Source organism: Parafrankia irregularis, assembly GCF_001536285.1.
Lineage (GTDB): Bacteria > Actinomycetota > Actinomycetes > Frankiales > Frankiaceae > Parafrankia > Parafrankia irregularis.
This window is the reverse complement of the sequence record NZ_FAOZ01000020.1, coordinates 57,672-163,293: the sequence shown is the minus strand read 5'-3', so window position 1 is coordinate 163,293 and position 105,622 is coordinate 57,672. Positions and strand designations below refer to the sequence as shown.

Genomic DNA, 105,622 nt, shown 5'->3' with positions numbered 1-105,622 from the left:
CCGCCGGGGGAAGCAGCGGGCCCTGGTCGCTGTCATGCACAAGCTCACCGTCGCGATCTGGCATGTCCTGCACGACAGGACCGGACACAAGGACCTCGGCGCCGACTACCACACGAGGAAGAACCCGCAACGCGCGATGCGACGCATGATCCGCGAAGCGAACGCCCTCGGCCTCACCATCCGCTTCGACCCCGCCTGACCGGACCCAGCCCACCCAACCCGCCACAACCAGCCGATCAAGCCCCGACCCGCAGCTCACGTCAGTTTTTCGTGTCAGATCTGAGGATCGTGGTCGTGGAAACGACCACGATCCTCAGATCTTGTGGGCTCGCAACCCGGCCGGAGCTGGCCGGTTCGGTCGATCCGAGCCGGCCGGCTCGGGGATCAGCGCACCAGCTCCGTGACCTTTCGTTGTGCGCCGGCCAGCGTGGAGTTCGGGTCGGCGCCGGTCATGATCGCCACGACCTCGTCGTTGATCGCGTCATGGACCTCGCCGCCTCGGGTGCCACCCCACTGGGGGGCCTGGACGAGCGACGGAATGAACGCGTCGAACTGGGTCAGCTCGGGGTACTGCTGGTAGAAGGACGCGAGCTGCGTCCGGGCGGTGTTGTCGACCGGGAAGAAGCTGAAGGCCTCCGTGCCAGCCTTGATCACGTCGGGGGAGAGCAGCGCGACGACCAGCTCGGTGGCCATCTCCCGCTGGCAGCGGTCCGTCGACAGAATCGCCAGGCCGTTACCCCCGGAGACCGGACGGATGGTGCCGCCCGGAAGCGTCGGGAAGGGCATGACCCCGACCTCGAAGCCGGCGGCACCCTGATCGTGGATGTACTTAAGCCCGCCGGAGATCGACGGAAGGGTGACCGCGCTGATCGCGGTTTCCCGGCGGATGCCGAACCGCAGCAGCCCCTCCCTGGTCGCGTCACCGGACTGTGGTCCGTAGGTGCCCACCTTGCGGAGGAAGGCCGCGGCTTCACGGGCCGCGGGGGTCGTCAGATCAGGCTGACCGTCAGCCTTCTGCACCGGCGTTCCCTTGGAACTGGCCAGTGTGCTCAGATACCACTGGCCGAAGCCCTGGGTCGGCAGGTCGATCGGCTGGATCGACTGACCCGAATTCTTGATCTTCTCGGCTGCCGCGAGCACACCCGCGGTCGTCTTGAGAGTCGCGGGGTCGACCCCGGCCTTTTTCAGGGCGTCCACGTTATAGACGAGGGCGAGCATCGAAACCTGCTGCGGGATGGCGACCAGCTTGCCGTCGTACTCGCCCAGGGGCAGGAAACGCTGGTCGTACGAGGCCCGCAGCAGCTTCGGTGAGAGCGGCTGGGCGCCGAGCTCGTCGGCGAACGTGGGCAGCAGGTCGAAGCCGGCGACGGCGACGTCCGCGGGGCGCCCGGCCGCGCGGTCGGCACTGAGCTGCGCCACCAGCTCCGGATAGCCGGTCGCGTCGGCGGAAAGCTCCACAGTGAGCCCTGGATGGGCGGCCTCCATGTAGGCCTTGCCGGACTTCGCCGCGTCGTTGAGTGAACCGACCGCGTACATCCGCAGGGTCTTCACGGATGCCGCGCACTCGGCGGAGGCCTTCGCCCCGTTCACGTCGTCAACGCTCGCGGTGGCCGCCCGGGCGGTCGGGCGCAGGCTTTCGGCCGGGTCGACAGCGGTGCCGGAACCGCCGCCGCACGCCGTGAGCAGACCGGCCGTCACGACACTGGTCAGGGCCGCTGTCAGAGGCACCGCCCGCATGGTCCGCCTCGGACGCGTCCCCGCCCCGCGGGGCCTCGACCGTGGTTCTGGCGCATCGCGCAGCATCGGCATTCCCTCTCGTCGGTTTCCGCCCGACGGCTGCCGTTAGCCGTTGGACCCCGTCGTACGGACATCGTCCCGTGCCCGGCCGGGCACGGTGAAGGGATATCCGCCACGGCAATTCCGACCGGCTAACCCGGCCCGCGGCGCGAACCCTACCGCGCGTCCCGGTTCCGCCGCCCGAAGCGGCATTGCTTTTCGCGACGCGCGCCTCAGACTGCGGGTATCGCCTTGTTCCCGCTGATCGCTGATCGTCTCGGAGGCTCCCATGGAGCGATCTGTCGTGCGCCGCCGCGCCTGGCCCATCCACCGGCCGCGGACGACCGGCGCCGCCACCCTCTCGATCCTGCTCTGCGCCGGAGTCGTGGCCTGCGGTGACGGGTCAGGCCCGCGGGGCGGTTCTGTCCCTGTGGCCAGTGCCAGTGCCAGTGCCGACCCCGGCGCCAGTGCCAGTGCCAGTGCCAGTGCCAGTGCCGACCCCGGCGCCGGGGTCGGCGCGGTGGTCTCGAGCCCGCCGTCCAGTTGGGGTACCGGTGCGGTCAGCACGCAGCGCCAGCTCGCGACGACCGCACGACTGGTCGCCCTTCGGGGCGCCCACAACACGGTGGGCGGTGTGGGATTCGACCGGCTGGTGCTGGAGTTTCGTGGAGGTCTTCCCGGCTACACCGCCGGCTACGTCGACGAGGTGGTCCAGCCGGGCTCCGGGGCGCCCCTGCCCCTGGAGGGTGCGGTCACGTTCGAGGTCGTGGTGACCCCCGCCGCGGCTCATGACGACGCCGGTGTGACGACGCTGACCACCCCCCGAACGGGGGGTGGGCTGCCCGTACTGACCAGTTACGTGCTCGCCGGGGACTTCGAGGGCTACGTGCACGTCGGCACCGGCCTGAGCACCCGGGCGGGCTTCCGGGTCCTCGAGCTGACGAACCCCGACCGCCTGGTGATCGACTTCGCTGGTTGACGACCATTCCGGCCGGATCACTCGATCGGGAGCCCGTCCGGGCTGGCGGATGGGCCGGTGGTGGGTGACGGAGGCGGGGTGGTAACCGGATGCGTCGTCACCGGAGGTGGCGACGGTGTCCGCGGCGGCGGGGTGGTCGGCGTCCGTGTGGGTTCGGGCGTGGTCTGCTCGTGCTCCGCCTCGGTATCGGTCCGGGTGCCGGGGCCGGTGCCGGTGCCGGTTCCCGGTCCGGACGTGGCGGCGGTCGGGGTGCGGGTCGTCGTCGCTGCCGGCGTGGGCCGTGCCGCACCCTGGCCGTGGGCGGCGCCGTCGGGGCGCGGCTGCTGCGGCCTGGGCAGTGGTGGGGCCGCAGGCAGCGGCTGGGCCGAGCTGGTGGGCAGGCCGGGGAGATCCGGCGGCTGCTTGCTGATCGGAGTCCGGCCACGATCATTGATCAGGACCGCGTTGGGCCCGGCGGTGTCATTGATCCACACCTGGCCGTCGTCGACGGTCACCGTGATCCGTGCGTGCCCGTCGGCCGCGGCGACCGCTACGGGAGCACCGAACGTGCCGTGGGCGAGGTCGTAGTCGAGCACGACGCCAAGCGCGGATTCCGGCACATAGGCATGGCCCGCCTGGACCACGGGTACGCCGGGCTGCCCCTGCCCCTGATCACGGCTGGGGAGATCCGTCACCGCCACCGTGCCGTGATCGACATCCGCCAGGTAGAGCCGACGGGCCACCGGGTCGAGCAGACCGACGACGCCCCTCTCCGTCCGGGGGGCGACGAGCAGCTCCGGGCCGGCCGGAGCCGGTGTCTCAGACAGGGGCAGGACCGTACGCGCTCCGGCTCCCGACTCGCCGGGGGCGCCCGGGCCGCCGAGCATCCTCAGGCTGCGCGCGGTGCTGTCGACGACGACCGGGCGCCCGCCGGCCAGCACCACGTCGATGGCGTTTCCTGGCGGTGCGACCGGGCCGGCGACCGGCGCGGCGACACCGTCACGCACCGCCACGACGGTCCCGGTGGAGCGCAGCGGCACCCAGAGGGTGCCGTCGTCGCTCTGGGCCGCCGCGCCGAGCGGTGACGGGAGATCGAGGGCTGTACCGATGGGCGACAGGTCGTCCGCGGACAGCGGCTGGACCCGCCCGGCTCCGGCCTCGACCGCGTAGGTGATCCCGGATGCCGAGGTGATCGCCACGCCGGGCCGGAGAGCCGCCGAGCCGACAGTGGCCAGGCGTGCCGGGTCGACCAGGAACGCCTGACCGGCGCTCGGATCGACGGCGACGATCTTGTGGGCGGTCGAGGTGACAGTCAGGTCACGGCCGGCCGTGCCGGGAACGGTCACCGCGGCGTTCGCCCGGCCGGCGGGGCCACTCAGGTGAATCAGCGTGCCGGTGGCCGAGTCGGTGAGCCAGGTCCCGTCGTCGACCAGATCGAGCCGGACCGGAGCTGTGCCCTGGCCGGTGGCGCCGATCAGCGCGGTCACGGTGACGATGGCCGCGCCCGGGAGGAGCACGCGAGCCGCCGGGATGACCCGCGCCGCCCGGCCGAGCCCTCGTTCGGCGAGCTTTCGTGCGCCGGCCCTTCGTGCGCCGGCTCTTCGTGCGTCGGCCTCTGGTGCGCCGGCCTTTGGTGCGCCGAGATTTCGTGGGCCGGGCCCGGAGGGCCTCCGTGCGGGCAGTCCTCGTGGCGGTTGACGCCAGCTGCCGAGAATCGTCCGACCTCCCCAGACGCCAGGAGCCACCAGATGGGCCCGGCGACGCGGCGGGCCGGGTCACCGGGGGCTTCCGCCCGGCCGGAGGGAAAGCCGGGCGGAAGCCGGTGACGGACCCCATACACAACAAAGAGAACACAATGCAGCCCAACATCAAGTGGGCATATGTGGTCCGTGTGTCGTGATGCGGAAGGGGCCCGCGGCTGCCCCCGCGGGCTCCCGGCCTTCCGTCGTGGTCCGTCGACAGGTCTGACGCGCTACTGCGCCGACTGGTTGCGACCCATTTTGGTCGGAGCGTCACATCTGACGCCCGCGGGGTGACTTCCCGGGTCGGCGGGGCCGCCCCCGGCGCGCAGGGGCGGCATGACCCTCACCACGGGTTCGACAACATTTTCCGGACTGGGGACAACGAATCGGGAGACTCCGTCGTCTATCGCATCGGAACGGTTCGGCTCCGTGGCAGCGACGCTGCGGTGACGGTCGCCAGCGACACCGCCTGGTGGTGCTGGCCGGCGGTGTCGGTGGGCACTGGCGGCCTGACCCGTGGGAGGCGCGCCGGGGGCCGTTCCGTTTCCCGGGCAGCTCCCCCTGCTGCCCGTGGCGGGCCGGCCGGTCGCTCCCCCTCGACCGGCCGGCCCGCCTCTCACGACCCGAGCACCTCGCACACGTCGCCCACCTCGCACGATCCATCCGGCTCACACGAAGCCTCACCACACGCGGAGGTTCGGCAATGACGGTCAGCACCGATCGGGCCATCCCGTTCGCGATCGCCTTCGAGGACGTCGTCGCCAACGTCGAGCAGGTCATCCGCGGCAAGCGGGCCGCGGTGGAACTAGCCACCATCTGCCTGTTCGCGCAGGGCCACCTGCTTGTGGAGGACGTACCGGGACTGGGCAAGACCACGCTCGCCCGCAGCCTCGCGGCGTCGGTGAACGCACGCTGCCACCGGATCCAGTTCACGCCCGACCTGCTGCCCGCCGACATCACCGGCACCAACGTCTTCAACCAGCGGACCAGCGAGTTCACGTTCCGTCCCGGCCCGGTCTTCGCGGGCATCGTCATCGGCGACGAGATCAACCGGGCGTCGCCGAAAACCCAGTCCGCTCTGCTGGAGGTGATGGAGGAACGCCACGTCACCGCCGACGGCACCCGCTACCCGGTCCCCGCGCCGTTCATGGTGATCGCCACCCAGAACCCGGTGGACATGGACGGGACGTACGCGCTGCCCGAGGCGCAGCTCGACCGGTTCCTCATGCGGCTGCGCATCGGCTACCCCACGCTGGAGGCGGAGCTGGAGATCCTCGAGGGGCGCCAGGTCGGCCGGCGGGTCGAGGACCTCCGACCGGTGCTGCGGGCCGAGGACGTCGTCGCCCACGCCGAGCGGACGCTGGGCGTGCACGTCGCCCCCGAGATGCGGCGCTACATCGTGCGGGTCGTCGCCGCGACGCGGTCCCGCCGCGACGTGGTGCGGCTCGGCGCGAGCCCGCGGGGGAGCGTCGCGTTGCTGCGGGCGGCCCAGGTCCGCGCGGCCTCGACGGGACGTTCCTTCGTCACACCGGACGACGTCGGAGTGCTCGCCGGGCCGCTGCTCGCGCACCGGCTGGTGCTGACCCCCGAGGCCGAGCTGCGTCGGGTCACCGCGGAGGACGTCGTCGCGGAGGTCCTGGACACCGTGCCGTCGCCGCGCCGTCTCGTCGCCACGTGAGCGCGGGCACGCGCACCACCCCAGGGCTACCGAAGATCACCCCCGCGGCATGGGGGCTGCTCGCCGCACTGGTCGGGCTCGGCGCCGCGGCGTCGCTGCTGCGCTACGCCGAGCTGGTGCTGCTCACCGCCGCGGGTGCGGCGGCGCTGCTGCTGGCCGTGGTGTCGGTGGCTCGACCGCCCCGGGTCGGTGTCGGTCTGCGGCTCACCGCCGAATCGGTCAGCCGCGGCGACGAGGCGGCGCTGGTGATCACCGTGGTCAACCACTCGCGGTGGACGGCGCCCCCGTTCACGCTCTGCGTTTCCGCGACACCCGCCGATCCGGGGGCGCCGTCGGTCCCCGGGGCACCGTCCGTTCCGGGGGTGCTGTCTGGCCCGGGGGTGCTGTCCGGGCCGCTGGCGCGGCCGGCAGTCGTAGGCGTCCGTCGGCTTCGCGGCGGTGCCGGTCACGAGGTCGTGCTGCCGCTGGACACGGCTGTCCGGGCGGTCAGCCGAATCGGGCCCTGCTGGGTCGACCGGCGTGATCCGTTCGGTCTGGCACACCGCCGGCAGTCCCTGGGCGAGGCGGTCACGCTGCGGGTGCGCCCCCGCACGCAGGCGCTGGTCTCTCCCCCGACCGCGCCCGCCCATGATCCCGACGGCTCCAGCGGCAGCGGAACGGCGGGCGGGCTGATGTTCCACACCCTGCGGGAGTACACCCCGGGAGAGGACCTGCGCCTGGTGCACTGGGCCGCCAGCGCTCGGCTGGGCACGCTCATGGTCCGCACCCATGTGGACCCGAGCGAGCCCGCCTCCACCGTCGTGCTCGACACCCGCCGGTGTGCCTACCCGGCTGGCCCGGTCGGGGCAGCCGTCTTCGAGGACGCGGTCGACGCCGCGGCCTCCGCGGTGCTGGCCTGTGCGCGCGGTGCCTATGGCGTCCGCCTGGTCACATCGGGCGGTGTGCGGATGACGGGCCGCCGCCGTGCCGCGGACGTTGATTCGCTGCTCGACCAACTGGCGGCGGTTGCGCCTGACGAGGGCACGAACCTGGAGGTGCTGCGGACGCTGCGCCGTGGCCCGGTCGGCACGCTCGTACTGGTCACCGGCGGGATCGGGCGTGACGCGATCAGGGCCCTGACGCCGGTCGCGCATGCCTTCGGCCAGGTGATCGTCCTGCGGCTGGGGCCGCGCAGCGAGGCCGTCGCCCGCGCGTGGGGCCGGCGGACCCCGGCAGACCGGGCCCGGCTGCGCAGGCACCGGGCGACGGGCGAAGATCGGAGGATTTCTGCCGCTGGGACGACCGGAATCCTCCAGTCTTCGGACGGGCTGGACCCCTGGGCCTCCCGGGATCGCCGGGGCACTCGGGGCGAGGTCGAGATGGCTCCGCCGGCGGCCGCGCCGAACGCCACCGGATCGGGCCAGGTGCGGGTGCTGCACCTGACAACCGCCGCCGAGCTGGGGAAGATCTGGCCCCTCTCGCCCCAGACCGCATCGCCCCAGACCACATCACTCTCGGCCGCGGCAACGCCTGCCGGGCCGGAGCCGTCGCCCGGTCGGGCGGTGTCAGGCCCCGTGGCGTGCTCTGTGTCGGCAGCCATCGACGACCGCGGGCTGGTCCAGGCATGAAGGACCTGACCGTCGAGCCACCGGCTGTCAGGCCGCCGGCCGGCCCGGCACCCAGTGCTGCGGCGTCGGCTGGTGTGCCGTCGGCGGGCCCGGCTGCGGCGTCGGCTGGTGCGGCGTCGACCAGCACAACGTCGGATGCCGCGCACGCGGAGGAAACGCCGCCGGGTGCCGCGCGCCGCGTCGTCGAGCTGGCGTTCGTCGCGGCCCTGGCGCTCGTCGGCGGGAGTGGCTTCACGCGGCTGTTCCCGGCTCGGGATCTGTGGGTCCCCCTGCCGGTGGCCGCTGTCCTGCCGGTCGTGCTGGTGGCCCTGTTGGGCGGGTCGCGCCGGGGCCGCCGGCCGGTACCCGCGGTCCTCACCGTGCCGGCCTGGATGGTCGGATTCGTCGTCTGGACCGGCTACACCGTCGCGGCCGAGGCGGGCGGGTTCCTGGCCAGGCTCGAGCTGGTCCGTGCGGGTGTCATCGACGGCTGGGCCCGTCTCCTCGACGTTGCCGCGCCGGCGCCGGCCGACCCCGATCTGCTGATCGTGGCCCTCGCCCCGACCTGGCTCGCGGCGGCGATCGGCGCCGAGCTGACCATCCGAACCCGGGCGGCGCTCCTGCCGGTGCTGCCCGCGGTCGTGACCCTGGTGGCCGCGACCGCGTCGGCCCTGCCCGTCCCGGGTGACAACCTCCCCCAGACGGGGGTGCTCGTCGCACTGGCCGCCGGCCACCTCCTGGCGCGGATGCCCCGGACGGGCGGGTCTGGTCTGGTCCGCTCCTCGGCCAGAGGGCTTGTCGCGACCCTGACCGTCCTGCTCGTCGGGGTCCTGGCCGTGGTGACGGTGACCGGCGGTCGCCTCGGCGATCCGGTCGATCCCCGGGATCACCGCTTGACGACACCGGTCGACGTGACCGAGACCAGCCCGCTCGCCGCGCTCGGCGGCTGGACCTCCCACCCTGATGACGTGCTCTTCCGCGCCGCCGTCACGGGGCCGGACCCGGCTGCCCCCGTGATCTTCCGGTTGGCCGTCTTCGACGACTACGACGGTGTGAGCTGGCGCTCCACAGCGCGGTTCGTCGCCGCGGGAGCCACGATCGTTTCGCCCGCGACGGCGGCCGCGCAGCCGCGGCAGGATCCGTCGGTGCGCCAGGAGGTCGAGGTCGTGGGCCTGGGCGGAAACCTGCTGCCGGCGAACGGGTCGCCTTTGAGCGGCCCGCCCGGTGTGCGGGTCGACCCGGGTACCGGGATGCTGCGCAGTGACCTTCCGCTGGCCGCCGGCTCGCGCTTCGAGATCACGTCGGTTCCGGAGCCTCGACCCGAGCCGGCGCAGATCGCCGCCCTGTCGGCCGGCGCCGCCGCGGCTGACCACGACGACCCTGACCTGGCCGTTCCCGCGGACCCGCCGTCGATCCTGCGGTCGATGGCCGAGCTCGCGACCGCCCGGGGGCGGACGCCGTTCGAGCGGGCGGCCCTGCTGGGTACCTACCTGAGCGCGAACTTCGTCTTCGATCCCGAGGTCCCGCCGGGGCATGCGTATGGGCACATCGACCACTTCCTCGGTCATACCCGGCGTGGGACGTCCGAGCAGTTCGCGACCGCCTTCGTCCTGGCCGCACGTCTGCTCGGGCTGCCGGCCCGGCTTGCGGTCGGGTTCACCGCTCCAGCCTCAGCTCCCGCGGCCCCGGGCGACGGAGCGGGCGCCGCGGACCAGATCCGCACCGTGCACGGTTCGGATGCGCTGGCCTGGGCGGAGGTGCGCTTCGACGGGGTCGGCTGGCTGCCGTTCTTCCCGACTCCACGGTCCGCCGAGGCAAGGGGCGCGAGTGTGGCCGGATCTAACCAGGGCGAGACACCCGAACAGGCGGAGCTGATCGAGGTCGCGCTGCGCTCCGTGGCCGCCGGTGAGGTGACTCCGGCCACGAAACCCGCGGCTCCCACGACGGCGGGTAGCGACGGGGGCCCGGACGGGGGGGACTCGGCCCCCTCCGACGGGGCGGGTGCCTGGTGGAAGCACGTGGTTCTCGGTGTCCTCATCCTGGTCGGGCTGGCCGGCCTGTACCTCGCGGTTGCCCTGGTGGCGTCCGGTGTCCGGCGCCGCAGGCTCCGGTTCGCGGCCCAGCGGCGCGAGCGTGTGGTCGGTGCCTGGCAGTGTGCGCTGGAGGCGCTCGCCGATGCCGGGTGCACGGTCCCGGCGGCGGCCAGCCCGGCGCAGATCGTCCACCTCGGCGGTACCTTCGCCGCCACCGCGCAGGCGGGACCGGCCGTCGAGGCCGCCCTGCGTGGGCTGGCGGATCTGGTGACGATCGCGATCTTCGCCCCCGACACAGCCCTGGACTGGGACGGCGCCGCCGGGGCGCGTGCCGCCGAGGAGGCGTGGCGCCAGCTCGATCGGGCTGAGCGGGCGCTGCGCGGCGGCCGTGGGCCGCGTGGGCGGAACCGGCCGCGCGGCCTGCGAAACCCGCGGAACCCGGAGGAGCCGCGGAACCCGGAGGAGCCGCGGACCCGACGGTTCCATCGGCTTCGTCGGGTCCACAGGCTTCGCCGCCTGTTGGCACCGGGGACGGTGTGGTCGCGGCTGCGTGGCCCGCGGGACCACGGGAACCCGCCGGATTCCCCGTACGGGAGCGCGTCGAGCGCGGCGGGTGGCCGACCCGACGCGGAGGCCACGGGGGCCGCGGACAGGGACAGCCTTGCCTCGGTGGCGTGACCCCGGGCGTGTCGCCACCGGCGATGTCGCGGATGCCCGCGCCGTCGCGAGCGGCCCGGGCCTGAGCGGCGGCACTGTCCCGGACGGCGGCACTGTCCCCGACGGCGGCCCGGGTCTGAGCGGCGGCGCGGTGCCGAGCGGGGACGGCAGGCCGGGTTCGGACGGCAGGCCGGGTTCGACTGGCAGCCCGGGCTCGAACGCCGGTGCCGTCCCGGATGACCGGCCGACCCTTCCGTACCGGCTGCGGCGGCGTCGGAGTGGTCCCGGAGTGGTCCACTCGGTCGAAGTGACACCCGTCCGGTTCACCGTTGACCGGCTCCGGACGGGGGCCCCGCCGGCTGTTCCTCGGCCCAGTCCTCCGCTCGGACCGTCGTCCGGTCCTCCGTCCAGCCCTCCGCTCGGCCCTTCGACCAGGCCGCTTCGGGCGGCGGGGCCGAGGCCACGACCGGGCTTCCTCGAGCTCGCCGCGCTGGAGGACATCGACCGTGACGTCTTTCGCGCCCGGTGGCGCGGTGACGGTGACGAACCCGTCCACACCGGGCTGATCGCGGTGCAGGCTCAGCTCGCCGCCACCCGCACCGTGTCGAGCGGTCCGCCCGTCCACTCGCTGCACGCGCATTTCCCGCGGCCGGCGCAGGGGCGACGCACGATCGTCTATCTCGTCGACCGGGTCCGCGACGGCGGCGGTGCGACCTCCCGGCGGGTCACCGGCGTCCAGGGCGGTGAGGTGGTCTGTGTGATGTCCCTGCTCTTCCGGCCCAACGGGCGGACGGGACATCAGCTGAGGGCTCCGGCCGTCCCTCCGCCCGCGGATCTGGACCGCCCGTCTGAGGCCACCGGCCGGCTGATAGACCTGCGAGTCGTCGCGGATGGTGACGCCCGAGGCGCCGCACGGGCGTCGGTGCGCCCGGTGGCCTGGGTGCGGTTGGGCCAGGCCCTCCCGGATGATCCGCCTCTGCACGCCGGCGCGCTCACCTACCTGGCCGATCACGTGACAGCCGCCTTCGCCCGGCAGATGCTGGCGGCCTTCGTCCGAACGCGGCCGAACCCGCACCCCGACTCGGGGCCGGGCCCGCATCCGCATCCAGACCCGGGTCGGTCACTCCATCCGGCCAGGATGACCTCGCTTGACCACGCGGTCTGGATCCACCAGCCCTTCCGCGCGGACCAGTGGCTGCTCGTCGTGCGGGACAGCCCATCCGGTTCCGGCTACCGGACGCTCACCCGGGCGTCCTTCTTCAGCCAGGACGGTCGGCTGGTGGCCTCGTCCACCCAGGACGCCGCACCCGCCTGATCACCGATCACCGATCACCGATCACCGATCACCGATCACCGATCACCGATCACCGATCGTCGAACACCGGGCCGGCACGGTCGGTCAGATCGGCACCTCGACGGCCTGGCCCGCGACCAGCCCGGCGACGGCCGTGGCGTACAGCCTCGACTTGATGGTGCCCAGCGTCGGGCCCGCCTTGCCGGTGAGCGGGCGGGCCATCCCGATCGCCGTCGGCAGCACCTTGTCCTGGTCCGCCACGCCGTCGATGATCCCGGCCGCAAGGGCGTCGTCGCCGCCGTACCGACGGCCGGTCGTCATCGCCTCGTGTGCGGTCCGCACTGGCAGCCGGGAGCGGATCAGGTCGGTGATCCCACCGCTGAAGGGGATGTCGATGTCGACCTCGGGGAAGCAGAAGTAGCCCCGGTCCACCCGCATGACCTGCTGGTCGTGGGTGAGCGCGAGGGCCGCGCCGGCGCCGAACGCATGCCCGCCGACCGCGGCCACGGTCGGCAGCCCCAGGGTGACGAACCGGGCGAACAGCACCCGCACCGACTGGATGAACGGCTCGATCTCACCGGGGTTCGCGGTCATCCAGGTGAGGTCGAACCCGTTGCACCAGAACTTGCCGGACGCGGTTGTGACCAGGGCTTTCGGTGCCGGCGCGGCCACCACCTCGTCGAGGGCGAGGTTGATGGCGGCCACCGAATCCGGGTTCAGCCGGTTCTCCCCGTCCCCCAGGTCCAGGATGAACACGTCACCATCACGGTCGAGTCCTGACACGTGCCGCTCCTCGCGCACTCGTTTCCAGCTCCCGGCGGGGATCCCTTGCTGCCGACTATGCCGATCGGCCAGCCGTCATGCGCGACCTTCCACGCCCGCAGGCCCTGAACGACGCCTGCGGGCTCGTCCGGCGTGGGGTCAGGCGAACGGAGCTGGTCAGGGCTGCGCGGTGCATGGCTCGACGCCAGGGACGGCGGCGCCCTCGTTGTGATACGTCACCGCCGTCGCGGGCAGGTATCCCCATGCGTCGCTGTATCCGTAGCTGTTCTCCGCCGGCACGTCGCCCTGGGTGTACAGCCACCAGGTGCTCTGTCTACCCGTTCTGCTGGTGGGATTCGGTCGTCCCTGGATCTGGCAGACGACCCAGACCGTGTCGGACTTCCTCATCAGGCCGGTGTCGTCGAGTGGCCCGGTCACGCCGGCGCCGATGTTGGCGTAGACCGGTGAGTCGACATCCGTCGGGCACATGTACTGGCTCTTGAAGACGCGATCCTGGTAGTCGCGGATCTCCTCATATCGCATGCCGCAGGTGTCGGCGGCGGTGATCGAGGGTGTCGGCGTGCTCGTGCTCACGACGTCGGTGTCGGTGCCGGTGCCGGCGTTCGTGCTGGCGTTCGTGCTGGGACTGGTCGGGGCGCCGGGGCTGGTGCCCGCCGCAGTCGGTGCAGTGGAGCTGGTACTCGTCGTGAGCTCGGCGGCGTCATCCTGTTCGCCGTGGCGCGCAAGCTGCAGGGAGAGGGCGACCGCCCCGGCCGTCAGCAGTGCCGCCGAGCCGGCCACGGCCGCGACCTGCCACCCGCTTCGGCGTTGGCGTCGCGGCCGAGGACGCTGCGGCGGTTCGAGTGGTGCACCTGTGCTGTCCTCGCCGTCCTCCTCGCCGCGCGGGCCTGTGCCCTGCCAGCCGGCTGAGGGGTAGGGGTCGCCGTGCTCCAGTTCGGCGAGCAGCGAGGTGAGCTCTGCTGTGACCTCATCCAGGCCCGGCCGCTGGTCCCGCGTGCGGGCGAGCATGCGGCGAAGGAGATCGTCCAGGGCTGGTGGTGCGTCCGGGCGATCGAGCGGCAGCATCTCGCCGGCCTGGATCCGGGTGAAGATCTCGGCCGGGGTCTTCCCGGGAAAGGGCGTGCGGTCGGTGAGGAGGGCGAAGAGCGTCGCGGCGAGCCCGAACACGTCCGAGGTGGTTTCCGGCTGGTCGCCGAGCAGCACCTCCGGCGCCGCGAAACCGGCGGTGAATGCCGCCGAGAAGGTCGCCGGGTCGAGGCCCTCCGCGACGCTGGCGATGCCGAAGTCGCTGAGCACAGGTTCGCCCGAAGCGCGGAGCAGGATGTTCGCCGGTTTCAGGTCGCGGTGCAGAATGCCGTGCCGGTGGGCGGCATCCAGGGCACGGGTCACCGGAACCGCGAGCGACAGCACCTCCCGGACGGGCAGGGGGCCCTGGTCGATCACCCGGTCGCGCAGTGTTCCCGCCGGGAAGTACTCCATCGCGATGTACGGCCGGTGGTCGACCGTGGTTCCGGCGTCGAACACGGTGATGATGTTCGGGTTCCCGGTGAGCCGGCCGGTCGCCTTGCATTCCCGGACGAACCGGCGCCGCGCGTCCGGATCGCGCAGGTCGGCATGCATGACCTTCACGGCGACCTGCCGATCGAAGATCTCCTGCTCGGCGAGGTGGACGGTGCTGAAACCGCCGTGGCCGAGGTCCCGGAGGAACCGATAACCGCTGATCATCTGGCTTCCGCTCCTCGGGCGCGGCTCATCTCCGGCGACGCTACACCCGGCGATATAGCGCACCTCGCACCCAGGTCGCCTGCTATATGCGTGGTATCGGCGGATATCGCTCCTGGTGGGAAACATACCGGTGCCGGATGGTTCCGGTGAATCCGGTGGACCCGATACCCGGATCGCTTCCGGGGGGGGTGCGTCCCGGCCGTGCGGCTGCCTGCGGGCGCCCGGCCGTCAGCGCGGTCTGGCTGTTGGCCGGCGGTCTGGCTGTCGGCCGGGGGTCTGGCTGTCGGTCCCCGTTGGGATGACCAGGGCCTGAACCGGGCATGTCGACATCGAGGGCGGGATCCGGGCTGGAGACCACCGGCCGGGTGGATCGTCCGAGGAGCGTGCAACGGCGGCGGATGTCAGGAGGTTGGACATGTCGCACCAGGTCGTAAAGGGTGAACGGCACACGGAGCCAGCCGGGCAGGGCATTTCGGATGACGAGATGGCCCGGCAGGTGACGGACCAGACGTCGCACGACCGTCTCGCCAAGACCTTCTTCGAAGGGGAGCGGGGTGGGGCGCGCAGCGACGAGGAGGCCGCGAAGTTCCGCACCGCGCATCCGACGGGCAAGCGCGAGCGCACCAGCGTCTAGTGAGCAGTATGGAGTCGCACCAGCGCTCCGCCCACCCGCTGCTTCCGAGCAGGAAGCGAGGATTTTGGCTGCTGGAGCGACCAAGATCCTCGCTTCTTGCGGGTCGTCGAGTTGGCTCCCTGTCCTGTTTGTCCCTATTAGTGCGAATTGCGGACGCTGTGTGGGGGCGCGGGACCCCGGTGGGGCGCCGTGCGGTGGGCTCGGCCGCGGTGACCTGGTCGGGCGGCGGACCGTGATCCGGCGGCGGGGCAGGTTCGGCTGCTGACCGCCTGGGCTTGCGAGGGCGACGGCGAAGCCGCGGACGAGACGGTGGCCTTGCGGACTTCGGGCGGGTTTGCAAGATCTTTGGCGGCCGGCGACGCGGCCGACTAGCCTATGCGGCGGGAGCAGCGTCACCGCTCGCCCATGCCACCCGCACCATCGCTGTCTGCAACCCCGGCCACCTGCAACCTGGCCACGGCAACATCGACAACTGCACATCGCGCCGCTCACACCCGTGCGGGAGAGCTCCGGGGCCAGCCCCGGAGCGCCGAAGGAGCAAGATCTCCCCGCAAACTCTCAGGCTCAAGACCGCCGGGTCAGGCGACTCTGAAAAGCGGACACGAGACTGTGTCCCGCCGACGGTGCAAGTCGGCCGCTGGTGTCCGGGTGACCCCGGGCGTGGTGGCCGGCGAAGCTCTCAGGCTCATGACAGAGGGGGAGGCCCGCCGCGACGCGGGCGGGGGACCACGGCCGTCCGGTGTCGCCACCGTTCGGCGTTGGTCTCTCTTCGGCGTCGCACGACCTCCGGAGCGAAGCGACGATGACCACCGAGATCACCACTGCGGCGACGCCGCCGGGTTCCTCCGCTCAGGCCGCCGGCACCGGCGGCGGTATCGCTGACGACAGTGCTACGAACGGCGCGGGTACCGCGAACGGCGCCGGTACCACGAACAACGGCGGGGCGACGACCAACGGCGGTACGACGACTGGGCGTGAGGCCGTGTCCGAGCGGCAGGCGCCGCGGCAGCGGCCCGAGTCGGGCGCCGCGCTCGTGGTCGAGGCGATCCCGCGGTTCGTCGACCGCCACATCGGCCCGGATGACGCCGACCGGATGGCCATGCTCGACCTGCTGGGCCTGGGCTCGCTGACCGCGCTCACCGACGCGGCGGTACCCGCCGCCATCCGGGACACCGAGCTCGATCTGCCGCCGGCGGTCACCGAGACGGAGGTTCTCGCGGAGCTGCGGGCGCTGGCCGGTCGTAACCGCCGCGTCACCTCCATGATCGGCCTGGGGTTCAACCCGGCGGTCATGCCGGGGGTGATCCAGCGCAACGTGCTCGAGAACCCGGCCTGGTACACGGCCTACACGCCGTACCAGCCGGAGATCTCGCAGGGCCGGCTCGAAGCCCTGCTGAACTTCCAGACCATGATCACGGACCTGACCGGTCTGGCGGTCGCGGGTGCCTCGCTGCTCGACGAGCCCACCGCCGCGGCGGAGGCGATGCAGATCGCCTACCGCGCCACCCGGGGGAAGCGCTCCACCTTCCTGATCGACGCGGACACCCTGCCCCAGACCATCGCCGTCGTCCGCACCAGGGCGGAGGCACTCGGCATCACCGTCGTCGTCGCCGACCTCCGGGACGGCCTCACCCCCCGGCCGACGCCGGCACCGGGTGAGTCCCCCGTCCCGGCGGACGAAGCCACCGCGCTGTCGGACGGACCAGCCGGGCCCGCCGCGGCCGCCGTGGCAGCCGACATCCTGCCGGACGTCTTCGGTGTGCTGCTGTCCTACCCGGGCGCGGACGGGGGCGTGCGCGATCCTCGGGGCCTCATCGCCCAGGCGCGGGAACGCGACATCGTCGTGACCGTCGCGGCCGATCTGCTGGCGCTCACGCTGCTGCGCGCCCCCGGCGGTCTCGGCGCGGACATCGTGGTCGGCACGACCCAGCGGTTCGGGCTGTCGCTGTCCTTCGGCGGCCCGCACGCGGGCTATCTCGCGGTGCGGTCCGGCCTTGAGCGGATGCTTCCCGGCCGGCTGGTCGGTGTCTCGGTGGACGCGGCGGGCGACCCCGCCTACCGCCTCACGCTGCAGACCCGGGAGCAGCACATCCGGCGGGAGAAGGCGACCAGCAACATCTGCACCGCCCAGGTGCTGCCGGCCGTGCTGGCCTCGATGTACGCCGTCTACCACGGCCCGGCGGGGCTGGCCGCGATCGCCGGCGCGGTGCACGCGCAGGCGGTGCGACTGGTGGCCGGTCTGCGTGCCGGCGGCGTGGAGATCGTCCACGACGAGTTCTTCGACACGGTGCTCGCCCGGGTGGCGGGGCGAGCCGGGCAGGTCGTGGCGGACGCGCTCGTGCACGGGGTGAACCTGCGGCTCGTCGACTCCGACCATGTCGGCGTCTCCTGCAACGAGACGACGGTGGAGGCGGATCTGCGTGCCGTCTGGGCCGCCTTCGGGGTGAGTGCTCCCGAGGGCCCGGCGCCCGAGGTCGCGTCCGCGGGGGTGGCGGTGTCGGTGCCGGCGGCGCTGCCGGCCGCGCTGGTCCGCGGGGAGGACGAGGCCTTCCTGACGCATCCGGTGTTCCACTCGCACCGGTCCGAAACGGCCATGCTGCGGTACCTGCGGCGTCTCGCCGACGTCGACTTCGCCCTCGACCGGGGCATGATCCCGCTCGGTTCCTGCACGATGAAGCTCAACGCGACGACCGAGATGGCCGCGGTCACCTGGCCGGACTTCGCGGACATCCACCCCTTCGCCCCGATCGACCAGGCGTCCGGGTACGTGTCGATGATCCGGGACCTGGAGCTGTGGCTCGCGCGGATCACCGGGTACGCCGCCGTCTCGGTGCAGCCGAACGCCGGCAGCCAGGGGGAGCTGGCCGGGCTGCTGGCCATCCGCGCCTACCACCGTGACCACGCCGAGCCGGGCGCGCCGGTGCGTGACGTCTGCCTGATCCCGTCCTCGGCCCACGGCACCAACGCGGCGAGCGCCGCGATGGCCGGCATGCGGGTGGTCGTGGTCGCCTGCGACGCGGAGGGCAACGTCGACCTGGACGACCTGACCGCGAAGGCGGCGAAGCACGCGTCGGTGCTGGCGGCCCTCATGGTCACCTACCCGTCGACGCACGGTGTGTACGAGGAGGGCATCGCCCGGGCGTGCGCGGTGGTGCACGACGCCGGCGGCCTGGTCTACGTCGACGGGGCGAACCTCAACGCGCTGGTCGGGCTGTCGAAGCCGGGCCGGTTCGGGGCGGACGTGAGCCACCTCAACCTGCACAAGACCTTCTGTATCCCGCACGGTGGCGGCGGCCCGGGGGTCGGGCCGGTGGCGGTCGGCGAGAAGCTGGTGCCGTATCTACCGAACCATCCGCTGTGCCCGGAGGCCGGCCCCGAAACCGGGGTCGGGCCGATCTCGGGATCGCCGTGGGGATCCGCCGGCATCCTCATGATCCCGTGGGCGTACATCCGCCTCATGGGTGCGGACGGGCTGCGGGCGGCGACGTCGGTGGCCGTGCTCAACGCCAACTACATCGCCCGCCGGCTCGCGCCGCACTATCCGGTTCTCTACACCGGGCGCAACGATCTCGTCGCGCACGAGTGCATTCTCGATCTCCGGCCGTTGACCAGGGAGACGGGCGTCACCGTCGACGACATCGCCAAGCGCCTGATCGACTACGGGTTCCACGCGCCGACCATGTCGTTCCCGGTCGCCGGGACACTGATGGTCGAGCCGACCGAGAGCGAGGACCTGGGCGAGATCGACCGGTTCTGCGACGCCATGATCGCCATCAGGGCCGAGGCCGCCAAGGTCGGCGACGGCGTCTGGCCGCGGGACGACAACCCGCTGCGCAACGCTCCGCACACCGCCGCGATGGTCACGGGGGACGACTGGGACCACCCGTACCCGAGGTCCGTGGCGGCCTACCCGGTGGCGTCGCTGCGGGCGGCGAAGTACTGGCCGCCGGTGCGGCGGATCGACGGTGCCTACGGGGACCGCAATCTGGTCTGCACCTGCCCGCCGGTGGAGGCCTTCGACTCCCGGGACTGATCCGGTCGGTGAACCGGGCCTGGCCCGGGCCCGATCCGGTCGGCGCGCTGGGCCTGTTCGGAGCCTGGCCCGGGCCTGAACTGGCCCGGACCAGGGCCCGTGCTGTCCGGTTTCCGTCCGGTTTCTGACCACCTTCGGGCCTTGACCTGGAGCTGGTACGTGGTGGTGCAGCTGGGCGCAGTGTCCGGACTGTGGTCAATGATGGGGGTGGCGGTGGGACCTCCCGGGCGACTTGTCACAATTGGCGCGACGGCGAAGTGCGCGGTGTTGTGCGTGACAGCACAGACCGCACATTTTTCGGACAACCAGCCTGGATGGCCCAGCCCGGCGGCGAGCGCAGCGAAGCGCAGCCGGCGTCGGGCCCGCGCCGGACGGATGGCTCGCGAAAGGGACGTTCCGCGATGCAGGAGCAGATGAACAGACAGCTCGGTCAGCTCCGCCAGACCGCGGTCGAGCTGGGTCTGGGGCCGGCGCTGAAGCTGGTCCGCCGCACCGTGCTGCCCAGCGCCCGCCGCAACGCGGTCGATGACCAACACCTCGCGCTGCTGCTCTCCTTCGTGCTCCAGGAGGACTCCAACTGCATCGACGTGGGTGCGCACCGCGGCGACGTGCTCAAGTCGATCGTGCTGCACGCCCCGCGCGGTGAGCACATCGCCTACGAGCCGCTTCCGCACCTTTTCGAGTACCTCTGCCTGGAGTTCCCGACCGTCACGCTGAAGCAGGCCGCGCTCGCGGAGAAGTCCGGGGTCAGCCCGTTCGCCTACGTCCGCAGCCGGCCGGCGTACAGCGGGCTGCGTCAGCGGACGGCGGACGGCGCCGAGGAGGTCGAGGAGATCGAGGTCGTCGTCGAGGTGCTCGACGAGACCCTCCCGCCCGACCACCGCCTGGACCTGATCAAGATCGACGTCGAGGGCGCCGAGTACGGTGTGCTGAAGGGCGGGCAGAAGCTGCTGGCCACGAACCGCCCGTACATCATCTTCGAGTTCGGTGCCGCCGCCCGGAAGTACGGGACCACGGCGGAGGAGATGTACCGCCTGATCGACGGCGATCTGGGCCTGCGGATCTTCGACATGGACGGAACCGGCCCGTACACGCTCGGCAGCTTCCGCCGCACCTTCGACAACGGCAGCCGCTTCAACTTCGTCGCGCACGCCTGACGCGAGGCCTGAACGCAGGGCCCGAACGTGAGGCCTGAACGCAGGGCCCGAACGCGGGGCCGGGCACGCTCCGCAGCGAGCGTCCCGGCCCCGCCTCGTTCCCGGTGCGTGTCAGCGACGGCTTCGAGATACTCGCCAGATGGCGACGATCGACGGAATCGACGGGTTGAGGAAGCTGCAGGGCCAGGAGCTGGGCACCAGCTCGTGGCGCGAGATCACCCAGGAGCAGGTGAACGGTTTCGCCGACGCCACGGGCGACTGGCAGTGGATCCACGTCGACGTGGAGCGGGCGAAGGACGGGCCGTTCAAGACCACGATCGCCCACGGCTATCTCACGCTGTCGCTGATCCCGGTGATCTCCGCTGACGTCGCGCAGGTCACCGGGATCAAGCTGGCCCTGAACTACGGCCTGAACAAGGTGCGCTTCCCGCAGCCGGTCCCGGTCGGCTCCCGGGTCCGCGGCATCGTCCGCAACCTGTCGGTCGACGATGTGCCCGGCGGTGTCCAGGCGGTCAACCAGGTCACCATCGAGATGGAGGGCGCCACCAAGCCGGTCTGCGTGGCCGAGACGGTGGTCCGCTACCTGGCCTGAGGCCCTTCCCGGTCGCCTGAAGGGCCCCGCCGCCGAGATCAGGGGCCCAGCAGCGCTTGGCGAGTCGCAAGTGTGAAGGATTTTGGTCGTTCCAACGACCAGAATCCGCACTTCTTGCGGGATGCCAGGTGAACCCGTGCCCAGTTTGTCCCTCTTGAGGGGAATTGCCAGTGCCCGCGGGGCGGGTGCGGGATTCGGACTCCTACCGGGCTACCGGAGCTACCCGGCTACCGGTGCGCCTTGCGACCGGGCGGGGTCAGCCGCGGCGGGCGCCCACTGTCGCGGTGACGATCCGGATGGTCGGACGCCAGTGCAGCCCGCCGGCGTCCACCGACGGCGCGTGCCACCGGGTGAGGTCATCGATCATCGCCGGGAGGTCGGCGTTGTCGACCTTCTCGAGCATCGAGCGGACCGCGGTGCCCCACGCCCAGTGCCACCAGTGCTCCACGTCGCGGAAGACCAGGTCGGTGGCGACGAGATCGTCCCGGGTGAGTTCGAATCCGGCCGCGGTGAGCGCCCGTGCCAGCGCGCCTTCCGCCAGGATGGCCTGCCCGGGCCGGCGGTCGGCCGCGCCCAGGCCGGTCGCCAGGCGAAGCGGGTAGTCGGGCCGGCTCCACAGCGGGTCCGGGGCACCGAAGACGCTGACGGCCAGCCGCCCGCCGGGCCGCAGCAGCCCGCGCCACCGCGCGAGCGCTCCTGCCGGGTCGGGCAGCAGGAACAGGCCCATGCCGCAGAGCAGCACGTCGGCACTGGCCGGCTCGACCGGAGGATTCGTCGCGTCGGCGACCGCCACGGTCGCCCAGGGCAGCGAGCGGGCCGTGACGTCGGCGGCGGTCAGCGCCACCATGGTCGGCGCCAGATCGAAGGCGCGAACCGAACCGGTGGGCCCGGTCGCCTCGGCGGCGGGGATGAGGACGGCGCCGCGCCCGCAGGCGAGATCGACCACGTCCTCGCCGGGCCGGACGTCGGCGGCGCTGACCAGCGTTCGGCCCAGCGGGCGGAAGAACGGGATCCCGTGGACGTCGGCGTCGTAGTCGTGGGCCGCCCGCTCGAAGACCATGGTGCTGGGACGGGGGGCCGGCACCGGCCCCGGGCCCGGCGACGAGGCACTGCCGCGCTGGCCGGCGTCGGTGCCCGTGCCTGTGCCTGCGCCCGTGCCGGCGTCGGTGCCGGTTGACAGGTCTGGTCCTCGGTCAAGGCCGTTGCTGGTGGCGGTCACGGTTACAGTGTCCGCCCTGGCGTCGGTGCCGAGCCGGGTGCCGGCCGCAGCGGTCCGCCTGCCCGTGAGGTCGGTGATCAGGTTCACCGCGGGGTCGTCCGGCTCGAAGCGGCTCACCTCGACGCCGGCGAGCCCACGACCGGACAGCCACTCCTCGGCCGCGTCGAACCCGGCGAGCAGTTCCAGGCGGCGCAGGTCGAGGCCGAGCCGGCCCAGACCGGCGGGTTCGAGGTCGGCGAAGGTGAAGCCGCCCAGCTCAAGACCGCCCGCCGGAGGGTGTGCCGCGAGCCATCCGCCGCGGGCGGGGCTGACGCTCGGGCTCCGGGCCGGAATCCGGACCGGGTCGTCGTCGCGTTCCGGGGTCGCGCCCCGACCCTGCGCGCCGGGCGGCAGGATCCGCTCGACAGTGATCTCGTCGATGGTGAACCCACCCATGGAGATCGTTTCCATCGCGATCCCGTCCACGGTGAGCCCGTCCATGGTGAGCTCGTCCACGCCGCGTCGCCTTCTTCCGCCGGGCCGCCTGGGGCGACTTTCTGCCTATGGCGTCTCAGCTAATCAGGACAGATCCCCCCATTCCGCCACCCAGATCGGGGCTAGCCGGCTGATCGAAAGTGCTAACCGCCGGCCGTTGACACCCGCTCTGACCTGCGGAAATGGAATCTCATCGGTGCAGTTCGCGGCCGTTGGCCGAATGGTCGATCGGCTCGGTTGAGACCTGTGTGGGGATGCCCGAACCGGCCATCACGGGGCCGGAAGGAGGTTTAAGGCGATCTGTCCCACCCGACTTCGGGCTGGTCCCGGAGTCGGGGCCACCCCCGTCGGCGGGCGGCGGGTCGGGTGCCGGACCACCCCCGGTGGCCATCGACCCGCGGCCGGTCGGCTCCCCGCCGCCCGCCCCCGCCTTCCGTCCGGTGCCGGTGCCGGTGCCGGTGTCGGTGTCGGTGTGGGTGCCGCCTTTCCTGCCGGACCCGGCCTTCCTGGCGGTGGCGTGGTCGGCCGTCCTGCCGTCGCCGGCCTGGTCCGGCCGCATCGCCGCGGTGGCGGCCACCCCGGGAGCGAAACGCTCACCGTGCACGTCGACCTGGGGCAGCAGCCGGTCACACCACCGCGGCAGCCACCAGTTCGCCCGGCCCAGCAGCGCCATCGTGGCCGGCACCAGCACCAGGCGGATCAGCGTCGCGTCGACGAACACCGCGACGGCCATGCCGACGCCGACCATCTTCACGGTCACGTCCGGGTCGAGGGCGAACCCCGCGAAGACGGCGATCATGATGAGGGCGGCGCTTGTGATCACCCGCGCGGTCGAGGCGAGGCCACGCACCACGCTGCCGCGCGGGTCGCGGGTGACCACCCAGTCCTCCCTGATCCGGGAAAGCAGGAAGACCTCGTAGTCCATGCTCAGCCCGAACAGCACGGTGAACATCAGGACGGGCAGCCAGCTCGACATCGGGACGCTGTGCGGCAGCCCCAGAAGATCGGTTCCCCATCCCCACTGGAAGACCGCGGTCACCACGCCGTACGCGGCGGAGATGGACAGCAGGTTCATCGCGGCAGCCTTCAGGGCGACCACCGGCGACCGGAAGACGACGGTCAGCAGCAGGATGGACACGCCGACCACGAAGCCCACGACCCACCACAGCCGCTCGGCCAGCAGCGCGGACAGATCGGCGAAGATCGCGGTCGTGCCGGTGACGTCCACGCCGGGTGGCAGTACGTCGTCGCGCAGCCGGTTGACCAGCTCGGTCGAGGCGGCGTCACTCGGTCCGGTCGTCGGCACCACCTCGATCACCGCCGCGGTACCGGACGGTGCGACGACCGCCGGCGTGACGGACGCCACCCCGGGCACCGCGGCGACCTTCGTGCCCAGCTCGGCCAGGGCAACGGGTGGGAGCCGCCGCAGGTCGACGGCCAGCAGCAGAGGGCCGTTCGCGCCGGGCCCGTACTCGCTGGAGATCAGGTCGTAGGCCCGCCGCTGGGTGACGTCGACCGGCTGGCTGCCGGCGTCCTGCGGCCAGGTGCGCATCGTCAGGATCGGCGCGCTGAGCGCCAGCAGGATGATGAGCGCCCCGAAGGCCCACGGGCCCGGCCGGTTACCGATGCGCCTCGCCCAGGCGGCGGTCAGGGTGCGTCGCGCGGCGGCGGAGGGCTCACCTGAGCCGAGGAGGGCTCCGGGGGAGGACGCGCCGCTGCCGGCCGCGGCGACCGAACGGGCGACGGATCGGGCCGCCAGCAGCTCGGCGTGGTTGCGGCGCCGCAGAACCCGCAGATCCGCGAGGCCGCACAACGCCGGAACGAGGGTGATCGCGACCAGCACGACCGCGATCACGACAGCGGCCGTCGTGAACGCCGTCGTCACATAGGTGCTGAGGCCGACGAGCCGCAGCCCCGTCAACGAGAGGATCACGGTGAGGCCCGCGAAGACCACCGAGGCGCCGGCCGTGGCGTTCGCCCGGCCCGCGGCCTCCCGAACCGGCAGACCCGCCCGCAGCCCTTCCACATGCCGGGTGACCAGCAGCAGCGCGTAGTCGATGCCGACGCCGATACCGACCATCGAGGCCAGCGAGGGCGCGATCGAGCTCACCGTGGTCACCGCGGCGATCAGGGTGATGCACGACGCCCCGATCCCCAGGCCGATCATGGCCACCGCGATCGGCACCCCAGCGGCGACCAGCGACCCGAAGGCGATCAGCAGGATCAGCAGGGCCAGCACGACGCCGGTCGCCTCCGCCCGGCCGTCGACCTTCTGCAGGTTCTCCGAGACCTGGCCGCCGACGTCCACCTGCAGTCCACGCTGGGTGGCAGGGGTGGCCGCCTTGAACAGGTCGGCCAGCGCCTGCTCCGCGTCCATGTCGGCGACCGGATCCGTGTAGTTCACGGTGAGCAGGGCGGTGTCGCCGTCCCGGGACAGCTGGGGCGGGCTGGCCACCACAGCTGACGGCAGGGCGGCGAGCCGGGTTCGCACGGTCGCCAGCAGGCCGGCGTCCAGGGGGGTGCCGTCGGGATCGTGCACCACGACCCGGGCGTCGGCGCCCGCGAGGTTCGGAAAGTTCGCGCGCAGCAGGTCCGTCCCGTGCTGCGAGGCCGTCATCGGGGCGCTGAAGTCGTCGTGGGGCTCGCCGCCGGAGCCGGCCGCGAGCCCCAGTGCCACGACGAGGGTGGCCAGCCACATCCCGATGACCCGCCACGGCCGGGTGGCCGCGGCAGCTCCGATCCGGTACAGCAACCCGGACATCAGTCCTCCTCGACTCCGCTGGGCCGACGTGGGCGGTGGACGTGGGCGTGGATGTGGATGTGGGCGTTGGGGTGGTGCACCGCTGGGCGCCGTTCCGCCGCGGGGGAGCGGGAGCGGGGGAGCGGGGAACGGCGTCGAGAGCGCCTCGTCCGACTGTTCGGGCGGGACGCTCGGATGGGTGTCGCGGGGGAGGGAGGGGGGTGGTGTGTTCGGCGCTACACGCCGGTGGGAGGATCGAGGTTTCTTCGTTCCAGGTGAAGGCTCGAGCTCTCCGCGGAGATTACGTCGCGAAAGACGCCCTAAACGGGCAAATCGCGCATACCACTCAGGGTGCGTCCTGGCGATGACGCGTGCCGGCACGTCGGACGCCTGTCATGTCGCGTAGCCGACGAAACCCGATGCCTGTCGGTGCCTCATCAGGCCTGTCGGTGCCGGGCCTCAGAGCGCTTCGGCTGCTCCGCTGACCGCGAGCTGGTCGCCGCCCGCGGGCGCCCCGATGGTCCCGCTGACCGCGACCTGGTCACGCCCCGCGCTCTTCGCCGCGTACAGCGCGCTGTCGGCGGCCGCGACCAGGCCGAACGTGTCCGCGGCGTGGGTCGGTATGGCGGCCGCGCCCACCGACACCGTGACCGCGACGAGCTGCTCGCCGGCCGGGCGTGGCCCGTCTCCCGGCCGCGGCGGGTCGGTGCGCCGGCCAGGCGGGTCGAGGTGACCGCCCGGCGAACGGGTGCCGACCCGGATCGGCGTGGCGCAGACCTGGCGGCGCAGCCGCTCCCCGACGGCCGCGAGGTCGATCTCGGGCAGGTCCGTGACCAGGACGGCGAACTCCTCACCGCCGTACCGGCCCAGCACGTCACCGGGTCGGGTCGCCGCCCGCAGCCGGCGTGCCACCTCGACCAGGACGTCATCCCCGACCGGGTGCCCGAACCGGTCGTTGATCGACTTGAAATGGTCGACGTCGATCAGGAACAGGCCGAGGCGGTGGCCCTCCCGCAACGCGCGGTCGACCGCCGCGGACAGCTCACCGTCCAGATGACGGCGGGTGTGCACGCCGGTCAGACCGTCGGTGATCGCGGCCTGGTGCTGGTCCGCGACCAGACCCGCCATCCGGAAGATGATGAGGACGAACATCGCGCCGCTGGAGACGGCGACGACCACCAGGCCGTCGGTCTCGCCGCGAACGCTCTGCACCGTCAGCACGATCGGCGCGACCAGCGCCGCCGCGGTGAGGGCCAGCAGCCGGGACGTCGACAGGACCGCCGTGCTCCGTTTCCGGGTGCTGGTGAGCTCGCGCATGCTCGGATGGAGGGCGGCGCCGCCGAGCCCCAGCGCACCGAGCAGCGCGACGAGCTGTGCGCCGCCGCCGTTCTGGTCCGTCCCGTCGATCTGCCGCGGCAGGTAGAGCAGCGATGCGGCCAAAACCGCGGAGAGGTGGCTGAGGAGCAGGTAGCCGGCCGGTCCGCGCCGGCCGCGGTCGAGCACCAGCAGCAGGCCGGCCGCGAACAGCGCCGGGAACGAGGCGGCGTAGGCCAGCGCGGTGACGCGGGTCGCGAACGAGGACGAGGACGAATGCTCCGCCGACAGACCTGGGGCGATCACATAGACCCAGGCGACGAGGGCCCCCGCGACGCCGATGGTCGCACTGTCCAGCACGTCGGTGAGCCCACCGGGCAGGCCACGCCGGCGGGCCAGCACGACGACGCCGGCCACCAGCAGTGGGTACTGGGCCAGGTAGCAGACGTCCCAGAGCCCCGGGAAACGGTGCCGGTCGAGCAGGTTCCCGATGCCGTAGAGCAGCGAGTCGCCGAGGGTCGCCGTGGCCTGGGCGGCGGCGAACAGCCACCACGGCAGCGTGGCCGCCGGGCGGTTCCGACGTACCCCCACGCACACCGCGACCGTGGCGCAGACGCCGGCCACCAGCTCGACGGCGGTGCGCCCGGTCGGCAGGGTGCCAGCTGCCGACAGCGCCCAGAAGACGATCAACAGACCGATCCCGCCGCCCAGCGCCAGGGCCCGGCGGCGGTCGGAGGACGGCCGCATGGCTCGGGGTGCGGTCACCGATCACCGGGAATCGCCGGCGACCGGGTGCCGGGCGGGAGCGACCGGGGCATGAGCAGCGTCTCCGAATACGAATGCGTGAAGCTGCGGAGGCGCCGGTGCAGGGGCGCGGGTCCGCGGGAGCGGGGTCCGTGGGTTGTGGTGCGGGGGATCGCGGAATCCGAACGCCGGAGACGCTGGACGGGCGCACTCCCAGCAGCCGGGGCGCCGGTGCTGCCCGCAACGCCACCTCGTACCCGAGACGGCCCGAGTACCGGAGGTAGCCCGACAAAAGCGCTTCAGCCCGTTGGGCCGGACCTGGACCACAACAGAACCATCCTGATGGTAGCTCCGTGTGCACGATCCTTTGACGCAGGGTATGAGCTTTTGTCTGATTCTTGTGTCGCGGCGTTGGCCCGGTACGCCGGGTGTGGGCGAGTGCGCAGTCCTGTCGTGGCTCGACCCACGGTCAGCCGGTGAGCAACCGGTGATCAGTCGGTGATGGTGGCGGTGCCGTTGCCGGCGACGCAGTCTCGGGGTGGCGCGAGCGCGGAGCCGTCTGAAGCGGGGAGCCGTCTGAAGCGCGGAGCCGTCTGAAGCGCGGAGCTGTCTGAAGCGCGGAGCTGTCAGATCAGCCCCAGGACGGAGATGAAGCGCCGGGCCGCGTCGCCGCCGGCCTCCAACGCCACGGCCTGTGCCCGGACGGTGTCGAGGTTGGCGAGCAGCGCCGCGTCGACCTCCGCCGCGGCCGGGCTCTCCCGCTCGCCACCGCCACCGCCACCGGGCCGCGCCGCGGCCGCATAGAGCGCGTCGAGCGCCGCCTCGGCCGCGTCGAACGCCGACTCGTCGAAGTCCCAGTCGGCGTCCCACGCGCGGCCGAGGCAGAGCAGCCGCAGGGCGGACGGTGTGTGCCGGGTCAGCAGGTCGTCGACGAAGGCGAGGTTGCCCAGGGACTTCGACATCTTGACCCCGCCCACCCGGACGGTGCCGGGGTGCAGCCAGGCCCGCGCGAACGGCCGGACGCCCGTCGCCTGCTCGGCCAGCAGCGACTCCACGGCATGGTGCGGGAACCGCAGGTCGGCGCCGCCGACGTGAAGATCGATACTGGAGCCGAAGGTCGACAGCACCATCGCCGCGCACTCGGCGTGCCAGCCGGGACGACCCGGCCCCCAGGGGCTGGGCCAGCTCGGAAACTCGCCGTCGGCCGGGTCCGCCCGCCAGACCGCGACGTCGAGCGGGTCGTCACGGTTCGGATCCCGCGGGTCGTCGTTGAACTCGGCGGCGAGAGTGATCGCCGCGGCCCGGTCCAGGCCGGCGCGGTCCGCCGCCTCGGCCGTGCGGGCGTAGACGGTGCCGTTGCGTTCGTAGGCATGACCGGCGCGCAGCAGCGCGGTCGTGAGCTCGATCACCCGGGTCACCGCGGCACGCGCCGTCGGCTCGTGGTCCGGTGGCTGGATCCCGAGCGCGGACATCGAGCGGTCGAAGGAGAACCGCTGCATCGCCGCGACCTGGTCGAAGGGCATCCCCAGCCGGCGGGCCTCGGCGAACATCGCGTCGTCGACGTCGGTGATGTTGCGGGCGAGCTCCACCTGGACCCCGGCCGCACGCCATACCCGCGCTGTCAGATCCGTCCACAGGTAGGTGGCCGCATGGCCCAGATGTGTGACGGCATAGGGAGTGATGCCGCACACATAGACCCGGGCGCGGCCGACGACAGGGATCGGCGTCCGGCCAAGCCGGAGGTCCGGGCGCATCGGGTCCAGTACGACATCCACCACCTCAGCATGCCATCGTGTCGCCGAGCAGGCCTTCCCAACCGGGGCCCGACCAGCCGGGACGGCCGGGATCCACGCGGACGTGTCCGGACCCGCCGGGCGTCGTCCGGACAGCTCCCGGGTACACCTGCGAAGGGTCTGGTGTCCCGTCGCACCGGCCGGATGGGCGGCCGGCGGCACGGGCGGCCGGGTGCCGGTGAACCTGGCCCGGGCCGGCTCGCCGAGCGGGCCGAAAGTGATGTTCTGGGGGACTCCTCCGGGGGAGTGACGATCCGTCGCGCAACATCCATACTTTGATCCCCGCACGCCGGCCGTGTGTTCCACGGCGGTCGGTCCCTGGGGGGATCCGCGGGTAAAGGTATGGAAAGGTGTGAAGAGGGAGGATCGCCAGCGGCGTCCGGTTGACCGGGGAGCGCCTGCCCGGAAAGCTTCGCCTGACGTGGTTCACGTGGTACGCGAACCATCAGGTGTATGTCGGCCACGTCTGCGCGGGCGTGGCCGGACCTGGGGGGGTCTTAAGCCAAGAAAGGTCTCGAGAGAGGGGCGTCCGTGCGAACGCTCGAACCCACCACCCTCGACCTCGATGCGATCGAGGTGGACAAGCTCAACAGAGGCGTCACGCTAAGTCTGCTGATACCCGCCCGCGGGCCTGAGGCGGCGCGGGCGCTCGGGACCATCATCGCGCTCAACCGGCAACGGTGGATGCAGGAACGCAGCGTCATCGACGAGATCGGCGTAATAGTCGATCCGTCCTCGGACGGTGACGAGCACGATCTGGTGCGGATCGCGACGGAGGCGGGGGCGAGCTGGGTCGCCCGAGGCCAGTCCGTCATGGAACGGCACGCGGGGGCGGAGGACGCCGCGGCCGGTGGCAAGGCCGGTGCCATGCGCAGCCTCGCGTACCTCGCGTTCGGTAACCGGCTGATTTTCCACGACGCCGATCTTGAAAGTTATGATCCGATCACGGTCGGCGTTCTGGCCGCGGCGGCGACCGCCGGCAATGCCCCGCTTTTCGTGAACGGAAGCTCGCGCAGGGTCACTGGTGACGGGCAGCCCGGCGGGCGAACGACCGAGATGCTGCGCTCGCTTCTCTCGAAGCAGCTCGCGCGTCATGTGCCGTCCATCACCCGGACAATCCAGCCATTGATCGGGGAGTTCGTGATTGACGCCGACGTCTTTGCGTCGCTCGCGTTCTCCCGTGGTTACGGGGTGGAGACTTCCCTGAAGGTTCTCGCTCTGGACCTTCTCGACTACGCGGACTGTCTACAGGTCGAGCTGCCGATCAAGTATCAGGTTGGTCAGCACTACCACAACCTGGTCAAGCAGTTCCATGAGATCAGTTTCACAATCGATGTTCTCGAGGCCTACTTCCAGCGGCGGCGCCTCGATCCGCATGTCGCCGTCTGGCAGATTGCCGACAACTACGACCTCCTATTTCCGGGTCGTACCTATCCGCTGTACCGGCCACCCGGGTACGACGAGACCGATTTCGTTCCGCGACTGGGCTTCTATCAGCCGCTGGCGACCTCGCCGGCCTACCAGGCGCGGCTGGGCGAGATCAAGAGCGCTCGCCGTGCTGCCCTTGACACCCTGAGTAGGAGGATGCGGACATCTGCCTGACGGGGTGTCAGCAGGTCTGACCGGGCGGTGGTGACACCGCCCGGACGGATCCCGCGCGTGCCGTTCGTGCCGCTCGTGCGGGCGGTGTGATCAGGCGGGCGGGAGAACTCGGGGAGCCGCTCGACCGGCGCCGGGCGGCGCAGCCCTGACGTCGGGCGGTGCCGCGCCGGAGCCGGGTTCGGGTGCGCCCTGACCGATGCCGGCCGCCACCGGTCGGCACGGTCGATCACCTCGGCGAAGTCGACGGGTGCCTGGCCCCCGACCCGCACCAGCGCACCGATCATCTGCTGGTCGAAAAGCTCGCCCGAGCCCCTCAGCGGCTCCGGGAGATGACCGAACAGGTCCAGCGCCAGCAACCCGTGCAGCTGGGTCCACACCAGCATGCAGGCGGCCTCGGCGACCGGGCCGAGGCCGGAGTCGTCACAGTCCCACGCCTCGAACTGCCGGCGGAGGTTGGGCGACAGCTCGGCCTCCAGCCCGCTCGGGTCGAAGACGCCGGCCTCGATCGCCTCGGCCATGCACCGCAGGAGCACGGCGACGGACCGTTCGAGCTCGTCGAGCACGGCGGTCGACGGGTCGGTGAGGTCATCGGGCTGCGGGCCGAAGATCAGCGTGTATTCCGTCGGGTTCAGCATCGCCCAGCGCCGGTGGGAGCGGGCGACCAGCAGCCAGCGCACCAGGTGGTCGTCCGTCGGCGCGGCGTCGAAGGCCGCCTCCAGCACGTCGGCGAGGGAGCTGTAGGCGTCCTGCGCCAGCACGTGGATCAGTGCGGCCCGGCTGTCGAAGTACCGGTAGATCGCCGACGGGGTCATCCCCATCTCGCGTGCCACGGCCCGTAGCGAGAGCCCGGCCGCGCCGCGCTCGGTCAGCTGCTTGTGGGCAGCCTTCTTGATCTCCTCAATCGTCGTCTGGCGGAGACGCTCGCGGCGGGGGACTGGGCGAGTCACCGTGCCATGCTGCGGCCAGAATGCGATCGGTGTCAACTTCCAAGAACAAGGGTCTTGACAGAGAACGGTGTTCGCGAACACTGTTCTCCCAAGAGATCGCTTCTCTCGGGAGGGTCCCGTGTTCACCGCTGTAGCGAAGATCGTTACTCGCCGGCCGCGTCTCGTCCTGCTGCTCACCCTCATCGCACTGCTCGGTGCCGGCGTGCTCGGCCTCGGCGCGTTCGGCAAGCTCGAGTCGGGGGGCTTCGACGACCCGGCGTCCGCCTCCAGTCGGGCCGCCGACCTCGTCGACGAGCGTTTCGGCGGGGAGCCGAACCTCGTCCTGCTCGTCACGGCCCGTCCCGACATCACCGGCCAGACCCGGACCGGCCAGACCCAGACCGGCCAGACCCGGACCGGGCAGGCCGTCGACGACCCGGCGGTGGCGGTGGCCGGGCGCGAGCTGGCCGCCGATCTGGCCGCCCAGCCCGGGGTCACCAACGTTTCGTCCTACTGGACTGGCGCGCCACCGCTGAAATCCGACGACGGCCGCTCCGCGCTGGTCATCGCCAGCGTGGACGAGGACCATGCCAGCGACCTGGTCGCCCGCTACGAGGACGCCTACGAGGCCGGCCAGGTGCCAGGGGGTGACGCCGACTCGCCGGTCACGGTGCGCCCAGGCGGTGCGGCCACCGTCGGCGAGGACATCAACGGCCAGGTGGGCGCCGATCTCGCGGTGGCCGAGGCGATCGCGATCCCGATCACGACCGTGCTCATGATCATCGCCTTCGGTGGACTGGTCGCCGCGCTCCTGCCGTTGGGTATCGGGCTCATGGGCATCCTGGGCGGCTTCGCCGTGCTGTCGGTGGTGGGCAGCCTCACCGACGTGTCGATCTTCGCGGTGAACCTCACCACGGCGCTCGGCATGGGCCTCGGGATCGACTACGCCCTGCTCATGGTCAGCCGTTTCCGTGAGGAGCTCGCCGCCGGCCGGGACCGGGCCGAAGCGGTCGCGGTGACGGTCCGCACCGCCGGGCGGACCATCCTCTTCAGCGGCGCGACGGTGATCGTGGCGCTCGCCGTGATGCTGGTCTTCCCGCCTTACTTCCTCAAGTCCATGGCCTACGCGGGGATCGCGGTCACGGCGGTCGCGGTCTTCGCCGCCGTGGTCGTCCTGCCAGCCGTGCTGATGCTGCTCGGGCCGAAGGTGAACGCCCTGCGGGTCGGCGGCCTGCTCGGCTTCCTGCGCCGCTGCCGGGCGGCCGGGACGTCCGCGGGTGCCGAGGGCGGCGCGGGCACCGCCGTCGGGAACGCGCCTCGGGAGACCGTGGAGTCGCCGTTCTGGCGGCGGGTGGCCACCGTGACGATGCGCCGGCCGCTGCTGGCCGGGCTGCCGGTCATCGCCCTGCTCCTCGTCCTCGGCGCCCCGTTCCTGCACGTCGAGTTCGGCACGCCGGACGACCGGGTGCTGCGCGCCGACAACTCCAGCCGCGCGGTCGGAGACGTCATCCGCAGCGACTTCTCCTCCAACGACGCCGGGGCGATCGTGGTGGTGGTGACCGGCCCGGCCGAGGCCACCGGTCCGGACGAGATCGCCGACTACGCGGTCGCGATCTCGAAGATGGACGGTGTCGCCCGGGTCGACAGCGCCGCCGGCGTGCTGGTCGACGGCCGGACCGTGGTGCCGCCCGGTGCGTCCACCGAGCGCTACTCGGCCGAGAACGCCTCCTACCTGCGGGTGGTGCCCTCGGTGGAGCCGCATTCGGCGCAGGCACAGGAGCTGGTCCACCAGGTCAGGGACCTCGCCGCCCCGGCCGGCACCGAGGCGCTGGCCGGCGGCCCGCCGGCGGTGCTCGTCGACGGCAAGGCCACGATGGCCAGCCACCTGCCGCTGGCCATCGGGCTCATCGCGCTGACGACCTTCGTCCTGCTGTTCCTGTTCACCGGCAGTGTGGTGCTCCCGCTGAAGGCGATCGTCCTGAACGGGCTGACGCTCACCGCCGTGTTCGGCGTCGCCGTCTGGATCTTCCAGGATGGCCATCTCGCCTCGTGGCTGGACTTCACCCCGGGCACGCTCGACACGTCGATGCCGGTGCTGCTGTTCTGCATCGCGTTCGGGCTGAGCATGGACTACGAGGTCTTCCTGCTCTCCCGGATCAAGGAGGAGTACGACGCGGGCGCGTCGAACACCGAGGCGGTCGCCGCCGGCCTGGCCCGCACCGGGCGTCTCGTGACGACGGCGGCGGCCCTGCTCGCGGTGACCTTCATCGCCTTCTCCACGTCCTCGGTCCGCTTCATGCAGATGTTCGGGCTGGGCACGGCGCTGGCGATCCTGCTGGACGCCTCCCTGATCCGCGGTGTGCTGGTGCCGGCGTTCATGCGGGTCGCCGGGCAGGCGAACTGGTGGGCACCGAAGCCGCTGCGCGCCCTGCATGCCCGCATCGGCCTGAGCGAGGCCGGCCCGGCCGGAGGCACCGCCGTGGTCCCGTCGGACGAGACAGCATCCGACGGGACACCTTCCGGCCCGGTCCCGGCCGACCGGGCGTCGTCAGGTGACGAGGGTGTCAGAACCGCTCAAAGCAGCGTCGGCGTTCCCAGTCCGTGACGGTTCGCTCGTAGCCGGCCAGCTCGACCTCCGCCGCGTAGGCGAGATGATCCACCACCGGCTGCCCGAAGGCGGCCCGGACGACGGCGCTTTCCCGCCACGCCCGGGCCGCTTCGCGCAGTGAGGTGGGCAGCCTCGGGACGTCGTTCGCGGCGAAGGCGTTCCCGGCCCGCGGCGGCTCCAGCGGCAGTCGATGCTCGATGCCGTACAGCCCGGCTGCGATCATCCCGGCGACGGCGAGGTAGGGGTTCGCGTCGCCGCCGGGCACCCGGTGCTCGATCCGCAACGAGCCCCCGGAGCCCACCACCCGTACCGCGCACGTGCGGTTGTCGTACCCCCAGGAGATTCCGGTCGGCGCGAAGGCGCCGGGAGCCAGCCGCTTGTAGGAGTTGACGGTCGGCGCGTACAGGAGGGTGAGCTCGGCCAGGCAGGCCAGCTGCCCCGCGACGAACCAGCGCATCAGCTCCGACATCCCGCCGCCGCTGCCTCCGTTACCGCCGCCGCCTCCGCGTTCGCCCGAGTTCGCGCTCCCGTCCTCGCCCGTGGCGGCGGCGAGGACGAGGCCGCCCTGCGTGGTGCGCAGGGACAGATGCACATGACAGGAGTTCCCCTCGCCCTGGTCGTACTTGGCCATGAAGGTGAGAGCGCGGCCCGACGCACCGGCGATCTTCTTCGCGGTGGTCTTGTAGAGCACGTGGTGGTCGCAGGTGCGCATCGCCTCGTCGTAGCCGAAGACGATCTCGTACTGGCCGGGATGAACCTCGGCACGCGCGGACTCCACCCGGGCGCCCGCCACCGCCATCGCGGTGCGGATCGAGCGGACGAGATCGTCCAGGCGCTCGGTGCCGGCTAGCGCGTAGTCGATGTTGTAGGTGCTGGCCGGCGTGAGCCGGGTGTAGTCCCGGCGGGCGGCGTCGCGGTAGTTCTCCTCGAACACCAGGAACTCCGGCTCGGTGCCGGCCAGCGCACACAGGCCCAGGCCGGCCAGCCGGTCCAGCTGCCGGCGCAGCACCGTCCGCGGTGCGACCTCGACGGTGGAGCCGTCCGGCCAGAGCGCGTCCGCGATCACGATCGCCGACTGGGGCCGCCACGGCGCGCGGCGCAGCGTCGCCGGGTCGGGGACCAGCCGCAGATCCCCGAAACCGCCCTGCCAGGGGTCGTAGGCATAGCCGGGTCCGGTCTCCATCTCGACGTCGACCGCATAGAGATAGGTGCACGCGCCGACGCCGTCGCCGCCCAGCAGCCGCTCACGGAAGTACTCCGGCGACAGCGCGGTGCCGAGCAGCCTGCCCTGCAGGTCGGGTGCGGCGACGATCACCTCGTCGACGCTGCCGTCGGCAAGCAGTGCCATCGTCTCCGGCGCAGGGGGCGGGGGACTCCCGGCCGCTGTCAACGCCCATCTCCGAGCGGTTCGCCGTCGCCGGATGGCTCGCCGCCGGATGGTCCGCGGTCGCCAGGTGTGCCGGTGGCCACGAGCGGGTTGGCGACCATGCCATGCAGGACGTCGAACTGGGCGTCCCGGCCGGCACGCTCGTGGAAGCCCGCCCCCGACAGCTGCTCGCGGTTCAGGCAGACCCGGTCGAACGACGGGGCCAGCAGGTCGATCAGCGCGAAGCGGTCGGCCAGCTCCGGATGCGCCCGCTGGTAGTCGAGCACGGCATCCCGCACCATCGCCCAGAACTGTGGTTCGGCGATCCCGAGGTGATCCTCGACGACCACCGAGAAGTACCGGAAGTGACCGGCGAACACGGCGGAGAGCACCGAGTGGGCGAGCATCCGGGCCGGCCAGTGGCGGCACAGCGCGCTCGCACCGCCGTCTATGGCGGCGCGCTGCGGGAAGTCACCCTCGACCAGGTCGATGTCGGCCCCGAAGTCCTTCACCGCGATGCGCCGCGGCACGTCGTCGGCGTCGAACACACAGATCACGTTCTCGCCGTGGGGGGTGAAGGCCACTCCGTACACGTACAGGTAGTGCAGCAGCGGTGGGAGCAGGGCGTGCAGGAACGCGGCGAGCCACTGGGCGGCGGTCAGCCCGGACCGGTGCACCAGCTCGGCTGCCAGCGCTCGGCCATCCGACCCGATGGTGAGCAGCGCGGCCATCGTCCGGGCCCGTTCGCCCGGGGCGAGGAAGGCGGTGACCGGCTCCCGCCAGAGCACGCCCAGCAGCTCGTGCAGGCGGTAGGGGGCGTCCGCCAGCGAGTCGAAGGCGGGATGCGCCACGGTCGCGCCGGCGACCTCCGGCAGGGGGATCACCCCCATCGCCCGCAGCTGCGGATCCTGCCGAGCCACTGACGTCAGCCACGAGGAGACCACGGGACCGGCCTTCGCGTCCTCCGCGGACATCCCCCGCCACACCAGGGTGTTTCGGATCATCAGGGCGAGCTTGACGTCGCGCCCGCCCACCGTGTCGATGTTCGCCACCGTGCGGACGGACTGCAGCGGCAGGTAGCGGTCCGGTGCCTCGCCCAGATCGACCAGGGCCCCGGTGGCCAGCTCGCCGGCGAAGAGCGTCGTCACCACGTTCTCCCACTGCCATGGATGGACCGGCAGCCACACATACCGCGCCGCCAGCGCGTCAGCGTCAGCGGCGTTGGTTCCCCCGGCGCGCCCGCCGCGGATCAGCGCCGCCGTCAGCGCGGCGGTGAACTCCGCCCGGGTCGCGGCCGACAGCTCGCGGTCGTACAGGTCGGACGGCGTCAGCCCGGCCTGCGTGACGAGCAGCCCCAGACCCGGCTCGGCGGCCACCCAGCGAAGCCGGAACGGGACGCCCGACTCCGGGGCGTAGCAGGCCGCGTCGGCCACGCCGAAACCGAGCCGGCCCTTGTTCGCGGCCAGGCAGGGATGACCGGCCTGGCGCCCCTCCAGCTCCAGGTGGGAAAGCCCGGCCAGCCGCGCCGCGGGCAGCGCCCCGCGCAGGATCTCCACATCCGCTCGCTGGGTCGCCGTCACCTCGCGTACGACGTCGGCGAGGACGTCGCCGGACCACCCCAGCAACGCCTGCGCGTCGAGCAGGAACCGGACCGGGTCGTCGGCCGGCTCACCGCCGCGGCGCAGGGTCGCGGCCGCCGGCCACCAGGTGCCGAAGGTGCCCCGCCGGGCCCTGAACGTGTAGGCCGCCGGACCGCACTCGATCCGGTAGTGCGCCGACGTGCCCCGACCAACGGCCAGCGGGGGCGGCGCAGCCGTGGGCGGCGCCGCGGCGGGTGTTGTGGCGTGCGTGGTGGTGTGTGTGGTGGGGACGAGCAGTTCCTCGTAGGCCAGCTCGGCGATCAGCCGGGACAGCAGCGCGCGGCCCGCGGTGCGCCACAGCTCGGCCTGCGTCGGCTCGACCTGCTCCGGGCCCGTCACCGGCCCGCTCCGCCGGCCTCGGTGGCCTCGGCGGGCTGGACGGGCTGGGCGGGAACCGCACCCCCGGTCGCCCCGTCCGGCACGGCGGCTCGCGGTGGCTCGGGAGCGCCGAACGTGGTGAAGGCGGTGGGTGGAGGCAGCCGGTGCGCCCGCCCGTCGGTCAGGTCGTCGAGGATCACCGCGGCCCGCCAGGCGCCCAGCCCCAGATCGGGCGCGCCCACCCCGTGCGTGTGCAGCTCGGCGTTCTGGACGTAGATCCGTCCCGTGACCTCGGCCGCGGTCGCGAGGCGGTACCGGTCGTCCACCCGGAAGCGGCCGCCGGGGTCGAGGTGCAGCAGCCCGCCGACCGGGTCGAGCAGCGTCGGCCGGCGTGGTGCGTAGCCGGTGGCGAGGACGACCGCGTCGGTGTCAACAGTGAACTCGCGGTGCTGGGCGCGGTGCCGGCACCGCAGGCGCAGGGCGTGCGCGTGATCCGCGCCGGGCTGGCTCACCGCCTCCACGGACACGTTCGGCAGCAGCAGTGCGTCCGCGTCGGTGCCGCCGATGCTGCGCTCGTAGAGCAGGTCGTAGATCTCGCCGATGGTCTGCGCGTCGATGCCCTTGTAGAGCTGCCACTGGCCGGGCACGGTGGCGTCCTTCGTCGGCTGGTCGAGCCCGTGGAAGTAGCGCACGTAGTCCGGGGTGAACTGTTCCAGGCCCAGCTTGGAGTACTCCATCGGCGCGAACGCGGGGGTGCGGGTGATCCAGGCCAGCGACTGCCCGGTCGAGGGCTGGGCGCGCAGCAGCTCCGCGAACACCTCGGCGCCGGACTGCCCGGAACCGACGACCGTGACATGCCGGGCCCCGGCCAGCTGGTCGCGTTGCCCGCGGAAGTCGGCCGAGTGGAACACCCGCCGGCCGCGCACGCCGGCAAAGGCCGGCGGGACGACCGGCTCGGTGCCGAGGCCGAGCACGAGGTTGCGGGCGGTGAGCACGCGGGGTGCGGACTCGTCCGGGCCGCTGACCGTCACCTCGAACAGCTCGCTGCCCGGCCGCCAGCGCACCGCATCGACCCGCGTCCCGAACCGGGTGGACCCGAGCGACTGCGCGACCCACCGGCAGTAGTCGTCGTACTCACGCCGCGGCAGGTGGAACCGCTCGTAGAAGTAGAAACGGAACAGGCGGTCGTGTTCGCGCAGGTAGGACAGGAACGACCACCGGCTGGTCGGGTCGATCAGGGTCACCAGGTCGGCGAGGAAGGGAACCTGCAACGTCGTCCCGTCCAGCAGCAGCCCCGGATGCCAGTGAAAGGCGTCCTGCTGCTCCAGGAAGACGGCCCGCACGCCCGGCACGCCGTCGGCGAGCGCCGCCAGCGACAGGTTGAACGGGCCGAGTCCCACCCCGAGCAGGTCGAACGGCTCGGGGGCCGTGGCGGAGGGTGACATCAGGGACGGACCTCCACGATTGGATTGGGGATCTCCACGTAGATCGACTGGGAGGTCACGGGGCCGACCAGCTCGTCGCGGCCGTCGACGCAGGTGCGCAGGTTCGCCTTGCAGGGCAGGGTCGGGGCATCCAGCAGGCGGTTCAGCAGCGCCCGGCCCCGCCGCGCCCGCCCGCCCGGGCCGCAGCGGGCACGGACCAGTTCCGCACGCAGCTGTGCGAGCAGTACCCGTTCGTCCGCGATCCCGGCGGCGCCGAGCGCGCCGATGACGGCGAGGGCGTTGTTCACCACCGTGTAGTAAATGAGGCGCTGCTCGACCAGCGCGTCGTCGAAGACTGCGGGCAGCCCGTCCCCGAGGCCGGGAACCTCGTGCCGCGCTGCCTCGGCGCGGGAGGCGGCCAGGTAGTAGCCCTGGCTGTCCCGGAACCATCCGGTGACCGGCCAGCCCTGGTCGTCAAGTGTGACGACGGTGTTCTGCAGATGGGCCTCGAGGCCGACGCCACGGCGCAGGTAAAGGTCGAGCACGGGCAGGATGAGTACCCGCAGGTACTGGCCGTACCACTCGCCCGCCACTGTCGTGGTCGCCACGTGGCTGGCCGCCGCCGAGCCGGTCTGCGCCGAGCCGGCCGCCGCCGGGAGGGTCACAGCCGAGCCGGCTGCCGCCGGGCGGGTCGCGGCCGTTCCGCGGCGGGTGAGGCTTGTGATGATCTCGGCGAGCATCGACCGCCGTGACCGGTCGGGCGCCCCGGAGGCGAGGTCGGGGCGGTCGGCGATCAGCGCGGCGGCGCACACCGCCCGGTCCCCGGCCCCGAACGGGTTGGTCCGCAGCGCGCACTCCAGCCCACCGGGCAGCACCGCGGCCCACGACGGCTCGGAAAGGAGCCGGAAGTCCGGATGGTGGCGGCCAAGCCATTCGTCCAGGGCCAGCCGGGCGTACCGGGCCATCTCCGCGCCGAGGGCGAGCTCGTCGGTGTGCAGCTCCCGGCGGGAGTTGGTGATCCGCATACCGAGGGAGAGCTTGAGCATGACCGGCGCGTCCGGCCGCCACACCGTGCGCAGCGACGATGTGGGGAACCAGGGCGGCCCGGACGGACCGAGATCCACCAGCCGTCCGTCGTCGAGCAGCCGGGCGAGCTCCGGGCGGTCGCCGACGGTGCGCGCCTGCCAGGGATGGGCGGGCAGCAGCAGGTAACCCGGCGGTGCCACCGGGCCGGTACCCGTCCCCTTCCCGGTCTCGTTCCCGTTTCCGTTCCCGGTTTCCGTCCCGGCCTCGGCCCGCAGCGACGCGAGCGTTCGGGCCGGGTCGGGTCCGCCGTGGCGGACGATGCCCGGATGCGCCGCGAACCAGTGCAGCCGGAACGCCCCATGCAGCTCGGGCGAGTACCGCGCCGTCTCGGCGGCCGAGGCCTCCCCCCGGTTCTTCGCGGCCGGGTGAAACGGGTGACCGGTGATCAGAGCACGTTCGGCCACGAGGAACGGCGCGCGGTTCGCGGCGTCCCCGGCCGGCACGCGGGCGGGCTCGCGGGCCGACCGATCCGCGGGCTCGCCGGGCGCCGACGCACTTGCCGCCGACGCACTTGCCGCCGACGCGGCGGCGGGCTCACCGCGACGGAAGGCGACGATCCGGGTGATCCACTCCGCCGAGTCGAGGATGCGCGCCAGAGCCCCGCGCGCGGTGCCGGGGGGCAGTGCCGCACCGGCGGCCACTTCTCGGGTCAGGAGCGCGGCGAGCAGGCCAGCGTCGAGCAGCCCCGCGTCGGGCCGGCCCGCGTCGATCGGCGTGCCGTGCAGACGCGGCGGGCCGAAGCGGTGCCAGCCGGTCGGAGACCGGTAGGTGATGTCGAGGTCCAGTGCCAGGCCGGTCGCGGGCAGCGGCAGCCGGAGCGCCGGGCCGGTCGGCGTTCCCGCCTCGGCGCCGACCTCCCTCAACCAGCACCGGAGCAGGACCTCGGTCACGACCTCGTCCGCCTCGTCCGCCGCGGCACCGGCCGGGCCCGTGTCTGCCGGGGCCGCGGCTGCGGTGCCGGCCCCGGATACACCGGGGCTTGCCGGGTCTGGGCGGATCGGGCCGGGATCGGGGGCCTCGGCGGTCCTGTCGGCGACCGTCCGCTTCGCGATGGTCAAGGCTGTGCCTCGGCCGCGATGCGGTCTCCGGTGGCGGCGACGAGCGCGAGCAGCGCGGAGACGTCGGCGGCGGTGGCCGCCGGGTTCAGCAGGGTGAGCTTGAGGTGGACGGCGGCCTCGGGGCCGGCGGTCGTCCGCCCCACGACCGCCGCGCCGTCGTCGAGCAGGCGGCTGCGGATCGCGGCGTTCAGCCGGTCGAGCCGGGTGCCCTCCTCGGTGCCGGTGCCGGTGCCGGTGCCGGCCGGGACGTACCGGAACAGCACGGTGCTGAGGGTGACCGGCGCGGCGAGCTCCAGCCGAGGGTGGTCGGCGATGACGTGCGCCGCGTGCTCGGCGAGGTCGTGGCAGGCGTCCACCATCGCCCCGAGGCGCTCCCGGCCGAGCGCGCGGAAGGTCACCGCGATCTTGAAGGCGTCCGGCCGGCGGGTCGTTCGCAGCGATCGTCCCAACAGGCTGGTGTATCCCGCAGTGGTCTCATCGGCCGGGTTGAGGTAGGCGATCTCGGCTTCCAGCCGGCTCCAGCCGCGCCGTGACGGGGTGAGGAAGACTCCCGCGGGTGCCGGCTGCCAGCCCAGCTTGTGCAGGTCGAGCGCGACGGAGTCGGCCTGGTCCAGGCCCGTGAGCCGGCCGGCGAGCCGGCGGGAGAACAGGGCGCCACCGCCGTGCGCGGCGTCCACGTGCAGCCAGCTCGGCGCCGGATGGCTGCGCACCAGGTCGGCTATCTCGGCCAGCGGGTCGATCGCGCCGGCGTCGGTGGTGCCCGCCGTGGCGACGACGAGGACGGGGCCGTCGTGCCGGGCCAGCGCGGCCCGCAGCGCCTGGACGTCCATGCGGTACGCGGCGTCGACCGCGACCGGGACGACCTTCGTGAGCCCGAGCAGTTCGGCACCGCGCCGAACCGAGTGGTGGCCGGCCGCCGAGCACAGGACGGGAACCGGGCCCGCGCTGCCACCGCGGCCGGCCCGCCCGAGCTGGGCCCGTGGCCCGGGCCGGCCGTGGTGGGCTCTCGGCCCGCTCCGGCCCCGGGCTCGCGACCGGATGGCCGCCTGCCCGGTGGTGTGGCTGCCGAGCAGCAGGCCCATCAGGTTGGACTCGGTGCCGCCGGTGGTCACGGTGCCCACGGCGTGCGTCGGGTCGAACCCGACGAGCTCGGCCAGCGCGGCTACCACCTCCAGCTCGACGGTCGTGCCGGCCGGGGCCTGGTCCCAGGAGTCCAGCGACGGGTTGAGCGTGCTCACCGCGAGATCGGCGGCCACGGCCACAGCCAACGGTGGGCAGTGCAGATGGGCCGCGCAGAACGGATCCGCGGGATCGGCCGACCCCGCGGTCAGCATGCGGGTGAGCGCGCCGAGCGCCGCGGCCTCACCGTCGCCCGTCCGGGGCAGAAGCGGCCCTGGCCCGAGCGCGTCGAGCGTCGCCTGCCGGACGGCGGCCGGCCCGCCGGCGGGCAGGGGGCCGCTGCGGTCCCGGCGGCCGGCGTCGAGGGCCTCCAACGTGACCCGTAGCAGTGTTCGCAGATCGTCCGCGGGTTGGTGACCCGGCCCCGTCATCCCATCCTCTCTGCTGCGCCGGAAAGTTTGGGCGTGCCGGACAGTGCGATGGCGTCGGCCAGGATCTCCAGCGCGAGGTCCGCCTCATCGTCCGTGATGGTCAGCGGCGGCAGCAGACGGAGCACGGCGTCATGTCGGCCGCCGAGCTCGATGATCAGGCCACGGTCGAGGCACGCGGATCTGATCGCCGCGGCCCGAGTGGCATCCGGGGGCCGAGCGCCGGTCCGGTCCGGCTCCCGGTGCGGGTCGACGATCTCGACGCCGAGCATCAGGCCGCGGCCGCGCACGTCGCCGACGATCTCGGTGCCCCGGGCGATGTGGTTCAGACCGGCCAGCAGCCGGTCACCGACCACTCCCGCGCGATCGCTGAGCCCGTGGTCCCGCACCAGCCGCAGGGTCGCCAGCCCCGCCGCCATCGCGAGCTGGTTTCCGCGGAAGGTGCCCGCGTGCGCTCCCGGCGCCCAGACGTCCAGGTCGGCGCGGTAGGCGACGACGGCCAGCGGCAGCCCACCGCCGATCGCCTTCGACATCACGAGCATGTCGGGCACCACGCCGGCCCGTTCGCAGGCCCAGAAGGTGCCGGTACGCCCGACACCCGTCTGGACCTCGTCCACGATGAGCGGGATCCCGCGGCGGCTGGTCAGCTCGCGCATCGCCCGTAGCCACCCGTCAGGGGCCGGAACGACGCCGCCCTCCCCCTGCACCACCTCGAGGATCATCGCGGCCGGGCTGGTGATACCGCCGCAGGGGTCGTCGAGCAGCTGCTCGACATAGTGCGCGGAGATCTCCGCGCTGGCGGCGCCGCCCACACCGAACGGGCACCGGTACGGGTAGGGGAAGGGCAGCCGGACGACCGAGGCTGCTGTCGGCAGCGGCTCCTTCACGGGCACGTTGCCGGTCACGGCGAGTGCTCCGGCTGTCATCCCGTGGTACGCACCGGTGAACGCCAGGACGTTCTGGCGCCCGGTGACGGTGTACGCGAGCTTGAGCGCGGCCTCGACGGCATCGGCGCCGGTCGGCCCGCAGAACAGCAGCTTCGGGTCCTCGCGCAGCCCGACGGGCAGCGTGTTCGCCAGTTCCTCGGTGAAGGCGTCCTTCTGCGGAGTGGCGATGTCGAGGACGTGCAGGGGCGCTCCGGAACGCAGGACGCGCTCGATCGAGGCTACGACCGCCGGGTGGTTGTGCCCGGTGGCGAGGGTGCCGGCTCCGGCGAGGAAATCCAGGTAACGCCGCCCGTCGGCACCGGTGATCCAGGACCCCGTGGCGCTTGTCGGCACAATCGGGAGCGATCGTGCGTAGGTGCGGGCGGCGGATTCACGGGTGGCCTGCCGCGCCAGGATCGCCGCCGCGGCCTTGGGATCCGCATTGTTGGGACCTGCTCCGCCGGTACTGGCATCGATGTCGGCCGGTGAGATTGTCGTCACGGCGACTTCCCTTCGAGCGGACCGGATCAGGGAAGCCTAACCTCAATGAGTCCCGATCTCCGGCCAGTGGACGCGCCGAGCTCTTCCTCACTGTTGAACTGTGCTGCACCCCTCGCGTCGGGGCGTTCTCTCCCTTACGGCTGCCGACTGTCGGGGTAGGGCGCTGGCCGTGCTCTCCATGTGGGATTTTTGCGGCTGGGCTTCCTCGGTGGGTTTCCTGCATGGGCTTCGCCCGCGGCTTCCCGTCCGACTCCCCGCGCGATCGTTGCCCACCGTGATACTACGATCGCAAATGGGCGAGGTGGAGCCGTTCCGTGGATGTCGGCATCGTTTCGGGGCGGTTTCTATTTCGTGACCTCGTTTCCCCGCCCGGCGGCCCGGCGTGCCTGCACTCGACCTGGGCATGACGGCTGGCTTCTGATCCGGGTCGGGAGAGGCTCGGGCAACGCGCATGCTTTGCCGCCACGTCGTACATTTCGGGCTGTGCTGGATCTTCCGATCTCGGCGGCGCCACTGCGCGCCCTCGGCCCGGACCGGTTGCCCCCGGCTGTGATCGAGTACGTGCGGGCCTGGCCCGGCGGCGGCCTGCAGCTCGGCGGTGGCGCGGAGTCCGGTGTCGACGCGGAGCCCGAGCTCAGCGCGTACCTCTACGCGCCGACTGTGGCGGAGCGGGCCGCCGTCGACCTGCGTCGCCATCTGCCGCCGTGGGCGCAGCTGTACTTCGCGGTCAAGGCCAACTCCTTCCCACCCGTGCTCGACGCGCTGCTGGCCGGCGGTCGTGGGGTCGACGGGTTCGAGATCTCCTCGGCGCGTGAGCTCGCGCTCGCGACCGATGCCCTGGCCCGCACGGGTCAGCCAACCCAGCCGCGGCCCCAGCCCCAGCCGCAGCCGCAGCCGCAGCCGCAGCCGCAGCGGCAGCCGCAGCCCCTGCCCCGGATGGTGGCGTCGGGCCCGGGAAAGTCCCTGAGCCTGCTGCGGGCCCTCCTGGATCCCGCCGCGGGTGAGACGTCGGGAACCGTCGACGTCGTCAACGCGGAGAGCCCTCTGGAGCTGCTGCGGATCGATGCGGTGGCCGCCCGAGCCGGCCGCCGTGCCGCGGTCGCGCTGCGGGTGAACCCCGCCCGGATCGGGCTCGCCGGCTCGTTGCGGATGGGTGGGCGTCCGAGTGCCTTCGGGATCGAGGAGCGGGAGGTGCCGGGCGCGGTCGAGCTGGCGCGCTCTCTGCCGGGGATCGATCTGGTGGGCTTCCATGTGCATGCCGTCTCGGGAAACCTCGACGCGGCCGCGCACCTGGAGTACGTGCGGTGGTGTCTCGACTTCGCCGTCCGGCAGGCGCGCGAGGGCGGCTTCGACCTGCGGGTGGTGGACGTCGGCGGTGGTCTCGGCGTGCCCTTCGAGCCGGACCGGCGGGGCGAGCGTCCGTTTGACCTCGATCTTTTCGGTGATGGCCTGGCCCGGCTGCGCCCGCCGACGGACGTCCGAGTGATCTTCGAGCCTGGCCGGATGCTGGTGGCCGACTGTGGCTGGTACGCGGCCGAGGTGACCGACGTCAAAAAGGTGCACGGTGAGGCTTTCGCGATACTTCGGGGCGGTATCAACCATTTCCAGTTGCCGACCTCCTGGGAGATCGTTCACAACTTCGCCGTGGTGCCCCGCGAGAGCTGGCCGGTGGGCTGGCCCCGGCCCGAGGTGGCCGCCGGCCCGGTCACCGTGGTGGGCGAGCTGTGCACTCCCGAGGACACCCTGGCCCGGGACGTGACCGTCGACCGCCTGCGGGCCGGCGACGTCGTGGTCTTCCCGATGGCCGGTGCCTACGGCTACGAGTTCGCCATGCACGAGTTCCTCGGCCACCCCCGCGCGGCCCGTATCGTCCTGCCGCCGCCAGCTCCGGATCGGTCGGCCTCGGATCAGTCGGCCCGGGATCCGTCTACTCCGACCGGATGACCGGCAGGTCGAACCAGAGGTACTTGCCGGACTCCACGGAGACGGCGCCCCAGCTGCCGGCCAGCGCGTCGAGGACCAGCAGCCCGCGGCCCCCCTCGGAGTCGGCGTCGATCACACGGCGGTGCGGCAGCGTCGTCGACGTGTCGGACACCGAGGCGTGGACGAGGCCCGGCCGAAGCTCGACGAGCAGCCACACCGGCGGACTGCCGTACTTGACCGCGTTGGTGACGAGCTCGCTCACGAGGAGCTCGGCCGTGGCCCGGCTGTCGTCCGGCAGGTCGGTCAGCCCGAGGCACTCCCGCAGCACCCGCCGTGCCTGCGGCACGGCGGACGGGAGGTAGGGCAGCTCCGCGACGATGTGCGTGGCCGGCGGACGGCACGGACCCGTCTGCTGGACCACACTCATCGGAACCGACGTAGAACTCATCGATCACCACGTCTTGAACGGGGACATCTCGCACTGTTTACCCATCAGGCGGCAGCGCAATCCAGGTGCCCGGGGTCAGGTGAGTCTTCCCCCTGCCCCCGTCGCACCGTCCACGCCCGGCTCCTCGAACTGCGGATGGCGGTTTCGGGCTGGCGCCGTTCGCTGCGCTCGAAGATCATGGGCTTTTGGTCGTCCCGACGACCAGGATCCTCAACTCCGCCGAGTCGGGCTGCTTCGAGCCGGCGATGGAGAAGGCTCAGTCGGCCACCCGGGCGACGAGAATCGCCACATCATCGCGCAGATTGCCACCCGCGAACCGTTCTGCCGCGGACAGCACCCGGTCGGCCACCCCCTGTGCGGAAAGGCCGTGGCAGCCGGCCACCGCGTTGACCAGCCGTTGCTCCCCGAACAACTCCCGCCCCTGCCTGGCCTCGACGACGCCGTCCGTGTAGAGCACGAGAGACTCGCCTGCCTGTAGCTGCAGCTCCAGGCCCGGGAAGGAGATCTCGTCGTCGTCGAGCACGCCCAGCAGAGTGCCGGCCAGGCCGACGAGGGACGCTGATCCGTCCTGGTGCAGGACCACGGGCTGGGGATGACCGGCCAGGTGCAGGTGGAACCGGGCGTTGCCGCCCGCCAGCGGAAGCATCGAGGCGGCGGCCATCGTGCAGAAGCGGGCGTTCCCGGCGGTGGCGGTGTCCCGCAGCGCGCGGTTGAGCTCGAGCAGCAGCTCCTCCAGCGCCGCGCCCCGGCCGGTGAGCAGCCGCAGCACGGCGCGGGCGACCCCGGTGACGGTCGCGGCCTCCGCTCCCTTGCCACAGACGTCGCCGATGGCCACGGTCCAGCCGTTCGGACCGTGGATCAGGTCGAAGAAGTCCCCACCGACGTCGAGCCCGGCGGACTGCGCGGCCCCGTAGGCGGAGCCGAGATCGATCCCCGGGATGTTCGGCAGCGCGGGCGGGCGCAGCCCGGCCTGCAGGGTGCCGGCGAGCTCCACCTGACGGCTGTACAGCCTGGCGTTGTCGACCGCGAACGCGGCCCGGCGGGCCAGGTCCGCCAGCAGATCCATCTCGTCCGCGAGGAAGGCGTGGCCGGGGGCGCGACCGAGCGCGAGCACGCCGAGCACGCGCCGCCGCGCCTGCAGGACGACGACCAGGGCGGGCCCGCCGAACGCGGTCACCATCTGCACCTGGTCGCCGCGCGCGGCGCGCACCGCGGCCATCAGCGCGCCGTCCGGGTCGACCGCGGCCCGGGTGAGCGCGGCCGTCTGGGACTCCTCGGCGTGCCCGAACGCCTCCAGCGTGGGGTTCGCGCCCTCGTGGTTGAGGTAGACCGCGCACCACTGTGCCAGCCGGGGTACCGGAAGCCGGGCCAGCAGCGCGAGCGAGCGGGCCAGGTCCAGATTGCCCGCCAGCAGATCCGATGCCTCGGCGAGGAAGGAGAGCATCCCGATGCGGCGTTCCTCGGCCCGCCGCATGTCGCCGCCGCCGAGAGCGAGCGCCATCCAGCGCGAGACGAGCTGGACGCGCTCGACGTCGAAGCCGTGGTGCCCTTCCGAGTGCCCTTCTGCGCGCCCTTGCGTGTGGCTGTCCGCAGGCCCGACGGCGCCGCTGGCGGTGCCTTCGACGGAGGGCCAGAGCAGCAGCTCGCCCAGGCTGTCCTGGGTCGGGTCGAGGGGAAACACCCGTGCCTGTGCGTCCGTGCCGGCGCGGCCCATCGCCGCGACGGTCTCCACCCGAACGCCGTCCGCGGCGGGGCGCCGCACCACGCCGCCGCTGGCGGGCAGGGCGTCGAGAAGCTGGGCGAGCAGCTCGGACACCTCGCCCTCGGCGCTCAGCGCACGGGCGGTGTCGCGGGCGATCAGCCGGGGCAGCCTGGGCGGGACGCCTGCGGAACCCGGGTCGGACGGCGCGACGACCGCGGCGCCCTCCGCGCGCTCCGTGGTCCTCGTGCCGTCCGCGTTCGGCGCGTTCCCCGCGCCTGACCTGCCTTCCGTGCTTGCCGCGCCCTCCGCGCCGCGCGCCGCACCGGTTGGCGTGCCTTCCGGTGGCTGCGCGGAGGCGGCGGCCGTCAGCCGGAACCAGACGGTCTTCCCACCGGCGACGTGCTCGGTGCCCCAGGAGCTGGCCAGCGCATCGACCAGCGCGAGGCCACGGCCGTCCTCGCGCAGGCCCTCGAGCCCGTCGGGACTGCCGTCAAGGCCCTCCAGGCCCAGCCCGTCGAGGCTTTCGAGGTCGTCCGGCGCGGCTGGCCGCGGCCGCACCACCTGCGTCTCGCGGCGACCGACGCCGATGCGGACCGGATGGCGGTCGCTGACGCTGACGCGCACGCCCGCGGACTCCAGCGTGATGCCGACCGTCGCGACCGTCCCCGCGTGCACGACCACGTTGGTGACCAGCTCGGTGACCAGGAGCAGTGCCGAGTCGAGAGTGTCCTCGTCGAGATTGCCGCGCAGGACGTCCTGCACGAAGCGCCGGGCCGACCGCGGAGAGTCAGCAGTCGGTGGCAGTTCGACAGAGCGCGGGGGCGCGACCCGGTCTCCGGCCGCTGGGTCGGCGTTCATGTGGCTCAGTCTCTCCTGCGTCGTCCTCGGTAAGGCGGATACTGGCGGCTGATGTGCCTGCTTCGAGCGTTCCTGGCCCGAAGTTGCTCAGGCGGGGACAAAAGTCCACAGCGGGACCACAGTTCGGGCCGATCGGACGACACCAGCACACCTCCATCCCATGGCCACATTCCGCATCGTCGTCGGCTACACGCCTACCCACGCACCGATCTCGACCACACCATCGTCAGTCACCCTGGAACCCGGGCCAACGGATGTCGACCGCTGGGCCGAACGGGCCACCGGCAGGGCCCGGTGGCACCACCTGTGCGCGGACCGGCCATGCACCCGCCCGTCAGGCGCCAGACCAGCCATGCATCGCGGACCCGCTGCCGCGCACCGGCCACGCGGCCCGAGCCACCCGGCCGCCACTGCTTGCCCCAGGCCGCCCGTGGGTGGCTCGTAGCCCTCATAATTCCACCGTCACAGGCAAGGTAGGAGACTGATGAGCGCCGACGTGAGCCCCGACCGCCAGCAGTCGTCCGAGCATGGCGGGGATGCCGGCGGTCCGCCCGCGGGCGCCACCGGCACCCTCGCGACGGGCGACACCACCAACGGGTCGGTCAACGGCTCTGCCCACAGTGCCCCGGCGCCTCCTGGCCCCGCTTACGGCGCGGGCACGGTCGGAGGTGGCTCCGGGAGCGCCACCGGGGGCGTGGAGGCGTTGCTGCCAGGCCTGCTCGCGGGGCTCGACCGGCTGGTCGACGGTGACTTCGGTGTCCGGCTCCCGATCGGTGACGGTGTCGGTGGCGACGTGGCCCGCCGGTTCAACGAGCTCGCCGGCATGCAGGAGCGGCACGCACGTGAGGTTTCCAGAGTCTCCAAGGTGATTCGACGTGACGGTCGTCTCACCCTGCGGATGGACGACCTCGGTGGCAGCGGTGGCTGGGACGAGCTCACCCAGTCGGTGAACTCGCTCATCGACGATCTGGCCCGGCCCACCCACGAGGTCGCCCGGGTCATCGCCGCGGTGGCCGAGGGTGATCTCTCCCAGCAGATGGCGCTGGAGATCGCCGGCCAGCCGGTGCGCGGTGAGTTCCTCCGCATCGGTACGACCGTGAACACGATGGTCGACCAGCTGTCGTCGTTCGCGGACGAGGTCACCCGGGTGGCCCGCGAGGTCGGCACCGAGGGCAACCTCGGCGGTCAGGCCAAGGTCATGGGCGTCTCCGGGGTGTGGCGGGATCTCACCGAGTCGGTGAACTCGATGGCCGGCAACCTGACCAGCCAGGTCCGCAACATCGCCCAGGTGACGACCGCCGTAGCGCAGGGCGACCTCTCGCAGAAGATCACCGTGGACGCCCGCGGCGAGATCCATGAGCTGAAGTCGACCGTGAACACGATGGTCGACCAGCTCTCGGCCTTCGCCGACGAGGTCACCCGGGTGGCGAAGGAGGTCGGCACCGAGGGCAAGCTCGGCGGTCAGGCCAAGGTCATGGGCGTCTCCGGGGTGTGGCGCGACCTCACCGACTCGGTGAACATCATGGCCGGCAACCTGACCACCCAGGTGCGCAGCATCGCCGAGGTCGCGGCCGCGGTGGCCCGGGGTGACCTGACCCGGCAGATCACCGTGGACGCCCGCGGCGAGGTCGCGGGGCTGGCGCACACCCTGAACACGATGGTGGACCAGCTGTCGTCGTTCGCGGACGAGGTCACCCGGGTCGCCTGGGAGGTGGGTACCGAGGGGAACCTGGGTGGCCAGGCGCACGTGCGGGGTGTGTCGGGGGTGTGGCGGGATCTCACCGAGTCGGTGAACTCGATGGCCGGCAACCTGACCAGTCAGGTGCGCAACATCGCCCTGGTGGCGACGGCGGTGGCCCGCGGCGACCTCTCGCAGAAGATCACGGTCACCGCCCAGGGTGAGATCCTGGAGCTCAAGGAGACCCTGAACACGATGGTTGACCAGCTGTCGTCGTTCGCGGACGAGGTCACCCGGGTCGCCCGCGAGGTGGGTACCGAGGGGAACCTGGGTGGCCAGGCGCACGTGCGGGGTGTGTCGGGGGTGTGGCGGGATCTCACCGAGTCGGTGAACTCGATGGCCGGCAACCTGACCACCCAGGTGCGCAACATCTCGGCGGTGACGACGGCGGTCGCCCGCGGCGACCTCTCGCAGAAGATCACGGTGACCGCGCAGGGCGAGATCGCCGAGCTGAAGGACACCGTCAACACGATGGTCGACCAGCTCTCCTCGTTCGCGATCGAGATCACCCGGGTCGGCCGGGAGGTGGGTGTCGAGGGCAAGCTGGGCGGCCAGGCCACGGTCGCCGGCGTCGCCGGCACCTGGCGGGACCTCACCGACAACGTCAACCAGCTCGCCACGACCCTGACGATCCAGCTGCGCGCGATCGGCGACGTGTCCACCGCGGTGACCCGCGGTGACCTGACCCGCTCGATCACGGTCGAGGCCGAGGGCGAGGTCGCCGAGCTCAAGGACAACATCAACCAGATGATCGCCAGGCTGCGGGAGACCACCGAGGTCAACGCCCAGCAGGACTGGCTGAAGTCGAACCTGGCCCTCATCGGCAGCAAGATGCAGGGCCAGCGCGACCTCTACACGGTCTGCCAGATGATCATCAGTGAGATGACCCCGGCGGTGAACGCCCAGCAGGGCACCGTCTACCTGCTCGACTTCATCGAGGGCGACAAGCTGCGCTACGTCGCCGGCTACGGGTCGGTGCCGCGGCGCCGCTCGGACGGCACCTTCCTGTTCGGCGAGGGGCTGATCGGCCAGGCCGCGCTGGAGAAGAAGCGCATCCGGGTCGAGGACGTCCCGGCCGGCTACCTCAACATCCGCAGCGGCCTCGGTGAGGCGCCACCGTGTGATCTCGTGGTGGTCCCGGTCATCTTCGAGAACCAGGTGCTCGGCGTCATCGAGCTGGCGTCCTTCACCCCGTTCTCCGACCTGCACCTCACCCTCGTCGACCAGCTCGTCGACACCATCGGCGTCGTCCTGAACACGATCATGGCGAACGCCCGGACGGAGGAGCTGCTAGCCCAGTCGCAGCGCCTCACCCAGGAGCTGCGCTCCCAGTCCGTCGAGCTCCAGCGCACCAACAACGAGCTGGAGGAGAAGGCGGCGCTGCTGGAGGAGAAGAACACCGAGATCGACATGGCCCGCATCGGCCTGGAGGAGAAGGCCGAGCAGCTGGCGCTGTCGTCGCAGTACAAGTCCGAGTTCCTGGCGAACATGAGCCACGAGCTGCGGACCCCGCTGAACAGCCTGCTCATCCTGGCGAAGCTGCTGGCCGACAACCCCGACCACAACCTCAGCCAGAAGCAGATCGACTTCGCCGAGACGATCCACTCCGCGGGCTCGGAGCTGCTCGGTCTCATCAACGACATCCTCGACCTCTCCAAGGTCGAGGCGGGCAAGATGAACGTCGACGCCGGTCCGGTGCGCACCGCGGCCCTGTGTGACGCGGTCGCGGGAGTGTTCGGGCCCACCGCCGAGGAGAAGGGCCTGACCTTCGAGATCACCGTCGCACGCGACGTCCCGGAGGAGTTCGTCACGGACGAGCAGCGCATCCAGCAGGTGCTGAAGAACCTGCTGTCGAACGCCGTGAAGTTCACCGACTCCGGCACCGTGCGCCTGGACGTCTCCGTCGCGTCGCCCGACACCCCGTTCGTCGCGCCGAGCCTGCGGTCGGCGCCGATGGTGCTGTCCTTCGCCGTCAGCGACACCGGGATCGGTGTCGCGGCCGAGAAGCTCCGCATGATCTTCGAGGCCTTCCAGCAGGCGGACGGCACGACGTCCCGCCGCTACGGTGGCACCGGCCTGGGGCTGTCGATCAGCAAGGAGATCGCGCGCCTGCTCGGCGGCTCGATCGCGGTGTCCAGCCAGATCGGCCAGGGCAGCACGTTCACGCTGTTCGTCCCGTCGGTGATGCCGGCCGAGGCGCCGGCCATAGTGATTCCCGGCGAGCCGGACGGCGTTCTCATGATCGTCGAAGGTGCGGGTGGAGCACGATCGCGGCTGGAGGCGGGCGCTGACGGTAGCCGGGGCCCGGGGTCGGCCGGGGCCGAACTGACCGCGCTGGATCGCCGGCAGGTCACGGGGAGCTCCGCGGCGGGCTCCCCGGCCGAGGTGGGATCGGGGCTGGGGCGCACCGGCGTGGGGTCGGCGGGGTCGACCGGGCCGGCGGCGCCGGGGATCGGTTCCGCGCCGAACGCCGAGCGCGCGGGGCAGGGCGGGAGGCCGCGGGTCGGAGAGCGTACGCTGTGGTCAAGCCGGGCTCCCGAGGCGAAAACCGTGGACCCACGCTCGGGCGGGGGCACACCGTTCCTCACCGACCCGTCGGCGGTGGCTCGGCCGCCCGCCGAGAACCTCGACAACTCCGATCCGCTTGTGGGCGCCTCGGTGCTGGTGGTAGACGACGATGTCCGCAACGTGTTCGCGCTGACCAGCGCTCTGGAGATGCACGGGATGCGGGTGCTCTACGCTGACAACGGCCACGACGCGATCCGGACGCTCCAGCAGGACAGCGCGCCGGTGCACCTCGTGTTGATGGACGTCATGCTCCCCGGCATGGACGGCAACGAGACGACATCCGCGATCCGCGCGATGCCCGCCTTCGCGCCGCTGCCGATTCTCGTGCTGACCGCGAAGGCGATGCCCGGTGATCGGGAGAAGAGCATTTCGGCCGGGGCGACGGACTACATCACCAAGCCCGTGGATCTCGATCACCTCCTCGGAGTGATGCGGTCACATCTGTGATGATCAGATCGCGTATGGTGCGCATTCGGGTAAGCGTCGACGGGCCGGTGATGGCCCGCACATGCCGATCGGCGAAGGTGGAACAGTGGTGTCGTCGCCACGAACATCCAGGCCGACCGGCGAAGGAGGAGGCAGGCGGGTGACCGAGCGGACCGGCGGACCTGTCGAAACCGCGGGCGCTTCGAATTCGGAGCGCCCGCGAAGCAAGATCCTCCTTGTGGATGACCGGCCTGACAACCTCATGGCCCTGGAGGCGATCCTCGCCTCGCTGGACCAGGATCTGGTCACGGCGTCCTCGGGCGAGGAAGCACTCAAGCGTCTGCTCATCGACGACTTCGCGGTCATCCTTCTGGACGTTCAGATGCCGGGGATGGATGGCTTCGAGACCGCGCACCGGATCAAGCAGCGTGGGCGGACGAGGGACACGCCTATCATCTTTCTGACGGCGATTGACCGTGAGCCACATCACGCCTTCCGTGGGTACGCGGTCGGCGCGGTCGACTACATCGCCAAGCCGTTCGACCCGTGGCTCCTGCGTGCCAAGGTGAGCGTGTTTGTCGAGCTGTTTGAGAAAAATGAGCGGCTGGCTGAGCTGGCTCATCAGCACGTGCGTGACTTCGACCTCATTACCGAGGTCGCCGAGCGCCTGATCGCGCTCGACGTGCTCCTCGACGGGGCCGCGACGTCCTATGAGGAGACGCTGGCCGCGGCCAGCGCCGAGGTTCGGGGCCTGGTCGCCCGCCTGCGGCCCTTCGCCCGGTCGTCCGGCGGCCAAGCGGAGTAGTCGGCCCGGCCGAGCAGTCGGTGGCCGGCCGAGCAGGCGGCGTGGGGGAGCCCGCGGCGCCGGAAACCCTGCGGGACAACAGTGCCGGAGGCGGCCGCTCGGCCTGCTGGGGCTGGTAGTTGCCTTCGGATCGATCTTCACGTGAATTCGGGTTCCGGCCCACCTCAGCGCTTGTAGGGTCGGCCGTACCTGGAGCGGGCACGAGGAGGCGGGCGATGGCGGGCGGCGACCCGCACGCCGTTGCCGCCGCGGACCTGCCCAGGCTGCGCCTGCCCTATGTCGACGGCCTGATCACGATCGACCGGGTTCGCCGCACGCCGGGCTCCCCGGTGTGCCCGGTGCCGGCCGGCGATCCGTCCGCGGGCCACCAGGTCACCCGGGTGGAGTTCGTCGCCGCTGATCCCGGCCAGGCGGCTCGCACGGCCGTCGCACTGGTGGAGACGGCGGACCTCACCGCGGTCGCGGTGCACGCGCGGTTCGCACCGGTCGTCAGCACCGCGCTCGCGGTCTGCTTCGCCGGCCGACTGCACGACGCGCGCACGGCGCGTGGCCTGGCCAGCCGGGTCGTCGTCGCGGATCATCGCCCCGAGCTCGCAGGCGCCGCCGCGGGCGCCGCTGCCAGCGGCAGCCTGGTGCGCCTGCCACACATTGTCGCGGTGCACCACTGGCCGGACGGGGAGCGTGGTCCCCAGGGTGGTCCGAAAGGGTCTGCGGGGGTGACAGACCGGGTGGTGTGGGAAATCATGAGCGCGGCCCAGCACCGGGCCTGGCTCGGGGGCCTGCTCGGGCCGGCTGGCGACGCGCTGGAACATCATCTGGGCGGGTTGCTCGTCCTGGCCGGGCTGGTGCGGGCCCGATGGGCACAGGTCCCGCGCCACGACGAGGTGCTACAGGCGCTCCGCGGGGGGCCGCTGACGATCGGGGCGGTCTACCGGCATCCCGGGTTGCTCCTCGCGGTCGCCGCGGCACTCGGCGACCGCGAAGCGTAACCGGCCCGTTCGGGCGGCCTCGGCATAGATAACATGCGAGCACGTCCGATGTGACTGCGGCGTTCTCGTTACGGGGTTTCACGAATATTTCGGAGGTGCCGACCTGTGGTCGTTGCCCGGCGACACCTCGAAGCACCACGCGGCAATCGGCCGGTTTCAATCGGCCCGTATACCGTGGAAAGGCAGCTGGCTGAGGCTGGAACCGGGCCGGTCTATCTCGCGCTAGATCCAGCCGGCCGGCATGTCGTCATCAAGATGATCAGTGCGGCGTTCGCCCGCGACCACGAATTCCGCCGGCTGCTGCAGGCGGATCTTGAGACTGTTCGGGCGCTCGCGCCACCGTCACTCGCGGAGATCATCGACGCCGGCACCACGGCGCATCCGCCGTACGTCGTGACGGAGTTCGTGGATGCTCCGACGCTGGCCCAGAGGGTCGCGCACACCGGTCCGCTGCCACCGGACGACGTTCGGGCCATGGCGATGGCACTTGTGTCCGCACTGACCGGGCTCCATGGTGCCGGTCTGGTCTCCGGAGACCTGAAACCAGCTAATGTGTTGCTTTCCCCGAGTGGAATCCGGCTGCTCGACTTCGGCCTCGTGCGCGTCCTCAACTCCGCCGCGCTGGCAGGTCGGGCGGGCTCGGGACCCGGCCTCGGCACACCGGCATTCATTACCCCGGAACATGTTCTGCGGCGGCCCCTCACAACGGCGTCGGACATCTTCGCCTGGGGTGGTGTGGTCCTCTTCGCGGCCACCGGCCGGCTTCCGTTCGGTAACGGAACACCACAGGTTCTGTTGCAGCGGGCGGTCTACGCCGAGCCCGATCTGCGCGGCCTGGATCTGACTCTCTGTGATTTTGTCAGTGCCGCGATGCGTAAGGATCCGTCCCGCCGCCCGACAGCAGCCGAACTGCTGGAACTGCTGGACGGACGTCCCGGCACCGGGCTGACGGGCACCGATCGTCCCGCTCCCACCACTGTGGACGACGCCGGGGCAGGCGGTGACGGCGAACCGGGCGGTGACGGCGGAGCCCCAGCCGATCCGGCACAGGCCACCACCCGGCTCATAGCTCGACCCGGCGGCGAACCCGGCTCCGTTGGCCCGGACGTTCCGACGCCTGTGCTCGTGCCGGTGCCCGAGGTGGATGCGGTGCCCGAGGTGGTTCCGGCGGCCGAGGTGGATGCGGTGCCCGAGGTGGTTCCGGCGGCCAAGGTGGTTCCGGTGCCCGAAGTGGTTCCGGTGCCCGAGGTGGTTTCGGCGGCCGAAGCCTCGGCGAGCAGGCCCGAGCCGGCGAGTGAGCCCCGGCCGATGGGTGAGCCGACGGCTGCGAGCGGGCCCCGGCCAGTGGGTGAGCCCCAGCTGGTGGGTGAACCCGGGCCGGTCGGCGGCACGGGGGAGGCCGGTGGGCACGAGCTGGTGGACGAACCGCCGGCAGCCGGTGTGCCGCAGGCAGGCGGCGACGCACCGTCGCCCCAGCCCGCGGACCGGGCCAAGCCGGTCGAGTCCCCAGACGTGGTCGAGTCCCCAGACGTGGTCGAGTCCCCAGACGTGGTCGAGTCCCCAGACGTGGTCGAGTCACCGGCTCCGGTCGAGGCGTCCGCTCCGGTCGGGAGCCGAACCCATCACAGCAGGGGCGACCGACGGTTCCGGGTGTTCCTCAGCCTGATCGCCAGCCTGACGGCGGTCACCCTGGCGATCGAGATCGTCGGTCTGGTCCGGGCGCACACGGCGGCGAGTGCGTCCAAGAAGATCGCGCGCCAGGCGCGCGATCTGTTCGAGCGCCAGCCGGATCTCGCCGGGCAGCTCGCCCTGGCGGCCTACGGGATCTCTCCTACCACGACCGCGGCCGCCGCACTGGTCGACGCGTCCGTCCGGCGGGTCGGCAACCTTTCCAGCGACGTCGTCGGCCTCGCCGTCGCACCGGACGGGCGGAGCATGCTCACCGCCAGCGCGACCGGAGCCGCCTTCTGGGACCTGTCGGATCCGACGGCCGGCACCCAGATCACCGCGCTTCCGGTCGACGGGCCGGCGGTCAGCGCCGTCGCCTACCTGTCCCAGCCGGGGCGGCCCGCCTCCGCCGGCACAATTGTGATCACGGCGGCCGGGGCAGGGCTCGGCGGCGGCCCGAGCACGGTCGGGCTGTGGCGTGTGACGGCGGACGGGGCGGTCGAGCGGCTCGGGGCCCTGGCCGGGCACAGCGGCACCGTCGACGAGATCGTGGTGAGCACCGATGGCCGGCTGGTGGCCACGGGATCGTCCGACGGCACGGTGCGGCTGTGGGACGTCGTCGACCCCCGCAAGCCCGCCAGGCTCGCCCAGGTTCGCATCGCCGGGCCGGTCACCGCGCTGGCCTTCGCGCCGGGAGGCGACCAGCTGCTGGCCGGCGGCGTCGGGCGTCTCTCGATGTGGTCTCTGAAGGACCCGCGCCAGCCTCGGCTGGCGGGCGAGCTGCGCGGTGACGGCGTCGTCGCCGGCGCCTCGTACTCGCCCGACGGCCGCACGCTGGCGGTCACCACCACCGGACTGCCCGCCGACGTCACAGCCGACGTCACAGCCGACGCCACCGACCCGACGTCCGCGCCGAGGTCACGCTCGATTGTCGAGATCTACCACCCCCGCGATCCGCGGGGCCTCCATCGGCTGACCTCATTCTCGCCGGCTGGCGGGGCCGGCGAGGTCGCCTTCTCCGCGGACGGCCGCGCGCTCGTGGTGGGGCCGGCGCGCGTCGGTGGTGACGTCGCTGTCTGGGACCTGACGAGCCCGCGCCACCCGTCACCCCGGCTGAGCCTGTCGCTGCCCGGTAGGTCCGAAGGCGGCACCACCGACGGTTCCGACGGTTTCGACGCGCCGGTCGGGCTTGCGCTCGCCAGCGGGCCGGCGCGGACGCTTGTCGTGGCCGACGGGAACGCCGCGCGGGTCTGGGAGCTTGATCCGGCCGCGGCGGCCGAGAACATCTGCGCCCGGACCGCGACCACGATCACCCGTGCGGACTGGCGCGACCACGTCGGCGACCGCCACTACGCTCCGCCCTGCGAGGAATCCTGACCTGACGAGCCCGCCCGCGCCGCCGGCAGGGGCGTGGGCGGGCTCCTCAGCGGGAGGCGCTCGTCAGCGGGAGGAGCGGGAGGAGAAGGTGCGTGCGGCTCCGTAGCCGGGGCCGATCTCCGGGCGGCCCGAGCGGGACGTCCAACGCCACTGGACGGAGATGCGCCCGGGCACCGCGCCGGTGACCCGGGGCACCGCATGCAGCCAGTCGGCCTGCGCCCGCCCACCGAGCACGAGCAGGTCACCGCCCGCGGGGGAGAAGTCGCGGCCGGTGCGGTCCTGGGGATCGTTGAGGATCCGGCGGCCGGCGGGGAGGTGGCGCGACTTCACCATGAAGGGACGTCGGGCGCCGAGGGTGAGGATCGCGATGATCGTGTCGTCGAGCCAGCGCATCTCGCGGTCGCGGTGGAAGGCCACGGCGTCGTTCCCGTCGCGGTACCAGGACAGCCCGAACCCGTCGAAGTCGACCCCGTACCGCTGGCGCAGCGCCCGGTAGGCGGCCAGCAGCGGTGGGAACGGAACGGGGGCTCCGCTGCGGATGAAGGCGCTCAGCCGCGGTTCGGTCACGTGGCGTTCGTACCGCCACATCGTCCCCTGACGCCAGGGGGTGCCGTCGCGGACGGCCTCGTAGAGCGCGTCCGCGGCCGGCATCCAGCCGCGGGCCACATCCACCCACGAGTGGGCGTCGAGCCACACACGCTCGAAGGTCGCGGACCGGCAGGGACCGAGCTCGGGTTCGGGGCCGGGTACGGCTGCGCGACCCGTGTCGTCGCAGTTCGCCACTTTCCGCAGGTCAGGAGCGGACGAGACGGGCGATCGCGGCGGTCGCCTCGCGGAGCTTCTCGTCTGCGGCGGGCCCACCATCCGCGACGGCCTGAGCCACGCAGTGGGCCAGGTGGTCCGACAGCAGGCCGAGCGCGACGGACTGCAGGGCCCGGGTCGCCGCGGAGACCTGGGTGAGGATGTCGATGCAGTACTTGTCCTCGGCGATCATTCGCTGAAGGCCCCGCACCTGGCCCTCGATCCGCCGCAGCCGCGCGGTGTACTCGTCCTTGCCGGAGGTGTACCCGTGATGTGACTCGGCGTGCTCCTGCTGGTCGCCCTGGGGCTGGACCTGGGTCATCTGGTCGGCCTCGGCCTTCACCCGCATCACCTGCCCCCGCGCCGTCGCCGCGAAATACCCCCCTACGGTACGGGCGAACAGGGGTGGCCGTCGAGGTCAGCTGTGCGGGTCCACAAACTCGACCCGCACGCCCCGTTCTGCCAGCACCTGCAGTACCGGCGGCCCGACGGCACGTAGGCGTAACCGGCAGCCACGGCGGGCCGCGTGGCGGCTCATCGCCCCCAGCAGGACCGCGCCGAGCGGGTCCGCACCGTGGACCCCGGCGAGATCGATGACGATGTCCCGCGGCCCCGGGGTGGCCGCGTCGTCCACCGCCGCCCTCGCCGCGCCGATCGCCCCAGCGGCGAGGAGACCGCTCAGATGGATCACGGCGCCCTCGGCGCGCTGCTCGACCCGGGCCCGGAGCGGGCGGTCGGGACGATGCCCGGTCACGGTCGCCGGCGGGCTCACGGCCAGCCCGGCCCCCGCACCGATCTCGATCCCCGTGCCGGTGCCGGGGCCGGGGCTGGGGCGGACGGTCGCGAGCAGTCTCGTCATGACTGGCGGGCTGGATGGAGCTCCGAGTGGTAGCAACGTCGGCGTGGACGCCGCTTTCGATGTCGAGGGGGCCGCTTCGGGGCCTGCGATGAGCGTGTCGGCTTCTTCGCCGATGGTGAGCATCACGTCGTCTCCGAGGGGAACGATGTGGCGGTAGGCGCATGAGGGTTACCGCAGATGCGAGGCTCGATCAGTATTGCGCCCTTGGGTGACGGAATCCAATGCCAAAGGTCACCTTGTGTTCCGTCCGGGCCGGGTGTATCGCACGTCACAGTCGCTGGCGTGAACGTCGTCCGACCCGGGCGTGAACGTCGTCCGACCCGGGTGTGAAGTCCCCGTGTCGGCTGGCATCGGCCGCGCCCGAGCCCGTGGGTGCGGTCACCCGTCGGCGGGCTGCCGAGGGCACTGTGGGAACTCGGCCGGATCCGCGAGGCCGCGCCAGCCCGCCGCGGCGCGAGGAATGTCACGCCGGGCGGGAGGTCCGCCGGCGAAGCCGGTCGGGACCGCGGTGCGAGCAGGTGAGCGGACGAGAGGACGAGAGGACGAGCGGCGGGGTGCGCCGACGCGGTGAGGTTGGTGGCGGTCAGCGATCGACGTGGTGTGGTGGCAGGTCTTCCATGAGCCGCGCGAGGTCGGTGTCGACCTCGTCGTCGAACAGGACTTCGTCGCCCCAGCCGATCTCGCGCTCGTCGCTCGGGATCTCGTCGCCGGGCAGCGGCGTGTGCCCCATGGTGATCTCCTTTGATCGGCGTGCGGCCCCTGCGCGGTGGCAGTCGGCAAGGGGCCGTCCGTCGGTCCGTCCATCGAGCCGGGCCACGGGCCGCGCCTGGCTGGGCGCGTCCGGTGCCGGCGCGGCCAATCTACCGGCCATCCGTGGCCGGGAGTGCGTGACGACACGAACGCCGATGGTCGGTGTCTCCTGGTCAGTCGACCTGGCCTGCGCCGGTGGGCCGGTCGGGTGGTTCGGGCGCGGCGCGTTCGGCCCCGGGAGGTTCCGGCTCGGTGCCCAGGATCGCCGTGGCCATCGCACTGACGGCCGCCTGGCGGGCGGCCTCCCCGCCGGCCAGGTAGGCGTCGCGTTCCCGCTGCGTCCAGGCCTGTGCCTGGCTGTCCGGCGCCGGCTGCCGGGCGCGCAGCGCCGCCCGCAATGCGGCTCGATACCTCGCCACCAGGAGTGGAGGGTCTCCGGACGGGTCCGCGTCGTAGGCCTCGTCGCGGTCAATCAGCTCACTGATCGCGTCCTGTCCACCGGGGGTCGCTGGCATGTTTCCTCCACAGCCTTTATTTGTCGATAAGCAAAAACGACCCTAGCGAGGTTCTTGAGCAAGAGCAAAGTGGTTACGATGTTGTCGTGGACGACGGTGAGCAGTTGGTTGGCATCGGGGACATCGCGTTCCAACTCAAGATCACGCGACAGGCTGTGGACTACTGGACTCGCAAGGACGCCAAGTTTCCGGAGCCTCTGCAGGTCATCAACGCGCCTGCGGGTAGCGGGGCCAAAGGGACCAGGGTTTGGCGTAAGCGCGAGGTCGACGCCTGGATCGTGGAGCACTATCGGCGGCGTAAACAGTAGGCGTGCCCGCCCCGCGGGCGCCTCGGGCTCCGTGACTGCCTTGGGTGCCCGAGCTGTCCAGGATGCCTTGTGGGTACGGGCATCCTGGGCGGGTCCGGGGGTGCGGGAATCGTGAATCGGGCAATGTGCGCGATATGGCCCACATCTGCGCACCTGCGGATGCACGTGAATCCGTCCTTGCGGGGAGGGGCTCGTGGTCTGATCCCGTAGGTTGACGGTATTCGGGGTCTGGTGTATCTCCCGGGCCACATGACGGTTCGTGGCGTGCCTGTGGTGCGAGTCGTGGTTCTTGCTGAACCTCCGTGTGGCCTGCTACCCCTGTTCCCGCGCGCGCTTCCTGAGTCGACGCCGTGGTCGAAATTGTCGACTGAATCACCGAGACAGGTCGATTCGTTCAGTCGATTGTCTTCGTGTCTGTGTCCGCGCTGCGGAATAGTGGCTGCGCTCGGTCCGATAGTGGACAGCCCGCACCTCGATCGAGGAGCTGCTGTCAGAATCGGCCGGCTCGCCCCTGGCCTGCCGTGGCCGCGTGCCCCGGCCGTGCCTGCTGGTGTTGCTGGTGGGACGCCTCAGCGGTGCCTCTCCACACCCGATTCTGATGCGTGATGTCGGATGGCCGCTGGAAGGCCCTCGTGGTCGGGTTCCGGCCGGGTGAAGCGGCAGGTCGAGGTGGCGGGTGTGCTCCGCTTCGGTGTCGTGGTGCCACGGGCAGGGCGCCGGCTGGGTGCCGTGCTCCTGGGTGCCGTGCTCCTGGGTCTTGGCCTGGTCGGGGCCAGCCGCGACGAGGAGTTGAGGATCTCGGGCGTTGGAGGGCGTGCCGCCACATCCTGCGCTTCGGGCTGCCGCTGCTACCGAGCAGGACCTGAGGATTCTGGTCGTAGGGACGACCAGAATCCTCAACGCATCGGATGGCCGCCCCTCGGGCCGTGCTGACCGCCGGCAGTCAGACCGCGACACCCGCCGAGGCGGGATTGACGTTACTCTCGCGTACCTAAATGGCTACCCCAGGTAGCGGGTAGCGGAAGTGGTCGGCGGCAAGAAGCTGGGCGCGAGCCATTCCGACTGTGGTGCCAGTGCCGACTACAGAGCAGTGCTGGCTACAGAGCTGTGCTGACTACAGAGCAGTGCTGGCAAACGAGCAGCCCCCGGCGGAAGGGCCGCCGGGGGCTGCTCGTCGAATGCTGTGTCTTTCCCGATGGGTCAGGCGGCAGCCGTGCTGGATGCGGCAGACGCAGCGCTTGTCGACGAGCTGGTGCTGCTGCCCGAGGACCCGGCGGACGCCGCCGTGCCACTTTCGGCCGCAGCGGAGCTCTTGCCGGACGAGTCGCCGTCAGACGAAGTGGCGGACGACTCCTTCGGGCGCGCCGGAACCCCGGAGGAGGAGCCCGAACGGCTGTCGGTCTTGTAGAAACCGCTGCCCTTGAAGACGAGACCGACGGAGCTGAACACCTTCCGAAGTTGGCCCGTGCAAGCAGGACACTCGGTCAGCGCCGCGTCACTGAAGCTCTGCACGGCTTCAAGATCATGCCCGCAGGCGGTGCAGCGGTACTGGTAGGTCGGCACGGACTCCTCCCGAAGTTGGCACTCGGCGGTAGGGACTGCCAACTCTAACGCCTGAAGGCGGCCGATGGCTTCCCGAATGACGACGTGGGCTTCATGACGATGCTGGACGAAGCGTTCTTGACGGAGTGACGATCACTGTCACCCGCCTGTCGTGCTCCTCCGCAGGGACGTCGGTCAGAATCTCCCGATCGTGCACCAACGCTATCACCGGCGTGGAGGGGGCGGTGCGGGCCAGCGCCCGGTCATAGGAGCCACCGCCACGCCCCAGCCGGTTGCCCGCCTGGTCAACCGCGAGCGCGGGAACGATGACCGCATCCGCGCGGGCGAGCTCGACCAGGGGGGCGCTCGGCGGTGGCTCGCGGGTGCCCATGGCCCCGGGCACGAGCGTGGTCCCGTACTCACGGAAGTCCAGATCGAGATCGGGGCGTACGACGGGCAACAGGATCCGGACCCCCCGCGCCCGCAGCCGGGCGAGCAGCTCGGCGGTGTCGGGCTCGTCCGCCATCCCGACATAGGCGGCCACGCACCTGGCCCGGGCGACCTCGGGCAGCGCCAGCACCCGTTCGGTGAGGACCGCCGAGTCCGGCGTGACGCCCGCGCGCCGCAGTGCCAGCAGGCGCCGGCGGATCTCGCTCTTGGGGCCGGGCCACTCGGCCGACGGGGAAAGCGCGGGCGACGGCGCCGGGGGTGCCGTCGCCGAAGTGCCACCGGGCGCTGCGCCGCCGGACGCTGCGCCGCCGGGCACCGTGCCACTGGACGTTGCGCCGCCGGAGTCTGTTCCCGTGGCCGTGCCGGGATCCGTCGGTGACGGGCCGGGGGAGGGCGCCGAGGCCTGGCCAGAGCCAGCCCGGCCTACCACGTCACTGCCGGTGACGGTTCCTCCGGTCACAGCCATCCCCACCCTCAGCGCGCTCGAGCGTGGCCGCCCTCGATATGTCGGGCCCCGCCTCCCGACTGCTCGGACTTCCCGCGTCGTGCGCCTTCATGCTGTCGGTGACGGTCACAAAGACGACACCGGCCTGACATCCCACTGGCGAGGCCTCACGGTACCGTGATCGACCCGCACGTGGAGACCTGCCCGACGCTGACCCGCCGGGGCGGCGGGCGGCTTCCGGTACGCGTCCGGCGAGCGTGACGAACTGACTGCGGATGGTTGATCGCAATGCCGGACGGTGGGGGTCGGGTGGCCGGGCCTTCGATGGTGGCCGGGCTGTCAGACACCCGCCACCACCGTGGCCGGGCCCGGTATCGTGCTGGACCGGGCCCACGGCTCGTTGTGAATGTCCTGTGTATCGGTGCCGTGGTGCTCCGGGACGCCCTGCCAGACTAAGGTTTCGCCCATGCTGGTGACGAAGGCGGTCATTCCTGCCGCGGGACTGGGAACCCGGTTCCTGCCCGCGACGAAGTCGGTTCCCAAAGAGATGCTTCCTGTCGTTGACAGACCGGCGATCGAATATGTTGTCGAAGAAGCCTCACGGGCTGGCCTTCGAGACGTGCTGCTGGTGACCAGCCGCTCCAAGAAGGCCATCGAGGATCACTTCGACCGGGAGGCGGAGCTGGAGCTCGCCCTTGAGCGCAAGGGTGACAATGTCCGGCTCGAGCGCGTCCGCGCGTCCGCGGCGCTGGCCGAGGTCCACTCCGTCCGCCAGGCCTCGCCGCGTGGCCTCGGGCATGCCGTGCTCTGCGCCGCCGCCCACGTCGGCGACGAACCCTTCGCCGTGCTGCTCGGTGACGACCTCATCGACGAACGTGACCCGCTGCTGGCCGAGATGCTCGCCGTGCAGGCGCGGTACGGCGGTGCGGTGGTGGCGCTGATGGAGGTGCCCGAGGAGTCCGTGTCGATGTACGGCGTGGCCACCGTCGCGCCGCTGGCCGTGTCGGCGGATGCGGCGAGCGAGCCCACGGGCCGCTACCGGGCTGTCCGGATCACGGACCTGGTCGAGAAGCCGCCGGTCGAGGAGGCGCCCAGCAACCTGGCGGTCATCGGGCGCTACGTGCTGCCGCCGGAGACGTTCGACATCCTGCGGTCGACGCCGCCTGGCAGGGGCAACGAGATCCAGCTCACCGACGCGCTGCGGACGCTGGCGACCCGGGCCGGTGACGACCCGGGAGCCCAGCTCCCCGTGCACGGTGTCGTGTTCACCGGCCGCCGCTACGACACGGGTGACCGGTTGGACTACCTGAAGGCCATCGTCCGGCTGGCGAGTGAGCGTCAGGACCTCGGCCCCGACTTCTATCCGTGGCTGGAGGAATACGTCGCCTCCGGTGGGCCCAAGGCCGAAGCCTGACGGTGCGGCCCGCGCCGGATCGGCGTGGCCGGCCGACAGGCGCCGGCGGTGGCCGGGGACCGTCGGCGGCGGCAAGGAGCTGCCGGCGGCGGCAGGGAGCTGCCGGCGGAACGGCCGCCGGTGACAGCCGGCGGCCGGCTGGTGACGGTCGGACGGATAGCTGCGGTGAACCCTCGCCGGGAGCGTCGTGGCCGGGCCCGGTGGCCGTCGAACAGCGCCGGTCCGGTCGCCGCCGAGGGTGCCCGTACCGGCGGCGAATGGGTCGCATCGTGTGCTGACGAGCCGTGACCAGGCACTTCCGATTATGCGATACCCGGCCACTTGTCTGGACCCTTGCTCCGCCGCATTGGTGTTGGCGAGCAGACTGTCGGGACATCTTCGTGCGCAAATGTGCGGGGCGCTGGAAGCACAGTAGATCCAGAGTCCCCGCCGGGGTGGAAATGCACCCCTGGTGAACGGCTGACGGAACCGGAACCGGAACCGCTCCGACGGCCGTGTTGCCGTGGTACCGCTCACTGCTGACGCGAAGGACGAACGGCCAGAACAGAAGTGTCAAGAACGGACGGTGTACGTGAAAACGGTAGATCAGCACGCATCGGACATTCTGTCAGCAATCGGGCCAATGTCCCCGCGTCGGACCGCGCTGCGCGAGGCACACGGGTGTGTGCTGGCGGCAGACGTCCGAGCAACGGTGGCTGTCCCCGGCTTCGACAACTCGGCGATGGACGGATACGCGGCCCGAGCCGCGGAGGTGGCCGCCGCCAGTGAGGCCAACCCGGTGACGCTGGCAGTCTCCGGCGAGATCATGGCCGGACCGGTGCGCCCGGAACCGCTCGTACCCGGCACCGTCGCAAGAATCATGACCGGCGCTCCGCTGCCGGAAGGCGCCGACACCATCGTCCAGCTCGAATGGACCGACGGCGGCACCGAGAGCGTGCGGATCCACCAGGCACCCCGGCGCGGGCTGCACATCCGGCGCGCCGGAGAGGACATCGCGCCCGGGAATCTCGTGCTGGCCGCGGGAACCGTGCTGGGCTCCGCCCAGATCGGACTGCTGGCCGCGGTGAACATCGCCCGGCCCGCCGTCCATCCGAGGCCGCGGGTCGCGGTGCTGTCGACCGGCAGCGAGCTCGTCGAGGTCGGCGCCCCGCTCGGGCCGGGGCAGATCGTCGACTCGAACAGCCACGCCATCGCCGCGGCGGCCCATGAGGCGGGAGCCGTCGTCCGCAGGTTCGCCGGGGTCTCGGACGATCCGGACGCGTTCGCCGACGCGTTCGAGCAGGTGCTCAAGGACACCGACGTCGTCATCACCACCGGCGGGATCAGCGTCGGCGCGCGTGACGTGGTCAAGGAGGTTCTGAGCAAGTCGGGCGAGATCCGGTTCGAGCGCATCGCCATGCAGCCGGGCAAGCCGCAGGGATTCGGGGTGGTGGGCGGAGTGCCCGTCTTCACCCTGCCCGGAAACCCGGTCAGCGCCCTGGTGTCGTTCGAGCTGTTCGTCCGGCCGGCGCTGCGGCGGATGCGTGGCCTGCCGACATCGGTGACGTCCCCGGGATCGGCGCCGTTCTCCGAGACGGCCGCCGGGGGCCAGGACGCGGCGGCGATCTGGAACACCCTCGCCGTAAAGGTGGGTGAGGTTGTGCGGTCGCAGCCTGGGAAGCGTACGTTTCCCCGGGTCCGTCTTGAGCGTGATGCCGGCGGAGAGCTCGTCGCGACGTCCGCGGGCGGCCAGGGCGCCCATCAGATGTCCGGGCTCGCCTCGGCGCACGCGCTGCTCGTCGTTCCCGAGGAGGTCGTCGAGGTGTCCCCCGGTATGGTGCTGCCCGCGCTGCTGCTGGCCGAGCCCGAGTGGGCCGGGCCCCAGGTCCCCGCGTCAACGGCGTCAGCCGCGTCGGCTGCCTCGGCGGGTTCCGCGGGTTCGGCGCTGGCCGGTGGGACCGCCGGTGAGTGACCCGGTGCGGCTCACCCATGTGGACGACCAGGGCGCGGCGCGGATGGTCGACGTCTCCGCCAAGGACGTCACGACGCGGACAGCCACCGCTGTCGGGCGGCTGCTGACCTCGCCGGCCGTGATCGAGCTGCTGCGTGGTGAGGGGATGCCGAAGGGCGACGCGCTGGCCGTCGCGCGCATCGCCGGGATCATGGGTGCCAAGCGCACCCCGGACCTGGTCCCGCTCTGCCACCCGATCGCGATCTCGGGAGTGAAGGTCGAGCTGGCGGTGCTCGACGACGCGGTCGACATCACGGCGACGGTGCGCACCACCGACCGGACCGGGGTGGAGATGGAGGCGCTGACCGCCGTCGCGGTCGCCGGGCTGACGCTGCACGACATGGTCAAGGCGGTCGATCCCGAGGCCGAGCTCACCGGTGTGCGGGTCGTGTCCAAGACCGGCGGCAGATCCGGCGACTGGCACCGAAGCCCGAGTCAGAGCCCGAATGGGAGCCAGCGCCAGAGCGGGAGCGGGTGAGCGGCATGCCAGGTCCGCCGCCGGGCGCCCGGGCGCTGGTCGTGACGGTCTCGGACCGTGCCCACCGCGGGATCTACGCCGACCGGTCGGGCCCGGTGCTCGTCGAGGGCCTCGCCGGGCTCGGGTTCGACGTGCCGGCGCCGGTCGTGGTGCCGGATGAACAGGACGAGATCACCGCCGTCATCCGCGCGGCCGTCGACGCCGGCACAGCCCTGGTGGTGACCACCGGCGGCACCGGTCTCGGGCCACGTGACGTCACCCCGGAGGCGACCCGGGGCCTGCTCGAACGTGAGCTGCCGGGGCTCGCCGAGGCACTGCGGGCCGCCGGGCGGGACAAGGTGCCCACCGCTGTCCTCTCCCGGGGCCTGGCCGGCACCCGCGCGACGACCCTGATCGTGAACCTGCCCGGCTCGACCGGCGGAGTCCGTGACGGGCTGGCCGTGCTCGGCCCGGTTGTCGCGCACGCCCTTGCCCAGCTGCGCGGCGACACCGATCACGCCACCAGCACGGGTCACGCCGGCGACAGCGGCGGGGGGAGTCGCGGGTGAGCGCACCCGGATGGCCGGCTGTGCTGCGCCACGGCGACGTCGTCGTGCGGCCCATGCGGCTTCGTGACGCCGGAGCCTGGGTCGAGGTGCGCAGCCGCAACGCGGACTGGCTCGCGCCGTGGGAGGCGACCCGGCCGGGGGCCCCATCGGTGCGCGAGACCTGGAACGAGCACCAGACCTTCAGCGTGTACTCGCAGATGATGCACCGCCTGCGGGCGCAGTCCAGGGCCGGTGCGGCGCTCGCGTTCGTCATCGCGATCGACGGGCGGCTGGCGGGCCAGCTCACCGTGTCGACGATTGTGCGGGGCGCCTTCAACAGTGCCCAGGTCGGCTACTGGCTCGACGGCGCCCGCGCCGGCCGGGGAATCACACCGACCGCGCTGGCCCTGGTGACCGACCATTGCTTCGGGCCGGTGGGTCTGCATCGGCTGGAGGCGAACGTCCGCCCGGAGAACGCGGCGAGCCGCCGGATGCTGACGAAGCTCGGCTTCCGCGAGGAGGGCCTGCACCGCAGGTTTCTCGCGATCGACGGCGAGTACCGCGACCACATCTGCTTCGCGCTGACGACCGAGGACGTCCCGGACGGATTGCTGGCGCGCTGGAGCCGCGCCCGTTCGGCCCACTCCTGAAGGGGGCGCACGGCGGGGCCTCGTCCGCACCTTCCAAGGTGGGGATGGTCTCGCTCGGCGGGCCCCTCTGATGGTTCTCTCTACCGTCGCGAATCGCCCCTGAAACCGTTCCGCCCGGTCGCGGTGCCTTGCGCCGGGCACTGGCGGCAACCCTGTTCGGGGCCACCGGGAGGTGGCCGCGGAAGGCGTCCACGGCCCGTTCCCCGGTGGGAAAGGCCTCGCGGGCATGACTTCTTACGTTGGGTGATCATCGTGGTACCGGTGCGCCCGGTGGTGGGGTCATCGCCCAGGCCACATCGGTGCCACCTCGGATTGACAGCGGACGACCATCCGGTGAACCTCGCCGACGTGTGCGACACGCGGGGTTCCGGTCGGTGACCGCGCGCATTGCGCTCACTAGCGTCGGGCACGAAATCGTAAACGACGACATCGAGAAGAGGCATCCCGGTGGTCCGCTCGCTCGCGCGGCACGCGCCCGGCGCATCCGGTCCGCGCCCGGCTCGCGACCTGCGGGTGCGGGCCGGCTCCACTCTCACCGGCGACGGTGAAGGCGCCGGCAATGGTGAAGGGCGCTCCGCCGGTGTGGGCGTTCCGCACTGGGTTGGCGACGTCAGGCCACACAACGACGTCCCGGGGCTGCCACGGATCGTGATCGAATGAGCGCGATCATCTGGCTCGCGATCGTCGCGGTGTGGGGCTTCGTGCTCATCCCCATGTGGCTGCGGCACCATGACTCGGCGGTGGAGCAGCGGTCCGCGGACCGTTTCTCCACCGCAATGCGGGTGCTCTCCCGGCGCGTCTCGCCACGCGGCGGGGTGGACCCGCTCACCAGGGCCACGTCCCAGAGCCCGGTGACGGGGGCACAGGAGGCTTCAGGGATGGCGCATTCGCGCGCAGGCGTTCCATCGGGCCCCAGCTCGGACCGAAGCGCCGGCTCGGACGCAGGCGCCGGCTCGGTGGATTCCTCCGGCTCGGCGGATTCCAGCGGCTCGCCGGATTCCCACGCCACCGCGGACTCCGGGAATCCGGCGGCGACGGTCGCGTTCGATGACGCCCAGCCGGCTCCTCACCTGTTCGGGCCGCGGTCCGGCGCGTTGCGCAACGTCTCCGCCGACCGGGCCGTGCGCGCCGTGCAGGCGGAGCACACCGCACTCATCCGGCTGCGCCGGCAGCGGCTGCTCGTGCTTCTCGTCGCGATGCCGATCAGCGTCGTCCTCGCGGCCAGTCTCGGCGGCATGTGGATCGTCGTCCAGCTCATCGTGGACGCCGGAACGTTCGGCTATGTGGCCCACCTGCGCCGGTCCGCGCAGGCCCACCGGCGGCTGCTGCGGTCCAGGGCGGAGCTGGACCGGCGCATCGCCGCCGACCGGGCCGCACGGGCTCGTGGCGGCATCCGGGGCTGGTCCGGCGGTGCGGGAGCGGTGGGGCAGGGCACGCCGGCCAGGGCGGGGTCGGCGGGCGCGACGACGCGCGGCGGTGACTACGCGCCGGTGCGGCTGTCCACCGACAGCGGCGGCGAACTGACCGAGGCGGACCTCGCGCATGCCCGGGCCGACACTGTGGATCTCGCCGGCACCGCCAGCCGCGGCCACTACCAGGCCGGTTCGCCCGAGGGCTCCGACGACGACGCGGACGACGACTCCTCCGCCGGTGACTACGACACCGACGAGTACCCGGCCGACGAGTACGCGGCCGACGGCTACGAGGACGACCGCTATGATGCCGGCGGTTACCCGGCCGACGGCCACGTGGCTGACAGCTACGTGGCTGACAGCTACGAGGGCGAGGCCGACGGCGCGGTGGCGCAGCCGGCGGCTGGAATCCACTACACCGGTCGGACGGTGACCCGTACCGCCTACGCGGCCTACGGCGAGCACTCAGGGCACGGTGACCACCTGGGGCCGGTCGAGTACGTCGAGTACGTCCAGGCCGAACAGGTTGAGTACACGGCCCAGGCGAGCTACCCGGCGGAGCAAGCGGAGCAGGTCGCCTACGGCGGCCACCCGGACCAGCCCGCGGACGTCGACCAGGCCGCGTACTACGAGTACGCACCCCAGGGCGAAGGCCGCGGCCACGACGTCCAGGGCTACGAGAACAGCCACCAGTACGCCGAGGCGGCCGACAGCGGCTCAGGGGCGCCCGCGCCCGGTGTCGCCACCGGAACGGCCGGCTCCTCCGGGTATCGCGCCGGCGGCGCGCAACGGCCCGTCCCGAGGCCCGGCGCACGCCCGAACACCTCGCGTCCGGGGCGGGTCCAGGTCAATCCACCGGGCACCCACGGCGGTCTGATCCCGCCCGCGGCGACCGCTGGGACCGCGGCCGGGAGCGGCACGGGAGCGGCGAGTGGGGCTGCGGCCGCCTCGGCCGCCGCAGCGCCGGCGGACCAGGCCCAGGGGCAGACCCCGGACGAACTGGAGACACTGCTGCGCCGCCACGCGGTCGGCAGCTGACCCGTGCCGTGAGCCTGACGACATCCCGCGGCCGAGCGGTCAGCCGCGAAGTCCCGCATTACCAGGCCAGCGTGCCGGAGTGCCCGCGCGGCGGCCCGACATCGCCGCGCGGCCGGACGTCCTGAGTCGGGCGCAGCCGACGCCCGGCGCCGTCCGCGTGCATAATGGCCTGGTGACACTCCGCTCGCAGCTCGCCTCCGCCGCCGGTTCCCGGCGCACGGAGCTGTCGGCTGCCTGTACGCGGTGTTGTCCCTGCCCTCGCGCCCGCTGACGCCGCCTCCACGCCGACAACGGCCACCCGGCGTCGCCCGGTCAGGCTCAGCCTGACGGGCCAGGGCGTGAGGGGCCTCCGGATCACGTTCGGTATCGGGCCAATCCGCGCACCGAACCCGCCCGCCGGTCATCACAGCCGGTCGGGACCGCCAGAAACGTGATCACGTGCCAGCACCGAGCCGCGCGGCCATCGATGGCCGCCTGCTCCGCATGGCACCAGCCCTCCGGTTCGGTCACTGCGTGTCTCGATGTCGTGCCGTCGGATCCGCCCGTAGCCCGGTCCGCCGCACCGCCCGCCCCGATCACCACCAGCCGGTGATCGGAGCCGGCTGGTGCAGGCCACCGGAGCCGGAGCGGACAGCGGCAGGAGGAGAGTTCCTGTCTTGACATTCGAATCTTGGCTCGCCCGGCTGCGGGACCGCGGATTCGTCACCTGCCCGGGCAGCAGCGCTGTCCCCATCGACCTGAAGGCCATCACCGCCGACGGCACCGGGCTGCACTTCCGCTGCCGGGGCGTCCGGGTGCACCTGGACGTCTACCGGCCCGGACGCGCGGCCTGGCAGACCCCGCTGCGAGACGAGGCCTGGAGCCCGGAGGAAACCCTCGAACTGTGGGAGAACCGCCCGGTAGAGGACCGGACAGTGCCCACCGGCGGACGGCTGGTCTTCGTCGGCCCCGGCCCCGACTCCGGCCCCAGCGGCAGCGGCGGCGGCGAGTCCGGCAGCGGCAGGGGCGGCGACGGACCCGAACCGCGGCCCGACACGAGGATCGTGCTCGACGGCGCCCGATCCCGCGGCTGGCGCGGCCACGAGGCAGGCCTGCTCGCCGCCGCCGAAGCCGCCGCCATCTTCGAATCAATGCTCGTACTGGCCGGCCTCGTCACCGCCACCGGCCACCGGCCACCCGCCCCACGCCTGGTACCAGCCCAGGGCCAGTCACCCCGTCAACCGAGGCCGTCCAGGCCGGCCAGAGCCGTCCCGTCAACCGAACCCGCCATGGCCTTCACCGAGCGGACGTACTCCGTTCTCGCGACAGCCAGAGCCACCGGCGTCGACCAGCCGGGGCTCGCCGCCGCCGGCACATCGCCGTCAGAAGCCCACCCACCAGACGAGACAACTACCGGAGGGGGCGCCCACCCACTTTCGTCCCGCGTCCTGTAAGCTTCAGTTGCTTCCAGGGGGTGTAGCTCAGCCTGGTAGAGCGCCTCCCTCGCACGGAGGAGGCCAGGGGTTCGAGTCCCCTCACCTCCACGAGCCGGCCCGTCGTGCTCGCTGACTTTTGGTCAGCTTCGCGGCGGGCCGCGATTTTTTCGGGGGGTCGACCCCCCGGAGCCCCCCGGCCGGCCGGCGTGGAGTTGGCCCTGGGTGGTTGGGTGGGCTTCCAGGGCAGGCTGGGGTCGGAATCCCCCGGGCCGGGCCGGGCCGGGCCGCTGGCCTCGCAGGTGTGGTGGTGGTCGGATCGTGCCGTCGGCTGGTTCAGCGGACGTCCTCACCATCGACATCGACGCATCCTCCGACCGGTAATCGGCTGGAACGCGACAAGGGGCCTCGATCGGCGCTGCCGGTCGAGGTCGCTTTGCTCGTTGCGGCGCGACCGGTGTCGATTACGGCCCGCTGATCACCAGCGGCGCGCCCAACTCATCGTCTGGCCGGTTCAACGTGAACCCCATCGCGCCCAGAACCTCCGCCGTGCGCTCCGCCATCACCGGCCGCTCCGCCCCGCCGAACACGACCCCACAGGCCATCCGTGGATGCGTCCGCCAACCCAGCGCCACCCCTGGAAGCGCACCGGCACGGGTCGGAGTCAGCACCACCCCGCCGGACGGGTCATCGCTGTGCGGGCGGCCTTTGTGGGCCCTCGGTGGGGGGAAGACGTTCTTGCCTCATGCCAGCTGAGGGCGAGTCCTTCGTCGTCGCGGCGGTGATTGCGTAAGCGGGCGCCGTCCGGGGTCCCGGATATCCAGACGACATCTTGGTGGGAAGGACGGTGGATGTAACCGGGTGGGGGGTGCTGGACATGAACGGGATGACGCCCCGAGGAAGGACTGTCCCTGTGCCTGCCAGTCTGGCCGTGCCCTCGTTCGAGGCGCTGTTCCGGGAGCACCGCGGGGCGGTCCTGCGGTTCGCGCAGCGACGCCTTGAAAGTGACGAGGCCGCCTGGGACGTCGTGTCGGAGACCTTCCTCGCGGCTTGGCGGCATTGGCAGCGACGCCCCGCCGCCTCGGACGAGATCCGGGCGTGGCTGTACGGAATCGCCGGCAACGTCGTGCGTAACCAGCGCCGCGCGGGGATCCGGCGGCTGCGGCTCGAAGTCCGGATGGTCGGGTTCGGGCTGGCCACCGACCCGACCGCCCTGACCGATGAGGACATCGCCGACGAGGCGGTACGCAGAGACATGGCCTGGCAGGCGTTGGAGCGGCTTTCTCCGGATGACCGGGAGATCCTGCAGCTCGCTGGCTGGGAGGGGCTGGATCTTCGCGGCCTGTCGGTGGCTCTGGAGGTGTCCGCCGCCACGGCGAAGGTGCGTCTGCACCGTGCCCGGCGCCGTCTCGAGGCGGCCCTGGCGGAAGCCGCCTCGACGCCGACCGTCGCCGAAGCCCCAGCTTCGATGACTTTCCAGGAAGGGTCATGATGTCCGACCGCGACGACCGTGGCGACATCGACGATCTCGTCGTTGTGCGCGAGCTCCTGAGCGCCTCCAACCCGGTGGCGGATGCCCCCCTCAGTGCCGTCGAGCAGCGGCGTGGGGAGGATCTGCTGGCCCTTCTGCTCGCCGATCCGTCCGCCCGGTCCCACCGGCCTGGGCGCAGACGTGGTCGAGCCGTGGTCCGAGGCCGCCGGGGTGTCCTGACGGCGGCAGCCACGGTCCTGGTGCTCGCGAGCGCGCTCCTGGGGCTCACGGTCGTACGAACACACGACCAGGCCACGGCCCTGCCCCTGCTGCCGGAACCTCTCCTCACCGCAACCACGGGTGATCACGATCGTGCGGTGGCGGCGCTGTCGGAGGCGGCCCGCCGGCAGCGGGAGAGCGCACAGGCCGGGAGTGGGACTGTCATCTATGTCCGCACCCAGAGCTACGGGCTCGACGTCGCCGTCGCCCGCCACAAGGCGACGACCACCGCCCGTACGACGATCACGGACCTGTGGCGTGGCAACGACGGGGCGGTGCACAGCGAACGGTACATCCAGCAGATCGACCGCGCCGGCGCGGACATCGGCGGTCCGACCCCCCCCGACGACGACTGGATCGAGGGCAGGTCCGACCGTCCACCGGTGCCCCCCGAGTACGATCCGGCCCTGACCCCCACCGACCCCTCGCAGATCCTGGCGAGGCTGAAGGCCTATGCCGTGGCACGGGGTTACCCCGTCGACCTCTGGGTCACGAGCGAGGTCCTGAGGTTCCTGAGTACTGGTCTGACGAACCCGGCACAGAACGCCGCGCTCTACGAGGTCCTCGCGCAGATCCCCGCGGTCTTCGACGCCGGGCCGACCCGTGACCATGCCGGCCGGCCCGGTCATGCGGTGGGCCTGGTGGTCTCCGACAAGTCCAGCCTCAGTCTCGGCGTCGCGTATGTGATCTTCTCCGATACCGGTGCGCCGCTGACCATCGAACAGGTCGGCACGCCACCGCCCCCCGGACTGCACCTTCCCAATGTCCCGACCATCATGGACTACATCGAGATCATCACGACCCGGCGTGTTCCCACCGTCGGTGCCACCAAGTGACGTCCGTTGACGCGCATTGGCAGACGACGCTGACAGCACGGAGGGCAGCGAAAGCAGAACCGATCGCGGCTGTCAGGGTAAACGCTCGGTTCACGAGTTATCCCGCCCTCCGTGCCATCAGCCTGTGTTACCCGTAGCAGTTACGCGCGGTCACGCTGTTCTAGCAGCCCGGCGCCTGCTCGGTCGTGAACGCTTCTGACTCGGCCACGGCGTCGACGACGGCCGCGGTCCGCCGGCAGCGGATCTCCGTCCAGTCCGCAAGCTTGCGTACCCGCCTACGCTGGCCTGATGAGCCAATGGCACGAAGCGCCGACCCTGCGGGGGGAGTTCGTCCTCCTGCGGCCGTTGGAAGAAGTGGACTGTCAGGCGCTGGCCAAGGCGCACGACAGCCCCGAGATTCTGCGGTATTTCCCTTTCGGTCCGGAATCGGAGCCGCCGTCGGCTGAGACGGTCGCCGCGGCCGTGCGTAGTCCGGCGCGGCAGGCGCTCGCGCAGGTCGACGTGGAGAAGGCGGCAGTGGTGGGAACGACCTCCCTGTACCTGATGGACGAGGCCAGGCGGCAGCTGACAATCGGTTATACGTGGCTCTCGGAGGCCATTCGCGGCGGCCCCGTCAACGTCGAAGCGAAGCTGCTGCTGTTCCGGTACGCCTTTGGCGCGCTCGGCGCCGTTCGGGTCCAACTTCTTGTCGACATCCTCAACCAGCGCTCGCTGCGTGCGGTCGACCGGCTGGGAGCCCGACGCGAGGGAGTGCTCCGGAAGCATGCTCGTCGGCGCGACGGCTCCTGGCGGGACACCGTCGTCTTCTCGGTCATCGACGACGACTGGAAGGCGGTCGAGGTGAACCTCGTCGCGCTCCTGAGAAATCGCATCCGCCACGGTCGCTGAGGTCAGGGAGCGGAAGCAGAGTGACCCGGTACGGGTCCCATCAGCGATTGGCGCCGCGGGCGCTGACCGGCCAGTGGTCGACCACCGTGCCGCCTCGGGTGACGACGAGGCTGTCGGCCAGGTTCACAGCCGAGCAGACATGGTTGGGCACGATGAATGTCGTCTCCCCGATCGTGGGAATCGGATGGCCCGGCGGGGCGGTGACCACGGCGTGGTGCTCGGACAGTGCGGTCACGACCGCCTCCGGAAACGCCGGAAGGAAGCCGAATCCGGGTGCCCACGGGGGGCGGTCGGCGCCGAGTACCTTGCTTCCGGCGTCGAGTACGAACCGGCCGGGCTCGGGTGCGCTCACCACTGTCGTCGCGGCGGCGAGCCCGATCTGATCTGGGCTACATGCACCGAGCGCGAGCTGCTGCGCGTCGTTGAACACGTACACCCCGGGGCGCAGTTCGGTGACCGTTCCCGGTCGTGTGTACGCCGCGGTCGGGGTCGAGCCGCCGCTGAGCACGGTGGGGTGCAGACCGGCGGCTCGAAGGGCGTCGGCCGCGGTAGCCAGGGCGGTCGCCTCGTCACGCGCCGCCCGTATGCGGGCGCCGGGGTGGTAGGCGTGGCCGGGGAAGGTGAACAGGCCGCGCAGCCGCAGACCGGCTTCGACGGCGGCGAGGGCCGGGCCGACGGCGTCACCGGGTGCCACTCCGCTGCGGTGATGGCCGCTGTCCACCTCGATCATCACCTCTACCGGCAGGTTCGCCGCGCCGAGGCGACGGGCGGCCGGGACGGAGTCGACGCCGACCGTGACCTGCGCGCGATCGGCCAGCCGCCGCAGCCGGTTACTCCTGGCCTGGTCGAGCCACAGGGGGTATGCGATGAACAGGTCGTCGAACGCGGCGTCGGCGAAGGCCTCGGCCTCGCCGATGGTGGCCACGGTGAGGCCGCTGGCACCCGAGGCGCGTTGCAGCGCGGCGAGCTGCGGGGTCTTGTGGGTCTTGATGTGGGGTCGCACCTCGAACCCTCGCTCGGTGGCGATCCGGGCCATCCGGGCGATGTTGTCCTCGACGGTGTCGAGATCGACGACAAGGGCCGGAGTGCTGATCCCGGCGGGGGCAGGATGAATCAACGTCGCCTCGCAGTGTGCTGTGGCTCTCTCAGGATCGTCTTCGGTGCTTCCCGAGAGGAAACACTGAGGTCCGGCACTGGACTCGAACCGAGGCCGGTCGTCGGCTCGCACGGTCCGCCGACGCCCGGGTCATTGGTCCGCTGATCGGCTGGGACGGCGCTACGGGGCGCCGCGGTGGGCTGGTTGGTGCTCGCCGGCGGAGGGGAGTACACGGGGAGCGCCGAGGAGGTAGGCGAGGGCGACGGCGGCGACCGTCTCGGCGGTGAGCAGGCCGGTCAGGATGACGATCTGGAAGCGGGCCGCGTCGGCCGGGCTCGCGCCGCCCAGCAGTGCTCCGACGAACGCGCCGGGCAGGGTCACCAGTCCGGTGGTGCGGGTCTGGTCGAGGGCGGGCACCAGCGCCTCGCCGACGGCCTGACGGGCGATCTGCGCGCAGGCCTGCCGCGGGGTGGCGCCGAGGGCGAGCCATCCTTCGACCTCGTCACGGCGGCGGACGAGCCCGTCGGCCAGTCGGCGGCCGACCAGGGTGCAGGCCGTCATGGTGCCGCCGAAGACGCTGCCGGACAGGGCGATCAGGTGCCGGGTCGACGGGTCGAGAACCGGCACGGCGAACACGATGCCCAGGGTCACCGCGGCGCCGGCCACGCACGAGCCGGCCACGGCCGGCAGCGGTCGGTGGAAGGCCGTCAGCCTGCGCGCGGCGGTGATCACTGCGGCGGTCAGCATCACGGCCAGCGCCGCCACGGCGGCCGGTGGGGCCGCGAACACGCCGCGTAGCGCGAGGCTGACCAGCGTGAGCTGGATGACGGCCCGCACCACCGCGGTCGCCACCGCCGGAGCCCGGTCGACCCGGGCCCACAGCAGGCACCCGGCCGCCACCGCGACCAGGCAGCCGAGCCCGATGACCAGATGTGCGTCCATCGGCATCGACGCGGCCCCTTCACTCGCCGGATGACCGGACGACGATCCAGCATGACCGACGGCGGACCGGCCGGGATGTCATAGGCCACCGGCGGCGCTTTCAGCGGGTCACCGCGGTTGATGGCGTCGGCGACACCTGGGAGGAGACGATTCACCCGTGGACGGACATCCCGCGTCACCCGTGAACGGTCCCCTCGCTCCGGCCGCGGCGAACAGCCCGGTGCCGTCCGGGCAAGCAGTTCCGGTCGTTCCGGTCGGTCCGGCTGCGTCGGCCGCGGTGCCCGCGGTGCCCGCGGTGCGCGCGCCGTCGTCATCACCGGTGCGGCTGCCCGACACCGTCCGGGAGGCCGGCCGGAGGTTCGGCGCGGCCACCGCCCTCGTCGAGCCGGACGGAGCCCGGCTCAGCTTCGCCGAGCTCGACCAGCGTTCCGACAGCGTCGCCGCGGGCCTCGCCGCCCGCGGGCTCGGCCCCGGTGACCGGATCGTGCTCCGGCTGCCGTCACGCGGCCAGTACGTGCTCGCCTATCTGGCCGCGGCGAAGCTGGGCGCTGTCACCGCCGGGGTCAACCCGGCCCTCGCACCGCCCGAGCAGGAGCGGCTGACCGAATCCGTCGATCCCAAGCTCGTGCTGAGCGAGCCCGGTGAGGTGGACGAGCTGCTGCGATGGGCGCGCGGGAGCGGCGCGCGCACGCCGGTTCCGGCCACGCCACCGGCTGACCCGGCCCGCCCGGTCGCGATCGTGTTCACATCCGGCACCACCGGGGCACCCAAGGCCGCGGTGTTCACCGAAGCCCAGCTCGACGCGGTGGCCCTTATCGACACGGGCCGGGAGTGGTCGGGGACCCCCGGCGAGCCGATGCTCAACTCCACGCAGTTCGCCCACGTCGGCTTCATGACGAAGCTGCCCTGGTATCTGCGCCGTGGCCTGCGCATCCATCTGCAGGACCGCTGGGATGCCGGGCGGACGCTGGCCCTGCTGGCGGCGCAGCGGGTGCCGGTGGTCAACGCCGTCGCGCCGCAGCTGGCGCTCATGCTGCGCCATCCGGACTTCGACGGTTTCGACCTGTCGGCGGTCCAGATGCTCATCGCGGGGGCCGCTGCCTCACCGCCGGCGCTCGTCGCCGAGGCCCGGCGCCGGTTCGGGGCGCCCTACTGCGTGCGGTATTCGTCCACCGAGACCGGTGGCTGCGGCCTGGGCACCGCCCCGGACGCCGACGACGACGAGGCGATGCACTCGGTCGGCCGCCCACGACCGGGGATCAGGGCCGAGATCCGGGACGACGACGGCCGGCCGCTGCCGACGGGCCAGGTCGGCGAGCTCTGGCTGCACACCCCGAGCGCGATGGCCGGCTACTGGCGTAACCCGCGGGCCACCGCCGAGGCGCTGGTCGACGGCTGGGTCTGCAGCGGGGATCTGGCCCTCGTCGACGAGCGGGGCCTGGTCCGGTTGCGTGGCCGGAAGAAGGAGATGTACATCCGCGGCGGCTACAACGTGATCCCGGCCGAGGTGGAGGCGCTGCTGAGCACCCATCCACTGGTCGCCGAGTGCGCGGTGCAGCCGCGGGCCGACGAGATCCTCGGTGAGCGTGGGGTGGCGGTGGTCGTGGCGCGCGACCCGGACCGGCCGCCGACGCTCGCCGATCTCACCGCCCACCTGCGTGGCCAGCTGGCCACCTACAAGCTGCCCGAGGACCTGGTCCTGGTCGACGCGCTGCCCCTCACCCCGCTTCACAAGATCGACCGGTCGGCGCTGGCCGGTTTGGTGGCCCGCACCAACACCTGACGGGTCGATGTCAGACTGTGGTGAAGCCGGTGTTCCGAGTGAATTGAGGACGCAGTGCCAACCACCGCGGGATTCAACCACGTCGCCACGCTTACAGCTGATCTTGACAATATTGTGAAGTTCTATTCCGACGCTTTCGAAGCCGTGGTCACCTTCGAGATGGCGGCGCGAGAAGGCCACCCTCGGATGGCGATTCTCGACCTCGGCGGGGGTGCCGCGCTCAACGTCTTCGAGGTGCCGGCCGAGGAGATCATCGGAGAGCGGCGCCGCATCGGCGGGCGGGGGCCCATCGACCATTTCGGCCTGGCGGTGGACTCCCTGGCCACTCTGGAGGCGACCCGTGACCGGCTGCGCGAGCTGGGCGCCGACATCGGGGAGATCCAGCGCCTCGGCGGCGAGTGGTCACTGTTCTTCCGCGATCCGGACGGTATGGAGCTCGAGGTCTGCTGCCACGCCGGCTGACGGCTCGACTGGTTCGCCGATGCCGGCCCGGTCGGCTGGATCGACCGGGCCCCGACTGGAATCCTGCGTTGGAAAGCGCCGGCAATTTCCGTCAATAGTGACAAACGGGGCATGCAGTCGCTTTACGATCCGCAAGAAGTGAGGATTTCGGTTGCTGCGGCAGCCGAAATCCTCATTTCTTTCTCGGAAGCCGCAACGGCGGCGCAGCCCTTGCGGTCACTCGGCTGCCAGGCGGACTGACGGCTCGGTGACGACGTTCCGTTACTGGCGCAGCCGGTCAGCAGTTGTTGGCCTGCAGATGGAGCTCGACGGGCTGGGAGATGACCAGGTCGGTCCCGGGGGCCGGGGACTGGGTGATGACCGTCAGCAGGGCCGTCGAGCCGAGGCATTCGTATATGTAAGGGATGTTGTTGAAGCCTCGCTGCTTGATCGCGGCGGCGGCCGCGCTGAGGGACAGCCCTCGGACGTCGGGCACCTTCGCGCAGTTGTTCGCCTCGACCTGCAGGCGCACCGGCGCGGAGCGGTCCAGGCGCGTGCCGCCGGACGGATTCTGGCTCACCACCCGCCCGGCGGAGCCTCCGTAGCAGTTGTACAGGTATGGAAGGTTGTTGAAGCCGGCCTGTTTCAGGGTGGCCGCGGCGCCGTCGAGCGTCTGGCCGACCACCCCCGGGACGGTGCCGCGCCCGTCGTCGGTGGTCTGGGCCGGCGGCTGCGCGGTGGGCTGGTTGGCCTGGTTTGGCTGGGTCTGGTGGGCAGGCTGGGGGACCGCTTCCCTGGTCGGACCCGGACCGGCGGTCGCGACGTCCGCCGTCGCGGACGGAGACGGCGCCCCGGATGGCGAGGCGGTCCCCGAACCGTTCGCTGCCGCCGACGTGGCTGTCGTCGTCGCCGCTGTGCCGGTCGCTGTCGCTGGCTTGCCGGGCCCTGCGGACGCCAGGGGGTTCACCACGGCGGCGGTGCTGCTGCCCTGGTCGCCGCCGCCGCCCCCGCCACCGGCCGCGGCCAGGGCCCATGACCCGGCCGAGATGAGCACCGCCGCCGCGGCGGCGACCCCGACCCACACCGGCCAGCCGGGCCGGGCCCTGCCCGGGGAGGCGACCGGAGCTGGGGCTGGGGCGGCGTCGATCGACTCCGCGGCTGGGCCGCTCGGCGCCGCGCCGCCTTTCGCCGGCCCGTTGGTCGTCACCGGGGAGTCGCTGGCGAGCACTGGGGAGAGGAGCGTGTTGAGCGTGGGATCAGCGGTGGCGGGCAGAGCGGTCTCGGGCGCAGTGGTGGCGGGCAACGGGGTGGTCAGTCGCGGCGAGATGATCGTTTCGTCCGGAGTCGCGGACCTGTCCGCCCCGGCCGTCGTCTTCCCGGCTGGGGCCGATCCGCCGGTGGAAATCATGGTTGCGTCCGGGTCGTTCTGATGATCCGGGCCATCCGGGCTGCCCGGGCCGTTCGGATCTGTCGTGGTGTTCGGTGCCCCCGGCAGCGCGGTCGTGAGTTCCAGCCGGGCCTGGCCGGCGGTGCCCGGCCGGTCGGCCGGCGTCTTGGCGAGCAGGCGGGCGAGGGTGGGCCAGAGCGTGCCCGGCAGCTCGTCGAGGGGCGCGGGCGTCTGCTCCAGGTGCGCGCGCAGCATCGCGATCGGGTGTTCCGCGTCGAACGGCGGCCGGCCGCTGAGCAGCTCGTACAGGACGACCCCGAGGCTGTAGAGATCCGCTGAGGGGGTGGCGCGGGTGCCGTCCGAGAGCTCCGGCGCCATGTAACGGGGGGTGCCGATCAGCCCGGTGAGCCGGGTCATCGCCGGGCCGTGGGCGAGCCGGGCGATCCCGAAGTCGGTCAGCATGGCCCGCGGGCGGCCCGGGTCGGTGGTGTCGACCAGGATGTTCTCCGGTTTGACGTCGCGGTGCACCACCCCCTGGCGGTGCACGGCGCCCAGCGCGTCGAGCACCTCGGCGGCCAGTCGCACCGCTTCGGCCGGCTCCAGCGGACCGTGGCGGCGAAGGTGCCCACGCAGGTCGACCCCGTCGACCAGGTCCATGACGATCGCCAGTGTCCCGCCCTCGGCGACGAGATCGCGGACCTTGACCAGATGCGGATGGTCGAAGGCGAGCAGGACCCTGCGTTCCCGCAGGAACCGGTCGACGACCTCGTCGTCGTCCGCCAGCTCGGCGCGCAGGATCTTGACGGCGACCGGCGTGCCGTCCGCCTCCCGCTCGCCGCGCCAGACCTCACCCGTCGCGCCGCGGCCGAGCCGCTCGCTCAGGACGTAATGCGAACCGAGCCGGCGCATGGCCGACACCCCCCGCCGTCTACCCCCGTTGGCGAGACAAGAGTGTAAGCGCAGCTAACGGGGCAAGTCAGGACGTGGCCGGCGTCGCCGCGGGCCCGATCGCGGCTGCGTGGTCCTGAGCCGGGACGGGCTCCGCGCCGCCACCACCGCCGTGCGGACGCATCAGGTAGGCGACGGCGAGGCTGGCGACGACGCCGACGGTGCCCGCGACGACGAAGGTCATCTGGAGCGCGCCGACGGAGGCCGCGTGCAGGGCCCCGTCCAGCGCCGGGCGCGCGGCGGGCTCGCTCGCACCCAGAAGCTGGCGGCTTCCGCCACCGGCGACGGCGTGCGCGACCTGTGCCGCGGCCGGGACGTCCCGCTCGGCCAGGATGGTGTGGGCGCGTGCGGCGAAGACGTTGCCGAGCACCGCGATCCCGATGGCGTAGCCGAGCTGGCGGGCGGTGTTGACCGCGCCGGCGGCCATGCCGCCACGCTGCGGCGGAACGAAGGACATCGACACCGAGCCGAGAATCGGGATGACCAGGCCGACACCGAGGCCGATGACGGCGAAGCCGGGCAGCAGCGCCGGCCAACGTGCCGATCCGTGGACGAGCGCGGCGACGAGCAGCGCGCCGAGGCCGATGAGCAGCAGACCCAGGGAGATCACCCGGTCGGGTCGCCGTTCGTGCAGGATGCGGCCGAGGCCGGCGGACACGGCGAACGCGGCGACCGAGAGCGGAATCCCGGTGAGCCCGGCGCCGAGCGGGCCCATGCCCAGCACCGACTGCAGCCAGATGGAGGAGTAGGTGAAGGCCGCGAAGGCGGCGAAGGTCAGCAGCAGGCCGGTGAGCAGCACCGCGACGAACCGCCGGTCGCGCAGCAGCGCCAGGTCGAAGAGCGGCTCGCGTACCCGGGCCTCGACAGCGACGAATCCGGCGAGCAGCACGGCGGATGCGGCGAGCAGTGACCAGACCACGGCGTCGGACCAGCCGTCCTCGTTCGCCCGGATGAGCGCGTAGGTCAGGGCGCCGGCCGCGCCGGTGAACGTCGCGATGCCACCGAGATCGACGCGGACCCGCCGCGGCGGGTGGGTGTCACTCAGCGCTGTCAGGCAGAGGCCGATCGCGATCACGCTGACCGGCAGGTTCACGAAGAAGATCCAGCGCCAGGACACGCCCTCGGTGAGCAGCCCGCCGAGGATTGGCCCGACCGCGCTGGACGCGCCGGACACCGCCCCCCAGACCCCGTAGGCGGTGCCGCGGTCACGCCCGGTGTAGGAGCTGTTCAGCAGGGCGAAGGTCGTGGCGAACATCGCCGCCGCACCGACACCCTGGACCGCGCGTGCGGCGACCAGGGTGCCGGGCCCGGGCGCGAGGCCACAGAACAGGGAGGAGACGGCGAACAGCCCCAGCCCCGCGATGTACATCCGGCGATGCCCGACGATGTCGGCGATCGAGCCGACCCCGAGCAGCAGCGCCGCCAGGGACAGCGCGTAGGCGTCGATGACCCACTGCAGCGCGCTGAGCGAGGCACCGAGGTCGTTCACGAGGTCGGGCAGGGCGACGTTCACGATCGTGACGTCGATCAGCAGCATGAACGTTCCGAGACAGACTGTCAGCAGCGGCAACCACTTGCGCATGGCGGTACCTGCGTTCCTCGTCGGCGAGTCGGGGATCGGAGCCCCTGGCCGTAACGTTCTCGTGCTGGGAATCAGAAGTCCAACGGATGCTTCTTCTAGGATCTAGAATCCTTGGTTATGGAGTTGCGGCAGCTGGAGTACTTCGTCGCCGTCGCCGAGGAGCGGAGCTTCACCCGCGCGGCCGAGCGGGTGAGGATCAGCCAGTCGGGGGTGAGCGCGCAGATCCGGCAGCTCGAGCGGGAGCTTGGCGCTGACCTCTTCGACCGGTCAGGGCGGGTAACCGCTCTCACCGCGGCCGGCCGGGCCGCACTGGAGCATGCCCGCGCCACCCTGGCCGCGGCCAGCGCCGTGGGCCACACGGTCGGCGAGGTGACCGGCCTGGTCCGCGGCCGGCTGGCCCTCGGCATGATCTCCGGCTGCACCCTGGAGCCGCTCTTCGACGCGTTGGCAGCCTTCCATCAGGCGCGTCCGGGGATCGAGCTGACCGTGCGGGAGGACCGTTCCGACCATCTGATCGAACAGACGCGCACCGGGGCGCTGGACGCGGCGCTGGTCGGCCTGGCCGGCGCCGCGCCGGCGCCGGACGGGCTCGACGCCTGTGTGGTCGTGCGGGACCGTCTCGTCGCGGCGGTCCCCGCCGGGCACCCGCTGGCCCGCCGGGGCGGAGGTGCCCTGCTGCGCGAGGTGTGCGAACACCCGCTGGTGTGCCTGCCCGCCGGTACCGGCCTGCGAACGATGATCGACCAGTACTGTGCGGCCCAGGAGATCCGGCCGACGATCGCCCTGGAGGCCAGCGCGCCGGACGCACTGGCCGCGCTGGCCATCCGGGGTCTCGCCGTGGCGGTCATGGCCGAATCGATGATCGCGGGGCACCGCGCCCAGCTCACCGCCGTGACGATCACGGATATGACGGTCCCGGCGGTGCTCGCGCTGGTCTGGCGCGCGGAGCGAAATCCCGCGGCCGGGGAGTTGATCGGATACTGCCGGCGGGCCTTCGCCACTGAGCGGTGATGCGGGTCGAGCGGTGATGCGGGTCGAGCAGTGGTGCGGGCTCCGGTGGGCCGTACGCGACGACCCACCGGAGCCGAACCGTGCCTGGCTGAGCTGATCGCCCCGGCCAGCCGCTACCAGGTGCTGTTGACCAGCCCGGTGCCCAGGTACACCTGGTCGAAGGTGTTGCCGTCGTGGTCGTCGGTGTAGGCGATCACGATCTGGCCCCACGCGTTGACGCCCAGCGCCGGCTCGTCCTGCTTGCCGGCGATGGTGGTGTGCACCCGAAGCTGCGGGAGCCGGCCGGTGCTGGTGCCGTCCACGTTGAGGCCCTGGGCGTAGACGTCGGCGCCCTGGGCCCAGGCGACCACGGCGCGCCGCTGGTCGTCGATGCCGGCCTGCGGGTCCGCGCCGGGCAGGATGACCTCCGGGCCCGCCACGTTCGCCGCGCTGAACGACCGGGCACCGACCTGCGCGGTGCCGTTCTGGTCGGTCTCCCAGGCGACGACGTAGTCACCGTTGAAGTTCGCCGCCACCGACGGGTGGTCCTGGTCCCCGGCGGTCGCCACATTGGCGATGGTCTGGGCGACCTTCACCCCGCCCGACGGCGTGAACACCTTGCGCCCGACGTTGAACGCGCCGTTGCCGTCGCCGTCCTCGTCCCAGACCACGATCGCGTTGCCCGCGGCGTCCTGGGCGACGTCCGGCCGGTGGTGGGTGCCGCCGGCCGTGTTCACCTGGACCTCGTAGGTCTTGGACGAGATCGACGCGAAGCCGGACAGGCGCACCGTCGGTTCCGTGCCGGTCTGGACGTCCTCGAAGGCGACCGCGAAGCCGGCGGTGTCCGGGTCCGCGGCGACGTGCGCGTTGAGCTGCTGCCCGGTGGAGTCGGCGTTCGCCTGCGCCGATCCGGTCACCGTGCCGGCGGTGTTCACCGCGCGCACCGCGATGTTGTAGTAGCCGTTGCCGTCCGGGTCCTCCGCCCAGATGACCACCGCGGTGCCGTCGTCGTGCAGGGCGACGTCGGGCTGGACGTGCCGCCAGTTCCCGCTGCCACCCGTCGACAGCTGCTTCTCGTACAGGGACGTCCCGTCCTTGTAGAGACGGAGGTAGACCTCGGTGTGCAGGGTGTCCTCGGGGGCGGTCGTGTCGCGGTCGTCCTCCCAGACGACAGCCGTGTAGCCGTTGCGGGTCGCGGACACCTCCGCGTTGTCCTGGTCCCCGGTGGCATCGGTGTTGGCGACCGTCCAGGTGACGTCGGCCGTCGTGGTTCCGTCCGCGAGCGCGGTGCCGGCCAGCGGTCCGGCGAGCATGCCGGCGAGGGCGGCCGTCGCCGCGGTGCCGATGACCGCGACACGGGTGATGCGCCTGTTGCGCCTGTGCATCGCTGCCCCCTTCAGACCGTCTGGAGGCCGGGGTTCCCGGCCTGGATCACGTAGCTCTGCGCCGTGCTGACCGCCAGGCCACGCACGGTGACCTGGTTGAGCACGCGGAAGTCCACCGTCATCTGGGCGGGGGTGGTGACGGTGCGTACGTAGCCGCGGCGGTTCCAGTTGAACTTCACGTGCGGGTTCAGGGTGGACAGGCCGGTTCCGGCGCCGGTGCCGTCACCGCCGGAGGTGATCGAGGTGGTCACCAGCTCGGTGCCGATCACCTGGTTCTGCGTCGTGTAGTTGTCCATGATGTTCGAGGCCCAGTGCTGGTGGACGTCCCCGGTGAGCACGACGACGCTGTCGTTGCCGGTGGCCTGCCAGCCGGCCTGGATGCGGCCGCGGTTGGCGGTGTAGCCGTCCCAGGCGTCCATGCTCTTCGCGCCGGCGGCGGAGCTCAGCCGCTGCGCGAAGAAGACCTGCTGGCCGATGATGTCCCAGGTGCCGAGGTGCTGGCCGAGGCCGTCGAGCAGCCAGGTCTCCTGCGCGGCCCCGGTCAGCGTGCGGCTCGCGAGATCGGCGTCCGCGCAGACCTGCGTGCCGTCGCCGCAGGCCTGGTCGTCGCGGTACTGCCGGGTGTCGAGCATGTGGAAGGTGGCCAGGCTGCCCCAGCGCAGCCGCCGGTAGAGCTGCATGTTCTGGCTGACGGGGATCTGCGCCGAGCGCAGCGGCATGTGCTCGTAGTACGCCTTGTACGCGGCGGCCCGCCGGGCCGTGAAGTCCCCGGCGGGGGTGGAGTTCTCCCGGACGAGGTTCGCGTAGTTGTTCTCGACCTCGTGGTCGTCCCACACCGGGATCCAGGGTGCGACGGCATGCGCGGCCTGCAGATCGACGTCCGTCTTGTAAAGGGCGTGCCGCACCCGGTAGTTCGCCAGGGAGGTGATCTCCGCGCTCGGCTGGTGCGTGCGCACGCCGGAGCTGCCGGCGCCACCCTCGTAGATGTAGTCGCCGAGGTGCAGGATCAGGTCCGGGGTCTCCTCGGCCATCCGGCGGTAGGCGGTGAAGTAGCCGGCCTCGTAGTGCGAGCAGGAGGCGAACAGCATCTTCAGGGTGGGGCTGGTGCCGACGGCCGGCGCGGTGCGGGCGCGGCCCACCGGGGAGATCTGGCCCGACGCGCGGAACCGGTACCAGTACTCGCTGTTCGGCTGCAGGCCGCTGACCTCGACGTGGACGCTGTGCGCCCAGGCCTGGACGGCGGTCGTCGATCCGCTGGCGGCGAGCGTGGTGAAGTACTGGTCGGTCGCCACCTGCCACTCCACGGTGACATTGGCGCTCGACATTCCGCCGAGTCCGTCCGCGTTGAGAGGACTGGGCGCGAGGCGGGTCCACAGAACGAATCCGTCCGCGGTGGGCTCGCCGGAGGCGACACCGAGAGTGAAGGGGTAGGACGCGGCCCGGGCGATCGAGACGCCCGCCAGCGCAGTTCCCACTCCCGCCATCCCGCCGAGGATGACGGTGCGTCGGTTGAGTTGGGTCATGGGAGGGTTTTTATTGGCCGCCCGGGAAAGGGGTGGCGCGGTCCGAAAATGTTCACGCGCCGTTGGTTCGCCCGATCCGGGGCCCAATCCTCGCCAGCTGATCCGTCATCTGTCCGATGCCTGGCGTGGTCTGGTCGCGCGACACGTTTCATGCCTGGGGGGCGGTCGTCGGGTGTCCAGCGCGCTCGCTCCGGGCTGGTGCCTCGGGTGTGGAGCCGATACCTCGGGTGCGCAACGGCGCACAACGGTGTGGAACCGTGCAAAACGGAGCGTGCTGGGCCGGGTAGCTGATGGTAGTCGGTGTCGGTTGGTGGCAGTCTCGCCCGGATTTGCTGTCTTCGGCCGGGAACGCTACGCTCCGGACCGTGCCCGGGCACGCCCCCACCCACCGTCCAAAGCACCGCGCGGTGCGCCGCGGGGGCGCGTCAAAGGGTGTCTGGGGCCGCACCGGCGGCTGGTGGCACTGCCTGTTTGTGGCGCTCTTTCTCGGTGCTCTCGCCGTGCGGTTGGCCGCGGTTTTCGGATATCGACCAGCGCTATGGTTCAACGACAGCTACGACTATGTCGGCGTGGCGCTGCGCCCCGAGCCCTATGTCGTCCGGCCAGCTGGTTACAGCATGTTCCTGCGGGCTTTTCTCCCGTTTCACAGCTTTGAGCTGGTGGTGCTGGCTCAGCATCTGATCGGGCTTGCCGTCGGGGTCGGAATCTACCTGCTGCTGCTGCGGCTGCGCAGCCCGGCCTGGCTCGCCGCAGGCGGTGCCGTGCCGCAGCTGTTCGATGCCTACCAGATCGCGCTGGAACACATGGTGCTGTCCGAGACGCTTTTCACCGCGCTGTTGTTCGGCGCCGTCATGTGCCTGCTCTGGAACCGCCGGGTGGGTGTGCTGGGAGCGCTCGGCGCCGGCCTCGCGCTGAGCGCCGCCTCGGTGACCAGGTCCGTCGGCCTGCCTCTGGCGCTGGTCGCGGCGCTGTGGCTGGTGGCCAGATGGCCCGGCTGGCGGTCCGTCGGCGTCTTCGCGGTGGCCCTGACACTGCCGCTGGCCGCCTACAGCGGCTGGTACAAGGCCGAGCACGGAACATTCGCGATCTCGGGCAGCACCGGGATCTTCCTCTACTCCCGGACGGCGACGTTCGCCGACTGCGCCGTGATCGACCCGCCGGAGGAACTACGGGTTCTCTGCCCGGCCGAGCCGGTGGGCGAGCGGCAGCAGCCGTCGAACTACATCTGGCACGGCGACACACCGCTGTTCGACGTCCCCGGGGAGACCTTCAGCCCGGAGAAGGAGGAACTGGCGCGCCAGTTCGCCACCGCGGCGATCACCCGGCAGCCGCTGGACTACCTTCGCACCGTCGCCCACGACTTCAGGCGCACCTTCGAATCACGTCTGGCGGACTATCCGAGCCGGATGGTGGCCCAGCGGTACCTCTTCGCCTCCGCGACGATTCCCCTGCAGGGCAAGGACCGCGAGGCAGCCGACATGCGCGCCTTCGAGGGCGGCGAATTCGCCACCACGGTGCATTCCCCGGCCGCCGGCTGGCTGGTCTCGTATCAGCGTGACGTCCGGGTGCCCGCGCCGGCGATCGGTATCGCGCTGCTGGCCGCGTTCGCCGGCCTGGTCCTGTCGGTCCGCGATCGGACCAGGCGCGCGCCACTTCTGCTGCTGGCCGGGGTCGCGCTGCTCGCGCTGCTGCTGCCGCCGGCCACCGCGGGCTTCGACTACCGCTACGTCCCGCCGTCCTTCCCGTTCCTCGGCGCGGCCGTGGCACTGGCCCTGACCACCGTGCTCCGCTTCCGTCAGGAGCGCCGGGACCGTCAGGAGCGCCGGGGCCGCGGTCAGGAGCGCCGGGGCCGCGGTCAGGAGCGCCGGGACGGCGGGCAGGGCCCGGTCAGTGCTCCTCGGCCGGATCCAGCGCCTCCAGCCACAGGTTCACCAGCTCCAGGGTCTCCTGGTGGCCCATGGTGATTCCCAGTGCACGCTCCATGACCAGAATGCGCGATATGCCCGTCATGAAGAGGGTCGCCACCAGCGGGTCGATCTCGGCCGGCGCGCCGCCCCGAGCCTCGAGGGCCGCTGCCAGCGCGGCGCGTTCCGTCTCGCGGAACCGCTCCGCGTAGGCCGCGATCTCCGCGCGGATGGCCTTGCGATGGTTGGCGAGTGCCATGAACTCGGTGAGCAGCGCGGTCCCACGCGGATCGATGTCGATCTCCCACAGGGCCCACAGGTGGCGCGGCTCGCGCAGGGCCGCCTGCTGCCGAGCCAGGTTCGCCTCCGCACCGCGCCGGAACACGGCCAGAAAGAGATCGTCCATCGACCGGAAGTAGTAATGCACGAGGGCGGGCTTGATCCCGGCCTGGGCCGCGACCCGCCGGGAGCTGACGGCGGCGTACCCCTCTTCCAGCATGATCTGGGCAGTCGCGTCGAGCAGGGCGGTACGGGTCCCGGACTCCTCGCTCCCCTGGCGGCGTTGTCCTGAACTCATGCCGGCGATCCGCACGCGTCCGTCGAAGGTGCCGGGCGCGCTCCGATCCGCCGGACGCACCGAACGCGATGCCTGATCGCTTGATTTCTGGATGCTGGCAGGCCAGGCATCCGCCCAGCATAGTGAGCCTCTTCCAGCTCCCGCTACATGATCAGGGATGTCGCCGGCCCGAGTCGACGATGGAAAGGGCCCGGTGTTGATCTGTGCCGTGGGTGGCCGACGGACTTCGGCCGGCCCAGGGTGCCGGCCTGGCGGGCCCGGCAGGCCCGCGTGGCCTGGAATTCGGCCTTCGCCACCGGCTCGGGTCGCCTATTCTTACCCGGGTGGCCGCTACCGTCTATTCGGCTGACAGAGCTGCTGAACCGGCCAGGATCGGCGTCATCGACATGCGCCGAGGGGGCCACGCGCTCGCCGGCAGCTACCTGCACGACGGCACCGCCCTGGTAACCGGCTGGCATTCGCACAGCATGCACCAGATCGAGTACGCCGTCGCCGGCGTCGTCGAGGTGGAGACGGAGAGCGCACACTATCTGCTCCCGCCGCAGCAGGCCGCCTGGATTCCCGCGGGCCTGGAACATCAGGCGACGCTCAACCCGGCCGCCCGGACCATCTCCGTCGTGTTCGACCCCGGGCTCGTCCCGCGGCCGGGTGACCGTGCGCGCATCATCGCCGTGCCGCCACTCATCCGCGAGATGATGATCTATGCGTTGCGCTGGCCGATCGCCCGTGCTGGCGACGACCCGGTGGCGCAGGGGTTCTTCCGGACCCTCGGCCATCTCGTCGCGGAGGCGCTGGACCATGAGGCTCCGCTGAGCCTGCCCACGACGTCCGACCCAGTCGTCGCGGCAGCGATCGCCTACACCCAGACGCATCTCGACTCCGCCTCCGTCGGCGCGGTCAGCCGTGCCGTCGGCGTGTCGGAGCGGACGTTGCGCCGGCAGTTCCAGGCCACGCTCGGCATGTCGTGGCGGCACTACGTCCTGCAGGCGAGGCTGTTGCGTTCGATGGCGCTGCTGGCGAACCCGGACCTGTCGGTGCTCGAGGTGTCCACGGCCGTGGGCTTCGAGAACCCGAGCGCGTTCGCGCGGGCCTTCGCCCAGCACTGCGGGGAGAAGCCGTCGTCCTACCGCCGGCGGGCCGGCGCTCCCCCCGCGGACGGACCGGTCGCGGGCCTGGGTACGGCGCCGCTGGCACCGGCGCGGGGCTGACCGCACACCCCGGAGATTTACCCATATCTACACCGAGCTTGTTGACAAGGTGAGATGGATGGCCTAGCTTTTCGTCCCATGGGTGAGCACGCGCATCTCGTCGGTCGTGCTCATATCGATCTCCGGCGCGTTGCCAGCGCGCTCTGTCAGACCACGCGCTGACGGCGACGCTTCGCGCCCGCGAACCGCTCGTCACCGGTCGCCCGCCGCCCGTCACCCGACTGCGCGGGCGGCCGTCCTTGCAGGGGACGACACGCGCGTAGGAGGTTCCCCGTGCCCGGTCCGCGCACGAGCTCACCCGCGACGAACCAGCCCGTTGCCAGCTCCGACATCCCGGACACCGGCCGCGACGGCCATCGGCCGCGCGATCGGTCGCGGGGGTCGGGCTCGGCCGCCGCGGTCCTGCGTGCGGTGCTCGACCATGGCCCGGTCGCCCGGAGCTTCATCGGCGCGGCGACCGGGCTCAGTCCCGCGGCGGTGTCCCGGCAGACGGCGGACCTGATCTCGCTGGGTGTGCTGCGGGAGCTGCCAGCCGCGGCCTGCGGGCCACGTGCGGGCCGGCCGAGCGTGCCGATCGACGTCGACACCGACACGCATCTCGCCTGCGGTGTTCACATCGCCGTCCCCATCCTCACCTTCGGCCTGGTGGACCTGCGGGGCCGGACCGTGGCCAGGGAGGAGCTGCCGCACAGCGGTGACGCCGCCGAGCTGATCACCCTCATCGCGCGTGGTCTGCCGCGGTTCCTTCAGCGGCATGCCGGCCGCCGCCGGGTGCTGGGTCTCGGTGTGGTGACCGGAGGCCACGTCGATGGCCGGACCGGCACCGTTGTCGAGCATGAGCCGCTGGGCTGGCGCAACCTCCAGCTGGGACCGCTGCTGGCGGCCCGCACCGGTCTGCCGGTCCGGGTCGACAGCCACGCGCACGCACTGGCCGAGGCCGAGATCCTCTTCGGTGGGCCTCGTGCCCGGTCCAGCCTCGTCCACCTGTTCGTGGGCAACGTGGTGGACGCCGCGATCGCGACCGAGGGTGTGGTCCACCGTGGCCTGCGCTCGGCCGCCGGGGGAGTGGCGCACCTGCCGGTTCCCGGTGCGCGACAGCCCTGCCCGTGCGGGGAGCGTGGCTGCGCGCAGGCGTCGCTGTCCGACCGCGCGCTGCTCGCGAGGGCGGTCGAGCGCGGGATCCTGCCGCGACCGGACCCGATGCTGCTCCAACAGGCGGTCGCGGCGGGCGAACCGGCGGCGGTCGAGCTGGTACGCCGCCGGCTCGGTGGCATCGCCAAGGTGGTCGCGACCCTTCTGGACATGCTCGATCCGGAGCTGCTGGTGCTGACCGAGCTGGGAGTGCTTTTCCAGCCCGCGCTGCTGCCGGACCTGTTCGAGGAGATCGCCGCGCATTCCCGTTCGTGCCGGGATCCGGAGCCAGTCGTGCGGCCCAGCAGCTTCGGGGCGGACGTGCTCGCGGTCGCGGCGACGGCGGCCGTGCTGAACTCCGTGCACCGAAGCCCGCGGACGCTGGACGCATTCTCGCGCCATCCAGTTCTCGCGGCCGGGGCGGCCGGGGTAGCTGGGGTGGCCGGGGTAGCTGGTGGGGCTGTACCCGGTCGTTTCCCGGAAGCGGCGCTGAAATAATTCCATTCGATCAGAAAACATTGACCAGCGTTGTCCGGTCATCTGATGATGAATCGGCGGGATAGTTCGCCCCGGAAGGGGTCGGCAGGCCCGCTCCAGGGTGTCGGTCGATAATTTCTCGGTGTCTTTCCGGGATCTGGCCGAGTGATGTGACGTGCCTTTCCTGTGTGCGTTCCCCTGGAATTCCGTGTTAGCTTCCGCTCGCCGAGAGGGTGAATGTGCAGATGGCTGGAGCCGTCCAGAGCATCGGTATCGACGTCAGGCCGTTGTCGGGGTACACCGGAGCGGAGATCCACGGGGTCGATCTGCGGGAGGATCTCGATGACGCGACCATCGCCGAGATCCGTTCCGCCCTGCTGACCTGGAAGGTGGTCTTCTTCCGCGACCAGCACCTGGACCACGCGCAGCAGGTGGCCTTCGGCCGGCGGTTCGGCCGGCTCACCGCGGCGCACCCGCACGAGACCGAGCCGCCCGCGGGTCACCCGGAGATCCTTCCGATCGACAGCCGGCGGTACGCGAAGCTTTTCGGTGACCGGCGGAAGGCCACCTACGACAACGGGTGGCACACCGACGTCACCGCGCTGGTCAACCCGCCGGCCGGCTCGATCCTGCGTGCCGACATCGTGCCGCCCTACGGCGGGGACACGGCGTGGACGAACCTGGTCGCGGCCTACCAGTCGCTTCCGGAGCCGCTGCGGGTGCTGGCCGACAGCCTGCGGGCCCGGCACAGCTTCAGCCTGCCGATCTTCGAGGGCGGCGAGTACGGAAGGCGGATCCAGTCGAACCCCCTGGTGGCGATTCACCCGGTGGTGCGAGTGCATCCGGAGACCGGTGAGCGCGCGCTTTTCGTGAGCCCGAGCTTCACCGCCCGCGACAACGACATCATCGGCCTTTCGCCCCGCCAGAGCCACCGTGTTCTCGAGCTGTTCTACGAGCAGATCTCGCGGCCGGAGTTCACCGTGCGATTCAAGTGGAACCCCGGCGATGTCGCGTTCTGGGACAATCGGGCCACGGCCCATCTCGGTCCGTCCGACCTCAGTCACCTCGAGTTCGACCGTGTTCTCTACCGGGTGACCATCGAAGGTGATGTTCCGGTCGGCGTCGACGGGCAGGAGTCCGAACTGGTCGCCGGGCAGCCGTTCCTCGGCAGCTGAACCGCCGCAGGCCGTACCCGCAACGGGTGCGGCCTGCGCCGGCGGCGCCTGACCCGTGCGCCACCGCCCCCCGCCGCCCCTTTTCTGCTGTTTCCTCGACGCCTTTCTCCACTGCTTTCCTTCGGCGCGTCGTCCTCCGTCCTCCCTCCTCCCGCCCTTCATCTCTCTGCATCGTCTGCCTGGCCGTCGGTATCGAACAGGTGCCGACGGCTCCTTTCACCTGGAGACATTCATGCGCCATCGACGGATCCGCTGGCGGTGGCCGGTGCTGGCCCAGGCCGGCCTGGTCGCCGTTCTCGCCTTCGGCCTCGCCGCCTGCGGTGGGGACGACGGCGGTTCCACCGGTTCCAGCGGGTCCGCCGGTGGAACCGCCGGAACGCTGCGTATCGGTGACCAGAGCAAGTCGCTGGAGCTGCCGATCACCCTGTCCGGCCAGGGGCAGGGGACGTCCTACAAGCTCAACTGGAACAACTTCGCGGACGGGCCGCACATGAATGCCGCCTTCAGCGCGGACCGACTCGATGTCGGTTTCATGGGCGACACCCCGGTGCTGTTCGCGAACGCCTCGGATGCCGGCGTGGTCGCCGTGGCCGTCTCGGAGTCGTCCGTGAACTCCCAGACCATCTTCGTGCCGAAGGACTCGGACATCCGAGACCTCGCCGGTCTGAAGGGGAAGCGGATCGCGTTCACCCAGGGCACTTCGCTGCACGGCTATCTGCTCAACCAGCTCGCCTCGGTCGGGCTGGACCAGGACGATGTCAAGGTCGTGAACGTTCCGGCCGCGAGCATTGGTGCCACGTTCGCCTCCGGCGAGGCGGACGCGGTGGTCTACGTCCGCCAGTTCGGCGCCGCACTCGGTCCAGACGCACGTGAGCTGAAGACCAGCCCACTTCCGCAGTACTCAGTGCTGCTCGCGGCCAAGGACGCGCTCGCCGACCCGGCCCGCCGCGCCGCGGTGACGGACTTCGTGCTCCGCCTCTCCCGCGCCTCGACCTGGCCCAAGGACCATCCGGACGAGTGGGTGCAGAAGTACTACGTCGAGACGCTCAAGCAGGATCCGAAGGCTTCGCGCACCTTCTTCGACAGCCTGCCCAGAACCAGGTACACGCCTGTCTCCGACTCCTTCATCGAGAGCCAGCGGGTGCAGGCGAAGCTGCTTTCCGCCGTCGGTGAGCTGCCGACCTCGCTGAGCGTCGACAACGAGATCGACAAGGATTTCAACCTGGAGCTGCGGGACGCGTTCACCGCCGCGAGCCTGCCGCTGTGAACGGCGATCGGCCGGGTACCCGGGCGCCGGCGAGCACCGGATGGAGGACTCCGTGACCGAAGTGATCAGCGAGGCCGTCCCGCGCGTGGTCGACCGGTCTGCCGGATCCGCGGACCGTGACCGGGCTGGCGACGGTGCCCGTGACATCGGCGGCATGGGGGTTACGGCCCCGGGGGAGACGATCGCGGACGTGGCGGCCACGGACGGGGCCACGGACGGGGCCACGGGCGCGGACGGGGTCACGGGCGCGGACGGGGTCACGGGCGCGGCCCCGTCCGCGGCGGTGCGGCTGGTCTCCGCGTTGGAGGATCCGACCGGGAAACGCCACCGTGCGCGGCGCGCGCGGAGGATTCCGCCCTGGACCCGCCGGCTCGCCGGCCCGGCGCTGCTGCTCGTCGCCTGGTCGCTCGCGACCGGCCTGAACCTGGTCGGTGACCGTGAGCTGGCCCCACCAGGCGCCGTGGTCGGCGCGGCGCGGGAGCTGTGGAGCTCGGGCGAGCTCGCGGACAACCTCGCCACCTCCCTGTTCAGGGTGGCCTGGGGTCTGCTGATCGGAGTGGGTCTCGGGCTCGCGCTCGCCGTGGTCGCCGGATTCTTCCGGTTCGGCGAGGACGTCGTCGATTCCGCGATGAACTTCCTGCGCGCGATTCCGGTCATCGCGCTGCTGCCCCTGATCATCGTCTGGATCGGGATCGGCGAAGAGGCGAAGATCTTCCTGATCACGGTCGGTGTGACCTTCCCGATCTATATGAACACCTTCGCGGCGATCCGTGGTGTGGACATCAAGCTTGTCGAGGCGGGAAGGGCCTTCGGGCTCAGCCGCACCGGCCTGATCCGGCGGGTGATCATCCCGGGCGCCCTCCCGGGTTTCCTGGTCGGCCTTCGCTGGTCGATGGGTGTCGCCTGGCTGCTCGTGGTGTTCGCGGAACAGGTCAACACCGACTCCGGAATCGGCTATCTGCTCAACCGCGCCCAGGGCTGGAACCGGACCGACATCATGGTTCTCTGCCTGGTCATCTACGGAATTCTCGGCCTGCTCTGCGACGGCATCGTCCGTGTCCTGGAAAGGAGCCTGTTGTCATGGCGACGCGGATTCACGGGGACCTGACCGCGGCCGAGGACACCGACACCGGCACCGACCGGGGGATCGCGGACGGCACCGGCGCGGCGGTGCGGGTACGCGGGCTGACCCGGGCGTTCGGTTCCCGTGCGGTCCTCGACGGCCTCGACCTCACCATCGCACCCGGCGAGTTCGTCGCCCTGCTGGGGCGCAGCGGGTCGGGCAAGAGCACGCTGTTGCGGGTTCTCGGTGGCTTCGACGACGAGGTCACCGGCGAGGTGCTGGTCGCGCGCCGGCGGGCGGTGGTCTTCCAGGAGCCCCGGCTGCTGCCGTGGACCCGAGTGCTCGCCAACGTCATCCTGGGCCTGAAGGGGCCCGGTGCGGCCGAGCGCGGGCGGGCCGCGCTCGAGGAGGTGGGCCTGGGCGGCCGAGAACGCTCGTGGCCGGTGACGCTGTCCGGCGGTGAGGCGCAGCGGGTGGCGCTCGCCCGAGCGCTGGTCCGTGAACCGGATCTGGTCATGCTGGACGAGCCGTTCGGCGCCCTGGACGCCCTGACCCGGATCCGGATGCACGCTCTGCTGCACGAGCTGTGCACCCGGCATCAGCCCGCCGTGCTGTTCGTGACGCACGACGTCGACGAGGCGGTCCTGCTGGCCGACCGGATCCTGGTCCTCTCCGAGGGCCGGCTGTCGTTCGAGGCCTCGGTCGAGCTGGCTGCGCCGCGGCTGCGAACAGATCCGGCCTTCGCCGCGCTGCGCTCCCGGCTGCTGGCCGAGCTGGGCGTCCGCGAGCTGGCCGACGCCACGCACTGACCGTCAGACGCTGACGGTCAGGCGCCGACCGCCGGGCGCGGATGGTCACGCGCCGACTCGGCGGTCCACAAGCAGGGTAGGCAGGTCTGCATGCGCACCCCACCAGGCAGGCCTGCCCGTCTCCGCCTCGTCGCCATGCTGTCGCTGGCTGTGTCGATTGCCGCGTCCGTCGCCGGTTGCGGGGACGCGGGTAGCTCGACCGACAGCGCGAGCGCCTCCGTACCGACCTCCCCGGGTGCCTCCGCCGCGGTGTCGGGGCCGGCACTGACACCGCCGCCGACGTCGAGCGTGGCCGCTACGGCACCCTCGACCAGTGCTTCGACTGCCGCTTCGGGCGGTGTGCCGGCGTGTGCCGCGGCAGGTCTCACCGCCGCCGTGGACGATCTTCAGGGAGCGGCGGGTCACATCTACGGCCGGATCGTGCTCACGAACACGGGTTCGGCCCCGTGCGTCGTCGCCGGGTTCCCAGGCGTCTCCGTGGTGGATGAGGCGGGACGCCAGATAGGCGCGGCGGCTGACCGGAACGGGCCGTCAGGTGCCCCCGTCACCCTGGCCCCGGGCGGGCGCGCCGGCGCGACCCTGGCCATCACGCAGCCCGGCCTGCTCCCCGGCTGTGAAAGCACCGACGAGACGACCCGGGGAACCCGGCTGCGCGTCTACCCGCCCGGCAACCGGGCCAGCCTGCTGGCGGCGGTTCCCGGCGGTGTCCAGACCTGCCGTGATCCGGCGGTCCATCAGCTCGCCGTGAGTGCTTTCGAGCCGGTCTGAGGTATCCATTGATGCGGGCCTGATTCGGGGCGGGGCGGGCGGCGCTCCGAGATCCGCCTGTGGGTAGGCGGGAGCTTTTCGCCCGAGTGAGGCCGGAAGGGGTTGTCGGCTCGCCCGGCACGGTGCCGCGGGTTACCTTTCCGGATGGTCTCCTGTCACCGGATCGCGAGTTCGCCCGCGGAGAGCGAGCGTGGAGCCGATGGACCGCATTCGCCTTCTCAATGCTTTCGACACCGCACTGCTCGAATACCAGCTGCTGCACGCGGATGTACCGATAAACGTCAACTGCCTGCTGCTGGGGAAGGGCCCGGCGCCTGATATCGGGGTGGTGCGGGGCTGGGTGGCCGAGCGGCTGCGCCGGTTCCCGCTGCTCACCGAGCGGCTGGTCTGCGTGCCCGGTCGCCGGGCTCGCTATGGCTGGCGGGCCGACCCGGATGTCGATCTGAACCACCTTGTCCGGGAACACCCGGTGTTCCCGCCTGCCCCCACGGCCTCCGTGGCATCCCCGGCCTCAGCAGGTGGCGTGGGGGGCCTGGGCGCCGGGCCGGGGTTCGGCGGAACCGCGCTGCATGACTTCGTGGCGCGACGCAGTGACGAGGTCGTGTCGATGGCTGGTCCGCCCTGGCAGCTCTGGCTGCTGCGGTCCGCCGACGACACCGAGTTCGCCCTGCTCTACCGGGCGAGCCACATCCAACAGGACGGCACCGCGAAGAACCTCGTTCTGTCGGCGCTGTTCGGGGTCGGCTCCGATCCGATGGCGTTCGTGCCGCCGCAGCGTCGGGAGGCGGGGCGGACCCGGTCGAGGGAGGTCGGCGCCGCGGTCGCCCGCTCGTTGCAGTGGCTGGCGCCGACGACCGGGCCGGCCTCGTTCGCCGCGCCCTGGCTCGGGCGGACGATCCACGGCTGGGAGACGACCTCCCTGTCGCTCCTCCGTTCGATCGGGACTCCCGTCGGCGGGACGGTCAACGACGTGTTCCTCGCGGCACTGGCCGGTGCGTTGCGGCGCTGGCCGGGTACCGGCAGGGCCGCGGTGGGCCTGCCGGTGGCGATGGCGGTCAGCACCCGCCAGCCTGGGGAGCGCGCGATGCTCGCGAACTTCGTGGCGGGCGCGCGGATCGTCCTGCCGTGTGCCGAGGAGCTGCCCCTTGATCGGCTGCTGGCCGTCCGAGACCGGACGGATCGCCTCAAACAAGGCGGAACGCTCGGGGTAGGCGAGCGGCTGCTCTTCGAGTTCCTGCCGGCCCGGATCCGGCCCCGCCTCTTCGACGCCGGGCTGAGTGGACGCTCCTCCCTGCTGTCGGTCTCGAACCAGGCCGGCGCGCCCGGCCCGCTCGCCCTCGCCGGCCAGCCGATCACGACGGCGGTGCCCATTCCGACGCTGTTCCCGGGGCAGCGGCTCGCCTGCCACCTCAGCGGCCTCGGTGACGCCGTCAGCGTGGGCACCGCGGCGGACGCCGGCCTTCCCGGGGCCGGTGACCTCGCCCGCCTGTGGGTGGAGGAGGTCGGGCTGCTCGACGACGCCGTCCGGGCCCTGCTCGCAGGCAGCGGGCAGTGGACGGCGAACGGGCCGGCGCGGTGACTGCCGCGCGCTGGTCGCGGGCCGCGACGACGCCGGCCGCGGCCGTGCTGATCACGCCGACGCTGATCGCGGCCTTGCTGGCCGCGATGGCGCTGGTCGCCGGCTGCCTTCCGCCGCCGTCGGCCCGGGCCGACGGTCCCAACCGAGGCGCACCCGGAGATCATGTCGTCCGGCTGTGGCATGCGGGCATCGAACGGTGGGCCGTGGTGCATGTTCCGCCCACGGCTGGCGGCGGTCCGCGGCCGGCGCTGTTCCATTTTCCCGGCATGTTCGAGACCCCGCGGACAGCGGACGACTCCGCTCGGCTGACGTCCTTCGCGGACAAGGCGGGGTACCTGCTGGTGATCCCCGCGCACGAGGGGGTCGGCTGGCAGGGCGTTCCGGGCGGTGAGAACACGGCGACCGCGGATGATCCCGGCTTCATCCGTGCGCTGACCGATCTCGTGGTCGACGGCTACGGCGCCGATCCGTCCCGGTTGTACGCCTCGGGGATGAGCAACGGCGGGCTGTTCGCCCAGGCCCTGGCCTGCCAGCGGTCCACTCGGTTCGCGGCGTTCGCCGTCGTGGCCGGGTCGGCGCCCCGGGTGGGCTGCCCGGCCGGGTCCACCGGCCAGCCGCCCCGGACCCCGATGCTGGTGATCCACGGCCGGGACGACAAGATCATAAAGTATTCCCAGGCCGAGGCCGGAGCCCGGTACTGGGCGCTGGTGGACGGCTGCGCTGACACCACCGTCGACACCCCGCTCGCCGACCGGCGTCCCGGCGACGGCACGACGGTGGTCCGGCATGACTTCACGGGCTGTTCGCCGGCCGCTCCGGTGGTTCTCTTCGAGGTGGTGGGCGGCGGTCACATCTGGCCTGGCGGAGTCCCGATGTTCGCGGCGGCGGTTCTCGGGCGCGACACCGGTGATCTGGACGCGAACGACGAGATCTGGCGCTTTGTGGCGCGTTTCAGGCTGCCCGCCTGATCAATCGGGCAGACCACGGGCAGATCACACATACGCTGCGAACGAGGGCGAATCCATCCGCCACGTCGATCAGGCTGATGGGATCTGCCCGTTGCCTGCCGGTCGCCCGCGGTCTGTTCGCCTGATCGCCGAAAGGAACCGTTCTCGATGATGGCAGTCGTGGGAATCACCGGCCACCGCGCCCTTTCGCCCGCCGTCGAGAAGTACACGGTCGCGCGGACCCGTCGGCTGCTCAGTCGCTATCCGTCCGGGGACCTCGTCGGGGTGAGCTGCCTGGCCGAGGGGACCGACAGCATGTTCGCCGATCTGGTGCTCAGCCTCGGCGGTCAGCTCGTCGTGGTCGTGCCCGCCGGCAACTACCGCGACTTCCTGCCCCCGGAGCACCGACCCGTGTACGACCGGCTGTGCGTCGCGGCCAGCCGGGTCGGGAAGCCGCTGGCGCCGGAGGTTGACCTGGAGGCGTTGATGAGCGCCAGCAGGGCGCTGGTCGACGAGGTGGACGAGCTCATCGCGGTCTGGGACGGTGAGCCCGCGCGAGGCTACGCGGGCACGGGTGACGTCGTCGCCTACGCGCGGAGCAGAAACAAGACGGTCCATGTCGTCTGGCCCGCCGGGGTGACCCGGGACTGACCGCCCCGGGGCAGCCGGCCAGCCCGCGGTGCCCGCGGTGCGCTGCCTGAACGCGATGACGAGCGCCGCTGCCGTGACATAGCCGGTGACCGCCACGACGGGTCCGTTGGAGCGCACCCATCTCAGCATCTCGGGGTGGTCGGCCAGTAGCAGTGAGCATTGTTGGAGCGCGAGGAACGAGCCGGCGAGGGTCGTGCCCAGCACGACCAGACGGTTGCGCCCGGTCGGCGCGATGGCCAGCAGGATGAGGCCCCACACCAGATACCAGGGATGAAGCACCGGTCCGAGCAGGGCGAGGGTGAGCATCGCCCAGCCCGCGGTGTCGGCCACGGGCCGGGACGAGATGGTGACGAACAGCCTGGCGATGATCAGGGCGCAGGCGGCGAGAGCGAGAGCCTGGGAGAGGCTCAGCAGATGGTCCGGTGTCCGTGGGGCACCGGCGGCATCCAGGATCCGGCCGAGGATGTGGGCGAGGATGCTGGTGGGCGAGTACCCGGTGGGCACGGTCGTGGGTGTCGCGGCCGATCGAAGCCAGCCGAGACCGTCGGGCACGAGAGCCGCGAAGCCCGCCGTCGCGAGCAGGACCACGGCGACATCGCACAGCGCGGTGCGAAGCCGCCGCGCCAGCGGCGGTGCCTCCGTCGCCTCGCCGGCTGTGGGTGTCGCTGGTGTCGCCGGTGTGTCGGCTGCCACGGGTGTGGGGGGTGTGGGGGGTGTGGCCGGTGGGTGGCCGCGCGGGCGCGGCTCGGGGGCGAGCTGCCAGGCGACCACCGCCGCGGCTGCCAGCGCCGCCGGCCATTTCACGGCCGCGGCCGCGGCCAGCAACACCAGGCCCAGGGTGCGCCGGCCACGCCGGATGGCCACCAGGCCGATCACCACCAGGGCCATCATGATCGCTTCAAGGTGGATGGCGCCGAGAAGCTGGAACAGCACGATGGGGTTCCCGACCGCCAGCACCAGGCTCTCCGCTCGCCGCTGGGGTGCGGCGAGCGCGAGCACACCCGCGGCGACCAGCGCGACACCGGCCAGGGTGAGCAGGCGCAGCACCACCACCGCACCGATCAGACTTCCTCCGGTGAGGGTGTGCACCGCCCGGAACACGGCCAGCGCCAACGGCCCGTACGGTGCCAGCGACGATCGCCACAGCGGGTCGACCGCCGTGATCTGAGGACTGCCGAGCGGCAGCGCGACCGGTGCCGTGCTGTAGGGGTCGAGGCTGGTGGCGAGCATCATTCCGTGCGCCGCGTAGCTGTAGACGTCCAGGCTGAGGATGGGTGGGCCGAAGGTGACCGGCACCATCCAGAGGGCGAGGAGTACCAGGCCGGCCCGCGCGGACAGGCGGTGCGACTCGGCGAGGACGTACGCCCGTACCCAGGCCGCGAGCGTGAGCGCGATCCCGCCGATGAGCAGAGCCGGCAGCACCGACATCGAGTCGGTGCTCACCGGGTTGAGCAGCCCGCCCCAGGTCGTCGGCGGTTCGGCCAGCGGCTGCCGTGCCAGGCGCCCGCCGGTGGCCACGACCAGGCAGGAACCGACCAGGCCGAGGAACGCCACGCCGGCCAGCCGGGGGCGCCCGGGTCGCTCGCGAGTGCTGCCGCGCGCCTGCGCCCGGCGCGCGGCCCGCATCGATGACACGGAGCGTGCCGGTAAGAACGCCCAGGCAGGCACAAGGTCCAGATTAGGCCGATCAAGATGACGCCCCGGCTAAGTCGCCGCGAACACAACCGCTCGCGGGGCTGCCGGTCAGGGAGACCGCCGGATTGAGGTACCGGGTTCAGGCGTCGGGCTGGTAGGTCCGTTCGATTCCGTCGAGCAGCCAGGTCAGCGCCTGCTCGAACCGCTTCGCCGCGAAGGGGGAGCTCTCGGCCAGCACCCGGGCGAGGTGGGGGAACTCGCCCGAGGCGAGGAGCGCGCGCAGCGTGGGGTCGGCGTTGATCCGGCGACGCAGACCACAATGTGGCCGCGGAACGTCGGCCCCGATGGCCCGGGCCGCCAGCTCCTGCGTGGCGCACCCGATGACCAGGTCGTCCACCGCGTGGATGATGGTGCGCTGCGCGGTGGGATCGTCGGTGATCTCGGCCGCGATCGTCAGTACCTGCTCCATGTGGCGGAGCCTGTTGGGCCCGAGGGCGGGGCGCAGCCCGAGCGCGACCGCCCAGGGATGGCGCAGCAGGGATTCGCGGGTCTGCCGCGCGACGCGGGTGAATCCGGTGCGCCAGTCGGGGCCGGTGTCCTCGACGAGGCACTCGGCGAACTGCGCGTCACGCATCAGCACCAGCAGCGTGTCCTTGTCCTGGACGTGGGTGTAGAGCGACATCGTGCCGACGCCGAGGGCGGCGGCCACATTCCGCATGGATACCGCGTCGAGCCCGTCGGAGTCGGCTATCTCCAGCGCCACGGCGACGATCCGCTCCGGGGAGAGGGTGCCGCGTTGCGAGGCCTGCCGTGGGCAGGCGGGCCTGGTCGAACTGACCTCTGCGGTGCTCATCCCCATCCCGCCTCGACGCTCTCCGGAATTCATTTGTGGACGTACAGCGTACGACGTAGGCTCGACCGGTGCACCGTACGGTGTACGGGCACGCGCGGCGGGCGGGAGGCGCAATGACGCAGGACGACGAGGCGGAGACTCGGAGCACCGTGATCGGTGACGAGCCCGAATGCGTGGATTCGTCCTCGGGTGGCGGGCCTGTGGCGGGCGCGGAGCCCGTGGCGGACGCGGCCGAGGGTGTTGGCGTGGCCAAGGGTACGGCGGCATCCGGGGGCATCGGTGCGGCCGAGGGTGCGGGAGCGGCTGACGGTGCCAGCGCGGGCGAGGGCGCCAGCGCTGGCGAGGACACCGGAGCCGTGGAGGCTGCCATCGCGGCTGCGGTTGCCGCGGAAGGCGACCTTGATGCGGCGCAGGGCGATGTCGGTGTGGCCGAGGGCGATGCCGGTGCGGTGGAGCATGCCGGCGGTGCGGTGGAGGGTGCCGGCGGTGCGGTGGAGGGTGCCGGCGGTGCGGTGGAGGGTGCCGGCGCGGGCGACGACGCCGACGCGGGCGTGGTGGCGGCGGAGCGCACCGGTGGCAGCGGTCGCCGGGCGCCGGCCTGGGCCGTGCTCGCTGTGTGCTGCCTGGCCCAGTTCATGGTCGTGCTGGACGTCTCGATCGTGAACGTGGCACTGCCGTCGATGCAGACGGACCTGGGGCTGAGCGCGTCCGGTATGCAGTGGGTGGTCAACGCCTACACCCTCGCGTTCGCAGGTCTGCTGCTGTTCGGCGGGCGTGCCGCGGACCTGTTCGGGCGGCGCAGGACGTTCATCACCGGGCTCGCGGTGTTCACTCTCGCGAGCCTCGCGGGTGGTCTGGCCACCAGCGAGGTCACGCTGATCGTCGCGCGTGCGGTGCAGGGGCTGGGTGGGGCGGTGCTGGCGCCGGCCACCCTGAGCGTGCTGATGACCTCGTTCCCGGATCCGCGGGAGCGGACCCGCGCCCTTGGCATGTGGAGCAC

Annotated in this window: 75 protein-coding genes, 1 tRNA gene, 2 pseudogenes and 2 riboswitches (1 of these 80 running past the window's edge); of the genes and pseudogenes, 45 read left to right on the top strand and 33 right to left on the bottom strand. The window is 71.8% G+C overall.

All coding sequences use genetic code 11. From position 1 onward, the window contains the following. A pseudogene (locus AWX74_RS40200) lies at nt 1-199 on the top strand (IS110 family transposase); the annotation flags it as partial. Between the two features lie 185 nt (nt 200-384). Here AWX74_RS40200 and AWX74_RS25565 read toward each other — a convergent pair. Further along, complete coding sequence (locus AWX74_RS25565) at nt 385-1,737, bottom strand: extracellular solute-binding protein (RefSeq protein WP_091281987.1); 1,353 nt, start codon at nt 1,735-1,737, stop codon at nt 385-387. Between the two features lie 328 nt (nt 1,738-2,065). On the opposite strand from AWX74_RS25565, the gene AWX74_RS40870 reads away from it, so the two are divergent. Further along, complete coding sequence (locus AWX74_RS40870; RefSeq protein WP_091281985.1) at nt 2,066-2,755, top strand: AMIN-like domain-containing (lipo)protein; 690 nt, start codon at nt 2,066-2,068, stop codon at nt 2,753-2,755. A 17-nt stretch (nt 2,756-2,772) separates the two neighbouring features. Here AWX74_RS40870 and AWX74_RS25555 read toward each other — a convergent pair whose 3' ends face one another. Continuing rightward, a complete protein-coding gene (locus tag AWX74_RS25555) occupies nt 2,773-4,251 on the bottom strand; it encodes a hypothetical protein (RefSeq protein WP_242666416.1) in 1,479 nt (492 codons plus the stop codon). Nucleotides 4,252-5,179: 928 nt separating this feature from the next. Between AWX74_RS25555 and AWX74_RS25550 the strand changes: the two genes are divergently transcribed. From AWX74_RS25550 to AWX74_RS41545, 4 genes are read left to right on the top strand one after another with little or no spacing between them, the layout of a single operon-like run. Beyond that, nucleotides 5,180-6,154: an AAA family ATPase gene (locus AWX74_RS25550; RefSeq protein WP_091281981.1), complete on the top strand. Its 975-nt coding sequence runs from the start codon at nt 5,180-5,182 to the stop codon at nt 6,152-6,154. Further along, entirely contained in the window at nt 6,151-7,761 is a 1,611-nt protein-coding gene (locus AWX74_RS25545) for a DUF58 domain-containing protein (RefSeq protein WP_091281978.1), read from the top strand. Before AWX74_RS25550 ends, AWX74_RS25545 begins: the two co-directional genes overlap by 4 nt. After that, entirely contained in the window at nt 7,758-10,451 is a 2,694-nt protein-coding gene (locus AWX74_RS25540; protein WP_226931221.1) for a transglutaminase TgpA family protein, read from the top strand. Before AWX74_RS25545 ends, AWX74_RS25540 begins: the two co-directional genes overlap by 4 nt. Further along, nucleotides 10,435-11,745 (top strand): acyl-CoA thioesterase, encoded by a 1,311-nt coding sequence (locus tag AWX74_RS41545; RefSeq protein WP_226931222.1) that lies wholly within the window; start codon nt 10,435-10,437, stop codon nt 11,743-11,745. The genes AWX74_RS25540 and AWX74_RS41545 overlap by 17 nt, the downstream gene beginning before the upstream one ends. Before the next feature lie 84 nt (nt 11,746-11,829). Here AWX74_RS41545 and AWX74_RS25530 read toward each other — a convergent pair whose 3' ends face one another. Both AWX74_RS25530 and AWX74_RS25525 read right to left on the bottom strand, forming a co-directional pair. Then, the gene (locus AWX74_RS25530) at nt 11,830-12,507 is read right to left on the bottom strand and encodes an enoyl-CoA hydratase-related protein (RefSeq protein WP_165615785.1); all 678 of its coding nucleotides are present in this window, start codon (nt 12,505-12,507) and stop codon (nt 11,830-11,832) included. Between the two features lie 156 nt (nt 12,508-12,663). Further along, nucleotides 12,664-14,232: a serine/threonine-protein kinase gene (locus tag AWX74_RS25525; RefSeq protein ID WP_091281972.1), complete on the bottom strand. Its 1,569-nt coding sequence runs from the start codon at nt 14,230-14,232 to the stop codon at nt 12,664-12,666. A gap of 415 nt (nt 14,233-14,647) precedes the next feature. Between AWX74_RS25525 and AWX74_RS25520 the strand changes: the two genes are divergently transcribed. The 4 genes from AWX74_RS25520 to AWX74_RS25505 all read left to right on the top strand — a co-directional run bounded on the left by AWX74_RS25520 (nt 14,648) and on the right by AWX74_RS25505 (nt 20,648). Beyond that, nucleotides 14,648-14,866 (top strand): hypothetical protein, encoded by a 219-nt coding sequence (locus tag AWX74_RS25520; protein WP_091281969.1) that lies wholly within the window; start codon nt 14,648-14,650, stop codon nt 14,864-14,866. Nucleotides 14,867-15,355: 489 nt separating this feature from the next. Further along, nucleotides 15,356-15,449, top strand: a riboswitch (glycine riboswitch). After that, nucleotides 15,450-15,567, top strand: a riboswitch (glycine riboswitch). Between the two features lie 101 nt (nt 15,568-15,668). Next, the gene (gene gcvP, locus AWX74_RS25515; RefSeq protein ID WP_091281965.1) at nt 15,669-18,899 is read left to right on the top strand and encodes an aminomethyl-transferring glycine dehydrogenase; all 3,231 of its coding nucleotides are present in this window, start codon (nt 15,669-15,671) and stop codon (nt 18,897-18,899) included. Nucleotides 18,900-19,312: 413 nt separating this feature from the next. Then, nucleotides 19,313-20,056 carry an FkbM family methyltransferase gene (locus AWX74_RS25510; RefSeq protein WP_226931224.1) on the top strand — a complete coding sequence of 248 codons (744 nt, stop codon included), beginning with the start codon at nt 19,313-19,315 and terminating at the stop codon, nt 20,054-20,056. A gap of 139 nt (nt 20,057-20,195) precedes the next feature. After that, nucleotides 20,196-20,648, top strand: a complete 453-nt coding sequence (locus tag AWX74_RS25505; RefSeq protein ID WP_054571437.1) for a MaoC family dehydratase — start codon at nt 20,196-20,198, stop codon at nt 20,646-20,648. Between the two features lie 256 nt (nt 20,649-20,904). On the opposite strand, the gene AWX74_RS25500 is transcribed toward AWX74_RS25505, so the two are convergent. From AWX74_RS25500 to AWX74_RS25485, 4 genes are all read right to left on the bottom strand, one after another. Beyond that, nucleotides 20,905-22,362 (bottom strand): class I SAM-dependent methyltransferase, encoded by a 1,458-nt coding sequence (locus AWX74_RS25500; protein WP_242666415.1) that lies wholly within the window; start codon nt 22,360-22,362, stop codon nt 20,905-20,907. Between the two features lie 169 nt (nt 22,363-22,531). Continuing rightward, entirely contained in the window at nt 22,532-25,102 is a 2,571-nt protein-coding gene (locus AWX74_RS25495) for an MMPL family transporter (RefSeq protein ID WP_091281959.1), read from the bottom strand. A gap of 438 nt (nt 25,103-25,540) precedes the next feature. Then, nucleotides 25,541-27,160: a GGDEF domain-containing protein gene (locus tag AWX74_RS25490; RefSeq protein WP_242666414.1), complete on the bottom strand. Its 1,620-nt coding sequence runs from the start codon at nt 27,158-27,160 to the stop codon at nt 25,541-25,543. Nucleotides 27,161-27,765: 605 nt separating this feature from the next. Further along, the gene (locus tag AWX74_RS25485) at nt 27,766-28,914 is read right to left on the bottom strand and encodes a cysteine--tRNA ligase (RefSeq protein WP_242666413.1); all 1,149 of its coding nucleotides are present in this window, start codon (nt 28,912-28,914) and stop codon (nt 27,766-27,768) included. Between the two features lie 549 nt (nt 28,915-29,463). On the opposite strand from AWX74_RS25485, the gene AWX74_RS25480 reads away from it, so the two are divergent. Beyond that, a complete protein-coding gene (locus tag AWX74_RS25480; protein ID WP_006540768.1) occupies nt 29,464-30,534 on the top strand; it encodes a glycosyltransferase family protein in 1,071 nt (356 codons plus the stop codon). Here the strand turns inward: AWX74_RS25480 and AWX74_RS25475 are convergent. Next, nucleotides 30,450-31,481, bottom strand: a complete 1,032-nt coding sequence (locus AWX74_RS25475; RefSeq protein ID WP_091281952.1) for a TetR/AcrR family transcriptional regulator — start codon at nt 31,479-31,481, stop codon at nt 30,450-30,452. The two genes, AWX74_RS25480 and AWX74_RS25475, sit on opposite strands and share 85 nt — an antisense overlap. 118 nt (nt 31,482-31,599) lie before the next feature. Here AWX74_RS25475 and AWX74_RS25470 point away from each other — a divergent pair, with 118 nt between their 5' ends. Continuing rightward, complete coding sequence (locus AWX74_RS25470; RefSeq protein ID WP_091281948.1) at nt 31,600-34,065, top strand: MMPL family transporter; 2,466 nt, start codon at nt 31,600-31,602, stop codon at nt 34,063-34,065. Here AWX74_RS25470 and AWX74_RS25465 read toward each other — a convergent pair. Genes AWX74_RS25465 through AWX74_RS25440 form a run of 6 tightly spaced genes read right to left on the bottom strand, consistent with a single transcriptional unit; the run spans nt 34,025 to nt 43,934 of the window. Beyond that, a complete protein-coding gene (locus tag AWX74_RS25465) occupies nt 34,025-35,416 on the bottom strand; it encodes a glutamine synthetase family protein (protein WP_165615784.1) in 1,392 nt (463 codons plus the stop codon). The two genes, AWX74_RS25470 and AWX74_RS25465, sit on opposite strands and share 41 nt — an antisense overlap. Nucleotides 35,417-35,454: 38 nt before the next feature. After that, complete coding sequence (locus AWX74_RS25460) at nt 35,455-37,413, bottom strand: IucA/IucC family protein (protein ID WP_091281944.1); 1,959 nt, start codon at nt 37,411-37,413, stop codon at nt 35,455-35,457. After that, complete coding sequence (locus AWX74_RS25455) at nt 37,410-38,837, bottom strand: lysine N(6)-hydroxylase/L-ornithine N(5)-oxygenase family protein (protein WP_091281940.1); 1,428 nt, start codon at nt 38,835-38,837, stop codon at nt 37,410-37,412. Before AWX74_RS25455 ends, AWX74_RS25460 begins: the two co-directional genes overlap by 4 nt. Continuing rightward, nucleotides 38,837-40,960 (bottom strand): IucA/IucC family protein, encoded by a 2,124-nt coding sequence (locus tag AWX74_RS25450; protein WP_226931225.1) that lies wholly within the window; start codon nt 40,958-40,960, stop codon nt 38,837-38,839. Before AWX74_RS25450 ends, AWX74_RS25455 begins: the two co-directional genes overlap by 1 nt. Continuing rightward, a complete protein-coding gene (locus AWX74_RS25445; protein WP_091281937.1) occupies nt 40,957-42,510 on the bottom strand; it encodes a pyridoxal phosphate-dependent decarboxylase family protein in 1,554 nt (517 codons plus the stop codon). Before AWX74_RS25445 ends, AWX74_RS25450 begins: the two co-directional genes overlap by 4 nt. Then, nucleotides 42,507-43,934, bottom strand: coding sequence for a diaminobutyrate--2-oxoglutarate transaminase family protein (locus AWX74_RS25440; protein WP_091281933.1), 1,428 nt, complete (start codon nt 43,932-43,934; stop codon nt 42,507-42,509). The genes AWX74_RS25445 and AWX74_RS25440 overlap by 4 nt, the downstream gene beginning before the upstream one ends. 483 nt (nt 43,935-44,417) lie before the next feature. Between AWX74_RS25440 and AWX74_RS25435 the strand changes: the two genes are divergently transcribed. Beyond that, the gene (locus AWX74_RS25435) at nt 44,418-45,878 is read left to right on the top strand and encodes a type III PLP-dependent enzyme domain-containing protein (protein WP_091281929.1); all 1,461 of its coding nucleotides are present in this window, start codon (nt 44,418-44,420) and stop codon (nt 45,876-45,878) included. Here the strand turns inward: AWX74_RS25435 and AWX74_RS25430 are convergent. Both AWX74_RS25430 and AWX74_RS25425 read right to left on the bottom strand, forming a co-directional pair. Further along, complete coding sequence (locus tag AWX74_RS25430; RefSeq protein WP_054571425.1) at nt 45,862-46,305, bottom strand: ATP-binding protein; 444 nt, start codon at nt 46,303-46,305, stop codon at nt 45,862-45,864. The genes AWX74_RS25435 and AWX74_RS25430 overlap by 17 nt on opposite strands. Before the next feature lie 256 nt (nt 46,306-46,561). Then, entirely contained in the window at nt 46,562-48,865 is a 2,304-nt protein-coding gene (locus tag AWX74_RS25425) for a SpoIIE family protein phosphatase (RefSeq protein WP_091281926.1), read from the bottom strand. A 484-nt stretch (nt 48,866-49,349) separates the two neighbouring features. On the opposite strand from AWX74_RS25425, the gene AWX74_RS25420 reads away from it, so the two are divergent. The 4 genes from AWX74_RS25420 (at nt 49,350) to AWX74_RS25405 (ending at nt 58,436) form a co-directional block, all read left to right on the top strand. Next, a complete protein-coding gene (locus AWX74_RS25420; RefSeq protein WP_091281922.1) occupies nt 49,350-53,618 on the top strand; it encodes a HAMP domain-containing protein in 4,269 nt (1,422 codons plus the stop codon). Nucleotides 53,619-53,757: 139 nt separating this feature from the next. Next, a complete protein-coding gene (locus AWX74_RS25415; RefSeq protein ID WP_091281919.1) occupies nt 53,758-54,402 on the top strand; it encodes a response regulator in 645 nt (214 codons plus the stop codon). 215 nt (nt 54,403-54,617) lie between these two features. Beyond that, nucleotides 54,618-55,391: a hypothetical protein gene (locus tag AWX74_RS25410; RefSeq protein ID WP_091281917.1), complete on the top strand. Its 774-nt coding sequence runs from the start codon at nt 54,618-54,620 to the stop codon at nt 55,389-55,391. 105 nt (nt 55,392-55,496) lie between these two features. Next, complete coding sequence (locus AWX74_RS25405) at nt 55,497-58,436, top strand: serine/threonine-protein kinase (protein ID WP_091281914.1); 2,940 nt, start codon at nt 55,497-55,499, stop codon at nt 58,434-58,436. 63 nt (nt 58,437-58,499) lie between these two features. On the opposite strand, the gene AWX74_RS25400 is transcribed toward AWX74_RS25405, so the two are convergent. The 5 genes from AWX74_RS25400 to AWX74_RS25385 form a co-directional block, all read right to left on the bottom strand. After that, nucleotides 58,500-59,219, bottom strand: a complete 720-nt coding sequence (locus AWX74_RS25400) for an alpha-ketoglutarate-dependent dioxygenase AlkB (RefSeq protein WP_091281911.1) — start codon at nt 59,217-59,219, stop codon at nt 58,500-58,502. A gap of 10 nt (nt 59,220-59,229) precedes the next feature. Further along, nucleotides 59,230-59,586 (bottom strand): metal-sensitive transcriptional regulator, encoded by a 357-nt coding sequence (locus AWX74_RS25395; protein WP_226931227.1) that lies wholly within the window; start codon nt 59,584-59,586, stop codon nt 59,230-59,232. Between the two features lie 69 nt (nt 59,587-59,655). Then, nucleotides 59,656-60,096, bottom strand: coding sequence for an STAS domain-containing protein (locus AWX74_RS25390; protein ID WP_226931228.1), 441 nt, complete (start codon nt 60,094-60,096; stop codon nt 59,656-59,658). A gap of 583 nt (nt 60,097-60,679) precedes the next feature. Beyond that, nucleotides 60,680-60,826: a hypothetical protein gene (locus AWX74_RS40195; RefSeq protein ID WP_165615783.1), complete on the bottom strand. Its 147-nt coding sequence runs from the start codon at nt 60,824-60,826 to the stop codon at nt 60,680-60,682. Between the two features lie 193 nt (nt 60,827-61,019). After that, entirely contained in the window at nt 61,020-61,361 is a 342-nt protein-coding gene (locus tag AWX74_RS25385) for a hypothetical protein (protein ID WP_091281904.1), read from the bottom strand. A gap of 86 nt (nt 61,362-61,447) precedes the next feature. On the opposite strand from AWX74_RS25385, the gene AWX74_RS25380 reads away from it, so the two are divergent. After that, entirely contained in the window at nt 61,448-61,669 is a 222-nt protein-coding gene (locus AWX74_RS25380) for a hypothetical protein (protein WP_006545578.1), read from the top strand. Nucleotides 61,670-62,882: 1,213 nt separating this feature from the next. Continuing rightward, nucleotides 62,883-63,077, top strand: a complete 195-nt coding sequence (locus tag AWX74_RS41540; RefSeq protein ID WP_242666412.1) for a hypothetical protein — start codon at nt 62,883-62,885, stop codon at nt 63,075-63,077. Between the two features lie 14 nt (nt 63,078-63,091). Here AWX74_RS41540 and AWX74_RS42140 read toward each other — a convergent pair. Both AWX74_RS42140 and AWX74_RS25370 read right to left on the bottom strand, forming a co-directional pair. After that, nucleotides 63,092-63,232, bottom strand: a pseudogene (locus AWX74_RS42140) (FmdB family zinc ribbon protein); the annotation flags it as partial. A 91-nt stretch (nt 63,233-63,323) separates the two neighbouring features. Next, the gene (locus AWX74_RS25370; protein WP_341271976.1) at nt 63,324-64,121 is read right to left on the bottom strand and encodes a 5-formyltetrahydrofolate cyclo-ligase; all 798 of its coding nucleotides are present in this window, start codon (nt 64,119-64,121) and stop codon (nt 63,324-63,326) included. A gap of 451 nt (nt 64,122-64,572) precedes the next feature. On the opposite strand from AWX74_RS25370, the gene AWX74_RS25365 reads away from it, so the two are divergent. The 11 genes from AWX74_RS25365 to AWX74_RS25310 all read left to right on the top strand — a co-directional run bounded on the left by AWX74_RS25365 (nt 64,573) and on the right by AWX74_RS25310 (nt 76,501). Further along, entirely contained in the window at nt 64,573-65,520 is a 948-nt protein-coding gene (locus tag AWX74_RS25365) for a UTP--glucose-1-phosphate uridylyltransferase (protein ID WP_091281893.1), read from the top strand. Nucleotides 65,521-66,142: 622 nt separating this feature from the next. Then, nucleotides 66,143-67,471 carry a molybdotransferase-like divisome protein Glp gene (glp, locus tag AWX74_RS25360; protein WP_091281889.1) on the top strand — a complete coding sequence of 443 codons (1,329 nt, stop codon included), beginning with the start codon at nt 66,143-66,145 and terminating at the stop codon, nt 67,469-67,471. Beyond that, entirely contained in the window at nt 67,464-67,988 is a 525-nt protein-coding gene (moaC, locus tag AWX74_RS25355) for a cyclic pyranopterin monophosphate synthase MoaC (RefSeq protein ID WP_091282015.1), read from the top strand. Before glp ends, moaC begins: the two co-directional genes overlap by 8 nt. Before the next feature lie 5 nt (nt 67,989-67,993). Continuing rightward, nucleotides 67,994-68,536 carry a MogA/MoaB family molybdenum cofactor biosynthesis protein gene (locus AWX74_RS25350; RefSeq protein ID WP_091282018.1) on the top strand — a complete coding sequence of 181 codons (543 nt, stop codon included), beginning with the start codon at nt 67,994-67,996 and terminating at the stop codon, nt 68,534-68,536. After that, on the top strand, nt 68,533-69,165 hold the full coding sequence (locus AWX74_RS25345; protein ID WP_054571410.1) for a GNAT family N-acetyltransferase: 633 nt from the start codon (nt 68,533-68,535) through the stop codon (nt 69,163-69,165). The genes AWX74_RS25350 and AWX74_RS25345 overlap by 4 nt, the downstream gene beginning before the upstream one ends. A gap of 656 nt (nt 69,166-69,821) precedes the next feature. Next, nucleotides 69,822-71,615: a gephyrin-like molybdotransferase receptor GlpR gene (locus AWX74_RS25335; RefSeq protein WP_091281882.1), complete on the top strand. Its 1,794-nt coding sequence runs from the start codon at nt 69,822-69,824 to the stop codon at nt 71,613-71,615. Between the two features lie 656 nt (nt 71,616-72,271). Beyond that, a complete protein-coding gene (locus tag AWX74_RS41530) occupies nt 72,272-73,048 on the top strand; it encodes a hypothetical protein (RefSeq protein WP_226931230.1) in 777 nt (258 codons plus the stop codon). Between the two features lie 16 nt (nt 73,049-73,064). After that, nucleotides 73,065-73,138 (top strand) — tRNA-Ala (locus AWX74_RS25325). 802 nt (nt 73,139-73,940) lie between these two features. Then, on the top strand, nt 73,941-74,519 hold the full coding sequence (locus tag AWX74_RS25320) for an RNA polymerase sigma factor (protein ID WP_091281879.1): 579 nt from the start codon (nt 73,941-73,943) through the stop codon (nt 74,517-74,519). Beyond that, nucleotides 74,516-75,613 (top strand): CU044_5270 family protein, encoded by a 1,098-nt coding sequence (locus AWX74_RS25315; protein ID WP_242666411.1) that lies wholly within the window; start codon nt 74,516-74,518, stop codon nt 75,611-75,613. Before AWX74_RS25320 ends, AWX74_RS25315 begins: the two co-directional genes overlap by 4 nt. A 288-nt stretch (nt 75,614-75,901) precedes the next feature. Then, complete coding sequence (locus AWX74_RS25310) at nt 75,902-76,501, top strand: GNAT family N-acetyltransferase (RefSeq protein ID WP_091281871.1); 600 nt, start codon at nt 75,902-75,904, stop codon at nt 76,499-76,501. 40 nt (nt 76,502-76,541) lie between these two features. On the opposite strand, the gene AWX74_RS25305 is transcribed toward AWX74_RS25310, so the two are convergent. Then, the gene (locus AWX74_RS25305) at nt 76,542-77,618 is read right to left on the bottom strand and encodes an alanine racemase (protein ID WP_207550414.1); all 1,077 of its coding nucleotides are present in this window, start codon (nt 77,616-77,618) and stop codon (nt 76,542-76,544) included. Nucleotides 77,619-77,777: 159 nt separating this feature from the next. After that, nucleotides 77,778-78,545 (bottom strand): ABC transporter permease, encoded by a 768-nt coding sequence (locus AWX74_RS25300; protein WP_091281868.1) that lies wholly within the window; start codon nt 78,543-78,545, stop codon nt 77,778-77,780. 151 nt (nt 78,546-78,696) lie between these two features. On the opposite strand from AWX74_RS25300, the gene AWX74_RS25295 reads away from it, so the two are divergent. Together AWX74_RS25295 and AWX74_RS25290 are read left to right on the top strand one after the other, a co-directional pair. Continuing rightward, nucleotides 78,697-80,322, top strand: coding sequence for a class I adenylate-forming enzyme family protein (locus AWX74_RS25295; protein WP_091281865.1), 1,626 nt, complete (start codon nt 78,697-78,699; stop codon nt 80,320-80,322). A gap of 54 nt (nt 80,323-80,376) precedes the next feature. Beyond that, entirely contained in the window at nt 80,377-80,784 is a 408-nt protein-coding gene (locus AWX74_RS25290) for a VOC family protein (protein WP_091281862.1), read from the top strand. 277 nt (nt 80,785-81,061) lie between these two features. Here the strand turns inward: AWX74_RS25290 and AWX74_RS25285 are convergent, their stop codons facing one another. After that, complete coding sequence (locus AWX74_RS25285; protein WP_091281859.1) at nt 81,062-83,059, bottom strand: serine/threonine protein kinase; 1,998 nt, start codon at nt 83,057-83,059, stop codon at nt 81,062-81,064. 67 nt (nt 83,060-83,126) lie between these two features. Then, the gene (locus AWX74_RS25280) at nt 83,127-84,680 is read right to left on the bottom strand and encodes an MFS transporter (protein WP_091281857.1); all 1,554 of its coding nucleotides are present in this window, start codon (nt 84,678-84,680) and stop codon (nt 83,127-83,129) included. Nucleotides 84,681-84,797: 117 nt separating this feature from the next. On the opposite strand from AWX74_RS25280, the gene AWX74_RS25275 reads away from it, so the two are divergent. Next, complete coding sequence (locus AWX74_RS25275) at nt 84,798-85,691, top strand: LysR family transcriptional regulator (protein WP_091281854.1); 894 nt, start codon at nt 84,798-84,800, stop codon at nt 85,689-85,691. A 113-nt stretch (nt 85,692-85,804) separates the two neighbouring features. Here AWX74_RS25275 and AWX74_RS25270 read toward each other — a convergent pair whose 3' ends face one another. Both AWX74_RS25270 and AWX74_RS25265 read right to left on the bottom strand, forming a co-directional pair. Further along, nucleotides 85,805-87,055 (bottom strand): hypothetical protein, encoded by a 1,251-nt coding sequence (locus AWX74_RS25270; protein WP_091281851.1) that lies wholly within the window; start codon nt 87,053-87,055, stop codon nt 85,805-85,807. Between the two features lie 11 nt (nt 87,056-87,066). Continuing rightward, a complete protein-coding gene (locus AWX74_RS25265) occupies nt 87,067-88,578 on the bottom strand; it encodes an alkaline phosphatase D family protein (protein ID WP_091281848.1) in 1,512 nt (503 codons plus the stop codon). Between the two features lie 407 nt (nt 88,579-88,985). Between AWX74_RS25265 and AWX74_RS25260 the strand changes: the two genes are divergently transcribed. Next, on the top strand, nt 88,986-90,542 hold the full coding sequence (locus AWX74_RS25260; protein ID WP_242666409.1) for a hypothetical protein: 1,557 nt from the start codon (nt 88,986-88,988) through the stop codon (nt 90,540-90,542). Here the strand turns inward: AWX74_RS25260 and AWX74_RS25255 are convergent. Next, nucleotides 90,466-91,059: a TetR/AcrR family transcriptional regulator gene (locus AWX74_RS25255; protein WP_165615782.1), complete on the bottom strand. Its 594-nt coding sequence runs from the start codon at nt 91,057-91,059 to the stop codon at nt 90,466-90,468. The two genes, AWX74_RS25260 and AWX74_RS25255, sit on opposite strands and share 77 nt — an antisense overlap. A 386-nt stretch (nt 91,060-91,445) precedes the next feature. On the opposite strand from AWX74_RS25255, the gene AWX74_RS25250 reads away from it, so the two are divergent. From AWX74_RS25250 to AWX74_RS25210, 10 genes are all read left to right on the top strand, one after another. Continuing rightward, complete coding sequence (locus AWX74_RS25250; RefSeq protein ID WP_091281838.1) at nt 91,446-92,267, top strand: AraC family transcriptional regulator; 822 nt, start codon at nt 91,446-91,448, stop codon at nt 92,265-92,267. A gap of 54 nt (nt 92,268-92,321) precedes the next feature. Next, nucleotides 92,322-92,429 (top strand): putative leader peptide, encoded by a 108-nt coding sequence (locus tag AWX74_RS42620; protein ID WP_423212976.1) that lies wholly within the window; start codon nt 92,322-92,324, stop codon nt 92,427-92,429. Between the two features lie 111 nt (nt 92,430-92,540). Further along, the gene (locus AWX74_RS25245; RefSeq protein WP_091281835.1) at nt 92,541-93,896 is read left to right on the top strand and encodes an ROK family protein; all 1,356 of its coding nucleotides are present in this window, start codon (nt 92,541-92,543) and stop codon (nt 93,894-93,896) included. A gap of 224 nt (nt 93,897-94,120) precedes the next feature. Continuing rightward, complete coding sequence (locus AWX74_RS25240) at nt 94,121-95,050, top strand: TauD/TfdA dioxygenase family protein (protein ID WP_091282009.1); 930 nt, start codon at nt 94,121-94,123, stop codon at nt 95,048-95,050. A gap of 232 nt (nt 95,051-95,282) precedes the next feature. Continuing rightward, entirely contained in the window at nt 95,283-96,317 is a 1,035-nt protein-coding gene (locus AWX74_RS25235) for a PhnD/SsuA/transferrin family substrate-binding protein (protein WP_091281832.1), read from the top strand. A 40-nt stretch (nt 96,318-96,357) separates the two neighbouring features. After that, nucleotides 96,358-97,425: an ABC transporter permease gene (locus tag AWX74_RS25230; RefSeq protein WP_091281831.1), complete on the top strand. Its 1,068-nt coding sequence runs from the start codon at nt 96,358-96,360 to the stop codon at nt 97,423-97,425. Beyond that, on the top strand, nt 97,398-98,189 hold the full coding sequence (locus tag AWX74_RS25225; protein ID WP_091281829.1) for an ABC transporter ATP-binding protein: 792 nt from the start codon (nt 97,398-97,400) through the stop codon (nt 98,187-98,189). Before AWX74_RS25230 ends, AWX74_RS25225 begins: the two co-directional genes overlap by 28 nt. A gap of 90 nt (nt 98,190-98,279) precedes the next feature. Then, on the top strand, nt 98,280-98,957 hold the full coding sequence (locus AWX74_RS25220; protein ID WP_091281828.1) for a DUF4232 domain-containing protein: 678 nt from the start codon (nt 98,280-98,282) through the stop codon (nt 98,955-98,957). A gap of 199 nt (nt 98,958-99,156) precedes the next feature. Further along, nucleotides 99,157-100,536 carry a WS/DGAT domain-containing protein gene (locus AWX74_RS25215; RefSeq protein WP_091282006.1) on the top strand — a complete coding sequence of 460 codons (1,380 nt, stop codon included), beginning with the start codon at nt 99,157-99,159 and terminating at the stop codon, nt 100,534-100,536. Next, nucleotides 100,509-101,504, top strand: coding sequence for a CE1 family esterase (locus AWX74_RS25210; RefSeq protein WP_091281825.1), 996 nt, complete (start codon nt 100,509-100,511; stop codon nt 101,502-101,504). The genes AWX74_RS25215 and AWX74_RS25210 overlap by 28 nt, the downstream gene beginning before the upstream one ends. A gap of 69 nt (nt 101,505-101,573) precedes the next feature. On the opposite strand, the gene mptB is transcribed toward AWX74_RS25210, so the two are convergent. After that, nucleotides 101,574-103,760 carry a polyprenol phosphomannose-dependent alpha 1,6 mannosyltransferase MptB gene (gene mptB / locus AWX74_RS40190; RefSeq protein ID WP_207550413.1) on the bottom strand — a complete coding sequence of 729 codons (2,187 nt, stop codon included), beginning with the start codon at nt 103,758-103,760 and terminating at the stop codon, nt 101,574-101,576. A gap of 148 nt (nt 103,761-103,908) precedes the next feature. Then, nucleotides 103,909-104,622 carry a TetR/AcrR family transcriptional regulator gene (locus AWX74_RS25195; RefSeq protein ID WP_076829624.1) on the bottom strand — a complete coding sequence of 238 codons (714 nt, stop codon included), beginning with the start codon at nt 104,620-104,622 and terminating at the stop codon, nt 103,909-103,911. A 113-nt stretch (nt 104,623-104,735) separates the two neighbouring features. On the opposite strand from AWX74_RS25195, the gene AWX74_RS25190 reads away from it, so the two are divergent. After that, nucleotides 104,736-105,622, top strand: partial view of an MFS transporter gene (locus tag AWX74_RS25190; protein ID WP_226931234.1) — the 5' portion only. Its footprint extends 1,045 nt past the window's final position; only the first 887 of its 1,932 coding nucleotides appear in the window; its start codon is at nt 104,736-104,738; the stop codon falls past the right edge of the window.

Coding starts and splice junctions, on each gene's coding strand:
- AWX74_RS42620 (WP_423212976.1), top strand. CDS start 92,322: ATGGATGGCCTAGCTTTTCGTCCCATGGGTGAGCACGCGCATCTCGTC.
- AWX74_RS25300 (WP_091281868.1), bottom strand. CDS start 78,545: ATGCCGATGGACGCACATCTGGTCATCGGGCTCGGCTGCCTGGTCGCG.
- AWX74_RS25255 (WP_165615782.1), bottom strand. CDS start 91,059: ATGAGTTCAGGACAACGCCGCCAGGGGAGCGAGGAGTCCGGGACCCGT.
- AWX74_RS25385 (WP_091281904.1), bottom strand. CDS start 61,361: ATGCCAGCGACCCCCGGTGGACAGGACGCGATCAGTGAGCTGATTGAC.
- AWX74_RS25455 (WP_091281940.1), bottom strand. CDS start 38,837: ATGTCACCCTCCGCCACGGCCCCCGAGCCGTTCGACCTGCTCGGGGTG.
- AWX74_RS25550 (WP_091281981.1), top strand. CDS start 5,180: ATGACGGTCAGCACCGATCGGGCCATCCCGTTCGCGATCGCCTTCGAG.
- AWX74_RS25425 (WP_091281926.1), bottom strand. CDS start 48,865: ATGAACGCCGACCCAGCGGCCGGAGACCGGGTCGCGCCCCCGCGCTCT.
- AWX74_RS25565 (WP_091281987.1), bottom strand. CDS start 1,737: ATGCGGGCGGTGCCTCTGACAGCGGCCCTGACCAGTGTCGTGACGGCC.
- AWX74_RS25285 (WP_091281859.1), bottom strand. CDS start 83,059: ATGCGCCGGCTCGGTTCGCATTACGTCCTGAGCGAGCGGCTCGGCCGC.
- gcvP (WP_091281965.1), top strand. CDS start 15,669: ATGACCACCGAGATCACCACTGCGGCGACGCCGCCGGGTTCCTCCGCT.
- AWX74_RS25215 (WP_091282006.1), top strand. CDS start 99,157: ATGGACCGCATTCGCCTTCTCAATGCTTTCGACACCGCACTGCTCGAA.
- AWX74_RS25365 (WP_091281893.1), top strand. CDS start 64,573: ATGCTGGTGACGAAGGCGGTCATTCCTGCCGCGGGACTGGGAACCCGG.
- AWX74_RS40195 (WP_165615783.1), bottom strand. CDS start 60,826: ATGGGGCACACGCCGCTGCCCGGCGACGAGATCCCGAGCGACGAGCGC.
- AWX74_RS25235 (WP_091281832.1), top strand. CDS start 95,283: ATGCGCCATCGACGGATCCGCTGGCGGTGGCCGGTGCTGGCCCAGGCC.
- glp (WP_091281889.1), top strand. CDS start 66,143: ATGTCCCCGCGTCGGACCGCGCTGCGCGAGGCACACGGGTGTGTGCTG.
- AWX74_RS25410 (WP_091281917.1), top strand. CDS start 54,618: ATGGCGGGCGGCGACCCGCACGCCGTTGCCGCCGCGGACCTGCCCAGG.
- AWX74_RS25310 (WP_091281871.1), top strand. CDS start 75,902: ATGAGCCAATGGCACGAAGCGCCGACCCTGCGGGGGGAGTTCGTCCTC.
- AWX74_RS25525 (WP_091281972.1), bottom strand. CDS start 14,232: ATGATCAGCGGTTATCGGTTCCTCCGGGACCTCGGCCACGGCGGTTTC.
- AWX74_RS25265 (WP_091281848.1), bottom strand. CDS start 88,578: ATGACCCAACTCAACCGACGCACCGTCATCCTCGGCGGGATGGCGGGA.
- AWX74_RS25540 (WP_226931221.1), top strand. CDS start 7,758: ATGAAGGACCTGACCGTCGAGCCACCGGCTGTCAGGCCGCCGGCCGGC.
- AWX74_RS25280 (WP_091281857.1), bottom strand. CDS start 84,680: ATGCGCAAGTGGTTGCCGCTGCTGACAGTCTGTCTCGGAACGTTCATG.
- AWX74_RS25220 (WP_091281828.1), top strand. CDS start 98,280: ATGCGCACCCCACCAGGCAGGCCTGCCCGTCTCCGCCTCGTCGCCATG.
- AWX74_RS25495 (WP_091281959.1), bottom strand. CDS start 25,102: ATGTCCGGGTTGCTGTACCGGATCGGAGCTGCCGCGGCCACCCGGCCG.
- AWX74_RS25250 (WP_091281838.1), top strand. CDS start 91,446: ATGCGCCGAGGGGGCCACGCGCTCGCCGGCAGCTACCTGCACGACGGC.
- AWX74_RS25505 (WP_054571437.1), top strand. CDS start 20,196: ATGGCGACGATCGACGGAATCGACGGGTTGAGGAAGCTGCAGGGCCAG.
- mptB (WP_207550413.1), bottom strand. CDS start 103,760: ATGCGGGCCGCGCGCCGGGCGCAGGCGCGCGGCAGCACTCGCGAGCGA.
- AWX74_RS25465 (WP_165615784.1), bottom strand. CDS start 35,416: ATGGCACTGCTTGCCGACGGCAGCGTCGACGAGGTGATCGTCGCCGCA.
- AWX74_RS25275 (WP_091281854.1), top strand. CDS start 84,798: ATGGAGTTGCGGCAGCTGGAGTACTTCGTCGCCGTCGCCGAGGAGCGG.
- AWX74_RS25430 (WP_054571425.1), bottom strand. CDS start 46,305: ATGAGTTCTACGTCGGTTCCGATGAGTGTGGTCCAGCAGACGGGTCCG.
- AWX74_RS25240 (WP_091282009.1), top strand. CDS start 94,121: ATGGCTGGAGCCGTCCAGAGCATCGGTATCGACGTCAGGCCGTTGTCG.
- AWX74_RS25315 (WP_242666411.1), top strand. CDS start 74,516: ATGATGTCCGACCGCGACGACCGTGGCGACATCGACGATCTCGTCGTT.
- AWX74_RS25270 (WP_091281851.1), bottom strand. CDS start 87,055: ATGCACAGGCGCAACAGGCGCATCACCCGTGTCGCGGTCATCGGCACC.
- AWX74_RS25445 (WP_091281937.1), bottom strand. CDS start 42,510: ATGACGGGGCCGGGTCACCAACCCGCGGACGATCTGCGAACACTGCTA.
- AWX74_RS25510 (WP_226931224.1), top strand. CDS start 19,313: ATGAACAGACAGCTCGGTCAGCTCCGCCAGACCGCGGTCGAGCTGGGT.
- AWX74_RS25230 (WP_091281831.1), top strand. CDS start 96,358: ATGGAGGACTCCGTGACCGAAGTGATCAGCGAGGCCGTCCCGCGCGTG.
- AWX74_RS25390 (WP_226931228.1), bottom strand. CDS start 60,096: ATGACGAGACTGCTCGCGACCGTCCGCCCCAGCCCCGGCCCCGGCACC.
- AWX74_RS25195 (WP_076829624.1), bottom strand. CDS start 104,622: ATGAGCACCGCAGAGGTCAGTTCGACCAGGCCCGCCTGCCCACGGCAG.
- AWX74_RS25335 (WP_091281882.1), top strand. CDS start 69,822: ATGAGCGCGATCATCTGGCTCGCGATCGTCGCGGTGTGGGGCTTCGTG.
- AWX74_RS25520 (WP_091281969.1), top strand. CDS start 14,648: ATGTCGCACCAGGTCGTAAAGGGTGAACGGCACACGGAGCCAGCCGGG.
- AWX74_RS25395 (WP_226931227.1), bottom strand. CDS start 59,586: ATGCGGGTGAAGGCCGAGGCCGACCAGATGACCCAGGTCCAGCCCCAG.
- AWX74_RS25350 (WP_091282018.1), top strand. CDS start 67,994: ATGCCAGGTCCGCCGCCGGGCGCCCGGGCGCTGGTCGTGACGGTCTCG.
- AWX74_RS40870 (WP_091281985.1), top strand. CDS start 2,066: ATGGAGCGATCTGTCGTGCGCCGCCGCGCCTGGCCCATCCACCGGCCG.
- AWX74_RS25225 (WP_091281829.1), top strand. CDS start 97,398: ATGGCGACGCGGATTCACGGGGACCTGACCGCGGCCGAGGACACCGAC.
- AWX74_RS25420 (WP_091281922.1), top strand. CDS start 49,350: ATGAGCGCCGACGTGAGCCCCGACCGCCAGCAGTCGTCCGAGCATGGC.